Source organism: Fastidiosibacter lacustris (genome assembly GCF_003428155.1).
Classification (GTDB): Bacteria; Pseudomonadota; Gammaproteobacteria; order Francisellales; family Francisellaceae; genus Caedibacter; species Caedibacter lacustris.
Window position 1 is genome coordinate 1 of the sequence record NZ_QLIR01000006.1, and the last position, 92,538, is coordinate 92,538.

Below are 92,538 nucleotides of genomic sequence, written 5' to 3' on the forward strand. Positions count from 1 at the left end.
AACACCAATAGCAACTTTTACTGATGGGAAAACGCACTGGCAAGAGAAGGTTGAATTGCTCAACCATATCTGACAAAAATCGCGTTTGAAAAATAGGCAACTGTCAGGTCAAGTCTAAACTTATACATTTAAAGATAGTGTTTATGATACTTCAAGGTGGAGGCAATACTTTGATTAGTTATGTGTTTGGTGATAACTAAAGTAAATAATTCTGATCACGATTAAGTTTAATGCCATTAGCGCAAGTATGATATACACTTTGCAATTTTCTTAGCTTTATTATTCCCTTTATCTAGTTTGATATAACAGGCTTTATTGACTTGATAAATTGGTAATTATTAGTGGCATCTAATGATAATTCCCATGTCATAGCACCTCCAAATTGGGGTTCATTTGAGAGTGCTTTGTAAGCATTTGCCATGGCATTATATGGATCATCCTTATCAGCACCATTATAGACAGTCGCAGCACCAGCAGCACTTGCTGTGGCTGGTTGCCCTGCTATGATTAAGGTGTTTTTAGGGGTGATCTTCTTCAAAGCATAAAAGCTGTTGATAATAAATTTAGCTGACGTTTGATCATAGCAACCAGCTTGAGTTTTTGTACCTAAGCTACCATCCGCACAAACATAATTACCACCTGTATTATACTCTTGAACAAATAAGTAGTTAAATAAACCTTTCTCAATAGCGGCATTGTAAACTTGATCTGTTTGAGTGTTAACATATTGTAGGGTACCACCAACGTTGTTTACCTGTGGTGCACCAGATATTATAATGTTTGGCATTTCAGCTTTAAGTGCTTCGATAAACTCGACTAAATATTCTTTAGTGACATCTCTAGGTACAACTTCAAGGTCAAAGTCAATACCATCAAAATTGTATGTTTTTAGAAAACTGATAACTTGGTCTGCTACTAATTGAGTTGGTGCTCCAGCTGGATTAAATGTGTTACGTTCTCCACCTATAGAAGCAAGTACATACTTCAAGCCGTATTGCGTTTTTGCAAGTTCAATATCTGTTTTTATTTTCTCAATTACTTGTGGGTCACTGGCACTGTTATTCCAAGTGCTGTAGGCAAGGAAATGATCATCAACAAATTTAACTGGTTTGCCTCCATCAACTATGATAAATGAAGGTAGAGCAATATTATATCCTTGTTTGGCTGCTTCAGAAATTTTTACCGGTTGATTCCAACTGACAGGCATATAACCAGCGAGCACTCGGTTGTCTGGCTGATATTTAATTTTATTGCCATTAATAAGCATTGCATCGATAACGTTAAGGCTGTTAGCAACGTATTTTTTTCCATCAACGTTGTAACTAGCTGGAGTGATAGTATAACTACCATATTCAGGGATCTTTATATCGTTATTATTAGATTTTAGTTGTTGAGATGCTGAGTAACCTTCACCTGCAATTGTAGCAATAGGCAATGGATTTGGAGAAGTTCCTTCGGCAAATTCTACCTGTGCCCCGATAGATTTTATTCCAATCGCTTTTTCATTAAATGCGATATTAAGCGGATAGTCACCTTTTTTATCTATGGTAAAACTGGATGGGGTTATTGTTGGTAAATAAGCATGCATGTCATAAACGTTGACAATTGTATCTACGGTAGCATTATAGTTGCCTTTACCAAGTTGTAACTTTGCCCCATTTTTACTGATGGTATAAGTTTTATCATTTAATTTTAATGGAAATTGATTGAAATCATTGAGTCCTGAAACTGTAACATTGAGTGTTCCAAGCGTTTGCGATTGGCAATAAGTCCAGCTGCCATCACCACTATCAGGTGCACTATTTGTCCACCATTTTGCTTGCCAAATACCATTTTTGTAACTTACAAATGTATTGCCATCATAATGGTCATTTGGCCAAGCACTTGGTTTTTTCCATTCAGGTGCATCAGAAGGTACCTCACCTTTACATTGGGTGGCTGGTGCTGGTGGTGTGGGGGCTTCTTTATAACTTAATACAGGCGACTTACTTGTCTCTGTTACAGTGTAATTTGTTGGTGAGACTTCTCCTGTTCCTCCTTCAAGTTTAATGGTGTAATCGCTGCCACCTTTGGCGTAAGTTAAAGTAACTTGATTGTTTGCAACTTTATGTATCCCACCATTTGGGTCAATGAACTCAATAATTGCGTTATTTGGTAGGTTATCAGGTAACGCAATGGTTAATGTTCTTTGCTGATCTAGTGGCTGAGGGTCAGATTTCTTTTCCCAAGAATTTGCACCATACATGCCAGATGGGCGATAAGCAGCAGATTGACACCATTCAGAATAAGGCCATGGTTTGCATTGATAAATAATTCCGTTATCAATCACTTCAGTCCCTGCTTTATAGGTTTTTAGTATCTCGGTTTTGTCTTCCCAAGGTTGCGGTGAAGCAATAGCAGTTGCTGTGCTAAATATTATTGAGATAGAGATAAGTTTTATTTTTGTTTTCATAATTAAATCCTCTGTTTATAAAAATATGGGCAAAGAAGCTCGGGTTTAGTCAAAGTGTATTAGTTAATTAGCAGGACGCCAGACTGCATATGGGTTGTTGGCGTATTGAGCACTTGGTAAAGCGCCACCTTGAATGTACCATTGTGCCTTATAGAGCATGTGATCTAATGGATCAGTAACAACTTCGCCGCCTTTGTAAATTTTATTGCTATCCCAAGGTAAGCCTGGTTGATAAGGCGTCATATCTTCCCAGACATCAGACTGCCCTGGAATATCACCTTGCGTCCACCATTTTGCTTTATAGTCTATATTGTGGTATTGAACCATATTTCCTTGATAATAAACTTTATCTTTTTGCCAAGTATCTTCACTAGGTTGATCTGATTGAGTCTTGAAGTTAATAGGATCTGATGATTTTGATATGCCCGCATCTGGTGCTGAAGCTATCACGGTAACACTGTAGTTAGTATCTGGAGAAAGATTAGATAGTGCTTGATTTAGATGTTGAATATTGTCAATGTGTTTTTGGTCTGTATCTGAACTACCATAAATAACTTCATATACAATAAGATGTGTTTGTGCAGTTTTTGCTTCGCTCCAACTAACTTGAGCGCTGTTTTTAGTAATGTTATTTGTGTTTACTTTAGCATCCCAGTCAATCACAAGTTCTGCTTTTTGTGTTTTTTGTGAGACAGCCGGTGCTTTAAGTGGGGTAATACCTGTGCCTGGCACATTGGCTGTTACTTCAAAGGTATAGAGGGTATCTGATTTTAACCCCATTACTTTGAATTCAGTGTCAGTCGTGGCGTTTGTAGTAAGTTGTGATAACTTAATAGTTTTATAAACAATGTAATTGTTACTATTTTCTTCTTTATAAGAAACAGTATATTCAATAGCGCTTCCATTCCCGCCTAAATAATGCGCAGGGTTCCACATTAGAGTCACAGAACTAGCATCATAAGTTTTGACATCAACTTTAGGATTGTCCCAGCTAAGTTTGCCTTGAGTTTGTTCTGTGGTAAATGTGGTATTAGCTTGGTTTGGTTTATAGCCGGTGGCGTTTGCACTAACGCTAACAGCATACTTAGTTGCTGCCGATAAATCATTAAGTGTATAACTAGTTTGATTTGTAATTCCTACAATCGTGCCGTTTAAACTAATTTGATAACTGATTTCAACATTATCCGCTTTTGCTTGAATCCAATTAAGTTTAGCACTACTGCTAGTAATATTGCTTGTCGTTAAGTTTGGTTGATCCCAGCTAACAGTTTGCTGTTGTGTATCATCACCAGGCACATTAGCTTGGCAATTATATAGTTTGCTTTGATTACTTAAATTAAACGTGCTACATGTGCTTTGTAGTACATTAGTTGGAGTCGCCCAGTTGTTATCCCACTTACCAATTACAGCACGATCATAGCGTTGGTCTTTTAAAATATCCCACATGATTATACCATCACTGATGCCTTTCATTTCATTTAGCATTTTGTTAACATCGGTCTTAGTAAGATATAAAGCATCTTGATCATTTTGTGGGTAACCTGGTTTGCCTACTTCAAATCCAAATGAGAGTTTGCCTTTAAGGTGATATTTAGCGGGTTTAATGATACCACTTGCATCAACAATTTCTTGACGTGGTGTATCAGACTTAAGCCAGTTTTTATATTCATTCATATAAAAACTCACTTGTCCTACAAGGTCAGTTTTTCCAATATATTGCCCATCCTTTTTAGAGAGGTCATAACTCATAACTGCCATCGAATCGAGCATATTAGCTGTATCAATGTCTTTGTGTGCAAGCTCATACATCAAACCTTTTAAATTGCCATGATACCAAGGTGCGCCAACGTCATAAGTGGTATTTGGGTCCAAGCCCCATTTACTCATCATAATTGGTGTAGCACCAACAGCAGGTAAAGCAGCGGAAAGTTTTAAATTAGGATCAATCAATTCAATATAGTGATGAATTGTTTTAATGATGTCCCCAAATTTGGTAACTGTATCAGGCATAATCCCTGGACTACCTAGGCTGATACTTCCACCTTCAGTATAGGCGTAATCTTTACCGAAGTTATCAATTAATACATTGTAAGGGATGTCTTGATTTGGATATTCAATTGCTAATTGATTAGCTGAGTAACTATCAGGAACTTTCCATGTATGACTATTTAAATCTGCATGCCAAAACTCTTCGTAATCCAGATCGATTCCGGCGGCACCTAAATCATAGGTAAGTTTAACCAGATTTTCATAAGCTAATTGTGCCTGCGTTCTTGTAGCTTTGTCATCAAAGCGAGCAGCAACCTCTGGATTAGGGAAGGTGTCATATGTCGCATCTTTTGGACCACAATCACCAGAAAGTCCCATAGCTCTTAGACTTTTAGGGTATAAAACAGGATCACAACTAAAGTTCCAGCCACCAACTGCAAGATAAGTATCTACACCTAAGTCATGCAATTGTTTTATATATGATTTCAATGTTGTAAAGTCAATTTTAGCTGCGGGGTTATTATGTTGTTCTTGAATCTTTTGCACGTCGGCTCGATCACAAAAATAACCGAACAACCCAGTACAAGCAAGACTATATGATTGATAATTCATTAAGCTGGGTTGCACAAATGATAAAACAAGCTTATTGAAGTTTGTTCCTTTTTCCATTTTGATACTGTCAATAAGCGTTTTTAAGGCATTTAAATCAGCATAAGTTTGTCCTTTACTATCGCTTAAGTAGTAGGCAGTAACTTCAGGTGAATAAGTTTTTATATTATCTGCGTAAATTATCCCAGTTAAACTTACGGTGATTAAAGTGCTAAAGTATTTTATTTTTGACATGGCAAAATTCCTATTTTTTGTACTAATAAATAATTCATTGTGGATGGTTTACAATACTTCATTACAAACTAACTCTACTGTTCTGGTATGAATTGGCAAAGTAGTTTGCTGTGAGGTATGGAAATACGTACTAGCTTATCCATCACATAAAGTGTGAAAAATCATAATATAAAGTTGGTAAATCCTTTAGTAGATAAAATCGCTTTTTGTGTAAGATAGTTGCTACTTTATGTTAAGAAATAATCCATTAATTAAGTAAAATAAATATCTTATATTGGTTTGAATTAATAGAGCATAATGTAGTATTTACATTTTATTATTGTGTGCTGGATCTCTGGAAAAATGATTGATAACAGGTATATACTTAGCTTGGAATGCGAATATCGAGAAATTAAAATATGCAAATTTATGACGTAATTGTTGTTGGCGCAGGTGTATCTGGGTTGGCTGCAGCCAATAATTTAATGTTAAACGGTTTTGATGTGCTTGTGGTTGAGGCACGTGATCGCGTAGGGGGGCGTATAAATAGCCAAGCTTTTGCTGGAGTTATAGTGGATTTAGGTGCTTCATGGATTCATGGTGTGCAAGAAAATCCAATCACACGCTTAGCGAAAAAGCATAATATTAGCACTTGGCGCTCACAAATGTGTGGTCCTTCACCGGACAATATTCTGCATAGAGAGATGTTTAATACTGAATTTAAGCGTTTGACCCATGAGCAGAAGCTTAAAATTGCAAATTGGATGGCTGATTTTCTAGACTATTTGGAAACGGTACAAATAGATGAAGAAAGTCACTTAAAGTCGATTGCAGATTTAAAGCGACAGTTTATTTTAGAGCAAAATATTATAAAGGAAGATGAATCATATATTGATTATATTGCCGATACCTTATTTTTATATGAATATGCAATTGAAGCGAAAGATTTATCTGCTGAGAGTCACCACGCCGATATTGATTTTGCTGGTAGTGATAGGTTATTTCCTCAAGGTTATGCTCAAATTACCGATTTATTGGCTAAAAACTTAGTAATACAATTAAATGAACCTGTGCAAAGCATTGATTATAGTGGTGATCTGGTACAAGTGATCACAGCAGCTTCACAATATCATGCAACATATGTTTTAGTTACAGTTCCTTTGGGTGTATTAAAGCATGCTGATATAGGTTTTAACCCTTATTTACCACAATCTAAGCGTAAATCTATAAGTCAGCTTGAAATGGGAATATTGAATAAAATTTACTTAGAATTTGAGGATGTATTTTGGGACAAAGAAGCTCAAAGTATTGCGTGCTTATCACCTGAACATCGCATTGCGCGTGAGATGATGAACTTTTATCCGCTAAGTCAAAAGCCTATTTTAATGGCATTTACAGCTGGTGTAGTTGCTAAACAACTAGAGCACCTTAGTGATAGAGAGTTAATTGCATTGGTAATTGATTCATTAAAGCATATGTATGGTGAAAATCTGCCTAATCTTAAAAATTACTGCATTACTCGTTGGCATAGCGATGAATATAGTTATGGGTCTTACTCCTATTTACCAGTTGGGGTTAAAGCAAAACGTAGACAAAAACTGGGTAAACCTGTTGATAACAAGGTATTTTTTGCAGGAGAAGCGACTTCATTTTATTTTCCATCAACTGTACATGGTGCATTCTTAAGTGGCGTGCGATCAGCCTATCAAATTTTGCAGATTGATTTATTAACAGAGGATGTGCGCAAGAAAACAGCAATTGTTGAAGATCCATATCTGTAAAAATAGTCTCTAACGTCAGCCTTTCGGTAATACTTTTCTAATACTGCTACTCATTCTATTTACATAAAGTTTGCTATAGAGTATTGCTTAATTTAAGGCTATACAGTAAATTTCAGACTTTTAAGTCAAAAATGGGAGAGAGAGATGACAAAACAAGGCTTCATTAATAGGTCATTATCTGCAATTGAAACGGTTGGTAATAAACTACCACCACCAGCGATGCTGTTTTTTATGCTAACAATTTTTCTGATTGTCTTGAGTGTATTATTTTCTTGGCTTGATATTAAGGTTTTGAATCCAACAGTGCAAACTGAAGAAACTTATATTAGTGTATTTAATTTATTAAGTGCAGAGGGTATTCGTTATATTTTCAGTAGTGTTGTCAGTAATTTTGTCAGTTTTGCGCCGCTAGGGACTGTCTTAGTTGCCTTTATCGGTGTGAGTATAGCGGAGCATTCAGGATTTATTAGTGCTTCAATTCGGGCAATAATTGGTAAAAGTAACCGTGCTACCGTAACCACAATTATTGTATTTGTGGGTGTTATGTCAAATACGGCAGGAGAATTGGGTTATTTAGTTATTATTCCCTTGGCTGGGGCGATTTTTCATGCTATGGGGCGTCATCCTATTGCAGGGATGGCAGCTGCTTTTGCGGGAGTTTCTGGTGGTTACAGTGCAAATCTTCTATTGGGAACTGTTGACCCACTATTAAGTGGCTTAACACAAGAAGCAGCGCATTTTATTAATCCAGAGTATCGAGTGGGCGTAGAGGCTAACTGGTATTTTATGATTGCTAGTACATTTTTAGTTACATCTGTCGTAACAGTTCTTTCAGAGAAAATTATTGAACCAAGGTTAGGTAAATATCAAAATGGTGATGCACTGGATTCTGAAGAAAGAGCATTAGAGGCACAAATTCATCTAACAAAAATAGAGAAAAAAGGTCTATTTTGGGCGGTTATCTCAATCGTTATCTTATCATTAATCATTATTTATCTTGTTGTGCCAGAAGGAGCTATTCTACGCAACCAGAAAACAGGATTGATCACAAATTCTCCATTTTTAGATAGCATAGTATTTTTGATACTGCTATTTTTTGCTGTAGCCGGTATCGTCTATGGTTATACCACCAAAAACTTCAAAAATACTAAAGATGTGGTTAATGCAATGGATAAAACATTTAATACACTTGGTGCATACATTGTCTTGGTGTTTTTTGCTGCACAATTTGTTGCTTATTTTAAAGTCACTAATCTTGGTACAATTGTTGCAGTTGCTGGTGCGACAGCGCTTGAAAGCATTAATTTTACTGGTGTTTCATTGATGATTAGTTTTGTAGTTTTATCAGCATTTATCAATCTTTTTATGGGTAGTGCATCCGCTAAATGGTCAATGCTCGCACCCGTTTTTATTCCAATGTTCATGCTTTTAGGCTATTCACCTGAATTAGTTCAAGTTGCCTATCGTATAGGAGATTCAGCAACAAACATTATTTCACCATTACTGAGTTACTTTGCCTTGATTGTGGCATTTTTCCAGAAGTATGATAAAAACTCAGGCATTGGGACAATTGTCGCTACTATGTTACCTTACTCGATAGCTTTATTGATTAGCTGGAGTATCTTCCTTTATTTATGGGTATTCCTGTTTAACCTTCCAGTAGGGCCAGGGGTTAATTCGTTTTATACGGTTTAGCAATCCGACATTATTTTATAGTAATAGTAAAAAGTCTTTTAGTTTTCACGAAAAATCCCCTTATAATTAAGCCGTTTTTGTGACTGGAAAAGGGGATAGGTATGAAGGTCTTGGTTGTATGTGCTGCTGTAACTTTTACTAACTTAGTTAATATAGGTTTTTCTAAATCAATGATTAATCAAAAAGTGACTATTACACAAATTAAAGATGTAGAACCTTACGTTGATAAATTAAGTCAAAAATATGGCAAGGATTCAGTATGTATGGTTTATGACATTGACAATACATTGATTACCAACAATGGGAAATACGCAAGTGAAAGGTGGACATATTGGCAGCAAAGTGAAGGTAACCACCATGCTAAACATTTATTAAAAGACAAAAACGCAAATATTTATGATTTTTTAAATGCGGTGCGCTATTTTATAAATTACAGTACTGTAGAAAAAGATACAGTACAAATTGTTAATAAATTACAATCAGACCATCGTTCAATTGCATTAACTTCAAGAGGATTTAGTGCAGAAGCAACTACATTAAGACAGCTGCGTTTTAATGGTATTGATTTTACAAAAAATCCTATTGGCAGTAGGGAGTTTGATGCAAGCTTTTTAAATCAGAATAAATACAAAAATGATTACACAATGTATAGTAATGGTATTCAGTATGCAGCTGGCGGAGATAAGGGAGAGCTTTTATATAATTTGATTAAAAAAGAGAGAGAAAAAACGGATAATCCAAATTTATGCCAAGCATTAATCTATATTGATGACACTAGTAGTAAAGTTGATATGATTGATAATAAATTAAAGAATAAATTTAGCTACTATGCTATTCACTACACCTATTTACCGGACCCTGAGGATAAAAATAATTGGCAACCAGATAATTGGCACAAAGAGTCTAGTAAAGTTCAGCAACTAGTTGATTTTTTAAACACTACATCACATTTAGCGCTTTAAATTATTCGATAATATTATCTTTATTTAAATGTTAAAATAATTCACCGCTATGTAGTGAGTGTGATAGAATATCGACCACTTTAATCATTGAACGTATTTTTATTCTGCAATGGAAGTAAATAGCTATAAAACACAATTAAAAGATATGGGTGAACGCTTGGATATCCTGAGGAGGTATCTTTGACTTTGTACACAAAAAAGAACGACTCGATGAAGTACTGATGGAGCTTGAAAACCCGGCAATTTGGAACAATCCAGAGAATGCACAAGCCTTAGGGAAAGAAAAAAACACATTAGAGCTTATCGTGAATAATATTACCCAAATTGATAACGGTCTTGATGATGCATTAGAACTCATTGAGCTTGCGCAAGAGGCTGAAGATGAAAGTATTTTGCATGAGATTATTGCAGAAATACATTCTTTAGAGGGTTCACTTGCAAAACTTGAATTTATGCGGATGTTCAGTAATCCGATGGATCCAAATAACGCATTTTTAGATATTCAATCTGGCTCTGGAGGAACAGAAGCGCAAGATTGGGCACAGATGCTGATGCGAATCTATTTGCGTTGGGGTGAAGCACATGGCTTTAAAACGGAGCTTATCGAAGTATCTGACGGTGATGTCGCGGGCATTAAAAGCTGTACGATTCACTTTGAAGGTGAGTATGCCTATGGTTGGCTTCGTACAGAAACAGGTGTACATCGTTTAGTACGTAAATCTCCTTTTGATTCAGGTAATCGCCGTCATACTTCATTTGCCTCGGTATTCGTTTCACCTGAAGTCAGTGACAATATCGAAATTGAGATCAATCCAGCAGATTTACGTATCGATACTTATCGCGCGTCAGGAGCAGGTGGTCAGCATGTCAATAGAACTGACTCAGCTGTACGCATTACTCATGAACCAACAGGGATTGTGGTGCAATGTCAAACGGATCGCTCACAGCACAAAAACAAAGATCAGGCGATGAAACAACTTAAATCAAAGCTCTACGAGCTTGAAATGCAAAAACGTAATGTAGAAAAGCAGGCTTTAGAAGAGTCAAAATCAGATATTGGCTGGGGTAGTCAAATTCGCTCATATGTGCTTGATCAATCTCGTATTAAAGATTTGCGTACTGGTGTTGAAAATACAAATACGCAAGCTGTTTTGGATGGTGATTTAGATAGGTTTATTCAAGCAAGTTTAAAAATGGGATTATAAAAAATAAACTTAGGTAATGATAATGGCAGAGCAAATTGAAGATAAAGTATTGACAAAAGAAGAAGTGCAAGTAGAAGAAAATAATCAAATTCAGGTGCGAAAGGAAAAACTAAAAGAGCATATAGCAAAAAATAATAGCATTGGTTTTACCAATGATTTTAAACCCAATGCAGTAGCTGCATGTTTACAGGCAAAATATGGCACAATGGAAAAAGCGGAGCTTGAAACACAACAAGATAAGCCGATTGTTAAAGTAGCCGGGCGTATTATGCTAAGGCGTGTTATGGGGAAGGCTTCTTTTATTACACTACAAGATATGTCTGGTCGCATTCAGGCTTATATTCGCAAAAATGACTTGCCAGAAGGTGAATACGAGCGTTTTAATGCACATTGGGACTTGGGCGATATTGTAGGCATTGAAGGAACAATTTTTAAAACGAATACGGGTGAGTTATCGGTACATGCAACAAACGTTAAGTTGCTGACTAAAGCGATTCGTCCACTCCCAGATAAATTTCATGGACTTTCAGATCAAGAAATGCGTTATCGTCAACGTTATGTCGATCTAATGACCAATGAAGAAAGTCGTCGAGTATTTAAAATACGATCAAAGATAATTCAATTTATTCGTCGATATTTTGACGAACATTACTTTATGGAAGTTGAAACTCCAATGATGCACGTTATCCCAGGTGGTGCTGCGGCTAAACCGTTTGCGACACATCATAATGCACTTGATATGCCACTTTATTTACGTATTGCACCTGAGTTGTATTTAAAGCGTTTAGTAGTCGGTGGTTTTGATCGTGTTTATGAAATTAATCGCAACTTTAGAAATGAAGGGTTATCTACGCGTCACAATCCTGAATTTACAATGATTGAATTTTATCAAGCCTATGCTGATTACAAAGATCTGATGGATTTAACCGAAGACTTGTTGCGTAAAATGGCACAAGAAGTATTGGGCATGACCGATATTCATTATCAAGGTCAGGATTTTGACTTGGCAAAACCATTTGTGCGTATGACTATGTTCGACGCTATATTGCACTTTAACCCTAAGATCACAAAAGAAGCATTATCTGACTTTCAACAAGCCGTGTTGATTGCTAAAAAAATGAATCTCAAAATCGAAGCACATTATGGTTTAGGAAAGGTGCAAACCGCGATTTTTGAAGAAACAGTTGAGCATCAATTGATTCAGCCAATATTTATTACCGAATATCCAGCGGAAGTATCACCACTCGCACGTAGAAACGATCATAATCCATTTATCACAGATCGATTTGAGTTTTTTATTGGTGGACGTGAAATTGCCAATGGCTTCTCTGAATTAAATGATTCAGAAGATCAAGCAGAACGCTTCAAAGAGCAGGTTGTAGCTAAAAATGCTGGTGATGATGAAGCTATGTTTTATGATGCTGACTATATTCGTGCCTTGGAATATGGCTTAGCACCAACCGCAGGTGAGGGTATTGGTATCGATCGCTTGGTAATGTTCTTCACCAATAGCGCATCCATTCGTGATGTAATCCTGTTCCCCCATATGAGACCTGAGTAGAGAAGAAGGGAATAATTAACGAGGCACTTTAACAACAAACGTGCCTGCGATAATAATAGCAATAGCTGCAAGGTAAAACGGCAATAATAGATAGATGTTAACCAGCATCCCTAAAGTAAAAGCATTGATTGCCCAGGCAATCCCGAACACAGAGGTCGTTCCACCCATGATCACGCCTTGTTCATGAGTATCTACTTTGCTTGCGATGACAGACAACAATGCCGTATAAAATACTATTTCTAACAGTGATCCGAAAAATGCACTAATAACCATAGAAGTTGGAGTGATCCAGATGGTACACACAATAATTAATGCTCCAATGAGAATAGCTGTTGTAATCATTGCTTGAATTGTATTTAATCTTTTTAGTACGACATTTTGAAAGTAAAGCGTTGAAGTAGCAAAACCCAAACTCATAATCACAAATACAAAACCAATAGCAGCAGACTCAAAGTGGAGGGTCTGTGCCAGTACCAAAGGTAACGTTTGTGCGTAATAACCCCAACCGATTTGTAACATTAAAAAGGCAAGTGCAAGGATTTGTACGCGTTTGTCAATAAACATGATTCTGAAGCTAAATATTAGACTAAATATTTTAAGCTTTGTGGTTTTTTGAATACGATTGGTATAGGTTTCTGGCAAAAGCAACCAAACACTGAGTATATTAATTATCGATAAACCTACGCCAAACCAAAATGGGAGGTTGATCGCCTGATATTCTGTTTGTGCTAACAATCCAACAACGGTTGTAATAAGTGGTCCCAAAACAAAGCCAATAGATGCAGAAAGCGTGATTAAGCTTAAGTTTTTTATTCGTTTTTCATCACTGGAAATATCAAGAATAACAGCCTGAGCAATCCCAAAACTTCCACCAAAAAAACCACAAATAAAGCGGCTTAGCATAAAAATCATAAGCGATTGACAGTTAAGAGCAATAACCGATAACAGGTAAGCAACAGCTGTGCCAAGTAGCGAAACAAGAATTATAAGCTTGCGTCCATGAATGTCTGATAGTTTGCCTATGATCGCACTGCCAAGAAAAATACCTAAAGGCCAAAGTGCCATCGATAAACCATAATAAAAATTACGTACTGAATCAATTGTATCAATGTTAAAAAAAGGACTTTGTTTAGACATCATGATCTCGGGAATAATAGGGAAAACAAGTCCTACTCCCATGACATCAATAACGATGGTTAGCATTAAAATGCTGATTAATAAGCGATTATTTGTTGTTTGCATAAATCATTACCGATAAAAAATTCGTTTATTTATTTAAGTTTCTCAAGCATCAGCACCTGTTTGCTTGATTGAGATGCCACCAGTATAGTCTCCAACCTGACCATTTAGTCTAATAACTCTATAACAAGGGACAATAATTGAAATTGGATTTTTAGCATTGGCGGAACCAGCTGTAAAAGTTAAAGGTGTTTTATAAATTATTTTAGAGTATTTATTGTTTTCTCTCATCTTCATATGCCATAAAGCTTATATTTTCAGTATTTTAAGCATTATCAATTTTTTTTGAAGGATAACAAGTTTTGTATATTATAAAAATTGATTTTATTTTCAACGACTGCTGTTGATAATCAATAGAGGTTAACCTTTAGTCTCAAAAATATAGTTAGTTCATCAGTCGAAATAAAGATAATATATTGGAAAGTAAGACACTTAAAACTTGCACAGTAAAAATGAAAAAACTAAATAATACCCTCATTCAAAAAATGCTAATGGATGCGCACGCGTCGCCAAGGTTAAGGTCACACCATAATTTACATTCTGAGTTAAGTGATCCAGTCAACAGACTGTGTATAGCCTTAACAAAAGGCACCTATATTCGTCCACATCGTCACTCCGAGTCACATAAATGGGAACTCATCTTAGCACTTAAAGGTCAAACAGCTGTTGTTATTTACGATGATAAGGGTGTGATAATTGATAAGTTTATAATTGCACCAAATACTGATATGATGGGTTTTGAAATACCATCAAACACTTGGCATTCGTTTTATGCGTTGTCAGATGAGTCTGTATTTTTTGAAGTAAAACCTGGACCTTTTGAGCCAACCCCTGAAACGGATTTTGCAAATTGGGCACCAAAAGAAAGCGAAGTTCATACCATTGATTTTCTAGCTTGGCAGTTTATTGCGGGACTGGGAGAGAAATATAGAGCTAAACCATAATGCTTAAAACAGCGCTTCAAATTTTTTGTATATTTTTAAAGCTAGGGCTGACTTCCTTTGGTGGTCCTATTGCGCATCTTGGCTACTTCCATCATGAGTTTGTTGATAGAAGGAAATGGCTATCTGAAAAAGCATATTTGGATGTGGTGGTGCTTTGTCAATTTTTACCTGGTCCTACTAGTAGTCAAGTGAGCTTTGCTATTGGTTTAAATCGTGCAGGTTATCTCGGAGGAATAGCCTCATGGCTTGGATTTACTTTACCATCAGTCCTCATATTAAGTCTTTTTGCCTGGTTGATGGGTGCTAATCAATCTTGGGCTAATACAAGTGTTATTCATGGATTGAAAATTGTGGCTGTTGTCATTATTACACAAGCAGTTTATTCAATGAGTATAAAGATTTGCAATACAACTAAAACTATGGCAATTGCAATAGCAGCTACTTGTGTTGCTTTGCTTTTACCATTTGCTTGGGCGCAAGTTCTTATTATTCTTTTTGCTGCTTTGTTTGGAATTTTATTATTAAATCAAAATCATATGACTGGCTTAGATTTTTTCTCATCAAAAATTAGTAAGAGAGCAGGAGCGCTATGGTTGATATCTTTTTTTATCTTGCTATTGGTGTTTCCAGTGTTGAATTGGCTGCAAAGTAGCAAACTATTAGAGTTGTTTAATATTTTTTATCAAACAGGTGCAATGGTTTTTGGTGGTGGACATGTGGTGTTACCTTTATTAGAGGCTAAGCTTGTCCAGACTGGATTGGTTTCTCAATCAGACTTTTTAGCAGGTTATGGCTTAGCGCAAGCAATTCCTAGTCCTTTGTTTAGCTTTGCTGCTTATTTAGGAGGAATTATTGATACAAATAAACCGGTTTTTACAAGCTTAGTTTGCTTAATTGCAATGTTTTTATCAGGTTTCTTATTACTTATGGCTGTTTTACCGTTTTGGCAGCAAGTTTGTCAAAGGACAAAGGTACAAACAGCACTTAAAGGAGTAAATGCTGCTGTAGTTGGTTTATTATTAGCTGCACTGTATCAACCTGTATGGATAAGTAGTATTTTAAATACTAAAAGCTTTGTGATTGCTTTGATGTCATTTTGGCTATTACAGGGCTATAAATTAGCGCCTTGGTGTATTGTGGTATTTTGCGCTTTATGTGGTTGGTTGCTTTTGTAACGTGCGTTAGAGAGCTTTAAAATTAAATAAACTCTGATCCAATAGTTGCGAAGGGGAAACTGATTTTAATGAAGAGAAAATAACTTCTTTTCTACCAGGAGTTTGTGCTTCCATATCTGTTAGCATTTCTTTAACTTTCTTGCGTTGAAGGTTTTCTTGAGCGCCACATAAATTGCAAGGAATAATCGGAAAGTTCATTTGTGCAGCATAAGTGATGATCTCCTCTTCGCTGACATATGCTAACGGGCGAATAACAATATTGCGACCATCGTCGCTTTTAAGCTTAGCTGGCATCGCTTTTAGTTGTCCATTGTAAAATAAATTTAAGAAAAAAGTTTCAACTATATCGTCTTTGTGATGACCAAGTGCGATTTTAGTTACCTTATTTTTGTATGCAAAATCGTATAAAATTCCACGGCGCATTCTAGAGCAAAGACTACAAGTCGTTTTACCTTCGGGTATAATCCGCTTAACTACACTATAGGTATCACGCTCAATAATATGATATTCAATATCAAGTTTACTTAAATAGTTTGGTAGTACATCTTTTGGAAAGCCAGGTTGTTTTTGGTCAAGGTTAACGGCGATGATCTCAAATGAGATAGGTGCTTTTTTCTGTAAAATCAACAATAACTGTAACAATGTATACGAGTCTTTGCCACCAGATAGACAGACCATAATTTTGTCATTGGCTTCTATCATATTAAAGTCTTCGATTGCAAGTCCAACCTTGCGCAAAAGACGTTTTTCAAGCTTTGGAAATGGTAAAGCAAGTAAATCTGTTTTAATTTCAGGAAGTTCAACTTGAATCATTTTGATCATAAGGTTAAGAGCGTTGCGCTATGATATCTCACTTATAAATCATTGAAAAGTTAGGACTTAAAGTAAAGCCGTCTGGAATAGACAAAATCTAACTTACTTTTTTCTTACAATTGTTACGCCATCTCCTATCGGTAACAAGGAGGCGTCAACACGCTGATCATCTTTAATCATCTGATTGACCTCTCTAGTGGTTTGGATGCTTTCATTGACAACATTTGGATCGGCAACTTTACCATTACGTAACATGTTATCTAGTACCATAATGCCATTCGTTTTTAGCAGTTTATAACTTTTAGCATAGTAATCTAGATAACCTCCTTTATCAGCATCAATATAAATAAAATCAAAAGAATTACCTTCATTTTGATCAATTAGTAGCTGTAAGGTATCGCTTGCTGGTGCAATTTTTAACTGAATCTTGTGAGCGACATTTGCCTGGTGCCAAAATGTTTTATATTCATTTAGGTATTCATCGGTAACATCACAGGCGTAAACGATGCCATCTTGAGGCAAGGCTTCGGCAATCGCGAGTGTGCCAACACCTCGAAATACACCAACTTCAATCGTTTTTTTTGCATTGATTAGTCTAATTAAAAGCTGCATAAAGTGAAGTTGTTCTGGTGCGGTGATCATTTGCGCATGTTGGTCTTGACGTGCATGCTCAAATAACTTTTTTTGGATATTACTGTTTGTTGGAGTGTTATCTAAAATGTACTGATGAAGCGCTTGTTCTTTTAGCAAAGTGTCTAAACTCATGATGAAAGTCTCCGTTACTTTTAATTTTTATGACTTAATTACTTTACCTATCTTGAGCGCAAATTTCTAGAAAGTTAGTTCTGGGTCATCAATGTGTAATTTCTAAATAATTATAAATTGTCTTTGACAATAAATTTGCTGTTTTGTAGACTCTTCGGGAATTTGGATTTGATGGGAAATTTAGAGGGAGATAAATGGCTAAGAAGTTGGCACTTATTGGATTTGGTGCAGCTAATTTGTGTGTATTGACGCAATTGAACAAACACCTAAAATACAATGAGATTGAAATTGATATTTACTCACCTTTAACAGGGGGGGGAGGTTTATTCGAGGCTTAGCCTATCAGGAAGATATAGATAAGTTGTTATTAAATCACCATCATAAATATATGTCTATCGACCTTGATGCTCCTGATGATTTTAGTTATTTGTGGAATAAAAGTTAATTATGCCACATCAGAAATTGCACCTAGGTTTTATGCAATTGGGCACTTAACCTGTGGCACTTTTTTATATACACAATCAATACCTCATTTGGCAAGCAGAGCTAAAACGATCGTTGAACATTTAATGGAGATAATATGAAAGTAATTACTGGTGGCTGGAAAATAATATCATTTATTGATCTTATGAAATTAAAAATCAATGAAGATACTGTAGTAATGACAGAAAATAATCATGATTTACTCGTTCATCTTAAGTCGTTGAACATATTTAAAGACGTGATTGGGTATGATGATTATTATAACAATAACAGCGTTTTGCGCGATATAGAACAACTGCATCAGCAACAAAACATTACCGATATTATTCCTCTTTCTGAGGCGGATATATTACGGATGGCTGATTTGCGCGATAAGTTAAACATTCCTGGACAACGTTATAAAGAAGCTTTATTACTTAGAAATAAACAGCACATGAAAGATAGAGCGGCAAGTTATGGTTTGCACACGGTAATTCCTAAACCAGTTAGCAAACTTGACTTCAATTATCCGTTTGTTTTAAAAAGTGAAGATGGGGTGGGTAGTTACAATACCTTTATTATCACCAGCAAAGATGACTACGAGAGAGTTAAACATCTCATTACAGACAATTATATATTTGAACCATATATAGAAGGTGATATGTATATAATTGATGGTCTTGTATCAAGAGGTAAGGCAATCTATATTAATCCAGGCAGGTATATCGGGACCCCACTTAATTTTGTTGGTGGCAATACACAGTCAGTGATGCCACTTTTTGAATATCATCCCTTTTATGATCAATTATTGAGTTATGGTAAAAATCTGGTTGAAAATGTTTACCCTATGCCCACGCATAGTTGGTTTCATATCGAAGTATTTGTCGATAAAAATGGCTATATAACGCTATGCGAGATTGCTTGCCGAGCTCCTGGGGTCAACATTCCATTTAACTATAAACTTTCACATGATACAGATATTAATGTTGAACATATTAATTTGCACTACATTCACAATTATGTATGCCCACCAAAAGTAATCAAAAATTATAAAGTGGGTTCTATGTTCGTTCCACCTAAAGAGGGAAAAATATTGGCTAAACCAAGGCTTCCAGATAGTCAAAATATTATTGATATTGTAGATATGCTAAAAGTGAATCATCAATATGAAAAAATGAAAATGAGTAATGATCCAATTTATAGAATAGTATTCAAAGCAAAGTCAGATCAAGAATTTGACTTTATTGTATCAGAACTTAATGAGTGGGCTAGAAATTTGTTATGGGTCAACTAAATGTTGAAAATGTTTAGAATTATCCTTGATAATCGTGATTATAGATACTTTTGGTTTGTTAATTTGGGAAGTAATACAGCTATATGGATGCAAACCATGCTGTTTGGTATTCTTGTATCGCAATTATCAAGTTCTGCATTAACTAACTCATTAGTACACGTTGCTGCAACGCTTCCTTTCTTTTTACTATGTTTTATTGCTGGCATTATCGGGGACAGATTTAATCAATATTGGGTTATGTTAATTTGTCAATGTGCGCTTTCAATTACAGCAGTTGCATGTGCAACAATTGGTTATTTAGGTTTTTTTAACACATTTAATTTAATTGTTATTACGTTTATTTTTGCAAGTATTATGAGTTTTAGAATGCCAACCTCAGTTGCATGTGTTGCTTCATTAGTCAGAGTTGATCAAGTTGCGTATGCCTCAGTTTTAAATAACCTATGCTTTAATATTTCACGAAGTCTTGGACCTGCTTTAGTAGGAGTGTTATTACTGGTTGTCACTGCTCCTACTATATTTATTCTAAGCACAGTCATTTTTTTGTTGCCTGTAATTTACTTTTACAGATATAGAAAGAAAAAAAGCCTTACAGTTAGCAGAACCAAAAAACTAGAGGGAATAAGTCAATACATTAAGGAAAAATATTTCATTTATTGCTGTCTGGATATAATGATAATTATGTTTTCTTCTAGTGCAGTGTTAGCATTGTTACCCTACTTTGTGAAATATAATTTGGGTGGTGATGAAATTGCACAATCAAACTATATGGCTTGTATTGGATTAGGAGCATTTTCTACGATATTTGTTTTGCCTGTTTTGATTAAACGATTTTCTCGTCAACAGAATGTATTAATTTGTTATGGTTTAACCATATTTTCAACACTGTCATTTTTATTTTATAAATATGAAGATGAATGGGTAATTGCCATCAACTATTTTATATGTGGTCTTGCTTGGTCGATGTCAATATCGCTCATAAATGCAATGATTCAAGAACGTTATAGAGGGGAAATTGCAGCAAGGGTTATTGCTGTATATTTTATGATGATGTACATAGGACAAGCGGCAGGAAGCTTGTTTTTTGGCGCGATATCTGAGTATTCAATGTTGCTGGCATTTGTAGTTGCATTAAGCATACTGGTGCTGAGTATACTTACACGATATATTGGCGTTCGGATTTAAGCTTATTGAGACCATAACTGATGCCAGAGCACCTGTGGAAGATTAACTCATAACAGGTATTAAAAAAAGAAAACCAAAACCAAGAAAAAAGACGATTTGATCAAATACAGATAACAGGTATTCTTTTATTTTACGTACTAATATAACATCTTATCCTTGTTGATTTTTAATTTAAAACATAGGAAAAAATAAAATGAAAAAAGTACTTTTTATACATAACTCATCAAATGAAGATGATAAACAATTAGTTACAAAATTAGGTTTTGACAGTCAAAAGCTTCAGACCATCGGGGTTGATTTTGTAAAAAAAAGTGATATGCAAATATGGACAACCGTAGGTGTAGAACGATTTGAAACTATATCTCAATCCTATCTTCAAAATACAGCTTTACTTGTTTTTTCGCCTAATATATCCGTTCCCAATGCGGAAGAATATGCTAAAAAAAATTCAGTACCATCCTTGCATTTACAAAAAGGTGATCAAAATCTTTCCGGAAATAATCTGATAGAGTTAATGCAAGAGGCGCTTGATCCATTAACAATACAAAAAAACTTATCAAATTTTTTACTCAACAAGTCTTATCTAAGCAAAACACACAAAGGTGAACCTCTAATTAAAAACTCTGGACTAATCGCTACAAGTGTTTTGCCATTCCTAACAAGGCAATCTACTGATAAAAAAATGTTAGCGGAACTTCAAAAGAAAAACCATGAAATTTTAAAAAACGGATCACCAGCCAATAATATTGAACAAAAATTAACCAATTTGCTGCAATTTATACACTCACATACTGCCGTGCCAGAAGAGGTCAATAGTCAGTTAAGCACATACACATATAAACTAGAACACGCTGGTCAAACGTATAATGTGCCATGGAGCGTAATGCAGGCTTACGATCCTAAATCAGCAGGCAATTACGACAGTACAATGGTAATAAACCGATTAAAACAAGATTTAGCAAAAGTCAATGCTAGTGACATTATTGCACAAAAACTTCTTTCGCCAATGTATGGTGTATTATGGAATAATAAACATGGAGTCTCTACAGAATATATAGAAACTCTAAAATCTTCGAATGCACTTTATAAAGAGATAAAATACTCAGATAAAAAAGAAAGTAATAATCACTGTTTTACAATATTTTCAAAAAATAATAATAACCAAAATATTGAAAACGTGTGTTAGTACAGATCAGTCTAATGCAAGGTGATTAACAATCGAATATAACTGATACTCAGGTTAACTCATCCTCTTAGTGTTACTGATAATTGCCAAAATTAAACCTATTGCTGTTAAAATAGTACCAACCCAGTTAGGCGAGGTATAACCTAAACCAATTTGAATGGTAAAACCTCCTAGGAAAACGCCTAAAGCAGTTCCTAAATTAAATGCAGCAATGTTGGCTGCCGAAGCTAAGGTTGGTGCTCCCTCAGCTTTGTTTAGTATGTATTTTTGTAACGGTGAAACAAGTCCAAAACCAATCGCGCCTAATAAAAATAAAGTAATTGCCGCGGGAATTTTATAATGTGCAGTAAACACAAATATTCCGAGCAAAATAGCTAAAGCCGTTAATAAACCATAAATAGTCGTTATCAACGCTTTGTCGGCAGCTCTACCTCCTAAAATATTCCCGATGACTAAGCCAACTCCATATATTCCCAGCAGCCAACCTACAGCATAGGGAGTGTAGCCTGCAACATAGAGCATCATCGGCGCCACATAGGCAAAAGATGCCAGTAGTCCGCTAAACCCTACCGCTGTGACCAACAATGCCATCCATACCTGTGGACGTTTAAAAACTGCCAACTCGTGTCTTAAACATGTTTTTGGAACAATCGTATGACTTGGAAGAAATGCTAAGATACCTATTAAACCAATTACTCCTAATACTGAAATCACCCAAAATGATGAACGCCACCCAAAGTGTTGCCCTAATAACGTCCCCATTGGCACACCTATCACATTCGCTAGAGTCAGTCCTGTGAACATTAATGCTATTGCTGTCGCGCTACGATTTGGTCCTACCATGCTTGCAACGACAACTGCTCCAATTCCAAAAAATGCCCCATGGCAAAATGCTGAGAGAAAGCGTCCAACCATAAGGATAGCAAATGTGGGTGCCAAGGCTGATACTATACTTCCTGTAATAAACAAGACCATTAGGGATACGAGTACTTTTTTACGCGAGATATGAAGTGTTCCCGCTGTAAGTAATGGTCCTCCAATTCCAACGCCCAGTGCGTACCCTGATGTCACAAACCCTGCAACAGGTATGGTAATATCAAAATCATTTGCTAAATTCGGCAATAATCCTGTCGTTACAAATTCTGTCGTTCCAATGGCAAAAGAACAAATTGCCATCATTAACAAAGCCACACCAATTGAATATGATTCCATTTGTAAATCCTCTGATTGGGCTAACATTATTGTCGACTTTGACATGAATGACTCCTCTTTTAGTCAATTACAAAAGTCCTCGAAGTACACCACCGTCTACACGCACAGCGGCACCAGTCGTTGCTGAAGCCTTATATGAGCATAAGTACACAACCATATTTGCTACTTCTTCAGCTGAAGTCATGCGACCTAATAATGATGTCGATCTAGCCTGTTTTATAAACTCTCGGCTAGCTTCTTCGAGCGTAAGCGCTGGATCTGGCACCATCTCACGAATAAACTTCTCAACACCTTCGCTTAACGTTGGACCGGGTAATACACTGTTGACAGTTACCCCATTGCCAGCCACCGTTTCAGCAAAACCTCGTGCAATTGCCAATTGCGCTGTTTTCGTCATGCCGTAATGCACCATTTCTGGCGGGATCTGTATGGCAGATTCGCTGGATATAAAAACTACACGCCCCCACTGTTGCTCAATCATGTTAGGAATATAATGTCTTGACAGCCTGATACCGCTCATTACGTTAATAGCAAAAAATTTTTCCCATTCAGCATCGCTTATTTCAAACACAGGTTTTGGTTCAAAAACTCCTGTGTTGTTGATGAGTATGTCTACATGCGGAATTTTTGCGAAAAGTTTCTCACAGCCAGCTGAGGTGCCAACGTCTGCTGCAATACCACGAACGCGTTCTTGTGTAGAAAATAATGTTACTGCTGCTTCAACTCTTTTATCTGTACGACCATTGATAATAATATCAGCGCCAGCGTGATGAAGCGCTTTTGCAATAGCAAGTCCTATACCTGCTGTTGACCCGGTGATTAAAGCAATACGTCTGCTCAAGTCGATGATCATAAAATTTCTTCTCCTTAATTAGTATACGACCGGTGTAATTCCACCATCCATGGTGAAATTCGCGCCAGAAATAAAATTAGCTAGATCAGAAGCTAAATAGAGTGCGAGATAGGCAACCTCTTCTGGTTTACCTAATCGACCAACTGGGATTTTTTGTGCTTCGACATATCTTTGTAATGCTGTCTCACGATCAACACCATATTGTCTTGCCAAGACATCTGCCAAACCACCCGCTTTATCATAAATTGCTGTTCGTATAAACCCAGGTGATAACACATTAGAACGAACTCCTCTAGCAGTAAATTCATTGGCGATTGTTTTTGATAGCATCGTAACCGCAGCCTTAGAAACGCTGTAATCAGGTAGTTTCGCATTAGGCATACGCCCAGCCTCAGAAGCCGTATGTAACAACACTCCTTTGCCTTGTTTCAACATATACGGAATTATGGCTCTTGATGCACGAACATAGCCTAATACGTTCAAATTTAGCGTGGTCAACCACTCTTCATCCGTAATATTCAAAAATCCAGATCGAGATCCAGCTATCCCCGCATTGTTAAACAATACATCGATTCTATTAAATTCTTTCACAACGTCATCAGTGAGTTTAGTGACCTGTATCTGATCTGTCATATCAACTTTCATGGGAATAATTTGCCCTAATGCGTGTAACTCATTTAACGCATCTGGATTAATATCTACGCCAATAACAATAGCACCTTCAGCAAGAAATGCTTTTGCCGAAGCGTAACCAATACCAGAACCAGCCCCAGTGATAATTACTACTTTATTTGTTAGATTAAAATCCATTGTTCGATCCTTGAGCGTGAGTAATCATTTCATTATAGTGAACAACTATCTTGGCATTCTTGGCGACATAATAGTTAGGCGCAGAGTAAGCAATCGTTGCAAAATCAATTGTACCTCGATTTTTAAAGTCGCCAATTGCGATCCTTGCCACGGATTCATCGGATACCCGCCATTTAGCAAAGACCCCATTTTTTATATCGATAGCTTTGTAGTAAAACACACCTTGCCACGGCCATGGACCGCGTAATCCAACCAAGAACTCATCGTCACCATCACCATCAAAATCAGCGCATAGCACTTGATGACCAGGACCTTCCCCATTTTCATTAGGATCGCCAAAAACATCTAATATTACCCTACTCCATTCAGCATCAGCACCTGGCTTACCATCTGACTTGTAATAAACCGCAACTGTATTACCATGGAAAGGCTCAAGTGCAGCGACATACGCAAATGAGTCGTTTCCTATGCGTCCTACATCCATGTCACCTGAACCTTTGAAAGATGTTCTTTCAAATTGTGTCAACTCACCAGTGCCAATAAGTTTGCATTGCCATTTTTTAATATTTTCATCGTAGTAAAGCCAAGTAACACCTTCATCTGAAGCAAGGATAATAGAGTCTAGATTAGAGTTTGGAATAAGCTCTGACTTTATTTCCGCACCATGAATCATTCTAAAACTACTGTGATTGATAGTTTGCATTGACCATTCTTTAGCAGTATGTACATCGTCAGGTTGTGTGAACATAACTACAGGAAGAACAGCATGTACACTTTCTCTGGCAACAATAGGAAATCCCAGAATCTCCAGTCTGTCAGTCTGCGTGAAATGACCAATTCTTAAACGATGCATACCTGTTGTACGACCAACATAGTGTCGTTTCCAACGTTCTTTTACATCAGCATTTTGACCAGGATTCTCAATCCAATCAATCTTGCCACCTGAGGTATCTGCATCATGTATTGTGCCAACAGGACCATAAAGTTCATAGCATACCAGAATATCTGGATAGCCATTACCTGTTATATCAGCGTAAGCACCACCTACCGGCATTCTAATTTTGTCAACTACTAAATGTTTTTGCCAATCAGGATTTTTATACCAGTAGATTTCACCTAAAGTCAAACCGTAGCCAAATAAGTCTATCTTACCGTCTTGGTTTATGTCTAAGGCTTCTAACCAATACCCATCACGCAAATTCTCTGCTACGATCTCTTTGGTAAATTTAGGCACAAAACCTGCTTTGGTTGCTTGATCGTTTAAAAACTTTGTAAAGTCACCTACTGTTTTATCCGTTAGTGTTGCCATTACTTTTTCTCCTCTCCTACTATCTGAATTATTTGAATTCTTCACTACAGCTATATCTATGCTACGCAGTATTGGGTATTTTTGATCCCCCCCTCTAGAAGTGATAACACACGCTCTTCAGCCGTGAAAATAGAAGTTAACTTTGATGAGAAAACATGAATAAACCTGTTATGACGTGACTTATCACAAAACACCAATAATGGACGAGTGTCACTAAGGTCTCTTACTTTTGTTTTCAGTGCCAAAATATGGTCGATTACTTCAAACTCATCCAAAAAGTGCGGATAGAATTTGGCTATGTCCTCAATGATATTATCTGTAACTTCTCTGAGCTGTTTTAATGGCAATCCTTTGTGCAAAGCTTTTCGAGCTTCATCGATATCATTAAACTGTTGATAACTGGTATATTGAACATGGAATATCTGAAAGAGCTGATGATCTCGATATTTTCTATACTGAAGTGGAATATCTGCATAACCATATGGCTCTAAGCTTGGATATGTACCATCAAATATTCCAAAGCTTTCGTATGTACGTTCAGTTTTTAATTGCTTAGTTGCCACCAGCAGTGAAAAACATAAATCAAAATAGTGCTGGTGTTTGCCAGAAATGTACTGAAATGCTTGATTATACGTACAGTTAATAACAAAGTCATAGGGTGTATTATCTACCTGAATTAATTCATCATCCAACACTTTCAAATCGTTGACGCGTCTATTTAATTTCAGTCGAACGTTACTTTCATTCAGTGCTCTTTTAAACCAAGCTTTTGCTTTATCAACCAACAATATAGCCTCATGCACTCGGAAACCACCTTCAACGTTGGCAAAACCTAGTTCAGTTAGCTGAGAGAATGTGAGTTCTTCAATTTCCAATCCGGTACCCTTCATAATTGTTTTCATAGTTTTATAATCAATTAGGGTTTTATCATCATTTGCCACACAAAATATTTTTGAGTTGTGTGAAGCATAACTAACTAAATTTGGATAATGAGCGATGAATCTTGCTTCATCAATCTTGCACATTTCTCTCGTAACTCCTGAGCGAGGGTAGTGATATCCTTTATGAATTCGGTAAGAATTATGTGTGGATGCTCCAGAAAAAATATCATCCGCCATGTCATATAAATCTATTGAAAATCCTTTCGCCCTTAAGGAAAGCGCTAAATGACAGCCATATATTCCAGCACCAATAATTGCCATTCTCATCATAACAGTCCTCCATAAACTTGATCAAAGGTTTACTATTTGTCTGTTTTAAATTGTAACACTTAGATTTAGGTCGCAATCACATAATACATCAATTCTCTCTCCTGTAGTTATAACTCCTATCTTAATATATCGTTTGAGTAGCGCTTTCTCCCATATTGGATAATCGCTTAGTTAACAACAATCTTAATTATAATCAAGCGACAAAGATGAGTACTATTTGTTAGAAATTTTATTGCAAAGAATTTACTTAATCATCAGTGAAAAAAATTATATCTTTACGGTGGTATTTTGTTGTTATTATATTGTTATCTGGATTTTTTTGGATCGTATATTATGAACTTGGAACACAGAATTCTAATCGCTTTATTTAAAAAGCGAACAATGTCATTGAGTGAATTAAGAAGAAGTTTTCATAGAGTGAAACTCTCTGATAGAGATGTTGCACTGAGTACTTTACATGAGCAAGGATATATAATTTGCGAACGCAGTCTAAGCAAAACGAGTAGCAAGATCATAACCATTTACAGAATATCTAATATGTATTAGTCTAGATATAATCTGACATTCATCTTGACTTAGATGAGGTTGCCTGTTTTGTATATTTAAACATATTGACCACATGATGCAGACCATTGCTACTCACTACATCGACTACATATTCGTCACCATAAATAAGCTTTTGAACCAAAACTTCTTGATTTATGTTGCCAGAATAATCAACTTTACCTAATAAGTTCTCACAGGCAGTTCTAATTTCATTTTCATTATGACAAAAATGAACACCTTCCGTGCCAAATGACATTATTGGTTTGACAACAATGTCTGTTAACTTTTGAGTTTTTATCCACTCAAGTATTTGATCAATAGATGATGATTTAAAAGATGGAATATGGCAAATACCGTCATTCCGTAGCTGTTCCATCATCAGATATTTATCTCTTCTTGCACGACTCTTTTTCACATCATTAGGTGACAGATTCCAGCAATTGGATAATACGTCAAATACAAGTACACCAGGCTCTGAGCCACAGACAATGTATTCTGGCGGACCTCCAAGCACACGTTCAATTTCAATTATCATTTCATCAATAGAGTCATTTAGCGTAAAAATCTCTGTAAAATCAGTCTTCCTAAGACCTGATAAAAGAAGCTGTGGTAATTTTGTATTTGTGATTAACGCCAAACAATTGTAGCCATATTTCTGTTTGATTCTTTCGGAAAATTGTGCCCCACTTGAAAATGGGTCTACTATGAGTACTGTTGGTCTGATAGAAGACATGGCATTACCTCTCAACTTGATTTGTTTGTTCTTTCTCTTTGACAAAATACAATGCTATCGCACCACACAATGCCATAATTGCAGAATAGATTAGCGCTTTTGCCCAATCTTGGTTTTGAAATAACTCACCGTAAATCATCGCAGCAAAAGCCCCACCAAGATAGAATGACAATTGCCTAATACTGGAAGAGATTAATATACGATTATTATCAAAGCCAGAGATTGTTAATGTGTCGAGCAATGGCATCAATGCGTAATTAAGTATCAAACGCCCAAAATAAAGAGAGATGAACACAGCAAATGGTAATAATAATGACTGTAAAAGTAACACTGAAAAGGTTATCACCCCAATTAGCAACAATATTCTTTTAAGGTTGTATTTTTTGACGAGAACAGGTGCACACAAAGCACCGAATATACTAACTATTTTATCTAAACCAAGCACTGCAGAAGCCTCGGTCACATCTAACGAATATGCCTGGTTGAATAAAATATTGGCAAATCTAAAAACCAAAGTAATAGATCCACCCAATAAAAACGCTGCGATAAATAGCATTAATAAATTACGCCATTCCAAAGCATTCGGAGTATTGCCAAATGCCGTTTTATCTTCTAATTCTCTAACACCATTAACAGAATGAAAGCGAACAAACACCATAAGCAGCGCAGATAGAGATGCCACCAATAAAACACCGCAGTAGTTATACTGTGGTTCAAATGGAGAGTATTTAGTTACTATTACAACAATAAATGAGGCTAGCATTGCAGCGCCCAGGTAAAAAACAAAAAAGTAGCTGAACATTTTTGTTTTATTATCACCTGCATGTGCGCCAAACAATGAATTACCCGTTGATAAGACTGCTATCATTCCTGATAATATCAATCCTAGGGCTATAGAGTTTGAATTAACAGTGGTACAAAATGGCAAAGCCAGAAATGAAATGGCATATACAATTGACGATATCAATAATAATTTTTTTACTGAAATCTTTCTACTCGCGATCATTAGAGGGACTACCGCCGCAGACATCATAAACATAGAAAAAGCGTAAATTTGTCCAGTACCTACTTTGTCAATGTTGTTTGCCTCTAAATAGAAATTATAAACTGCATCAAACAGACCATTACTGAATCCCATAACCCCTGTTGCTAGCAAAAACAATTGTACCGGTCTATCAAAGGTAAAAAATAATTTAACCATCGCAGCAATTCCTAATTATTTACATTTATAAGTGTCAGATTTTGTATCCATTTTTTGCCTCAAGATTGTTACCTGAGAGTGTGACAATCAGCTGCTCTCCCATCAGCCATTCTCCATATCCTGCTGCAGTATTAATGTGCCCTGCATTTTCAATCATCACAGAATCAGAACCCCATGCCTTTGAAAAAACCAAGGCTCTATCTACAGACAGATATTCATCATTATTGCTATAAACAACAGTCGAATTGAATGATAACTTCTTCAAGGGAATTGGTCCTTGAATTTTAATTTCATTTGGAGCATGACTTGATTCAACGTCAGCTGGAGCAACCAGTAGTGCCCCAGTCACCCGTGAATTGGTATACTTCGCTGCCCATTGAGCAATAGTGATCGCGCCACAACTATGACCAACAAGAAACATCTCACTGGAGACTGATTCAATCGTTTTTTGTAGACCATCAATCCATTTATCGCGCACTGGACTTTCCCAGTTTTCTTGCTCGATGCGGACTACGTTTTTGTATTTTTTCTCTATGATCGATTGCCAATGCTCAGGTCCTGAATTCGTATATCCTGGAACAATGATGATCGTTGTTGTCATAATGCGTTACTCCTCATTGTTTCTAATTGGTTTATTGTTAAATTTATACCAAATTTGTTTTTAATTAAGCAAAAGATATCTTCTTCACTATCTATATCTTGTGTACTAATAAGGGTGTCTTTTACTTCAGTATATGTTTTATTACGAATGCTTATTCTGCCATTTTTTGTTGGTAAGCTTGCTACTCGATTTGTTTTCAATAGACTCTTATTTGATGTCATTGTGTAATGGTATGCCATTTCAATATCTTCTGATGTTGCTAAGTGATCATAAAAACTGTAGATCACCTCCCAATCAGCGTCAGGTTTGATGTTTTCTTTTATAGATACAATCCATCCATAAATATTATTTTTTTGGATTTTAGTTGAATGAAATGAATACTCCGCGACTGTACCATGTTTTAGTAAGATCGGCATTCTTGGACCCTTGGCACCGAAGCCAATATCAAATAACCAGTTTTGACCTTCCAGTTCAACAATGAAAATTTGATGCGTAGCAGGAGTTAAAACTGGCGTATGGACTCTTGCCAGATATTTCCTGTATTTAAAACCAATTTCATCAAATGCATTTGCCATAAGCATACAAGTTTCAAAGCAAAGTCCGCCTTTCTTTTGCCTTATTATTCTGTCACTAATGAAGTCGTGATTTAAGCCAAATTTTTGATTAAATTGCATTTCAAAATTTTCGAATGGCACATTATAAATGTGTGCTTTATGCAGCATAAATAGCCCTTCTTTATTGGCTTCAATTGGCTGATTAATATTTATTCTTTCTAAATACTGCTTTATGTTAAAAATCACAACCATCTCCAACTAATGTATTATTTCCAGATCATTCTTATGAAAATAGGACGCGATATCGCAGCCCAATCCCTCAGCAAGCTTGACAGGTCCACTATAGTCAATAGTGTCAATCTGCTTTGTTTCTAGTTCGCTAATTTCACTAAGCATTTCCCTGTGGTTTGGAAAATTAATTTCATTCAGGACGAATCCCCACAATCGCAACTCTTTGGAGGCAAACCATCTGATCGCACAAGGTAGCATGCTTAAGTAATATTCTTGTTGCTCTTTACTCAAGTTTGGGAATATTTTTTTCATGATTCCCGTGAATAAATTCGCGTGAGCAAGCTCATCTTTGCGGTGTGCGTCTATGGTCATTCTGCAGAAACTATTTATGCTCATATCTTTTGATAAGACATCAAGGTACGAACTTATTAATGTTTCTGAAACACTTGCAGTTGCCAATCTGAGAAGCATGTTTTTTTGTTGATCATTTTGTTCGTTTATAACTTTTTTCTGTGAAAAAATTAAATCGTATTCTGGCAGAACAATTTTTCCCAAATTTCTTTCAACAGAGACTATGTTGCAGGCATTAACCGCCATGAGTGTGTGATAAGTCTCATCAACATAGGTTTCAGAAGCAATCTTCTTTGACAGGTAGTCTGTTGCCCCAGGGATTTTTTCTAGTATTATTGCTTCTAATACCGGATTGATGATTTCTACTTCTATATGTATTGTTTTTTGATTATAAATAATCCATGCCCATGATAGGACATGTGACTTAAATTCCTTAGATGCGCTCTGCCAATGTGGGTGGTGATAGAAAGGTAGCAGTGTTTCATTGTAATCCTCTTTTCCATTATCGAAACATGCTTGGTAAGCATCATTGCTCTTGTCATTTTTAACTACAGCTCGTTTTTCCCAATGCTTTGAAAGCATATATAACGTCTTTTCAATGATATTTGCTGTTGGTGAATTACGATTATTCTGAGAACTCCCCATTTCTTCTATATCCCTTTTGTTTTCTGGGTTTAAGAGGAGTGCTTCATCACCCTCTATCCCAGTATTTGCCATGCTTGTGAGTATTCTTGGAGAGTTTTCAGAACTATTGTTCGACATATGTTTACCTCATGGAATTGTTATTACAGCCTGCTATTTTTACTCTTCAATGAAGCATCTAAATCCCTTGTGCAATTATATATGGTTTTATAATATCTCCTGAATACAACATTTTTAACCATATATGGTATCTATCTTTCATTAAAAAGTTAATGACATTTGGTAATTTATGTGGGGTAAGCGTTTTTATTTGCGCACATGAATAAGTTACCAATATGACAATAATCGTCGTTGTCATATGCTTCATGCGGACTCTGAACATCTCTTTATTGGGCATTGCGAATCATTCCATGTTTCCATTTTCGGAATAATACAACACATTATATGGTATGTAAATGCTTAAATATGCATTTTTTATGATTTTTCTTTGATTTATAGTCATTCCGGTATATAACCGATCCTATATATCTCATGGTAACCTTTTTGGAGTATAAGTTGGATAATGTCGATATTTATTGGAATGACGATATTTATAATATATCGGATATTGGTCGAAATAGTATTTGTTTCAAATATTCTGCTATATCTAGTAAAATAGATAACCTGATGGAACTGAAGTTCTGAAAGATAATGGCTACAATTAATAATGTTCTGAAGCAATTGATGAGTGAAAATAATATGGATGTCACAAAGCTGGCGAGAAATACTGGGTTGCCTGTTACAACAGTGCACAGGTTGTGTACTTCTGACAACCCGAATCCAACGCTCTCAACTCTGATTCCAATAGCTGAGTTTTTTAACGTTTCCATAGATGAACTATCTGGGAAAACACCTTTATCAAGAGACCGAATAGTGGGGTTAACATATCAAGAAAATGTGGTTCACAGAAAAGTTCCTCTATATACATGGAGCGATTTTCTTGGCATGCTCCATAAATCTGAAATAGAGGCGACTCCAGTAAAATATATCGCAGTTGAAGGCGACTTATCATCAGAGTTATTTGCTATAATTATCCCAGATAAGTCATATGGAATACTATATAGGGTTGGATCAATCATTATTGTTAATCCATGCTCAGCTATTGAAGACTCTGATTATGTTGTCACTGGACTAAAAGACTTTTCATATGTGGGAATTAAGCAGGTTGAGATTATTGAAGGTAGTATTTACCTAAGGTCAATCACTTCGAACAATAACACATCCGAGCCATATGTTAGTGATAAATATCAGATTCTAGGTGTTATTTGTGAAACGCGTTTTCAAAAAGAAAATGCCAAAGAGCTAATGAAATTGAGCGAGAAAGTTACTAAAAAACTACCAACTTTCAACATTTTCAAACAACTTGGACTAAGAAAATCATGAATAATAAAAAGCTAATTATGAATAAACTCATAGCTTATACCAAGCTGCACAGCGAACAAGTCCCTTATGGAGCATGTATTGTTGATGAGGATGGGGAAATTATAGCCTATGGACTTGGACAACCAAAATCCTCTCCAACATTCCATGCTGAGATTATGGCTATTAATAATTGTGCATCGCAGTATCCAAATATTGATTGGTCAAAACTAACTATATATACAACTGGCGAACCATGTATAATGTGTTCTTCAGCAATATGTTGGTCAGGTATCAGAGAAATTGTTTATGGGACACCAGTTTCATTTATGACAAAATTGTGGGGGATTGAAGCCAGCACAACATGCCCCGATATTATAAAACTTGTACCAAATCCACCACAATTATCTGAACCTATATGCGAAGATCAATGTAACGAGATGTTCACTGAATACGATTCAAAATATAGAAAAGTACTTGATGACAGACTAAAGGAAGGTAGAGGTCAGTCTAAAATCATACGAGAGGAAGAGAGAGTATAATAAATGTTGAAATTCCCATACAATGGTATAATTACCAATAATTCTTGCAAAAACGAGAAAAGTTCCCCCGATGATATACTCGAACTTATGACGATTAAAAAAGCAATGTTTGGTAAACATAAAGGTGAGTTCGTTGCCATAGGTAAATTAACTCAAAATCCAAGATTAACAATAACAAAGTCATGTAAAGAATTGGTTGACCATGACAAAGAAATCCTAATGAACTACAGGAAAGAAGATATTGCCCAAATAGCGACAACTGCGGCTAAGAATAATGACGCGAGTGTTCATTTATCATTAGCAAGACCAATGAAGTTGTTTTCTATTCTCACAGCTATTTTTGCGTCACTAGTACTGATAAGCAACATATTATCAAGTAAACTCATATCGTTTTACGGTTGCACGTTCACTGGCGGGTATTTGTTGTATTTTTTTACCTACGCCACAAGTGCCCTCATAACAGAAGTATATGGATACGAATACTCTAGACAGGCTATATGGGCTGCTATAATTATCAATATTGTTTTTGTTGCTGCTAGTTACCCAACGATAGTTGCCGATCCAGCCACATTTTGGCACTACAGTGAGATGAGTGCCGATCAATCTAATTAAGCTTTCTCTTCGGTGTTATCCTCAACCCCTAGAATAATAATATCCTCACTTATTGCTTTTGCTTTGGGTGAATTTGTTAATTCATATATTATTTCAAAAATAAAGATATTTGATAATGGTGACAAGATCCACAAAAGAATACTCGTTTCTTATTTAACTTCTGTTCTTATAGGCAGTTTCGCATTTGCATATTTAGCTTTTTATGGTATCTCATCGTCGTTTGAAGTATTGTCTCTATCAATGAAAATATATATTGGAACTATTATTGCAGAATTTCTAATGTTACCCGTCATCATAAAGTTATGTGTATTTGTGAAAAAATATGAGCGAATAGACATGTATGATTACAATGCCATATATACTCCTTTCAGGTTATCTATATCATACAAAAAATATAACAACAAATATAATCAAGCATAATAAAACAAATATGGATAACTCTATTAACTTTAACAAAAATTTATCTAAGAACTGGCACAGGAGGACCCAAGTTATAAGACATTCTGGAAGAGAAACATATGATCCTTGATGAAGGAAAGTACAGTGAGGTATGGCAAAAAAAATTAGTTAAATTGGTGTGTTCTATTTAAATCAACTAGGTGTTCCTAGTTGCAAGGAAATGATTAATGATTGTCGAGGCATTATTTATGGCAATATAGATTACTCAAACATAGAAAACTTATGCCTTAGTTTAAACCCAAATTATGATTTAAAAGAAGAGTTACTTGTTTAGGAATACTATTATGAAAAAAGCAAATGTTATCCAGCATATCTTATTCGAAGGGATAGGTAATATTGAAATCGCATTACTGCAACGTGGTTTCACTATATTTAATTATTACGCGCCAACAGATGATTTATCTAATGTTTCAGACTGTGATCTATTAATCATTCTAGGTGCTCCAGTATCAGTTAATGATGACAAAATATATCCTTACCTCATGGAAGAAAAGCAGATACTCAAACAAAGAGTGCTTAACGATTTACCAACAATAGGGATTTGTCTTGGCGCCCAACTACTAGCTGAAGTTACTGGGTCAAAAATTTACTCTGGCGATGTAAAGGAAATAGGATGGCATGAGATATATTCCAATGAGAATACTATTCTCTCACATTTTAACAATGAAATGGCGTTTCATTGGCACGGAGATACTTTCGATGCTAATGATAAAATGGAAGTCATTGCTAAGTCTAAATTATATATTCAGGCTTTTATTATAGGGAAAAATATATTAGGGTTACAATTTCACCCAGAGTACCAAGGTGGTAATGAGATAGAGAAATGGCTAATAGGTCATGCCTGTGAGTTAAACACAAACAAAATAGATGTATTTAAAATGCGGACTGATAATATGTTGTATTCCGATTGGTATCAGAGTCTATCAAGTAAACTTTGGGCACAGTATTTAGATAACATCAACCTGGGACTAAGGACCGTGCACTGAGAAATAAAGTTAATCACCAAAAAAACGGGTTGAACCCATATAGGAAACACGGCTGTCCCATCTAAAAATGTATTAGCCAAGATAATATGTTACAATCATTTCACGCTATCGTTTTGTGAATCCATCAATGGACAGAATTATTATTAAAGGTGCAAAAACGCATAACCTTAAAAATATAGATTTAGAAATTCCACGTGATAAATTAACAGTGATTACAGGTCTAAGCGGCTCGGGAAAGTCTTCTTTGGCGTTTGATACTTTATATGCTGAGGGGCAGCGCCGTTATGTTGAGTCTCTTTCAAGTTATGCCAGACAATTTCTATCTTTAATGGATAAGCCTGAAATTGAGCATATAGAAGGTTTATCACCTGCAATTTCAATAGAGCAGAAAACAACTTCACATAATCCGCGTTCAACTGTTGGAACGGTAACGGAAATTTATGATTATTTAAGAGTTTTGTTTGCACGTATTGGTGAGCCAAGATGTCCCAATCATAAGGTTGAACTAAAGGCACAAACGATTAGCCAGATGGTGGATCATACTTTAGCATTAGATGATGAAACTAAGCTTATGATTGTTTCACCTGTTATTGTGGATAAAAAGGGAGAACACATTCAATTAATGGAAAAGCTTTATGCTGAAGGTTATTTGCGTGCCAGAATCAATGGTGAAGTCTATGAACTAAGTGATCCACCTCAACTTGATCGTTATAAAAAGCATACGATTGAAGTTGTGATCGATCGATTTAAACCACAAGCTAAACATCAGCAGCGCTTAGCAGAGTCATTTGAAACGGCTTTAGATTTATCTGGGGGCATTGCTAAGCTTGTTTTTTTAGAGGGTAAGCAACAAGATGTCATTTTTTCTTCTAAACATGCATGTCCATATTGTAATTATTCCTTAAAAGAGTTGGCTCCTCGCATTTTTTCATTTAATAGCCCTATAGGTGCCTGCCCAGACTGTGATGGTTTGGGGACAAAGGCCTATTTTGATGTCGAGAAAATTATTGTTGACGATTCTCTTAGTTTGAGCAATGGTGCAATTTACGGTTGGGATAAGCGGAATGGTTACTATTTCGCTCAATTAAAGTCTCTAGCTGAGCATTTTGGGTTTTCGATGGATACTCCTTATCAGCAGTTTACAGCAGAACAAAAAGCACTGATATTGCATGGCTCGGGTAAAACGAGTATCGATATTTATTTTAAAAGTACAGGTGGGCGAGAATACCATGCACAAAAACCATTTGAAGGTGTTTTAGCCCACTTTGAACGTCGTTATAAAGAAACCGATTCAAGTATGATCCGTGAAGAGTTAAGTAAACTTATGAGTAATTTAGCTTGTCCTTCCTGTCATGAAACACGCCTTAATGAAGGTGCCAGAAATGTATTTATCAACAATAAAAACATAGCGGATTTAACCGCACTTTCAATAAAAGATGGAGTAAGATGGTTAAATAACCTTGAGTTGTCTGGACAAAAGCAACTCATTGCAGAGCGTCTATTAAAAGAGATATTGGCACGCTTAGGTTTTTTAGCTAATGTCGGTTTGGATTATTTAAGTTTATCTCGTCAAGCGGACACTTTATCGGGAGGGGAGGCACAGCGTATTCGATTGGCAAGTCAGATTGGTGCAGGTTTAGTTGGAGTGATGTATATTCTTGATGAGCCTTCAATTGGGCTACATCAGCGTGATAACCAAAAGCTTTTGGATACGCTCCATCACCTGCGTGATTTAGGCAATACCGTAATTGTTGTGGAGCATGATGAGGATGCAATTAAGCAAGCTGATCATATTATTGATATAGGACCTGGTGCAGGCATTCATGGTGGTCAGATCGTTGCTGAAGGTAGACTTACTGATATTGTGAATAATAAAGCCTCTTTAACGGGAGATTATTTATCTGGGCGTAAAAAAATTATGTCCAATAGTCAGCCACTTAAGCCTAAAAAAAATCATTACATTGAAATCATAGGTGCCAGAGGAAACAATTTGCAAAACGTGCATTTAAAGATTCCTATTGGGCTGTTAACGTGTGTAACTGGAGTGTCAGGCTCGGGGAAGTCAACTTTGATTAACCGCACACTTTATCCATTAGCTGCAAAGTTGTTAAATCGTAATAACACAATTACCCCTCAGAGCTATGATAGTCACAAAGGCTTTAATCAGTTGGATAAGGTGATTGATATTGACCAAAGTCCAATTGGTCGCACCCCACGTTCAAATCCTGCAACTTACACTGGTGTATTTACTCCAATACGTGAGCTCTTTACTGCGACTACTGAATCACGCTCACGTGGTTATCAGGTGGGACGCTTTAGCTTTAATGTTAGAGGTGGACGCTGTGAAGCTTGTCAGGGTGACGGTGTAATTAAGGTTGAAATGCACTTTTTACCTGATGTTTATGTGCCGTGTGATGTATGTCAAGGAAAACGTTATAATCGTGAAACATTAGAGATTCAATATAAGGGCAAAAATATTAGTGAAGTGCTGAATATGAGTATTGAAGAGGCATTGGAGTTTTTTAGTGCCGTGCCACAGATTAAACGTAGATTGCAAACACTGATGGATGTTGGTTTGTCCTATGTTACGCTTGGTCAAAATGCAACAACACTTTCAGGTGGTGAAGCACAGCGAGTGAAACTTGCAAAAGAGTTATCAAAAACAGCAACAGGACAAACCTTATATATATTAGATGAACCCACAACAGGGCTACATTTTCATGATATTCAGCAACTCTTAACAGTGATCATGCGTTTAAAAGAGCAAGGTAATACGATTGTGATTATTGAACATAATTTGGATGTTATTAAAGTAGCAGATTGGATTATTGATTTAGGGCCAGAAGGGGGTGACGGTGGAGGTCAAATTATTGCCGAAGGTCCACCAAAAGAAGTTACTAAAATAGAAAACTCATATACGGGTAAGTTTTTAAAAAATCGCATTTAGAGCCTGGAGAATGATCCATACAGAAATACCTGTCGAAATGTAAAACACACTAGAAACAAAAACCTGACTTTTTTTAAACTTACATAGTAAGTGGTCAATACAAGCACCTAAAATAAATGAATATGTTACGAAGGTTACTGTGCGATCTATTATTAATAATACTTGGTAAGTGAAATTTATTTCAATGCCTGTTGAGTCGTGGTGAATAATTAAAAGGCAAGTAGAGCTTAAAAAAAGAAAAATAAGTAACACAATAGATATCTGGATTTTAGTGTTTTTACTTCTTGCGATATAACATATCGCAATTGTTAAGACTAAATTAATCGGTGTAATCTTAATCAATAACATGAAGTTGAAATATTCAATATGATTTAAGAAATATAAAAGTTTGATCTTATCAAGTAGTATTGAAGTAAGCGTGATTGTTATACTAATAATAATCAACACTAAAAGCATTTTAGCATGGCGCATGAGGTGAAAAACATTAATAAAAAGATGATCAGTAAAACTGTGAAACGAACTTCGTTTTTGTGCTTGCATTTTGCTTAAGAAAAGTAGCACAGCAGCTAATGTGATAAAACCTAAGCACAATAAAAGAAAATATTGCTCAATAGTATAATAGTGATTGTTATATGTCCATTTTAAAAATGAGGTAAGTAATGTGGTATTGAGTGCGTATGTTGTTGTAATCACTAAAAAACGATACCTGTGTGGTGCTAAACTCCAAAGATTAAGGGAGATAATAATAAAAATAATATTAGTTAATGACATAGCAATGATAGAAGCAGTGAGGCTAATAAAGTTAAACTTGAAATATAACACCACAATCGATGCAAACTGCAATACAATACAGATAAAAACCAAACGCTTATGATTAAATGTTCGTGAAAAAATATTTAAAAAAGGCAATAGGAAAAAACCCACCGAAAACAAACTAATCAGTAAAAAATGATAAGTAGAAATATAGAGGCTTAAATTGTAATACACATCATGTAAAGCAATGTTTTGAATAATGTAAGATGAATAAAGTATGAAGGCAATAACCAAGCTTGCCAAACAAGTCATCAGTAAAATCAAGTTTAACCACAAATATTTAGAGAATGATGCGGACATTTAATCCCCCGTGTGACGCATTAGTTATTTCAATTTTCCCTTGATGAATATCAATGATCTCCTTTGTAATAGCAAGACCAAGTCCATTTCCTTTTTTAGCTGAGGAGCCTGTATAAAAAGGAGCAAAAACCTTTTTAATTTCAGTTTCTGGAATGCCTGGCCCATTGTCCAATATATCAATGATAAGCAATGTTTTTTTTTGATTTATTAGATTGGATAAGGATTGTAGCTGTAAAGTAATTATGACTTCACTTCCATGTTTTAAACCATTGTTCACAATGTTGTTAATCGCGCGTTTGAATGCGGGTTTTTTTAGCTCAAGCTCAATATCATCATTTGTTTTATTAATCAAACGTACGTTTTTTTGGCTATCAAGGTATTCACAAACAAGTTCATCAAAAAAATCACAAATATTCGTTAATTCAAACTGAATCCCAGAAAGCCAATTTTCTTTAGAGAATAAAACAAGATCATCCAACATATTATTAATTTCTTGAATATCTTTTTGATCTTTTGTGGAAAGCTCATTGTGCTCTTGCAGTCGTCTAGCTTGAATGCGTGTTAAAGGTGTACGAATATCATGACAGGTCATTGCTAACAGTTTGTTTTGATAGGTCAGTACATGGTTGATACGATTTTGCATAAAGTTAAATGTATCTGCTACTTCTTGAGTGAAAATATTATTTTTCATTTGCAATGGAGCGGCATGTAACCTTAAGCCCATATCTTGCGCAAAGCGTTGGAACTCAAAAAATGGAATACTCCATTTAATTTGGATAAAAAATATAAAGATAAATAAAAACAATACAACGACAACTATGCCAAACACCATACTAACTGGTGTATTGAGCTGGAATTTCGAATAATAAATGATATTAAGCCAAGTTCCATTTGCATTAAGATAGCTTTCACAGCGATGAATGGGTTTTTCTACTTTAAGTAAAAGTGATGCAATGTCAACCTCTGTACAAGAAGGTGTCTTAGAGTAAAAAGCAAAACGATCATGAATATGGGCATCGTCAATATTTTGTAAATTAGATAAGTCAAAAAAGCTTAAAGTTGACATTTCATTGCTTTGAGTAGGATCATAGTTTTTAATTTTTGCTGACCGCTGGTATTGTGCACCAGTATATACATAGTAGGAAGTAGCAAGAAACTGTATGCTGATAAGAAACATGGCACAGGTAAGTCCAATATGAAATGCTTTTTTCTGGCTGCGAATGACTTTGCGTAGGTCAATATTCATGGCAGCTCACATCAAATAAATAACCTGAACCTTTTACCGTTTGAATATAACTAAAATTGGATTTATCTACATCTAACATCTTCCTTAAACGGCTGATACGAATATCAATAGTACGGTCAAACTCCTCAAAAGGACGTTTTAATAAAGCCTCGAAGGTTTGCTCACGAGAAACCACTTCACCATGATGCTGATATAGATACTCAAACAACTCGTATACTGCCGGTGTAAATTTGACTTCCTCTCCGTCCTTATAAGTGATGGTGCGTTTGTTGGGTGAGATCTTCCAGTCTTTGCTTTCAATTGCGCCATGATTGGTACCACTTGTGCATCCTCCACGTCGCCTTAGTACCGTTTTGACGCGAACCAATACTTCACGTGGATTAAACGGTTTACTAATATAGTCATCAGCACCTACCTCCAACCCTAAAATACGATCAAATGCCTCTCCTGCTGCCGAGAGAAAAATAACAGGGACGCTAGACTTTTTGCGTAATGCGCGACAAAGTTCCAAACCATCAATTTTAGGCATCATAACATCCAGAATCACTAAGGAGAAATCATGCTTATTAAACTCATCCAAAAGTACATGACCATCTTCAAAGGTAATTATTTCAAAATGATTTTGAGCAAGATAACTTGCTAAGCCTTCACGAATATCTTTTTCATCGTCAATAATAGCAATTTTATCCATAATCAAGAGTAGAATGTGTAATTATGTCTTAAGTGTAGTGAGTTTTTCTTAGATGTAAATATAGACATAATTAGGTATGAGAAATCGTTATTATCATTTAATCAAAAGTTGTCTGTAGCAAGCCGGTATAAAAAGGAGACTAAAAATGGGTTTGCATACCTTAATTTCTATTGTGATTGTTACGTTCTCAAAGGCAAAAAAGCGGATCACGTTAAAATTATAGGTGCACAATCAACGAACTTTATTGCTGAAAGCGTTATCTAAGGTCAAATACAGATATAGACATAAACAATATTGCTACTAAACTGCTCTTTATATTGTTTTAAAAGCAAAGCCTTAAAGTGACGTATCTCTTGTGTTTGAATGGTTGGCGGCATTTTAAGACGTAAATCCACAAACAAAAAACGTCCAGATTGTGTGATTTTTATATCGTGGATATTGAAGTTTTGTGAGTTACAAGCAGTTTCGACAACTTCAATAATTTGTGCCTTAAGTACAGGTTCAGGCGAAGCATCTAGTAGATTCAATCCAGCTTCTTTGATGAGTTTAAAGGGTTTAATGGTAATAATAACTCCCATTGCAATGGCGATAATGGGATCAATATAAATGGCGATATCACTTAGTCCAAAGAAGATGAGTATAATAGCTAAAGCTAATGAAATATCAACTGATGCACTAAGTAAGGCATCTGCTTTCCATAGTTCGGCATCAACATGAAGAATTTTAGAACCCGTTTTTCTTGCAGAACTACGTACGAAAAAGTACATGATCGTACATATAATTGTGCCAGTAATAGATGAAGCAAAAGCAAATACGTAGTTCGGGGTAACAGCATGGGTTAAGAGATTGATAATAGCCATAATAATGACGCTTGAGGCAACCATTAAAATAAAACCTGCTTGTAATAGAACAAAGACTGGCTCCAATCGATAGTAGCCATAAGGATAGCGTTTATTGGCAGGTTGATTAATTTTTTTGACAATATAGAGCGAGGCGGCATAAATCAAAAGCGTGATAACCGAGTAGCCGACATCGAGTAAGACTGTCAAAGACTGTGCAAAATAGACAATAATAATGCTAAATAGTACATAACCAATAGATAGGATAAAGTTAACTTGGAGCGTTTTTGCTTCAATTTGTTGTTTGTTATAAGACGTAGACATGTTGTTTACCTAAAATGTTTTATCAATTTAAATAATGAGCAATTTTAGTGGTTAAGTGTAAGTTTCAGTCGAGTGGTTACAGAACATGTCAACAACTCGAGATAAAAATCACCTTGAATAATAAAACGCTAAGGATGTTTAAGTAGGTAAACAATCGTTGAAAATTTGTAGCTGTTATTTGCTTCGATATTTTTCATGATTTGCGGTAATTGAAATTTTTATGGCTCCCCGAGACGGACTTGAACCGCCGACCCAGTGATTAACAGTCACTTGCTCTACCGACTGAGCTATCGGGGATTGCCTTAACAGAAGGAAATTCTATAGGTGATGTGTTTTAGAGTCAATAGCTTTTTTTCAAAAAAATGCTTTCTTTAAAAAATCGCGCAAATGTTGTAAATACAAGGATTAAGCGTGTTAATATATGAGCAATTTAGCCTATTGAACAGTCAAGTACTAACCTACAAAATGAATGGCAAGCCAAATAACGGGTGGATTGTTAGAAGTATAACTTACCCAGTGTTTAGTATTTTGAGGAATAAGTAATGAATCTCCTGTATTCAATTGATAAGTCATATCATGCATTATGATCTGTGCTTGACCTTGCAATACAAATACCAATTCATTGTTACTTTGGAGATAAGGTTGATTATGAGGTGTGGTTTGACCATATGAAACAATGCGTTCAACTTTTAAATTGGGCGTTTTGGTAATGATTTCAAATATTTCGTCCTTTGATCTTTTGGGAATGGTAAATAGGTTCATTGTGGCAATCGTCCTTTTTGTGTTAAATAGCGATCTAATTCAGCTGCAAAAGCGTGATTATTGTGTTGTGAAAACGCTTTGGTCTTGGTTTCAATAAGACCTGCATCTCGGAGTTCAGTGAAGAAGTTACGCATCGATAGTGCTTGACTGATATTAGAGGTGGTATATTTTTTCCCATGCGGGGTAATTACAATTGCTCCTTTATCAATAACAGATTTTGCAAGCGGAATGTCAGCGGTGATAACTAAGTCATTTTGTTGAACATGGTTGCTAATATATTTATCAGCAACGTCAAATCCTTTATCTACACATCGTGATTTAATAAAGGGAGAACTTTGATGTATTAGTGGTTGATTGGCAACAAAAATACAGGTGACTTTGCGTTTATGTGCGGCTTTATATAGAATTTCTTTTATCGCTTTTGGGCAGGCATCTGCATCAATGTAAATGTTCATGAAAGGTTAAATTAAATCATACTTTCAATTTAGGAGCGCTATGATGGAGGTATGTAATTCCGATAATGGAATACTTACTTGATTTTGCTCCTTACGCAAAAATTTTATGGTGCAGTTATTACTTTTGATTTCATCTTCGGCGATGATAAGCGCTAGTGTAGCGTTGGACTTATCTGCTTTTTTAAATTGTGATTTAAAACTACCGAATGTAGTATTTAACTCGATAATAAGGTCCGAGTGTGCTTTACGTAATTGCTCAACTATGAGCATTGCACCAAAAATGGATTGCTCATCAGAGATTACATAAATATCTGTGACGTCAGGTGAGGGTGGAAATAAGTTTAATGTTTCAAGTAAAAGAATAATTCGTTCAATTCCCATTGCAAAACCAACCGCGGGGGTTTGTGGTCCATTTAAATCACTAACAAGCGTATTATAGCGCCCACCTGCGCAAATTGTACCTTGTGCGCCAAGCTTATCGGTGATCCATTCAAACACTGTGTGCGAGTAATAGTCAATGCCACGTACTAAACGAGAAGTGACTTTAATGGGGATACCAAGGTTTTTTAAATAATGAACAAGGTGGATAAACTCAGCTTGGATATCCTTATCGATAAAATCGTTTAAATTAGGTGCATTGTTTAACAGCTTTTGAGTATGTTCATTTTTGCTATCGAGTATTCTTAGTGGATTTTTAGTAAGTCTACGTTGACTATCTTGATCTAGTTGCTCTTTTAATGGTGTTAAATAATCAACAAGTGCGTTAACGTATTGTATTCGATTTTCGGTAGTTCCAAGATTGTTAAGTTCCAGTGTAACGTGTCGATTTAAGCCTAAAGCCTGCCATAGTTGCCAAATTAAACTTAAAAGCTCTGCATCTTGAGAGATGCTGTCAGCTCCATAGACTTCAACACCCAGTTGATAAAATTGACGATAACGACCTTTTTGTGGACGCTCATAGCGAAACATGGGACCATTGTACCATACCTTTTGTATTTGATTACGTAAAAGTCCATGTTCAATCATGGCTCTCACACAACCAGCAGTACCTTCAGGACGTAAGGTAAGTGCTTCATCATTTCTATCAGTAAAGTCATAGGTTTCTTTTTCAACAATATCTGTTCCAGAACCTATCCCCCGGTGAAACAATTCACTTTTTTCCACAATAGGTAAGCGAATTTCTTGATAGCCATATTGTTGTAATGAGTTCTTAACTATATTTTCAAAGTAGTGCCATTTGTGAATTTCGCTTGGCAAAATATCGTTCATGCCGCGAACAGCTTGGATTTTAGACATCGATGTGACCTTCTTCTCATTTATTTAAGTATGTCAGCTATGAGATGATATTGTATTTTAGTTGGTTCTAGATGGGAAGATGTGGTGTCTTTAAAGGCAAATGATTTTGTACCACTTAAGCATAGTTTTGCAATGAGTGTTGATATATCAGTTTCATCGCTTCAATATTACCTAAAACAGCAACTTTGTTTAACCAATAGAAGGCCTCTTTTAAGTTTGTTTTTGTATGGTATGGCTGATCTTCTGATAAATAAGAGCGACCTAAAAGAAACATTGACTCTGTGTTTCCAAGTTTAGCGGACTCAACTAAATAATCAAAAGCTTTTTGAGGCTGATTCTTTTCTTTATAAATCAGTGCTAGTGAACGATAAACGCTTGCTCGATAGTCTCTTGGTTGAACAAGGTTTTTTTCATCTAAGAATTTATCAAAATATTTAATTGCAGTGTCATAATTTTGCTTAACAGCAATGCCATAGGTGTAATAGGTGCCAAGGAAAAACGGTGAGGTTGGGCAACCGTTATTATACAGTTTTGTAAATGCAGGTACTGATTTAGCATACTCCCCGTGTTTGAATAGTGCATAAGCATCATTATATGCTTTAGAGACACAGGCATGCGCTAGTTGAAACCCCAAGCCTGCTAAAAGCACACCTGTTGTAATTAGTATTCTGCTTTTATTAATATAATATTTAGCCATGTGATTTCTCCTAATTGTAACGTGAAGCTGCATTAAAGCAAACAATTGCTATGGATGCAATGGTCTGATGCGATGAATACTGTTATGAGTATGAGGGTTGTTCATGCACTAGAAAACATTGGTGATTAAATACTGCAAAATAATTCACGACTGGCACGTTTTGACTTACTTAACTTTCTTTGCCGCTAATGGTGAAAGTAAAAACGCAGTGGTGATGCCAATAAAAACTGATAGTCCAAAGTAATGAATGGCGGGCGTTTGGCTAAAGGCTAATAAGCCAAATGACAAAATAGTGGTAATGGCAGATAGGGTAACGGCAAGCATGGTGCTATTTATTGTTGATTTTGTTTCGGCAAAAAATAATACGTAGTCTACAGCAATGCCAAGTACGAGAATTAATGCTAAAACGTTAAATAAAGTCATGGGGATATAAAACAATCCAAGTGTGGCAATGCTCAATAGCACTGCTGTGGTGGGCGGTAAGAAATAACAAAACGCTTTTTTAAAGCTTTTATAGCGTATCAATAGCAGTAAAAATAAGGCGATAAATACACTGAAAAATAAAACACTAATATATTGTCTATAGGTTTTAAATACATTGGAGATATCATCTGCTTTGTTGACGAAAGTTGCAAATGGAAATGCTTGACAAATATTTTTTATCATTTTCACATCAAGTTTTTGTGATAATAACACAACAGAGGCATATTCAGGTGGATTGCCTGGTGCTTGCTGACCTAACCATAAAAATCGTAACTTTTGCGACACGGTAGAGTGTAACCAATCATCAATGGTTAATGGTTTAAATTGAATATCTAAAAGTGACTTCTGGATAGCATGTGCTTTTATCTCGTCTACGCCAATTTGAGCAAAGAAGTTTAATAGCCGATATTGAATGAAATATTTTCTCACTAGATCGTAATTCTCTTTTTGTATTTCTATATCTGGTAGATATTCACTAATGGCAATAACAGGTTCGCTTATAGTAGTATTTTTACGTTTGATGACTTCAATTAAAGCATGCTCATGCTGAATTACCTCATTGGAGGAACGACCCGTAACAATAATGAAATTGGTTCCTACGTCACTGCCAATAATTGATTTTATTTGTTGTTCATTTTGTTTTAATGAAATGGGTGTTGATTCTAAAATGCGAATATCGTCATTTATTTGAAGACGTATGATGCCAATCACAGCAATTATAATGATTGCAGTATAGATAAGCATGATTTTTTGAATTGAAAGGCTTTGCCAAAACTTAAGGTAGTAATTGGCAACTGTGCTAATAATGGGAATCGTGCTGTGCTTTTTAGGTTTCAACAAGTATGGGAATAATGCCACAACCGTTAAATACGACATAAATAAACCGCTAATAGCAAAAACAGCCAGTTGTCGTAATCCTGGGAAAGGGGCAACAGCAATAATAAGATAAGCGATGACAATGTTAATAAGACCAAGCGTAATTCCTGAAAAGATACGTTTTAAACCTTGTTTTGGCCGCCAGGCTTTGCCGCCGTAAAGTTGATCAGCGTAGTAGAAAAAGGCATAGTCAACAGAGATACCAATAAGGCTTGCTCCAAAAACCAAAGTGAATAAAAATACTTTACCAAAAACTAAATAAGTAATAACAAAGGCAAAAACAAATCCCATTGCACTTGAGAAAAGTGTTAAAAGCAAGGGCGATAAAGAGCGAAAACTCACAAGTACAAGAAGTATAATGCCAATTAATGAGCCAATACCAATAATTGATACATCATGTCTGGCACTATCTGTGCCTGCTTTGGCATAAAAAATCATACCCGTCATCAGATAACTTGTATTGGGTAATTGAGCGCTGATTTCTTGTTTTATTTGAGTCAACAGGGCAGTGATGTTGCTTTGATTTGTTAGTGAAAAACTATCATCTTTGAGCGTGGCATTGATCATAGTGTACCAAATACCATCGTTTTTACTCATTAAATGATTATCATGTAAATCAAGGAGATTAGATGGTTTGGGTAATGAAAAAATATAGTTTTGAAATAGTGAGAAAGGATCGTTTTCTAAGAGTTTGGAACTTGTAATACCAATCGGATTGTATAGGTTAAATAAGGCTTTATTTTCAATCTCATCAAAGCCTTGATCTTTAATGAGTCTAAGTTCACTGGCGGATAAAAGCGATAATCGATAAGGAAAGTAAAAGCTTGCCCAAGCTTGTTGTTCATCATTATTTACCCCATTAATAATACTTTCAAAATAGCCAGAGTGTTTGAGTTGTAAGGTAAATAGATCGGAAGCCGCAAGCGATTTTTGTTGATCTGGATTGCCAATTAAAACAATAATTTGTTTTCCCATGTTATTAGCAAAGCCTTCTGCTGCCTGTTGAGTCGTACCAGATTGATCAGTCCCAGGTAGAAGGGAAAGTATATTGGTATTAATCGGTAGCCCGCATGCAACTAAAACAATGAAGCCAATAAGACCAGAAATACTTAAAATTAGCCATAGCCAAAGTCGATATAAAAAATGAGGTTGCTCGTGCTTTTGTTTCAAGTAAGGCATTTATTTATTGTTTTTATCAGTGAAGTTTTACCATTATGTCATTAAATAGAGTAAAAGACAGTCCCTGTATTGGTCGTAAAATATTTTGAATATAATAAACGGCGTTTATAACTGAAGAGAGATAGATCTAGATAAATTGCTTTAATCTTACTAACATACGTAGCCAAATGACGTGATAAGGAGATAAGCTTGGCTAACGTAAAAGCAAAATTTGGTAAAGTTGCTGTTTTGTATGGCGGGGACTCAGCGGAGCGTGAAGTGTCTTTGCGTTCAGGCATAGCAGTAATAGAAGCTTTGCAAAATCAAGGTGTTGATGTGGTAGCAATTGATGCAACAGGGCATAAATTAGTCAATATATTGACCGAACAAAACGTTGATCGTTGCTTGATTATGCTGCATGGGGGTGATGGTGAAGATGGGCATGTTCAAGCTTTGTTGCATGAGCTTGATATCCCTTATACTGGGTCAAACACCTTGGGTTGCGCTCTAGCAATGGACAAAATGCGAGCCAAAAAGCTATGGCAGGCAGAAGGATTCCCCACTCCCAAGGCAAAGATTATTGATCATAAGATTAATGTGAATGGGTTAAATTATCCTTTGGCGATCAAACCAGTGGCACAAGGTTCAAGCGTTGGAACACATCGTGTAAATCAACAAAGTGAGCTTAAAGCAGCTTATCTAGATGCTGCTCAATATGGTGAGGTTATGGCAGAGGAATGGATTATCGGCAAAGAGCTGACAGTATCAATTGTCGATAATATCGCTTTACCTTCTATTTGGATTGAACCTAAGCTTGAGTTCTATAACTACGAAGCAAAATATACAAAATCTGCGGGGACCCGCTACCATTGCCCAAGTGGTATTTCTAAAATCCTAGAAGATGAAATCAAAGTGCTCGCATTAAAAGCTTTTGTTGCCTTGGGTTGTAGTGGCTGGGGGCGAGTTGATTTCATGCTATCACCTGATAATCAGCTTTATTTGATTGAAGCCAATACTGTACCAGGAATGACTAACTTAAGCTTAGTGCCACAAGCCGCAAAACAGTATGGTTGGAGCTTTGAAATGTTGGTATTGAAGATCCTTGAGAGCTCGTTATGAGGTTACGCTTATATTTTAAGCTTTTCTGTTTTATTGTCATTATAGTTGGAGTCGTGTTAGGCTTTGATTTCGTGTTTAAACAATATGGTGCGCATTTACAGCAAGTCAATGTTCTTGCTAAAGGTGAGCTAGGTTATATATCTAAAGTACAGATCATCGACTTAATAAAGCCTTTTCAAAAGGATACTTGGTGGATGTTGAGTGTTAAGGAGATTGAGACAACCCTGCGATCTTATCCTGGGATAAAAAATATTAAGGTACAAAAAAAGTGGCCAAATGAGCTGTTGATTGAATTAACAGAGTATAAAGCGCAAGCTTATTGGAACACGTCAAAACAAATTTTATTAGAAAATAATGAGATAATTACGCCTAAATACTTGTCAGAAACACTCAGTTTGCCGACTTTTAATGGTGATCCAGGGGATATCCCGCTGATTGTAGATAGGTATCAAAAGTTGCAAGACATCTCAAAAGCGCATCAACGTGTGATTAAGCAAATACTTTATCAGGGTAATCAATGGAAAGTTGTTTTAGACAATGAGGTAAATGTTTGGTTGGGCAGTAAAAATATAGAAAATAAATTTAAACAGTTGTTGGAAAATTATCAAAATATAGCCATACCTGAGTCACAAAAAATTGAATCAATTGATATGCGTTATCAAAACGGGTTTGCGGTTAGGTTTGTAAAACCAATTGAAAATAAAAAAATAGATTAAAAAAATACACGATTACCATATAAGCAAGATTCAGTTTTACCGAATTTATGTTACATTATACGGCAGTTTATTTTTGAATCTTGCAAAATGCCAAAATGAAAATGAGTATTTAGATTATGTCTGAGGTCGTGGAAAAGAAAATATTGTGTGCCATTGATATCGGAACATCGAAAGTTGTTGCTTTGGTGGCTGAGGTAAATGAAGATGTAGAGCTTAATATCATTGGTATTGGAACTCAGCCTTCAAAAGGGCTTAAGAAAGGTGTTATCGTTAATATTGATGCAACGGTTAAAGCTATTCAAAAAGCAGTGCAAGAAGCTGAAGATGTATGCGGATTTAGCATAAAATCAGCGTATATTGGTATCGCAGGTAGCCATATTCGTAGTTTTGATTCACATGGTGTTGTTGCTATTGAAAACGCTGAAGTATCACAACGTGATTTAGATCGTGTAATTGAATCCGCAAAAGCAGTACCCATGCCAGCAGATCAAGAAATACTACATATTTTGTATCAGGACTTCATGATTGATAATCATAATGGAATTAAAGAACCACTTGGTATGTCTGGTGTACGCTTAGAAGCGAAAGTACATATGGTAACGGCATCCTCTAGTGCAGTGCAAAATATTAAAAAATGTGTCAATCGTTGTGGTATCAAAGTGCAAGATATTGTGCTTGAGCAACTAGCTTCTAGTTATTCGGTATTAACTGACGATGAAAAAGAGTTAGGTGTGTGTTTAGTCGATATTGGTGCAGGTACCACGGATGTCGCCGTTTTTGTTGAAGGTGCCATTAAACATACATCAGTCATTCCAATTGCAGGTAGTCAAATTACCAGTGATATTGCACATGCTTTAAGGGTTGCAACAGATACGGCCGAGCGTATTAAAGTGCAATATGGTTCGGCGATGAGTAATCTCGTTAAATCAGATGATGCAATTGAAATTCCAGGGTTAGCAGATCGTTTGGCTAGGCGTGTGCCATTGCAAACATTAGCCGGTGTAATTGAAGCGCGTACGGAAGAGCTATTTGGTTTGATTTATGAATCCCTCGATAAGAATAATTTATTAGAATTGATCTCAGCAGGGCTTGTGTTAACGGGGGGGGCTGCCAAGATGAAAGGCATTGCGCAATTGGCAGAAGAAATTTTTAAAGTGCCAGTACGTATAGGTGGTCCCACAAATATAACAGGAGTGCAGGATGTGTTACATAATCCCGTGCATTCGACTGGCGTTGGTTTACTTATGTATAGTCATATCCAAGCAGAGGAAGGGCAAGTTGCGTATGATGACAGCTCAGAAAATGGCGGTGTATGGCATAAAATGAAAGGTTGGTTTGGTAAACATTTTTAATTTTTAGATATTGAATATTGTTATAATTTAAAGGAGCAAATAATGTTTAAAATTTCAGAGTCGCTAACAGATAACGCAGTGATTAAAGTGATTGGCGTTGGCGGCGGCGGTGGTAACGCAGTTGAGCATATGTTATCGCAAAACATAGAAGGTGTCGAATTTATCTGTGCTAACACTGATTCACAGGCTTTGAAGAATTCAAGTGCACGCAATGTGATCCAAATAGGCAGTGAGCTTACGAAAGGTTTAGGAGCTGGTGCAAACCCAGAGGTAGGTAAGCGTGCAGCACAAGAAGATCGTGCACGTATTCAGCAAGCATTAGACGGTGCAGATATGGTATTTATTACCGCCGGAATGGGTGGTGGCACGGGAACTGGTGCGGCTCCTGTTATAGCAGAAGTAGCTAAAGAAATGGGTATTCTAACTGTTGCAGTTGTGACTAAGCCTTTCCCATTTGAGGGGCGCCGCAGGATGCAATTAGCAGAATATGGTATCAGTGAATTATCTCAAAGTGTTGATTCATTAATTACTATTCCCAATTCAAAATTACTAAGTGTATTAGGGAAAAATATTAGTTTATTAGATGCTTTTAAAGCCGCAAATGGCGTGTTGCAAGGAGCAGTACAAGGTATAGCCGAGCTTATCACGCGCCCAGGACTCATCAACGTTGACTTTGCAGATGTTAGAACCGTGATGTCAGCAATGGGCGTTGCAATGATGGGAACAGCAACGGCAATTGGTGAAAATCGTGCTCGTGAAGCAGCAGAAGCAGCGGTAGCAAGTCCATTGTTGGAAGATGTAAATTTGGCGGGGGCAAAAGGTGTGCTTGTTAATATCACAGCTGGTATGGATATGTCGATTGGTGAGTTTGAGGAAGTTGGAGATGTGATTAAGGCATTTACTTCAGATCAGGCAACAGTTGTTGTTGGTACAGTAATCGACACTGAGATGTCAGATGAGTTGCGCGTCACAATCGTAGTAACTGGTCTTGAAACAAGTGATAAAACATCTTTTGTCAGTAGTGGAGCATCCGGGATGCATAGATCAGCAAGTCCGTATTCACGTCAAAGTGTGTCATTCTCACAAGCATCTAAAGGACACGTTGATAATGTTGTAACAAGCTCAAATACATTAAGACGTCAAGCTCCATCGGCAGAAGCAACACCAACATCAGAAAAAGAGCAAAAGCTTTCAGCTGATTCAGATAACGAATATTTAGATATTCCAACCTTTTTGCGTCGCAAAGCGGATTAAGTTTTTAAAGTACCCAATGTTAGATTTGTCATTACGTTCTACTTTTATGGTTTTAGTTTGAAAGCTACTAACTACTTTCTTACCTCTGTGCACGATGATTTTTTAATTTAAGTAGTTCCTGAATTGGTTTTTGTCAAAACTGACTAACATATTCTTCCCCATGTACAGAACTTTCTTATGAAAAAGCATCGTCCACATAGAAAGGATACGTTATCATAAGAGATCTTTTTTCAAAAAAGTAAACATTATGTCAGATAAAAAAATTGTCCTTGTTGATGGCTCGTCTTACCTCTTTCGTGCTTTTCATGCCTTACCACAACTCACCAATAGCCTAGGCGAGCCCACAGGTGCGATATTTGGTGTAATCAATATGCTTAAAAAATTACCTGAGCAATTACAAACAGATTATATTGCAGTTGTATTTGATGCTAAAGGTAAAAACTTTCGCCATGGTTTATATCCAGAATATAAAGCTAATCGTAAAGCAATGGCAGATGAGTTACGTGCTCAAATTTCGCCCGTATATGAATTAGTCGAAAAATTGGGCTTTCCACTTATTATTGTGGAGGGTGTTGAGGCGGATGATGTAATTGGCACACTTGCGAAGCGATTTGCACAAGAAAGTTACGAGGTTATTATCTCAACTGGTGATAAGGATATGGCACAACTTGTCGATCTACATATTACGCTTATGGATACGATGAAAAATGAAACGACTGATATAAATAAAGTCGTTGAAAAGTTTGGTGTCAAACCCAATCAAATCATTGACTATCTGGCGCTAGTGGGTGACGTTTCTGATAATATTCCAGGTATCCCCAAAGTCGGTCCTAAAACAGCAGTTAAATGGTTGCAGGAATACCATGATATTGGTGGCGTGATTGCTAATGCTGATAAATTGGTGGGAAAAGTCGGTGAAAATTTGCGTGCGAACTTAAATTTGTTACCATTATCTTATAAGCTTGCGACGATTAAATGTGACCTTGATTTACCTTATACAGCTTATGATATACAGCGTAAAGCACCTGATATTCATTACCTTAGAACAGCTTTTCAGCACTATGAATTTAAGGGGTGGTTGCGTGAGTTAGATAAGTATGAGGCAGATGATAACATCCAACACAACACAAGTATAGAAAAGCCATCAAAATTAGATTATAAAATTATTCTGGACCTGACTCAATTTGATGTATTGTGTGAAAATCTTGAAAAGGCAAACTTATTTGCTTTTGATACAGAAACAGATTCACTTGATACTTTTAATGCCCGTCTTGTTGGAATTTCTTTTTCATTAAAGTCGTATCATGGCGTTTATATTCCACTTTTGCATGATTATGAAGGTGTGCCAAAACAACTAGACTTTAATGATGTTATAGCGAGATTAAAGCCAATTTTAGAAAACGATAAAATTGAAAAGATTGCCCAGAATGCAAAGTTTGACCTTAAGGTGTTAGCCAATGTTGGAATAACGGTTAAAGGTGTGAAATATGACACAATGCTTGAGTCTTATGTATTAAATAGTTTAGCAACGCGTCATGATATGGATTCATTAGCAAAACATTATTTACACTATACGACCATGAGTTTTGAGGATGTAGCGGGAAAAGGGAAGAAGCAGTTTACCTTTAATCAAATTGATATTGCTAAGGCTGGTTTTTATGCTGCTGAAGACGCTGATATTACATATCGTTTACATGAAGTATTATGGTCCTTATTACAACAAACTGAAAGCTTGAAAAAACTGTATTTAGAAGAAGAGCTTCCTGTAAGCTTTGTTATCGATCATATGGAACGCACGGGAGTTAAAATAGATATCAAGCTTTTGCATGATCAAAGTCAGTTATTAAGTGTCAAGATTGCTCAGCTTGAAGAGGCGTGTATAGCATATGCGGGTACTCAGTTTAATTTATCTTCGCCTAAACAGTTACGAGAAATTCTATATGATAAAATGGATCTACCTGTACTGAAAAAAACGCCAACAGGAGAAGCCTCAACGGCTGAAGATGCGCTGCAAGAATTAGCTCAGATTTATGAGTTTCCAAAGCTCATCATTGAGCATCGCCATTTAACTAAACTCAAAACGACTTATACCGATAAGCTACCTTTAATGGTTAATGCTAAAACTGGACGAGTACACACTTCGTACCAGCAAGCAATAACTAGTACAGGAAGGCTATCGTCAACTGATCCTAACTTACAAAATATTCCAATTCGTTCACAAGTAGGACGTGAGATTCGCCAAGCTTTTATTGCAGAAAAAGGTTATAAAATTGTCGCAGCTGATTACTCTCAAGTTGAGCTTAGAATCATGGCACATCTCTCACAAGATCTAAACTTATTAAAAGCTTTTCAACAAGGCTTGGATATTCACCAAGCAACGGCTGCAGAAACGCTGGGGATTAAGCCTGAACAAGTCACTGCTGAACAACGTCGTCAAGCAAAAGCCATAAACTTTGGTCTAATTTATGGTATGGGATCATTTGGTTTAGCCAAACAATTGGGTATTCCAAGAGGAGAGGCACAAGCGTATATTGACGTTTATTTCTCACGTTATCCTGGAGTGAAACGCTATATGGATGAGACCAAGGAGTATGCTTTACAACATGGTTTTGTTGAAACCATATTTGGTAGACGCTTATATTTACCAGACATTCATTCTAGGAATATGGCAAAAAAACGTGGGGCAGAACGTGTGGCAATTAATGCACCAATGCAGGGATCAGCGGCAGATATTATTAAGCGAGCAATGATTTTAATTGATAAGTGGATAGTAACAAACAAGATAGACACTAAAATGCTAATGCAAGTGCATGATGAGCTTGTTTTTGAGGTCAAAGAAGAAAAAATAGCAGATGTGACAAAAGAAATTAAACAATTTATGGAATCAGCTGCACTGTTACGTGTGCCATTAATCGTTGACGTTGGCGTTGGTAGCAATTGGGATGAAGCACATTAGCAACTTTACAAGTTTAAACGTGGTTTTTAGGCTTTAACTACATAATAGAGAGGCTTTAAAATTATTCAAAACTTTATCCTTGAAATAATGATTTAAATACCCACTTGTTTGCGGTTGAAATTTGAAATAAAACAAACCCAAAGAGGAGTTTATATGTCTGAAAAGCAAGTTTATGATTTTCAAACCGAAGTCAAACAATTATTACAGTTAGTGATTCATTCACTTTATTCAAATCGTGAAATCTTCTTAAGAGAGCTTATCTCAAATGCCTCAGATGCAGCAGAAAAATTGCGCTTTGAAGCATTACACAATGCTGATATTTTTGAAAATGACATTGATCTTAAAGTCAAAATAGCTTTCAATAAAGAGGCTAAAACAATCAAAATCACAGATAATGGAATTGGGTTATCGCGTGAAGAGGCTATTGAACATTTGGGTACGATTGCTAAGTCTGGGACGAAAAAATTTTTAGAAGCTTTAACAGGAGATCAAAGTAAAGATTCTCAATTGATTGGTCAATTTGGTGTGGGCTTTTATTCTGCTTATATCGTTGCTGACAAAGTTACTGTAAATTCTCGTAAAGCAGGCTTAAATGCAAATCAAGCGGTCTGCTGGGAATCTAAAGCGGATGGTTCATTTACAGTTGAGGATATTACTAAAGATAAAAGAGGTACGGAAATCATCCTTCATTTAAAAGAAGGTGAAGATGATTTATTAGATGATTGGAAATTACGCCAAATCGTCAAGAAGTATTCTGATCATATTTCTTTACCTATCCAAATGCTAAAAACAGAATATGATGAAGAAGGTAAAGCTAAAGAGACAGAAGAATGGGAAACCATTAACAAAGCAAAAGCATTGTGGATACGCTCAAAAGCGGATATTTCCGATGAAGATTACAAAGAGTTTTATAAGCATATTTCGCATGACTTTACTGACCCACTGATTTGGTCACATAATAAAGTAGAAGGAAATCTTGAATATATTAGCTTATTGTACTTGCCAGAGCGTGTGCCATTTGATTTATGGGATCGTGAGCGTAAATCAGGTTTGCACCTTTATGTTCAGCGTGTATTTATCATGGAAAATGAACAGTTACTACCGTCTTATTTACGTTTTGTGAAAGGTGTAATTGACTCCAATGACTTACCATTAAATATTTCTCGTGAAATTTTACAGCATAATAAAGTGATTGATAAGATTAAAAAAGCAACGACAAAGAAAGTGCTTGATATGCTATCGAAAATGGTAGAAGAAGATAAAGAAAAATATGCAAAATTCTGGAAAGCATTTGGTCAAGTGTTGAAAGAAGGACCTGCTGAAGACTATGAAAATAGAGAAAAAATAGCAAGTTTATTGCGTTTTGCATCAACACATAAAGATACATCTGAGCAAGATGTGTCATTGGCAGATTATGTCTCACGTATGCAAGAAAACCAAAAGTATATCTATTATGTCACGGCAGAAAGCTTTAATGCTGCAAAAAATAACCCGCAATTAGAGGTTTTTCGTAAGAAAGGCATTGAAGTGTTGTTATTAAGTGATCGTGTTGATGAGTGGATGACTTCGCATTTAAGTGAATTTGATGGTAAGACGCTTAAATCTGTTGCCAAAGGCGATTTAGACTTGGGTGAGTTAGATTCAGAAGAAGACAAAAAGCATCAACAAGATACACAAAAAGCGTTTGAAAGCATAATTAAACAGATGAAAGAAGTGCTCAAAGACAAAGTAGAAGACGTTCGCATTTCTAAGCGCTTAACAAACTCACCAAGTTGTATCGTCGTTAATGATTATGGCATGAGCATGCATTTACAAAAAATGATGGCAGATGCAGGACAAACGATGATGCCAGGTATGGGGGGCAAACCAATTTTAGAAATCAACTCTGAACATCAGTTGGTTAAGCATTTACAAGATGAACAAGACGATGCTCAGTTTGCAGATTGGACAAACCTTTTATATCAACAAGCACTTCTTGTAGAAGGTGCTCAGCTTGAAGATCCAGCAAGTTTTGTTGGGCTTGTGAATAAGTATCTTTGTGCTTAATTTTAGAATAATCAAAAATCAGAAATATTGCAGCAATAAGCTCTATTTCTAGATTCCTTAACTTGCTCTTAAATATTAAAAATAACCACTAATCATATCAATGGCTATGATGGGTTATTCATCATGATGCATTTAAAGAATGTGGCACTAACTGACGTTAAGACTCTCGCAAACTTTAGCTAATATGTTGAGTTTACGTTTGGCATCAACGGCATAGTCATTGCTTTTATCCCACGCATAGCCTGCCAAAATTGAACAAATCTTTGCTTTTATTTCAGGTGGTTGAGTTTTGCTATAAATGATTTTTTGCAGATCCCCATTATACCACGCACGAACATAACATTTAAAGGTGCTCACCCCTTGCTGTAATGGTTTTGCAAATTCAGTTTGCCAATCAACAGTTTGATTACTTAATGCTTTATCTAATGCATTTGCAGCAAGAACAGCTGATTTTAAAGCAATCGTAACACCTGATGAAAAAATGGGATCCAAAAACTCTCCTGCGTTGCCAAGTAAGGCATAACCATGCCCATACAGTGATGTTACATCTTGAGCATAACCAGTAATGTTGCGCACGGGTGTTGTAAACTGAACGTTACTTAATATACGCTTAAGGTTGGGTGCTAGCTGAAGTAAAGCAAGTAATTGTTGTTCATTTGATAAACTTTCATTTCCAAGTAAACCAGGTTCCCCAACCACGCCGATGGAATATTTTTTATTGGATAAAGGAATTAACCAAAACCAGATGTCTTGCTGTTGTGGGTGGGTGGTGATTAAAATTTTATTTTGATCGAACAGTGATTGATCAACAGAAGTGTGGATATGTGTAAAAATAGATTTGCGCGGTGGAAATTCACTTGGTCGATTAAGATTTAACAGGTTAGGAAGAGTGCGCGAAAAGCCGCTAGCATCAAGGATAAACTTTGTTTGATAGGTATGACTGTTATAATTGGTATCAACAGCTTTAAGTTGATGAATATTGTCACCAAAAGCGACTTCAGTTACACGTTGTTGGTAGTGAATTTCTACGCCATAATTTTGAGCTTTGTCAGCCAATAGTTTATCAAAAGTAGCCCGCTCAACTTGAAATGTAGTATTAAATCCAGGGCATGATTTTTGGCCAAAATCAAAATCAGTATATGTATCTTTATGACAAAATGCAGCGCCATTTTTAAACTGGAACCCAGCATTTTCAACCACGTCTAGGAGATTAGCATTTTGTAGGAATTCCATTGCTTGTGGTAATAGGCTTTCACCAATTGAAAAGCGTGGAAATTGTGAGGATTCGATAATGGCTACACGATAGCCTTTTTGCGCTAAAATAGATGCAGCAACCGTACCTGAGGGACCTGCGCCAATAATAAACACATCATAGAAAGTTGAGTGCATATGTTAAGAGCATTTTGGATAAGTGCAGTTAATGTAACGGATAAGAAAGTATTGATCTATAATTATTTCGTAAAAAGAATACTTTTGTACTTTTCTTTTTTTTTGTCATCAGTTATCTTGTTCTTGCAGGCTCTTGCTTGTATCGAAAATAATACCCATTTAATAAAACAGTAAGGGATGAGAGAACTATGTTGAAAAAACTAACTTTAGCTGTGCTTGCTGCTTCTGTATCGACGGTTGTTTATGCTCAAGATGTTAGTAGCAGTCAATCAACCGATAATCAATCGGTACAAGCACAAATTGCTGAACTCAAAAAAGAAATTGCCGCATTACAAGCTAACCAAGAAGCTTTGTCAAGCAGTAAGAAAACGAGCTCATCTGTGACAAGTTTTGGCGAGGATAGTGAGCATGTAACTGTCCCTACAAATCAGGGGCAGATTCAGAACTTCTTATTCTCAGATGTGCAACAAGGTGTTGTTCCTATGGGAATGTTAAGCTCTTCTCAATTTGCACTAGGACTTCTGAAACAGCGTAACAAGTACAGTGACTATGGCTTGATCTTTGGTGGATATTTGGAAATTGATGCTCAAACTTGGAATGGTAGTACAATACCTGCTATCTCGACAAATAATGGTCCAACAGGGGATAATACTAATAATTATCAATCAGGAAAAGGTATCTATATTACAACTGCAAACCTTTATACTGCTGCAAACCTTGGTCGTTATGTAACAACAGAAATGACGTTAGCAACTGATCAAAATAATAATTTTCGTGTCAATGACGGTTTAGTGGTATTTGGTAATTTAGATGACTATCCACTCTATGCTACTGTTGGTAAGAACCGCATTCCATTAGGTTCTTTCTCAGGTGGAGGTCCGTGGACAGGTTCATTAACACAAATGTTGTTTAGACCAGGTCGTGTGATTAATGCGTCATTGGCATACTATCAATATGGTTTAAGCACTAATGTAACATTCTTCCAAACCGATGATCACACCAGTAATTTTTCCTATGCCGCCTTTTATGGTAATACGGCAGGTGAATGGGGTTATGGCATCAATGGTGGTTATCTTTATAATGTAAATGGTACAAATAATTCATTTAACGCTGCTACAAACCTTGGAACAACTAAAACACGCATTGGTGCAGTAAACTTTGATGCAAGTCTAAATTACGATGTCTATGGTGTGGGCGCTGGTTGGGCTCAAACGACGAATAAATCTAGTATAACAAACAACGGTTATGCTGGTGCGTGGTATGTGCAGGCGGGGTTTTCTCCAGAGATCTATGGTCGCTCAACTAACTTTAATATCTCTTATAACGGTTCTTATAACACAAACGATATTCCAGTCACGCTAAGCGGTAGTGCGGTTAACGAGTATAAGCCCGCTAATGTTGTAGCAGGGGGTGTAAATAAAATGGTTGTAGCATCTGCGCAACGTCCATTCTTTACTGAAAATGTATTGCTTGGTTTGGAGTACGCTTACATGCATATGTACAACAATCAGCATGCTAATGCCTATACGCTAGATATTTCTGTGTATTTCTAATCTAATAGTTGTGATCCTTTAAAGGATCACTCTATCAAGATCGATTGCCAATTGTGTTATTGCTTGTAATGCTATTTTGCTACTAAATGCATATCTTAAAATGGGGAAAAATATAAAGAGGAAAGAGCAAAGCAAATGATGAATTGAATCTCACCTGTAACGTGGCAACATATCAATTTCCACTGGAATATATAAGTTTATGTCGAGAAACTCTGCCCCAGATATTGAAGTAATATCAAATTTTTATATGCTTACAGAGTCCGGAATGTAGGAACCAAATAAAGAAAAAATGAAATAGAGTGCGAAAAAACTCACAAAGCCAGCAATTGGCAGAAACGTGACCAAAAAATCTTTATCTAAGCCTTGCTCTTCTGCAAAAATAATTACCAAAAAACTTGGTGGTAAGCATGCACTAATCAAAATTACCATTTTTGCATAACCGGAAACATCAAAAAGTGAAACAAAAGCAAAAGCAATTCCATACCCCACTAGCATTTTTACAAATAGTGTCACTATAGACGGAAGCACATGTTTAGGGAAATATATGAAACGATATCCTAGGACAAACATAACCGCAGGTAAAATTAGATAACCAACGCTATTTAGCCCTTCGCTCAGGTAATAATTCATACCTCCAAAGATAAAATGTATAAGCAGACCACAAACTACTGAAAGAGGTATTGGACCTAAAAAGAAGCTTCGAATAAATTTAAAGGACATGTGCTGCTTCGTGCCATAATAACAAGTAATAAAATAATTGAAGGTAAAAAGAATAATTGCATGTGTGATATCAAAAACAAAGAAAGTCGGTAGCGCTGGAGATCCATACAACAATAACACCAATGCTAAACCAATACTCCCTCCTTCTAAAGACGAGAAAGCCGCTACAAAAGAACCAGCTTCTATAGGTTTAATTTTTCTAATCCTAATATAGGCTATTGATACCACAAACAGCCCCAATACAACGCAAACAGTAGCAAGAGGTAGTAATATTAAAGACGGTGAGATTTTAATGTTCGCCATTGCTGATATAATCATACATGGCAATAGTAGGAAAGAAATACTTTGACTAATCCATTTCAAAAGTCGTTCAGAAACCCACGCACGCCTGCAACATAAAAATCCCAAAATACCAGCCAATACAGGAATAAGTAAGTTTAAAATTAGCATTTTCTATACCGAGAATAATTTATAAAGAATCTCAGACACCCCATACCCTGCGGGTTTTGAAGAGACGTGCCCCTTTCTATCGTACACTACTTTTTGTACGTCAGTTTTCGCATTTGAAACGGTACAAGGTATAATTCGACTGTCAGCGAGGAGTCCTATGTCATTTTCACCATCCCCCACATAGTAGATTTCAGCATCTTGCGGCAAATATTGGAGCAAATTCACTTTATCTATTCTTGGCGGAACGACGTCTAAACCGCCATCGCCATCTGGGTAGGAATAGACACAAAGGTTCCATCCTTCGTCACTAATAAAGTCTTTGATTTTTTTCTCAGCTATCAAGACTTGAGAACCAAATTTTTTAGACCAAATAGATCGCTTTGGCTCTTCTCTGTAGGGAGGTAAATTTAATTGACCAATTTTTGCTTGAAAAGCTGATAAATCTGCGTTAGCAGGCTGTACGTAATCAATTTTGTCAGAGGGTATAACAATATGCCCGCCATTTTCCGCACAAATCATCCATGTATTAAGTTGAATATTAGCAGCAATTTCCTTTAGCAAGGGATAATCCTTTCCAGAGGCAAGAAATAATTTTACGCCGATTTCTTCTAATGCCACAAATTGTTGCATTAATTTTTCTGGAATTGGGTATCCAGGCATTTCAAGCGTTCCATCACGATCAAATCCCACATAAATATTATGCAACATAGCGTCTCCTTAATGTTAATTTTAAAATATCTGCTTTAATGCCGGTCACAGAATAGTACCTGATAAAGTACTTTTTGTGTTCTATATGTAATTTTTGTTATTTCTTTCTACTTTGTAAATGCCACAGAATCTCTTAAAAATAAAGATTCTTTGCGAGGGCTATCTTGAGTAATATGATTTAATGCAATTTTCCTATTGTTGTAGTGCGACAGAAGGAACTCCTGTTTGCCAAGCACAGGCGCTTGATTTGTCATTTTTACGCAACGGACAATCTCTTTTGCCGCTTCGAAAGCAAGACTTAGTTTTGTAGGCCACACACCAAGAATTCCTGGGGTTACTTGGTATATGTATGCTTGATTAGGTCGACCACCTTGCCCCAAGTCACTACTTTCTATTTTTGTGGCATTATATACAAAAGCGGTTAACCCAGACAGTCCTTTCAATAAAGGGAAAAGCCTAAAGAGTGATTGAATCTGTTGATTGAGATGGGATTTATCATTTGTATCGTCTTGCTCTGTTTCAATAACAGGATCAGTTCCAAACGTATACAACCAGTAAATCTTATTGCCTTTGTATTGTGGCACAATAAACATTTTCAACCCTGGAAATAGTACACTCAGATTTGGCAAATTTCCCTCTAGAACAAGTACCTGACAGCGTCTTTTTTGCATATTTTGAGGTATTTTCCCAGGGATGTCGATCAAATCTACCAAGGCATCGTTACCAGAACCAGCGCATAAAATAACATACTTGGCTTCTATTTTCTTTTGTTGCTTATTATTTACCAAAATTACCTCATGCAGCCCACTAGAGCTTTCAGTAATTTTAGTGATGTTACCAACAATAAATGAATGAGTAAGTTCAAGACTGAGTCTATCTATCAATGATTGACCACTAAATAACATATGGGGAAATTGATAAAAAGTGTTGCAAGCACTTCTTGCTAAGACATCAGGAACTCTTTTAGTCCTTTCAAAAGGGATAGATGCCCCGCGCCAAGAATCCAACCACATAGCCTCATCATCAACAGAATTAAATCCAATATAAGATTGATTCACTGTTGTTTTTAACTGCAACTCCTGAAGTAGCGACTCCCAATGTTGATAGGTGTTATTTAGAGTACGAGCAAAATCTACCTCTCGGTAGAAATGACCTCGATGCAAATAAAATTGTGATCTAAGTGTCTGCATTCCACCGATATGTTCATTTGTAACACATAGCACAGAAGCTCCTTCTGATCTGAGTTTTTTTGTAAGAATTAATCCTTGTATTCCTGCACCTACCACAACGACGTCAACTTTCATAAAATCACCCTTCCCCTAATTGTGTAGAAATTTGCTATCCATGAGCTACAAACCGTAGAGTATCCTTGCAATAGGGTTGCTAAAAAATCAGGCGTAGCTCAGTATTTGATAATTTACAACCTTTGCTTATTAGCTTGCAAGAACTTTTCAAAATAAGTTATCGAAAGCGTAGGATCTATATTCCAAATCAGGTTAAGAGGGCTGTTCAAAATCTGACGATGAGGTCGATATTTTAATTGACGGAAGGGACTGGAGTGATTTAGTTCTACGAAGAGAGCTTAAAAAAGAGTTGATTGATCGTTGTAATGCTGTATATGGGAATATTTTTTCTTTAAATATGGCGGAATGGACGGGACTCGAACCCGCGACCCCCTGCGTGACAGGCAGGTATTCTAACCAACTGAACTACCACTCCGCGATTTTATGGTGCCGACACCAGGACTTGAACCCGGAACCTGCCGATTACAAGTCGGCTGCTCTACCAGTTGAGCCATGTCGGCAACAAGATGGCATTCTATAGGTTTCAGAATATAAGTCAACAGGTGAGTTTCAAAAAAAACATAAAAAATTTGAAGTTTAAGATCTCTTTGAAGATCGGAATTATTGATGTTAAATTCGAGATTGGGTATAAGTTTTTTTATTTTTTAACGGGTTGTATATGAACAGGAATATCCCTTATAGAAAGTTTAAACACAATCTGGATTTCGCATTTTTCAATCTAGCATTTTGGAATGATTGAGATCATACTTTTTAACAAAAAATAATAGTTTACCGAGGCTTTGAAATAGCAGTGCATAGGTATATACTTGCTTACGAAAATTTGACAAAAAGGAGGAAATAACATGGATAACTTTATTTATTACAATCCAACATGCATTTTTTTTGGAAAGGGTGAAATTAAACAACTGGCAATAGCAATTGATCGAAAACTTAAGGTATTGCTTGTCTATGGTGGTGGCAGCATTAAAGTTAATCGCGTTTATGATCAAGTCATGAATGCGTTAAAAGCACATCAAGTTTTGGAGTTTTCAGGGATCGAACCAAATCCTGAATACGAAACTTGTATGAAGGTAGTGGAATATATTCATGTCAATAACGTTGATTTTGTTTTGGCTGTTGGCGGTGGTTCGGTAATTGACGCAGTCAAATTTATCGTTGCAGCTGCAAAATTTAAAGGAGATCCTTGGGATATTTTAGCTAAAAATGCAGATATCACTGAAGTCTTGCCTTTTGGTTCAGTATTAACCTTACCTGCAACTGGTTCTGAGATGAATAATAATTCAGTCATTTCTCGTCGTGCGTTCAATAAAAAACTTTTTTTCTCACATGATAAAGTTTATCCCGTATTCTCAATCCTTGATCCAGAAACAACATATACCTTGCCATCAAGACAAGTAGCAAATGGAATAGTCGATGCTTTTGTTCATGTAATGGAACAATATTTAACCTACCCACAGAATGCACCTTTGCAAGATAGATTTGCTGAAGGAATCTTGCAAACATTAATTGAAGAAGGGCAAAAAGTGCTTATTAACCCTCATAATTACGATGTGCGTGCTAACATTATGTGGGCAGCAGCTCTGGCCTTAAACACACTTATTGAAAAGGGCGTTAAGACAGATTGGGCAACGCATATGATTGGTCATGAATTAACAGCGATTTATGGTTTGGATCACGCACAAACTTTAGCCATTATTTTGCCGAATGTAATGAAGTATAAGCGCGAGAAGAAAGCTGATAAACTTGTCCAATATGCTGAACGTGTTTGGGGTGTTGATAAAGCATTATCGAGTGAACAAAAAATCAATTTGGGAATAGAGAAAACGCGAGCTTTTTTTGAGAAGATGGGCAATCCTACTACGATCAGTGCATACAGCTTAAGTAAAGGTAAATTCGATGCCATTATAGAAAATTTAAGGCAAAATGGCAGATTTCAACTTGGTGAACATCAAGATATTACGCTCGAAGATAGTCGTAAAATCCTTGAAATGAGCTTTGAGTAATATTTTTTTGATAACATACTAGTCAGCCCCCTTATTTTTGCTTTAAACTTTTAGTTGGAAAAGTTTAATGAAGCCTTCTGCGAATAACAGAAGAAGCAAAAAGGAGTTTATATGACCACAGTGACAAGACCAAAACGAGTGTATGCAGCCATTTGGATGCTCTATGCAGCAAGTATTCTTGGGCTTTTAGATTTGTTGACTTCATCAACTTTAATTATTCAGCCTGAGAATTTGATCTGGATTGATGTCATTGCTTATCTTGTAATGATTGGAGCCGCTTTTGTGATTAGTTTAGGAGTGAAAGCTGCTAAAGTCGTTTATATTATTCTCGCTGTGATGTGGTATTTAGCTCTTATCTTCTACTTGCCTGAACGTTATGGTCATCCGCTTAATTTTTGGTTGGCGTTTATAGAAATCATCTTGATCATTGCTGCGTTTTATATCTTATACCAACCAAAAGCAATGCGTTGGTTTAAACATGTGAAAGCATCATCTTAACTGCTTTTACATATTTCGTGCTTTTGCTAGATAAGCTTATTGTGTTCACGAGAACGGGACACTCATAGCCACAAGCTAACAAGGTGGTTTGTTTGTCATCGTGTACAAAACTCATTGTAGCCGACATTGTCAAATCATTCATAACTGATATACTTTTGCTACATTCGTTTATATGGATTTATAAGCTGTGCTTACGTTTCAAGAAATTATATTTAAACTTCAACAATATTGGGCTGAAAAAGGTTGTATGATTGTTCAGCCTTTAGATATGGAGGTCGGTGCAGGCACCTTTCACCCGTCGACTTTTTTGCGTGCAATTGGTCCTGAGAGCTGGAATGCAGCTTATGTTCAGCCATCACGCAGACCAACGGATGGTCGTTATGGTGACAATCCAAATCGTGGGCAGCATTATTATCAATTTCAAGTGGTAATGAAGCCTTCACCAAAGGATTTTCAGGAGTTGTATTTGGGGTCGTTGTGTCTATTGGGAATTGATCCTCTAGAACATGATATTCGTTTTGTAGAAGACAATTGGGAGTCTCCAACTCTCGGTGCTTGGGGTTTAGGTTGGGAAGTATGGGCAAATGGTATGGAAGTGACGCAATTTACCTATTTTCAGCAAGTTGGGGGGTTGGAGTGTAAACCCATAACTGGCGAGATCACTTATGGTCTTGAGCGTTTGGCAATGTATTTGCAAAACGTTGATAGCATGTATGATTTATTATGGGCAAACACTGCAATGGGACCGGTTTATTATCGTGATGTATTCCAGCAAAATGAGCGAGAAATGTCACAATATAACTTCGAAGAAGCAGATGTAGAACATTTGTTTAATGAGTTTGAGTTTTTGGAGAAGGAAAGTGCGCGTCTTTTGGAAAAAGGTTTAGCATTACCTGCCTATGAGATGATGTTAAAGGCCTCACATGCATTTAATATGCTTGATGCTCGCCATGCCATTTCAGCTACTGAGCGACAGCGCTATATCTTGCGTGTGCGTGCTTTATCAAGAGCTGTAGCCGAAGTGTATTATAGATCACGTGAAAAACTAGGGTTTCCTGTTTTACAAAATATTTAAATCTTATCCCCATATATCGTCTTTTATGGCATCATAGCGAGCAAATTCGCTAAAAGGGACAATTATGTTCATTATCTTCTTAATTCTTGCATTTATAATCGGTTTGACAGTCGGGATCATTGTCATAAGACTAAGTTCAAAAGAGCTTAAGAACAAACTTAAAATACTTGAGGTTTCAATTGATGATTTAACCAGAACGAATCTGGAAACAGCAGCAGAGCTTCAGCAAAAAAAAGAACAAAACTTAATACTAAATACCGAGCATAAGCATTATCAAGAACACCAACAAAAACTCATTCAAGAGTTAAGCTTATTTAAGCAAAAATTTGAAATTAGAAATGATGAAGTCATAAAACTACAAAATAAATCAGCCACTGATGATGCTAAGGCAGATGCTTTAAATTCAGAAGTTTTACGTTTAAAGCAAGAATTAGTTGAGCTTAAAAAACAATATCAAGAAACGATTGAGCGTGCAAATAATAAACTAGAAGCACTCGGGACAGAAAAGTCAAATTTGCAAGCAGAAGTATCTAAGCTTGGTAAACATATAGAAGCACAAAGCCAAAGTGCACAAGAGAAAATAACACTATTGGAAAATGCCAAGACAAGCTTAACCGAGCAGTTTGAAAATTTAGCTAATCGCATTTTTGAAGAAAAAGGAGAGAAGTTTGTCAATCAGAATAAGCTTAATCTTGCGGAGATACTACAACCTTTCAAAAACGATATAACTGAATTTAAAAAGAAAGTTGATGATGTATATGTGCATGAAGCAAAAGAGCGTGCTTCACTGCAAAAAGAAGTCAATAAATTATTTGAACTTAATCAAGAAATGAATAAAGAAGCGAAGAACCTCACCAAAGCTTTAAAAGGAGATAAAAAACTGCAAGGTGATTGGGGTGAGGTGATATTGGAACGTGTGCTTGAATCATCAGGTTTACGTAAAAGTTACGAATATGAAGTCCAAAATAGCTATAAAGCACAAGATGAAGAGGATAAAGATGTGCATTTGCGACCTGACGTCATTGTTCATTTACCAGATGGCAAAGATGTAATTATTGATGCTAAAGTATCACTTGTTAGTTATGAAGCGTACACGCGTTCAGAGTCAGAAGCAATGCGTTTAGAGTGTTTGAAAAAACATATTGGGGCGATTCGACAGCATATTAATCTATTATCAGATAAAGGTTATGAAGCCTTGTCAAGGCTTAACTCTCTTGATTTTATTTTGATGTTTATGCCAATTGAAGCAGCTTTTGTTGTTGCATTTCAGCATGATGATGCGCTTTTCCACGAAGCATTTAAAAAACGGATTATCATTGTGACACCCACAACTTTGCTTGCTACATTAGGTACGATTAGGAATACTTGGAACTATGAAAGATTAAATAAAAATGCAAGTGAAATTACAGAACGTGCTACTAAGATGCTTGATAAATTTAGAGGATTTGTTGAGGATATTGAGTCTTTAGGTAAGCAAATTGATAAGTCAAAGGAATGTTATGAGGGTGCACTCAATAAACTCAGCAAAGGACGAGGAAATTTGATTTCTCAGGCACTACAACTAGAAAACATGGGTGTTCAAATGAGAAAAACGTTGCCTCAAGATATATTGGATCAAGCAGAAGTAGAACCTAATAATGAAGATAAATAGCTTTATTGCACATCGAGGTGCTAATCAGATTGCACCTGAAAATACGATGCTTGCATTTAAAAAAGCTTATGATGCGGGATGTAAATGGATTGAGTTAGATGTACAGCTAAGTGCAGATGACGTTTTATTTATTTTTCATGACAACAATGCCAAAAAATTAACAGGCATAGATGCAGATATTACTACTTGGCAGTGGCATAAGATTGAAAGTTTATCGGTGTTAAGCGATACATTTTATGACATACATGTTCAAGGATTAAATCGTATTCCAATGCTTAAGACATATCTTGATTGGATGGCTGAAATCACTGATTTGCATACTAATATTGAAGTGAAAGTAAGGCAGAGTTTTGATGAAGTTTATGAAGTGCGTTTGGTTCAAGCATTGTTAAAACTATTAGCAGAATATCCGCAACTACATGATAGGATTTTATTGTCGAGTTTTTCAGAATACGTATTGGGACTGTTAGCAGGTAGTAAATTAGGAATAGCACGTGAGTTTTTATTAGAAATAGAAGATTGGCAGGTTGCTCATCGTGATGTGTTTGACCGCATCAAACAATTATATGGTCTTTGGAATTGTGTTGCGCTTGGCATTAATAATGCTGTTTTAACTCTAGAGCGGATAGTGGAGCTTAAAGCAAGCTTTGGCAAGTTATTGACTTACTCAAATAGCAAACTTACAGATGAGGTTGTTTTACAAATGCTAAAAGAAGGTATAGATGGTATTTTTATTGATGACTTAAACCTAGTAGAAAAAACATACAATATTACAAAAAATATAGGTTTTTTAGCAACAGGAGATGAAATTACAACTGGCGATGTACTTAATACTAACACTCCTGAGCTTGCCCAAAGGTTATATTCAGAAGGATTTGAAGTAGGCATACATTTGGCTTGTTTTGATAATAAAGATAAGCTAAAAACTAGTTTGAAATTCTTGCTTAACGAGCATGCTATTGTGATCACAGTAGGTGGCTTAGGACCAACAGAGGATGATAAGACAGTAGAAGCAATTGCAGAAGTTTTTGAGCAGCAGTTGGTGTTTAATGAAGCATCGTGGCAGCGAATATATGAACGTGTGGCAAAGCGTTTTGGTAGTGTTCCTGAAAATAATAAAAAACAAGCTTATTTCCCGCAAGGTGCGCAAGTTTTGATCAATGAAGTCGGTACAGCAGATGGTTGTTATATTCATCAGGGGGATAAGCACCTATTTATGCTGCCAGGACCACCTCATGAATGTTTGCCAATGTTTGAAAAACTAGTATTACCCATTTTGAGTCAATTACAAAACAAACAAAAGCCAGCACATTTTAATTGGCAGTTGATAGGAGTTTCTGAAGCGCATATTGCATGTCAATTAAAGCCCTTGGCAGATAAGTATCAAGTTGAGCTTGGATATAGAGCAGCTTATCCTTACCTTGAAGTTAAGCTACATTTAGCAAGTACAAGTGAAGGTACAATACAATTGGTAAACGAAATAGATGCCCTTATTGAACCATTTGTGGTAAGTAGAAACAAACAGTCTGCCAGCAAGTTATTAAAGAGCTATTTACGTTCAGGAGAGGTTGTATTGACTATGCAAAAAGACGTCACCAAGGGATACGTCTATAGTCATTTAGCAGAAATGATGCCTGTCTGTGAATCGCAACCTAGGTTATCTATTCAATTACAAACGAATGGTATGACAATATTTTGGCAGAAAACGGATGCTCCAGTGGATGATCTGTCACTACTTGTTAAAGTTGAGGATCATGTCGATAAGCGTGAATTTGAGCAAGAGTTACATGTGCGTTTTAGTAATAAAGGCAAACATAGTCTTAATTTTGTTTATGAATGGATTTGTGCTCAGGTCGTGCGTTTAATTCAAAAGGAGATGAAGTGATGGAGAATGCTCTTGTTGGTGTTGTAATGGGTTCCAAGTCTGATTGGGAAACAATGAGAAATGCAACAGAAACGCTGAGAGTTTTAGGTATTCCTTATGAAGCGCAAGTAGTGTCTGCTCATAGAACGCCTGATCTTTTATTTGAATATGCTGAATCGGCCGAAGTAAAAGGCTTAAAAGTCATTATTGCCGGTGCTGGAGGAGCTGCACATCTACCTGGGATGCTTGCCGCTAAAACACATATTCCGGTGTTGGGTGTGCCTGTGCAATCCAAAGCTTTATCAGGTCAAGATTCATTGTTGTCAATTGTGCAAATGCCAGCAGGGGTGCCTGTGGCAACTTTTGCAATTGGAAAAGCAGGCGCAATTAATGCCGCACTCTTTGCTTGTAGTATATTGGCTAATCAGCATGAAAAATACAATAAGGCGATAAAGACCTATCGTAAACAACAGACACAAATGGTGTTGAGTAACACTAATTTGGAGTAAATTTAGCAGTGTTGACAGGTGTGCTTGAGAGTCTGTTCATCTAACTGTGTAAATTTTTCATAATTCTAAATTCTGCCTTCAAGTTTGATTAAAAAATGAGGCATAGCTTCACTCCAATTCAAATTTATTTCTGTACACGAAGAAAAAATTACAAAATACCGACAAGCATTATTTTTTCTTGATTTGTAGATTTGCAATATATGAAAAAGCATTTCAATCGGGTATTACAGTTAAGGACTTTAAGTTACGTTTGAAAACTCTACAAGATCCATTCTAAGGTGCTAGTCAAATGAAGAAATCTTCGTGTACAGAGCAAATTTGTGTACAACTGTTGATGTTTGAATCAGTTTGCGTTAGAATGCGCTACCATTTAACTGTGTCAAAGCCTTAAAGGTGTTGTTGTAATGTGGGTGGCTCCTTATTAATTAGGAGGTTAGTCTTTTATTGGCGCATGTTTTAAGGTAAATTTTGAGCTGTTTTATATGGCGTTTGTAATAAATGTCATATAAAACAGTTCACTTTTTTGTGAGTTGTGTCTTTGCATTTGCCTAAATTGCAAAGAACTTGCTAAAGCATATTTTTTGTTAAAAGTAATTGCTTTAGTTGAGCTGCATGAGTTTTGTGCAGATTAAAAGCGTTTCACGGTCAATTGTAATCGTGAAAGTAAATAATAATAAAGTGAGGATAAAAGATGTCTTTAGGTATCGTAGGTCGCAAATGCGGCATGACTCGTGTATTCACTGAAGATGGCACATCTATCCCTGTAACAGTTATTCATGTGGAGCCAAATACGGTAACGCAAGTAAAAACTACTAAAACAGATGGATATAGTTCTATTCAGGTGACAACAGGTGTTAAAAAGCGCTCTCGCGTAACTAAACCAGAAGCGGGTCATTTTGCTAAGGCAAATGTTGAGCCAGGTCGTGGTTTGTGGGAGTTTTGTCTAGGTGCTGAGCAAGTTATCGAATTTGAAGCTGGTAAAACAATTGACGTTTCAATGTTTGAGGCTGGTCAAAAAGTAGATGTGACAGGCACATCAAAAGGTAAAGGTTTCCAAGGTGGTGTTAAGCGTCATAATTTCAGAACGCAAGATGCAACTCATGGTAACTCTCTTTCGCATCGTGTACCTGGTTCAACAGGTCAAAACCAAACACCAGGCCGTGTTTTCAAGAACAAGAAAATGGCTGGTCACTTAGGTAATGTTAAAACCACTATTCAAACTCTTGAAGTCGTTAAAGTAGATGTTGAAAATGGTTTATTGCTGCTAAAAGGTGGCATCCCAGGCGCAACAGGCGGTGATGTTATTGTAACACCTGCTATTAAAGTTAAAGCTTAAGAGGGAGAAGTTACGTGGATTTAAATATTAAAACATTAGCGGGCGACAATCATTCGGTATTGAATGTTGCAGATAGCGTGTTCTCTAGAGACTATAACGAAGCGCTCATTCATCAAGTTGTTGTTGCTTATATGGCAGGTAGTCGTCAAGGTACAAAAGCGCAAAAAACACGTGCCGAGGTTTCAGGTGGTGGCTCTAAGCCTTGGAGACAAAAAGGTACAGGGCGTGCTCGTGCGGGGACAATTCGTTCACCTTTATGGCGTAAGGGCGGTGTGATATTCGCTGCTAAACCAAGAAATTATGAGCAAAAAGTCAACCGTAAGATGTATCGAGCTGCCATTCAATCTATTTTATCTGAGCTGTTAAGAGCGGAGCGTTTGTTAGTGATTGAAGGCTTTAAAGTTGAGACGCCAAAAACAAAAGAATTTGTTCAAGCTTTAAAACAATTAGATATAAAAGAAGCATTAATCGTTGTAAGTCCTGAAGAGTTTACCGAAGAGCTTTATCTAGCTTCAAGAAACATTAAAAACGTAGCCGTTGTTGATTCACAAGAAATCAATCCAGTTGCTTTAATGTGTTTTGATAAAGTAATTATGACTCAAGAAGCAGTTAAGCAAGTTGAGGAGCGTTTAGTATGAATCAAGAAAGATTGCTTAAAGTGTTGCTAAGTCCGCATGTGACTAATAAGGCATATGAGGTAGCTGAGCGCTCTTCTTATGTTGTATTTAAAGTCGCAACTAATGCAACTAAAATAGAAATTAAAAAAGCGGTTGAAATGCTTTTTGAAGTAAAAGTTGAAGATGTGAAAACTGTCAACGTGAAAGGTAAAGCGCGCCGTTTTGGTCGTATTGAAGGTAGAACTAAGGACTGGAAGAAAGCTTATATTAGACTTGCTGAAGGTCATGACATCAATTTTATTGGTGCTGAATAAGTTAGAGGTGAGGATAAATAAATGAAAGTAGTTAAAGCAAAACCAACCTCTCCTGGTCGTCGCTTTGTTATTCAGGTTAAAAACCCTGACTTATACAAAGGTAAACCTTTTGCTGGATTAGTTGAGAAAAAATCTAAAAACTCAGGTCGTAATAACCAGGGTCGTATTACAGTTCGTCACCAAGGTGGTGGTCACAAGCAAAATTACCGCGTTATTGACTTTAAACGGGTCAAAGATGATATTCCTGCTAAAGTTGAGCGTATCGAATATGATCCTAACCGTACAGCATACATTGCCTTGGTGTTGTATAAAGACGGAGAAAGAAGATACATGATTGCACCAAAGGGTTTGGTTGAAGGTATGGAGGTAATATCTGGTGAGCATGTCTCGATCAAACCAGGTAACTGTATGCCAATTCGTAACATTCCTTTGGGTGCGGTTGTTCACAACGTTGAGTTGAAGCCAGGTAAAGGTGCTCAATTAGCACGTTCAGCGGGAGCTTCAATGCAAATCGTTGGTAAAGACAATGCTTATGCGATCGTGCGCTTGCGTTCAGGTGAGATGCGCAAAGTGTTGTTAAGTTGTCGTGCAGTAATTGGTACAGTGTCTAATTCTGAGCACAACTTAAGATCAATCGGTAAAGCTGGAGCAAATCGTTGGCGTGGTATTCGCCCGACCGTACGTGGTGTTGCAATGAACCCTGTTGATCACCCACATGGTGGTGGTGAGGGTCGTACATCTGCTGGGCGTCATCCTGTGACGCCGTGGGGTGTGAAGACTAAGGGTAAAAAGACACGTACAAACAAGCGCTCCAATAAGCTGATTGTACAAAGACGTAAATAATTAAAGGGAGAATATTGTGGCTCGTTCATTAAAGAAAGGACCTTTTGTTGATCATCACTTATTAAAGAAAGTGTTTGATGCGCAAGAGGCTAATTCAAAAAAGCCAATTAAAACTTGGTCGAGAAGATCCATGATTGTGCCGGATATGATTGGTTTAACAATTGCTGTGCATAATGGGCATCAACATGTGCCAGTGCTTGTCACTGAAAACATGATTGGACACAAGTTAGGCGAATTTGCTGTGACTCGTAATTACCGAGGTCACGCAGCAGATAAAAAAGCTAAGAAAAAATAATTGAGGTTTTCAATGGAAGTTCAAGCTAAATTAAAACATGCGCGAATTTCAGCTCAAAAAGCGCGTTTGGTTGCTGATCAAATTCGCGGTTTGCCAGTTGAAAAAGCGTTAAATCTTCTTTCTTTTAGCAATAAAAAAGCTGCTAGTCTGATCAAAGGTGTCTTAACGTCTGCTATCGCTAACGCTGAGCATAATGATGGGTTGGATATTGACGAATTGTATGTTTCTACAGTTCATGTCGATGAAGGTCCAACTATGAAACGTTTTGAAGCTCGCGCTAAAGGTCGTGGTAATCGTATTTTAAAACGCACTTCTCACGTAACCGTGAAAGTAGCAGAAAAAAATTAAGGGGCACTAAATGGGTCAGAAGGTACATCCTACCGGTATACGCTTAGGTTTTATCAAAGACTGGCGTTCAGTATGGTATGCAGGTTCCAAGGACTATGCAGATAAGTTAAACACGGATATCGAAGTGCGTACTTATCTTCATAAGAAATTGGAAAATGCTTCCGTTAGTCGTATTAAGATCGAAAGACCAGCGCAAAATGCTAAGGTCACTATTTTCACTGCGCGTCCTGGTATCGTGATTGGTAAAAAAGGTGAAGATGTAGAAATATTGCGTAATGAATTAACTAAAAAAATGGGTATTCCCGTTCAAATCAATATTGAAGAAGTTCGTAAGCCTGAACTAGATGCGCAGTTAGTTGCAGATGGCATTTCACAACAGCTTGAGAAGCGTGTAATGTTTCGTCGTGCGATGAAGCGTGCGATTCAAACAGCGATGAAAATGGGTGCTGAGGGGATTAAGGTATCGATTGCTGGTCGCTTGGGTGGTGCTGAGATTGCGCGCACTGAGTGGGCAAAAGAAGGTCGTATTCCACTTCATACTTTCCGTGCTGATATTGATTATGCAACATCTGAGGCTTTAACAACTTATGGTATTCTAGGTGTTAAAGTGTGGATATTCAAAGGCGAAATTCTTCCTGGTCAAGAGCGTAAGCCTGAAGCAGAAGATAAAGCGCCTAAAAAAGCAAAAAGAAGAGGGGCTAAATAATGTTACAGCCTAAGCGTACTAAATTCCGTAAACAGCAAAAGTTACGTAATCGTGGTCTTGCTCTGCGTGGTAATAAAGTAAGTTTTGGTGATTTCGGTTTACAAGCGATTGGTCGTGGTCGCTTAACTGCTCGCCAAATTGAAGCCGGTCGTCGTGCAATTAATCGCCACGTACGCCGTGGTGGTAAGGTTTGGATCCGTGTATTCCCAGATAAACCAATTACTGAAAAACCATTAGAAGTTCGTATGGGTAAAGGTAAAGGTAACGTTGAGTACTGGGTGGCCCAAATTCAGCCAGGAAAAATGCTTTATGAAATCCAAGGTGTGAGTGAAGAAATCGCAAGAGCTGCGTTTGCGCGTGCTGCTGCTAAACTTCCAATTGCAACCACATTCACAGAAAAGACGGTGATGTAATGAAGGCAAGTGAAAAAATTAAAGAATTGAAAGCAAAGTCTGCTCAAGAGCTAAAAGCGCAAAAAATTGATTTGTTAAAAGAACAGTTTAATTTGCGTATGCAAAAGGGCGCTGGGCAGTTAACGAAAAATCATATATTCAAAAACATTCGTCGTGATATTGCTCGTATTAATACAATTTTGTCTGAAAAACAAAAAGTAGGTGCTTAGAAATGAGTGATAAAATTAGAACGTTACTTGGAAGAGTAACCAGCGACAAAATGGACAAAACTATCACGGTTGTAGTTGATCGTAAAGTTAAGCATCCATTATATGGTAAGTTTGTCACTAAGACGACTAAGTATCATGCGCATGATGAAGGTAATGAGTGTAAAGAAGGCGATACAGTAGAAATTACTGAAACAAGACCTTACTCAAAGACTAAAAAGTGGCGTTTGGTTTCAATCGTAGAGCGTGCAAAATAAGGAAATTTGCATTTTATGTGCAGATTTCTTTCGTTGTGAAAAGCGCGAAATGTGTGTTAAAGCAAAGTTAGAAACTGCTTAAATTGCATTTTTGATTTTTGTTGTTATAATAGTGCGTCTTTTTGACGCCACTACTTAGAAATTGACGTAAGTGAGGTATAAAATGATTCAGATGCAAACTGAACTTCAAGTTGCTGATAATAGTGGCGCTCGTCGGGTAGAATGTATCAAAGTGTTGGGTGGCTCCCATCGTAGATACGCAAGTATAGGTGATGTGATTAAAGTTTCTGTTAAAGAAGCTAACCCACGCGGTAAGGTGAAAAAGGGTAGTGTTTACAGTGCAGTAGTGGTTAGAACAGCTAAAGGTGTTCGTCGCCGTGATGGATCTGTTTTGCGCTTTGATGGTAATGCAGTTGTTCTTTTGAATAACCAAAACCAACCGATTGGCACACGTATATTTGGTCCTGTGACACGCGAGCTACGTAGTGAAAAGTTTATGAAAATTGTTTCACTTGCCCCAGAAGTGTTATAAGTTGGAGTATAACAGTAATGAATAGACTGAAGAAAGGCGATGATGTAATCATTATTGCTGGTAAAGACAAAGGTCGTAGAGGAACGATAGTTACTGTGCTTTCTGATGAAGATCGCGTAGTAGTGGAAGGTGTGAATCTAGTAAAACGTCATGTGAAGCCTAATCCAAATAGAGGGGTTGAGGGTGGCATCGTTGAGAAAGAAGCATCTATCCACGCATCTAATGTTGCTTTATATAACCCTGCTACAAAGAAAGCTGACCGTGTTGGTATTAAATTTGTGGAAGATGGTAAGAAAAAGGTTCGCTATTTCAAGTCAAATGGCGAATTAGTAGATCTATAGGTAGTAAAATATGGCAAGGCTAAAAGCTTTCTATCAAGAAAAAGTAGTTGCACAGCTTAAGAATGAGCTTGGTATTGCTAATGTGATGGAGATTCCACGCATTACCAAAATCACGCTAAATATGGGTGTTGGTGAAGCTGCAAAAGATAAAAAAGCGATCGAGAATGCAGTTAAGGATCTAGAAGCAATCGCAGGTCAAAAAGCAGTGATTACTAAAACTAGAAAATCGATTGCAGGCTTTAAGATTCGTGATGGTTGGCCAATTGGTTGCAAAGTGACTTTACGTGGTAACCGTATGTATGAATTTTTAGATCGTTTGATTACAATTGCAATCCCTCGTATCCGTGACTTTCGTGGTTTGAATCCTAAATCGTTTGATGGTCGTGGTAACTATAGCATGGGTATGCGTGAGCAAATTGCTTTTCCTGAAATCGAATATGATAAAGTTGATAGTATTCGTGGTTTAGATATCACTATTACAACAACTGCAAAAAATGACGAGCAAGGCAAAGCATTGTTAAACGCATTTAACTTCCCATTGAAATCTTAAGGAGTTACTAGACAATGGCAAAACTTGGAATGATCCAAAGAGAATTGAAAAGACAGAGGTTGGTTGAAAAGTATGCTCAAAAAAGAGTTGAGCTTAAAGCAATTATTTTAAGCTCAACTGCCTCTGATGATCAAAAATGGGATGCACAAATTAAATTGCAAAAACTTCCAGTTAACTCATCGCCTTCACGCCTTCAGACACGTTGTCGTATTACAGGCAGAGCACATGCTGTATACAAGAAATTTGGGCTATGTCGTAATAAATTGCGTGAACACGCAATGGTTGGTGATGTTCCTGGCTTGAAAAAAGCTAGTTGGTAATAGAAGGATTAATTTTTATGAGTATGCAAGATCCTATTGCAGATATGTTAACAAGAATTAGAAATGGTTTGTCTGCACATAAGACAACGGTTTCTATGCCTTTGTCTAATAAGAAGAAGGCTATTGCTGATCTTCTTGTAAGTGAAGGTTATATCGAAAATGTTAATGTGTCAGAAGAGAATAATGGCACACTAAATATTGAACTTAAGTATCATCAAGGTCAACCTGTGATTGAAATGCTAAAACGTATAAGTCGCCCTGGCCTTCGTATATACAAAACGGCTGCTGAACTTCCAAAAATATATGGTGGTTTCGGTGTGGCAGTGATTTCTACTTCTCGTGGCTTAATGAGCGATAGACAAGCACGCGCTCAAGGTGTTGGCGGTGAAGTGATTTGCTACGTAGCATAAAGCAGGAGATATTCGATGTCTAGAATTGGTAAAAAGCCTGTTGCTATTCCTAGTGGTGTAACGGTTGCAGTGGCAAGAGATAATTTTGTGACTGTAAAAGGTGCTAAAGGCGAGTTAGTTAAAAAAATTAATAATGCGGTAACAATTGAAGTTGCAGATAAAGTGGTTAACGTTAAAGCGAATGACGACTCTAAAAGTGCAAACATGCAATCAGGTACAGCGCGCGCCTTGATTAACAATATGATTGTTGGTGTGAGCCAAGGCTTCGAGAGGAAATTACAATTGGTTGGTGTGGGATACCGTGCTAAAGCCCAAGGTAATAGTGTCAACTTAACGCTTGGCTTTTCCCATCCGGTTGATCACGAATTACCTAAAGGTGTAACAGTTGAGACGCCTTCTCAAACTGAAATTGTTTTGAAGAGTGCAAATAAAGAGCTACTTGGTAAAGTTGCAGCAGACATTCGTTCATATCGTGAACCTGAGGTTTATAAAGGCAAAGGTGTTCGTTATGCGAATGAAAAAGTCATAACCAAAGAAGCTAAGAAAAAATAAGTGAGTAGAGAGCTATGGATAAAAAAAATGCTCGTTTACGTCGTGCGAAGCGTACGCGAATCAAACTAAAAGAACTAAATCAAGTTCGTCTATGTATACATAGGACTCCAAGACATATGTATGCACAAATTATTTCTGGTGATGGTTCACAGGTTTTGGTGCAGGCGTCAACACTTGAGGAAGCTGTGAAAAAAGATTGTGCTTATACTGGTAACGTTGCTTCTGCAACGGTTGTTGGTAAATTCATTGCACAGCGCGCTATTGAAAAAGGTATTGAGCAAATTGCTTTTGACCGTTCAGGTTTTAGATATCATGGGCGTGTTAAAGCATTGGCTGATTCAGCTAGAGAAAATGGTTTGAAATTTTAATTAAAGGCGACTGATAATGGCAGATAATATGCAAAAAACTGACGGCTTGATTGAAAAGTTAGTCAGTGTTAAAAGACATGCCAAAACAGTAAAAGGTGGTAGAATCATGAGCTTTGCTGCCTTAGTTGTTGTTGGTGATGGAAGTGGTCGAGTGGGTATTGGGCGTGGTAAGTCTCGTGAAGTACCGGTTGCTATTCAAAAAGCGATGGAAAATGCGCGTCGTAATATGGTAACAGTGAACTTAAATGGTGATACATTATGGTATCCAACAACTGCAAGTCATGGTGCTTCTAAAGTATTTATGCAGCCAGCTTCCCCTGGTACAGGTATCATTGCAGGAGGAGCTATGCGTGCAGTATTTGAAGTAGTGGGTGTTCATAACGTTTTAGCTAAAACCTATGGTTCAACCAACCCAATTAACGTTGTTCGTGCAACAATCAATGGTATGACTAAGCTTAAATCTCCAGAAGAGATTGCTGAAAAGCGTGGTTTGTCTATTGAAGAAATTCAAGGGTAAGGACTATGACTGATAACAAAACATTTAAAGTAACCCTTATTAAAAGCTTAATAGGTCGTCACGAAAAGCACAAGGCATGTGCAAACGGCTTGGGTTTACGTAAAGTTCACCAATCTGTAGAAGTGATTGATACACTTGCTAATCGTGGCATGGCGAATAAAATCTACTACATGGTGAAAATAGAGGGGTGATTTCAATGAGATTAAATACGATTTCTCCAGCTGAAGGTTCAAAATCTGCAGCTAAACGCCTTGGTCGTGGAATTGGCAGTGGTTTTGGTAAGACTGCTGGTCGTGGTCACAAAGGTCAAAAAGCACGCGCTGGTGGCTACCATAAAGTTGGTTTTGAAGGTGGTCAGATGCCACTTCAAAGACGATTGCCTAAGTTTGGTTTTACTTCACGTAAGGCAAAATACGTTGCTGAAATTAGGTTACATGAATTAAATGCAATTGAAGCAGATGTAATTAATTTGGATGCGTTAAAAGACGCAGGTATAGTTCGTAAGGATATGCTTGCAGCACGTATTATTGCAAGTGGTGAAATCAACAAGGCAGTAACCATTAATGGTCTACACTGTACTAAAGGTGCGAAGGCTGCTATTGAAACAGCTGGTGGAAAGGTAGAGTAATATTGCTATGGCAACAAAAAATCTTAAAAGAGGTGGTGGTCTTCGCGAATTAAGACAACGCCTTCTTTTTGTCTTATTAGGCATTATTGTCTTTAGACTAGGTGTCTATATCCCTATTCCGTACATTGATGCAGATCAGCTGGCTAAGCTTATGTCAGCACAATCAGCAGGTGGTAATGGCTTACTGAGTATGTTTAATATGTTCTCAGGTGGTGCGCTTGAAAAGTTGAGTATATTTGCGTTGGGTGTAATGCCCTATATTTCTGCATCGATTATCTTCCAAATGATGAGTGCTGTATCGCCAAAGTTGATGGAGCTTAAAAAGGAAGGCGAGTCGGGACAAAAGAAAATAACGCAATATACCAGATATGCAACTTTTGTTTTGGCGCTAATACAGTCATTTGGTATTGCAGTGTATACTTTTAATCAGCCTGGATTAGTGGATATTGATTCAAGATTTTTGTTCTATTTTGCTGCTATTGTCTCAATGACTACAGGTAGTATGTTCTTGATGTGGTTGGGTGAACAGATGACTGAGCGAGGAATTGGTAATGGTATTTCATTACTGATTTTCTCAGGGATCGTTGCCAATTTACCATTTGAGGTGAGTACAACAATTTCACAAGCAAACCAAGGAATGATTTCGTACCTGACTGTTTGGGTGTTGTTAATTATTTTGTTGGCTGTTGTTGCTTTTGTCGTGTTTGTGGAACGTGCGCAGCGTCGTATTACGGTAAATTATGCTAAACGTCAGCAAGGTCGTAAAATGATGGCGCCACAAACAAGTCATTTACCATTAAAACTAAATATGGCAGGTGTGATCCCACCAATTTTTGCTTCATCTATTTTGATGGTTCCTGGCATGCTTTCTAATTGGTTTGCTTCTTCGCCATCATTGGGATGGTTAGCAGAAATAGGCGAAGCACTACAACCAGGTAGCTTGCTGTATACTTTAATTTTTGCAGCAGCGATTATATTTTTCTGCTTTTTTTATACAGCGCTTGTTTTTAATCCAAAAGAAACGGCAGATAACCTTAAAAGATCCGGTGCCTTTATTACTGGCGTGCGTCCAGGTGAGCAAACAGCAAAATACATTGATTCAGTGATGAGTAAATTGACTTTGATTGGTTCAATTTACATTACTGCAATTTGTTTGCTACCAATTTTCATTATGAATTTTTTTGGTCATGGGTTGTCATTTACATTTGGTGGAACTTCATTATTGATCGTGGTTGTGGTAATCATGGATTTTATGGCACAAGTTCAATCTCATATGATGTCAACGCAATATGATTCATTATTGAAAAAGGCAAATTTAAGTAATTACGGTAAATTATAGTTTTAACAAAAATGAGGTAATACAATGAAAGTCAGAGCTTCCGTAAAGAAGATGTGCAGAAACTGTAAAGTGATAAAGCGCAATCGTGTGGTTCGTGTGATTTGTACTGATCCAAGACATAAACAGCGTCAAGGTTAATAATTAAACATGGCGACTTGCTTTTTCAACTGAAAAAAGGTATCTTTGTCCGCCGTGAGAATTTTACTAACAATTTTAAGATATTAATAAAGTAAAACGGAGTATTGTGAATGGCTCGTATAGCTGGGATTAACGTTCCTGATCATAAACATGCTGATATTGCCTTAACAGCAATCTATGGTATTGGACGTCCGCGTGCACTTAAAATTTGTGCAGCATGCAACATTGAACCAAGCAAAAAAGTCAAAGACTTGACAGAAGAGCAGATCGAGTTATTGAGAACTGAGATTGCTAAGTTTACAGTAGAAGGTGATCTACGTCGTGAAGTATCAATGAACATTAAGCGTTTAATGGACTTAGGTACATATCGTGGTCGTAGACATCGTCGCAATCTGCCTGTAAGAGGTCAACGTACGAAGACAAATGCTCGTACACGCAAGGGACCAAGAAAGCCAATTAAGGCATAAGTACAATTATAACAAAACAAATAGGAATCGAACTTATGGCAAAAGCTGTAAAGCCTAAGAAAAAAGTCAAAAAGAGCGTGCCTGATGCAATTGCACACATTCATGCTTCTTTTAACAACACGATTATTACTATTACAGATCGTCAAGGTAATGCCTTATCTTGGGCAACTTCTGGCGGTAGTGGTTTTAGAGGTTCTCGTAAAAGTACACCTTTTGCAGCACAGGTTGCTGCTGAGCGTGCAGGTGAACTAGCGCTTGAATATGGTGTAAAAAATGTTGATGTATTGGTGAAGGGTCCGGGTCCTGGACGTGAATCTGCAGTACGTGCTTTAAACGCGAAAGGCTTTAAGGTAACAAGTATTACAGACGTAACACCATTACCACATAATGGTTGTCGTCCTCCGAAAAAACGTCGTGTGTAAGATTTAAGGTAAGTAAAATGGCTAGATACTTAGGACCTAAGTGTAAGCTTTCTCGTCGAGAAGGCACGGATCTTCAGCTAAAAAGCGGTGTGAGATCAATTGAAGAGAAATGCAAAATTAATACGCAACCTGGTCAGCATGGTGCAAAAAGAGCGCGTCTTTCTGATTATGGTTTGCAATTGCGTGAGAAACAAAAAGTGCGTCGTATTTATGGCATACTTGAGAACCAATTTAAAAAATATTATACAGAAGCAGCAAGGCGTAAAGGTAATACAGGTGCTAACTTGTTAGAGCTTTTAGAAGGTCGTTTGGATAACGTTGTTTATAGAATGGGCTTTGGATCAACGCGTGCAGAGGCACGTCAGTTGGTGACTCACAAAGGTGTTTTAGTAAATGGTAAGACTTGTAACATTCCTTCTTTTAATTTAAGCGCAGGTGATACGATTGCTGTGCGTGAAAAATCTAAGAAGCAACTGCGCATTCAAAGTGCGTTAGAGTTATCTAAGCAACGTGGATCTGTTTCTTGGATTGAAGTAAATGAAGCCAAGCTTGAAGGTGTATTTAAATCTAAACCTGAACGTGCTGAATTACCTGCAGACATCAACGAGCAACTTATCGTCGAGCTATATTCTAAATAATAGATAAACGGAGAGCAGTTAATGCATACTTGTCCAACTGAAGTTTACAAACCACAAATTAGCAGTATTACTGAAGTTAAGCGCAACTGCTTTAGCATTGTGCTTGAACCATTTGCTGTTGGTTTTGGTCATGTAATGGGGAATGCTCTCAGAAGAATTTTACTATCTTCCATTCCAGGTGCTGCTATTACTGAAGTTCAAATTGAAAGGGCTTTACATGAGTACTGCACACTGGAAGGTGTTCAAGAAGACGTTGTTGAGATTCTACTTAATTTAAAAAAGCTTGCTGTTAGTTTGGAAAATGACGTTGAAGAAGCCTATTTAACTCTGGAGAAAAAAGGGTCTGCAAAAGTTACTGCTGCAGATTTAGGAGCAAGCGGTAATGTGGATGTGGCTGATCCTGATTATGTGATTGCGCATTTAAACGAAGGTGGACATATCAATATGTTGGTCAAAGTAGCGCAAGGTCGTGGATTTGTACCTTCAACGGTATATAGTCAATCACCTGAAGAAGAACTTTTGGTTGGTCACATCCCATTAGACGCTTCTTTTAATCCAGTGTTAGATGTTTCTTTTACTGTTAAGGCTTTAGATAACAGTAGTGAAAAGCTCGAAATTTTTATGCGTACTAAAGGTACGATTAAGCCAGAGGTGGCAATCGAGACGGCGATGACTTATTTCTATGAGCAAATTGCTGTTTTTGTAGATTTAAAAGCACCTTTGGGTCGTAAGATGACTCAGGATACGCCTGAAATCGACCCTTTACTACTTAGACCGGTTGAAGATTTGGAGTTAACGGTTAGATCAGCTAATTGCTTAAAAGCACAAAATATCCGCTATTTGGGTGATTTAGTGCAATTCCCTGAATCTGACTTAATGCGTATCCCTAATTTAGGGCGTAAGTCTTTGAATGAAATTAAATCTGTGCTGGCAGAACGTGGCCTTTCTTTGGGTGTTAGAATTGACAACTGGCCGCCAGAACAATTGAGTAATAAGTAATATAATTTTAACTAGAAGGAAATTACTATGCGTCATCGTAAGAGTGGTCGTAAGTTTAATAGAACAAGCAGCCATCGCAAAGCGATGTTTAGAAACATGTCAGCGTCTCTATTAAAGCACGAGCTGATTAAAACTACGCTTCCTAAAGCAAAAGAGCTAAGGGGTTTTGTTGAGCCTTTAATTACTCTAGCTAAGCGTGAAGTTGAATTGCGCAAGAGCGATATTGACCTGGCCAGCAATGAGTTTAAAGCACAAGTTGTTGCTTTAAGACGTCAAGCGTTTAGCTTTTTGCGTAACAAAGAGGCAGTCAAAAAGTTGTTTGAAGAAATCGCTCAGCGTTATGAAGCACGTCCAGGTGGTTATACACGTGTGCTTAAGTGTGGTTATCGTTTTGGTGATAAGGCGCCAATGGCATTTATTGAGCTTGTTGATCGTCCTCAATCAGAAATTGAAAATGTTGTAGAAGCATAATCAATATAAGCTTACTAAAATATTAAGCCCACTTAAGTGGGCTTTTTTATTTCTAATTCTCTTGACATTGACTAAGTTCAGTCTCAGGCTTATTCAAATTATTTAGGTGTAATCATGAAGATAACTGGATGAAGAGAATATTAATTGCTGGTGGTTCAGGTTTTATTGGTAGAAATTTAGTACATCATCTAAAAAAAGAGGGTTATTTTGTAATACTTTTAAGTCGTACACCAAGGTTGATTAATGGGTATGATCAAGTGATAACTTGGGACGAAATTATACCTGAACAAATAGCGACATTTGATGTTGTGATTAATTTGTGTGGTTACGGCATCAGTGAAAAAAAGTGGTCACCACAAATTAAAAATAAGATTGTTAATAGTCGAGTTGAGACGACAGAATACTTAATTAAACTGATTGGGGATAATGATATATGGCTTATTAATGCCAGTGCAATTGGCTTTTACCCTTTTTCTTTTAAGCTCCAAAATGAAGATAATATTGAGGTATTATCAAAGCATAATACAGGCTTCTGTCAATATATTGCAAAGCAATGGGAGGCAGTAGTTATAGGTTCAAGACTAAGACGCAAGACTATCTTGCGCTTTGGAGTAGTCTTGGGGAAAGGTGGTATGCTTAATCAGTTATTATCTAGTGTTAAAATGGGCATGGGTGCAAGAATTGGTGATGGTCAGCAGTTGATGTCTTGGGTGCATATCAATGACTTATGCCGTGCGCTGCTATTTTTACTAACAATAGATGCTGTTAATACAACTTTTAATATCGTCGCGCCTAATGCCTGTACACAAGCTAAATTTATGCGAATACTTTGCCAAAAAATGAATAAGCGTCAATGGTTTGTTATCCCAAAATTTATGGTCAAACTCATGTTTGGACAAATGGGAAATGAGTTGCTATTAGCTTCGCATTGTATCGAACCTAAACGGTTACAAAATTTAGAATTTAAGTTTATATATCCAACCATTGAATTAGCATTAGAAAGTATTGTAAAAGAGACCCAAACTTAAACTCGAGAATTGGTTCAAATTGACTTAATTAGTTATCCTGTAAAATTTGCATTATTAATTGATACAGGAGAAAGAGAAGCAAGTAGGTGATATGTGAAAACAGTAACGTCACAATATAGAGAATATGATAAATACGCAGTCTTATTAGTTAATCTAGGCACTCCAGACTCGTACACAGTAAAAGACGTAAAACAGTATTTAAAACAATTCTTATCGGATAGACGAGTTATTGAATTAACCCCTTTAATTTGGCAATTGATTTTAAGATTATTAGTTCTGCCATTTCGTTCTCCTAAAACTGCAAAGCTTTATCAAAAAGTTTGGTTGAAAGAAAAAAACCTTTCACCGCTTATGTATTACACTCAAATGCAAACTAAGAGGCTAGCACAAGCAATAGATAACGATGTTATCGTTGACTTCGCCATGCGTTATGGTGAGCCTTCAATAGAAGCAAAAATCCATAGCTTACAAGCACAAGGCGTAACAACAATTAAAGTATTTCCTTTATACCCACAGTATTCTGCTACAACGACAGCTTCTGTTTATGACGAAGTGTTTCGTGTGCTCAAAAAAATGCGTAATCAGCCTAACATTATTGGAGTTAAACCATATTACGCTCATCCACAGTATATTGAGGCATTAAAAAAGAGTGTTTTAACCTATATACCTAAGCTTAATTTTGCCCCAGATATTATTTTATTCTCTTTTCATGGCATACCTAAACAATGCGTGGATAAGGGTGACCCCTACTATTGGCAGTGTCAAGAAACTTATCGTTTAGTTAAAAATGCGCTTTCTAACCTTAATATTGAGCTTAGGATGTCTTTTCAGTCGCGTTTTGGACCTAAAAAATGGTTAAGCCCTTATACAACAGATGTTTTAAAGATCCTTCCAACTGAAAATAAAAATAAAATTTTACTTGTTACTCCAGGGTTTGCGGCAGATTGTTTAGAAACATTAGAGGAGCTTAATGAAACCGAGCGTAAAACTTTTCTTCAGGCAGGGGGTACGCATTATGCAGTTATGCCATGCTTAAATGATAGTGATGAACATATGGAGTTGTTAAAAACCTTGGCAAAATAACAAAACTTTTATAGAATTGACCAGCTTTAAAACCTTGGAGAATGCTATGGCTCGTGTAACAGTAGAAGATTGTTTAGAAAAAATAGATAGCCGTTTTGAGTTGATTGTATTAGCAGCAAAAAGGGCACGTAATTTAATGTTAAGTGGTCAAGAACCGCGTGTCGAATGGGACAATGATAAAGCAACAGTTGTTGCTTTACGTGAAATTGCTGGTGGCAAGATATCTAAGTCAGAATTACGAGCACAGCAAGAATATTAGAAAGTTCAAAAATAATAATTTTAGTGATTGACTTTGTTTTTTTTGGCTCTATAATTTGGTTTCGTTCTCGGGTGCTTAGCTCAGCTGGGAGAGCATCGCCCTTACAAGGCGAGGGTCGGGGGTTCGAACCCCTCAGCACCCACCAGAGATTTTAAAAGGCTTCTAAGTGGAAGCCTTTTTTGTTTGCGTTATAAAGTGTATTTGCTTGTGTTTTGGGCACTTGTTTGTAACAATAACGCGACTCTTTGCTATTGTTTTATATTTAATAAAGCACTAGCTTATCGAGAGTAAGTACGATAAACCGAAAGGAGTAAAAATATGAAACATTATGAAATTGTGTTTATGGTTCATCCTGATCAAAGCGATCAGTTACAACAGATGTTGCAAAAATATCGTGAAATCATTGAGTCAACTGGCGGTAAGATTCATCGTCTAGAAGATTGGGGGCGTCGTCAACTTGCTTATCCAATTGCAAAACTTCATAAAGCACATTACATCTTGATGAATATTGAATGTAATACTGAAGCATTGAATGAGCTAAATGATTCATTTAGATATAATGATGCGATTCTTCGTCGTTTAGTTTTGAGTACTAAAGGTTCAATAATTGAACCCTCAGTGATGATGGCTAAAGATGAGAAAAAAGAAGTTAAAGAAACAGTTGATACTGAGTAAGGAGAGAACTATGCGTGTAAATCGTCGTCGTAAAGTGTGTCGTTTTAGTGTTGAAGGCGTAAAAGAAATCGATTACAAAGATTTAAACACTTTAAAAGGATATATTACGGAAACCGGTAAAATCGTTCCAAGTCGTATTACAGGTACTTCAACTAAGTATCAGCGCCAACTTGCTACTGCAATTAAAAGAGCAAGATTCTTGGCGTTAATTCCATACTGTGATCGTCACTTTAATTAATACCAGCTAAGAGGTCTTTCACAATGCAAGTTATTTTAAAGGAAAAAGTAGAAAACCTAGGTGCTTTAGGTGATGTGGTAAATGTTAAGCCTGGCTATGCGCGTAACTATTTAGTACCTTATGGTAAAGCTGTTCAAGCAACTGAGCAAAACATTGCTACATTTGAGAAGCAAAAAGCAGAATTGCAACAAGCAGAAGCTGTCCGTTTGGCAGATGCTAAAGCAAAAGCAGAAAAAATTATAGGTCAAGTGTTCACAATTGTTGCTCCTGCCGGAGATGGTGGTAAGCTATTTGGTTCGGTGGGTACGAAAGAAGTAGCTGAAGTGATCGCCAAAACCGTTGGTGTTGAAGTTGAGAAACGCCATGTGCGCATGCCAGAAGGTATTATTCGTTCGTTGGGTGAGTATAGTTTATTGGTTCATTTGCATACAGATGTAGATGCGGATATTCAGTTAATTATTAAAGCTGAATAAAAAAGATATATAAAACGCTTTTATTATTTAAGCCGCAATTTTGCGGCTTTTTTGTAGTTATTTATTCTTCTTTTCAGTCAAAATGGCAAAAATTTTATCTGTGATGATGTCTGCTGGTTGTTTGCCATCAATTTTTACGTAAGTAGTTTTTTTAGTGTTTATGTCATCAGGCTTAAAATTTTGATAATATGCAACCAATGGTGCAGTTTGTGCATGATAAACGTTTAAGCGTTTTTTCACTGTCTCTGCTTTATCATCTTCGCGTTGAATCAAGCATTCACCTGTCACGTCATCTTTGCCTTTAGTTTTTGGTGGATTGTTCTCAATGTGATAAGTGCGTCCAGATGGTTCATGAATTCTACGTCCTGAGATCCGTTTGATAATCAATTCGTCATCCAAACTGATTTCAATGATGTAATCGATGTTGATGCCAAGTTTTTTAAACGCTTCTGCTTGACCAATTGTGCGTGGAACACCATCAAGCATGAAACCATTTTTACAGTCGTTTTGAATTAGTCGCTCTTTAACAATTTGCATGATAAAATCATCCGAGACTAGCTCGCCTATATCTAGAGTTTTCTTAAGTTTTACACCTATGTCAGAGCCAGATTTAATTGCAGCTCTTAACATGTCTCCAGTTGAAATTTGTGGAATGTGAAACTGGGCTTCTATGCGCTTTGCTTGCGTGCCTTTTCCCGCTCCTGGAGGTCCTAAAAGAATTATATTCATTTGTGTTCCTGATATTTTAAAATAAAGTAGTTTTATGATAAAAAAAATTAGGCATAATGCCTATTAAAGTCTGAGATTTTTTTGTCACATTGCTTATTTGGTTCCTAGCCTAGGTTGTAACCATTTGAAGATATTATGGAGTTGAAAATTCAAAAATTTTCCAACTTCGCGATGTAAATCACTTGATATAGCCATCAATTCAATTAAAGTTTCAATTTCCATATTCATCATAGCTTCACATTGTGAATTCATAATAAAGGGATTCTCACTTAATTAATAAAGCATTTCGGAAAAAAACTATTGCAATAGTATTCAATAATTGATACGCTTGATCGGAGTCATTATTAAGGTCACCCCCATACCTTAATGCTAAACACCCCTCCCTACATGAAAAGGATTTACTCAACTAGCAAGGAAATGACTCAAGTCCCATTATTACCTGAGAACTCTATCTTCTTTAAAGAAGATAAAAGGCATTATGCCTAATTTTTTGGATAACACAAGTTATTTTTTTGAAATTTATGTTTGTACAGGATGTTTTTTCATTTGAATAGCTTTATTGCACAAATTTTTCTATTCAATTAAAACCTGTTTATTGATGAATAAAGGAAATTAACCCATCACATCATGAATAAAGAAATCGACAACTTAAACATTACTGAAATAGATGCCTATCCCAAGATATTAAATAGACACCGATGCTATAAAACCACGATTCTGTATTTAGTAAATACTCATCGTTTAAGGTTAGACACCTTTTAATTGTAGAAGCATAGCTTGTAGCTGCCTTACCCACCTTAATACTCTCCCCGGTAATCTTCGGTTCGCTCTCAGCTCCGCCATTTGCAACATCTAACTATTAATAAAACTCGCTACTTCTTCATCATCGATCTGCTCAAAACCAGCGGAATTTAACTCACTCTTTATTTTTTCTATTTGGTTGACTCTTCCGATTAATTGCATTGCTGCATGAGTCTCGCTATCGTCAAAAACTCTGCAAAGCACAATATCGTTAGCGTTACTAAAAATAGAATTCACATTTTCACTTGAAATCCCATTTGTAGAATTATTAAAACAATCTAGTATGGATTGAGCGGATGTGTTTTTTGAGTTAAATACTAGAGATACATATCTATAGTGAGTAATTGAATTGAGAGGCAAACTTTTAATATCATTCGCCTCATTTTTTACTAAAGAATATACGCCTGTAGACTCATTCCTTATTAATACATCTCCCTCGCTAAACCCTTCTTTCAGTTGTTTCTTTAGTTTCAACTCCTGAACTTTTGAACCCGAAAAAGCTGTGCCAGTTGTTAGCCATTTAAAAACATATGGGAAAAAAGAGAGTAAAACAGGAAGAAAACTAGTCCATATTTTTGTCAGGCTATCGATATCCCGCTGCAAGATAGTGATAGTAGCTAAACTACTATCGCCTGATTTTTTTGATTGTTCCCAAAGGTTTATACCTTCGTCGTACAAAAAAACTGGTTTCATTTTTAATCCTGCTTTATATAAGTATGGGAGTCAGCATTATTCTTTAAAGACTGCTTAATACCTTGAGCATTTCGCAGTTCACTGTTGAAATGAGAACCATGATTACCAAATTTATGTCCTAACGTATGCTCACGAATCGTAGCTGTACTTTCATCAGCAATCTTAAATTCGTAAACTCGCCCTTCAACATGACCTTGTTGGTCTCTAATTTTTTCGTGATACGTATTGCTTGGTTGCTGGCTTCTAGGTATTCCAGCTTTTTCCTTGGCCTCTCTAAATGCCGCTTTTCTAAAGAGAGTGCTATCTGCCCCTTTTGGAACAGTAGTCACAAACTCACGTATTTTACCTGCTTCATGGCTAACTTGAGTTGTTTTCCCAGTTGCAACACTTGCCTTAACATTCTCCACAACCATCTTTGGTACAGCAGCTTTAGCCAGAAACATTCCTCCTCTAACCGCTACTTTACCTATAGTGTAAGGAACTCCTATCACGGGGATTGATACCCCTAAATACATAGATGCAGTAGTCCCTGCGTAATAAGCAGAAGCATTAACTATTCCATTTTCATAACCAAACCCTGTTAAGCCAAATGTCGTATCATCCATAAAACCATTGGCAAAATGGGTGGCTAAACGTTTAATATAATCCGATAAATCTAGCCCTGTTTGTAGTTGAAGGCTATGTAACGGTCGACTAT

General features: G+C 36.6%; 94 protein-coding genes, 4 tRNA genes and 1 pseudogene. 63 read left to right on the top strand and 36 right to left on the bottom strand.

The features are described from left to right. Nucleotides 1–292: 292 nt before the first annotated feature. Together DNJ77_RS04135 and DNJ77_RS04140 are read right to left on the bottom strand one after the other, a co-directional pair. Entirely contained in the window at nt 293–2,452 is a 2,160-nt protein-coding gene (locus DNJ77_RS04135; RefSeq protein ID WP_116963740.1) for a glycosyl hydrolase family 18 protein, read from the bottom strand. A 63-nt stretch (nt 2,453–2,515) separates the two neighbouring features. After that, nucleotides 2,516–5,284 (bottom strand): fibronectin type III domain-containing protein, encoded by a 2,769-nt coding sequence (locus DNJ77_RS04140; protein ID WP_116963741.1) that lies wholly within the window; start codon nt 5,282–5,284, stop codon nt 2,516–2,518. A gap of 398 nt (nt 5,285–5,682) precedes the next feature. Here DNJ77_RS04140 and DNJ77_RS04145 point away from each other — a divergent pair, with 398 nt between their 5' ends. From DNJ77_RS04145 to lysS, 5 genes are all read left to right on the top strand, one after another. After that, nucleotides 5,683–7,044 (top strand): flavin monoamine oxidase family protein, encoded by a 1,362-nt coding sequence (locus tag DNJ77_RS04145; protein ID WP_116963742.1) that lies wholly within the window; start codon nt 5,683–5,685, stop codon nt 7,042–7,044. 144 nt (nt 7,045–7,188) lie between these two features. Further along, entirely contained in the window at nt 7,189–8,739 is a 1,551-nt protein-coding gene (locus DNJ77_RS04150; RefSeq protein WP_116963743.1) for an AbgT family transporter, read from the top strand. Nucleotides 8,740–8,840: 101 nt separating this feature from the next. Next, a complete protein-coding gene (locus DNJ77_RS04155; protein WP_116963744.1) occupies nt 8,841–9,701 on the top strand; it encodes a DUF2608 domain-containing protein in 861 nt (286 codons plus the stop codon). Between the two features lie 109 nt (nt 9,702–9,810). Further along, nucleotides 9,811–10,906, top strand: a protein-coding gene (prfB, locus tag DNJ77_RS04160) for a peptide chain release factor 2 (protein ID WP_116963745.1) whose coding sequence is annotated in 2 segments (ribosomal slippage) — nt 9,811–9,882 and nt 9,884–10,906 — 1,095 coding nt in all. Because the reading frame shifts where the segments join, the coding sequence is not laid out codon by codon here. Nucleotides 10,907–10,922: 16 nt separating this feature from the next. Next, a complete protein-coding gene (lysS, locus tag DNJ77_RS04165; protein ID WP_116963746.1) occupies nt 10,923–12,467 on the top strand; it encodes a lysine--tRNA ligase in 1,545 nt (514 codons plus the stop codon). A 15-nt stretch (nt 12,468–12,482) separates the two neighbouring features. Here the strand turns inward: lysS and DNJ77_RS04170 are convergent, their stop codons facing one another. Continuing rightward, the gene (locus tag DNJ77_RS04170) at nt 12,483–13,709 is read right to left on the bottom strand and encodes an MFS transporter (RefSeq protein ID WP_116963747.1); all 1,227 of its coding nucleotides are present in this window, start codon (nt 13,707–13,709) and stop codon (nt 12,483–12,485) included. Between the two features lie 42 nt (nt 13,710–13,751). Continuing rightward, the gene (locus DNJ77_RS04175; RefSeq protein WP_239986748.1) at nt 13,752–13,937 is read right to left on the bottom strand and encodes an MGMT family protein; all 186 of its coding nucleotides are present in this window, start codon (nt 13,935–13,937) and stop codon (nt 13,752–13,754) included. A 221-nt stretch (nt 13,938–14,158) separates the two neighbouring features. On the opposite strand from DNJ77_RS04175, the gene DNJ77_RS04180 reads away from it, so the two are divergent. Together DNJ77_RS04180 and chrA are read left to right on the top strand one after the other, a co-directional pair. Beyond that, nucleotides 14,159–14,650, top strand: a complete 492-nt coding sequence (locus DNJ77_RS04180; protein WP_116963749.1) for a WbuC family cupin fold metalloprotein — start codon at nt 14,159–14,161, stop codon at nt 14,648–14,650. Beyond that, nucleotides 14,650–15,825: a chromate efflux transporter gene (chrA, locus tag DNJ77_RS04185; RefSeq protein ID WP_116963750.1), complete on the top strand. Its 1,176-nt coding sequence runs from the start codon at nt 14,650–14,652 to the stop codon at nt 15,823–15,825. Before DNJ77_RS04180 ends, chrA begins: the two co-directional genes overlap by 1 nt. A gap of 6 nt (nt 15,826–15,831) precedes the next feature. Here the strand turns inward: chrA and ttcA are convergent, their stop codons facing one another. Both ttcA and DNJ77_RS04195 read right to left on the bottom strand, forming a co-directional pair. After that, a complete protein-coding gene (gene ttcA, locus DNJ77_RS04190; protein WP_116963831.1) occupies nt 15,832–16,638 on the bottom strand; it encodes a tRNA 2-thiocytidine(32) synthetase TtcA in 807 nt (268 codons plus the stop codon). 102 nt (nt 16,639–16,740) lie between these two features. Then, nucleotides 16,741–17,403, bottom strand: coding sequence for an O-methyltransferase (locus DNJ77_RS04195; RefSeq protein ID WP_116963751.1), 663 nt, complete (start codon nt 17,401–17,403; stop codon nt 16,741–16,743). A gap of 194 nt (nt 17,404–17,597) precedes the next feature. Between DNJ77_RS04195 and DNJ77_RS09920 the strand changes: the two genes are divergently transcribed. From DNJ77_RS09920 to DNJ77_RS04210, 4 genes are all read left to right on the top strand, one after another. Next, complete coding sequence (locus tag DNJ77_RS09920) at nt 17,598–17,741, top strand: hypothetical protein (protein WP_157966591.1); 144 nt, start codon at nt 17,598–17,600, stop codon at nt 17,739–17,741. A gap of 242 nt (nt 17,742–17,983) precedes the next feature. Further along, on the top strand, nt 17,984–19,159 hold the full coding sequence (locus tag DNJ77_RS04200) for an ATP-grasp domain-containing protein (RefSeq protein ID WP_116963752.1): 1,176 nt from the start codon (nt 17,984–17,986) through the stop codon (nt 19,157–19,159). Continuing rightward, a complete protein-coding gene (locus DNJ77_RS04205) occupies nt 19,160–20,344 on the top strand; it encodes an MFS transporter (RefSeq protein ID WP_116963753.1) in 1,185 nt (394 codons plus the stop codon). A gap of 193 nt (nt 20,345–20,537) precedes the next feature. Beyond that, on the top strand, nt 20,538–21,530 hold the full coding sequence (locus DNJ77_RS04210; protein ID WP_116963754.1) for a P-loop NTPase family protein: 993 nt from the start codon (nt 20,538–20,540) through the stop codon (nt 21,528–21,530). A gap of 54 nt (nt 21,531–21,584) precedes the next feature. On the opposite strand, the gene DNJ77_RS04215 is transcribed toward DNJ77_RS04210, so the two are convergent. The 11 genes from DNJ77_RS04215 to DNJ77_RS04265 all read right to left on the bottom strand — a co-directional run bounded on the left by DNJ77_RS04215 (nt 21,585) and on the right by DNJ77_RS04265 (nt 32,181). Beyond that, the gene (locus tag DNJ77_RS04215) at nt 21,585–22,787 is read right to left on the bottom strand and encodes an MFS transporter (protein WP_204723360.1); all 1,203 of its coding nucleotides are present in this window, start codon (nt 22,785–22,787) and stop codon (nt 21,585–21,587) included. A gap of 22 nt (nt 22,788–22,809) precedes the next feature. Beyond that, nucleotides 22,810–23,595: an SDR family NAD(P)-dependent oxidoreductase gene (locus DNJ77_RS04220; RefSeq protein WP_116963755.1), complete on the bottom strand. Its 786-nt coding sequence runs from the start codon at nt 23,593–23,595 to the stop codon at nt 22,810–22,812. An 18-nt stretch (nt 23,596–23,613) separates the two neighbouring features. Further along, nucleotides 23,614–24,405, bottom strand: a complete 792-nt coding sequence (locus DNJ77_RS04225) for an SDR family NAD(P)-dependent oxidoreductase (protein ID WP_116963756.1) — start codon at nt 24,403–24,405, stop codon at nt 23,614–23,616. Continuing rightward, nucleotides 24,395–25,714 carry an FG-GAP repeat domain-containing protein gene (locus DNJ77_RS04230; RefSeq protein ID WP_204723361.1) on the bottom strand — a complete coding sequence of 440 codons (1,320 nt, stop codon included), beginning with the start codon at nt 25,712–25,714 and terminating at the stop codon, nt 24,395–24,397. The genes DNJ77_RS04225 and DNJ77_RS04230 overlap by 11 nt, the downstream gene beginning before the upstream one ends. A 56-nt stretch (nt 25,715–25,770) precedes the next feature. Further along, entirely contained in the window at nt 25,771–26,925 is a 1,155-nt protein-coding gene (locus DNJ77_RS04235) for an FAD-dependent oxidoreductase (RefSeq protein ID WP_116963757.1), read from the bottom strand. A gap of 565 nt (nt 26,926–27,490) precedes the next feature. Continuing rightward, entirely contained in the window at nt 27,491–28,204 is a 714-nt protein-coding gene (locus DNJ77_RS04240) for an ATP-grasp domain-containing protein (RefSeq protein ID WP_116963758.1), read from the bottom strand. Between the two features lie 4 nt (nt 28,205–28,208). After that, complete coding sequence (locus DNJ77_RS04245; RefSeq protein ID WP_116963759.1) at nt 28,209–29,405, bottom strand: MFS transporter; 1,197 nt, start codon at nt 29,403–29,405, stop codon at nt 28,209–28,211. Between the two features lie 34 nt (nt 29,406–29,439). Continuing rightward, on the bottom strand, nt 29,440–30,006 hold the full coding sequence (locus tag DNJ77_RS04250; RefSeq protein ID WP_116963760.1) for an RBBP9/YdeN family alpha/beta hydrolase: 567 nt from the start codon (nt 30,004–30,006) through the stop codon (nt 29,440–29,442). Then, a complete protein-coding gene (locus tag DNJ77_RS04255; protein ID WP_157966592.1) occupies nt 30,003–30,806 on the bottom strand; it encodes an arylamine N-acetyltransferase family protein in 804 nt (267 codons plus the stop codon). Before DNJ77_RS04255 ends, DNJ77_RS04250 begins: the two co-directional genes overlap by 4 nt. A gap of 12 nt (nt 30,807–30,818) precedes the next feature. Continuing rightward, the gene (locus DNJ77_RS04260; protein ID WP_157966593.1) at nt 30,819–31,859 is read right to left on the bottom strand and encodes a diiron oxygenase; all 1,041 of its coding nucleotides are present in this window, start codon (nt 31,857–31,859) and stop codon (nt 30,819–30,821) included. Between the two features lie 103 nt (nt 31,860–31,962). After that, nucleotides 31,963–32,181 (bottom strand): hypothetical protein, encoded by a 219-nt coding sequence (locus tag DNJ77_RS04265; protein ID WP_116963763.1) that lies wholly within the window; start codon nt 32,179–32,181, stop codon nt 31,963–31,965. 293 nt (nt 32,182–32,474) lie between these two features. Between DNJ77_RS04265 and DNJ77_RS04270 the strand changes: the two genes are divergently transcribed. From DNJ77_RS04270 to uvrA, 5 genes and pseudogenes are all read left to right on the top strand, one after another. After that, nucleotides 32,475–33,206 carry a helix-turn-helix domain-containing protein gene (locus DNJ77_RS04270; protein WP_116963764.1) on the top strand — a complete coding sequence of 244 codons (732 nt, stop codon included), beginning with the start codon at nt 32,475–32,477 and terminating at the stop codon, nt 33,204–33,206. After that, nucleotides 33,203–33,724 (top strand): nucleoside deaminase, encoded by a 522-nt coding sequence (locus DNJ77_RS04275; RefSeq protein WP_116963765.1) that lies wholly within the window; start codon nt 33,203–33,205, stop codon nt 33,722–33,724. The genes DNJ77_RS04270 and DNJ77_RS04275 overlap by 4 nt, the downstream gene beginning before the upstream one ends. 219 nt (nt 33,725–33,943) lie before the next feature. Next, nucleotides 33,944–34,756, top strand: a pseudogene (locus DNJ77_RS10090) (queuosine precursor transporter). Between the two features lie 323 nt (nt 34,757–35,079). After that, nucleotides 35,080–35,781 (top strand): glutamine amidotransferase-related protein, encoded by a 702-nt coding sequence (locus tag DNJ77_RS04290; protein WP_116963768.1) that lies wholly within the window; start codon nt 35,080–35,082, stop codon nt 35,779–35,781. Nucleotides 35,782–35,908: 127 nt separating this feature from the next. Then, nucleotides 35,909–38,728, top strand: a complete 2,820-nt coding sequence (uvrA, locus tag DNJ77_RS04295; protein WP_116963769.1) for an excinuclease ABC subunit UvrA — start codon at nt 35,909–35,911, stop codon at nt 38,726–38,728. Here uvrA and DNJ77_RS04300 read toward each other — a convergent pair. From DNJ77_RS04300 to DNJ77_RS04345, 10 genes are all read right to left on the bottom strand, one after another. Continuing rightward, the gene (locus DNJ77_RS04300) at nt 38,711–39,841 is read right to left on the bottom strand and encodes a hypothetical protein (protein ID WP_116963770.1); all 1,131 of its coding nucleotides are present in this window, start codon (nt 39,839–39,841) and stop codon (nt 38,711–38,713) included. The genes uvrA and DNJ77_RS04300 overlap by 18 nt on opposite strands. Then, complete coding sequence (locus DNJ77_RS04305) at nt 39,822–41,087, bottom strand: sensor histidine kinase (RefSeq protein WP_116963771.1); 1,266 nt, start codon at nt 41,085–41,087, stop codon at nt 39,822–39,824. The genes DNJ77_RS04300 and DNJ77_RS04305 overlap by 20 nt, the downstream gene beginning before the upstream one ends. Continuing rightward, a complete protein-coding gene (locus DNJ77_RS04310; RefSeq protein WP_116963772.1) occupies nt 41,077–41,778 on the bottom strand; it encodes a response regulator transcription factor in 702 nt (233 codons plus the stop codon). Before DNJ77_RS04310 ends, DNJ77_RS04305 begins: the two co-directional genes overlap by 11 nt. A 266-nt stretch (nt 41,779–42,044) precedes the next feature. Then, nucleotides 42,045–42,941, bottom strand: a complete 897-nt coding sequence (locus DNJ77_RS04315; RefSeq protein ID WP_116963773.1) for a cation diffusion facilitator family transporter — start codon at nt 42,939–42,941, stop codon at nt 42,045–42,047. 221 nt (nt 42,942–43,162) lie between these two features. Next, a tRNA-Asn gene (locus DNJ77_RS04320) sits at nt 43,163–43,238 on the bottom strand. A 156-nt stretch (nt 43,239–43,394) separates the two neighbouring features. After that, the gene (locus tag DNJ77_RS04325) at nt 43,395–43,703 is read right to left on the bottom strand and encodes a cupin domain-containing protein (protein WP_116963774.1); all 309 of its coding nucleotides are present in this window, start codon (nt 43,701–43,703) and stop codon (nt 43,395–43,397) included. Then, entirely contained in the window at nt 43,700–44,158 is a 459-nt protein-coding gene (locus tag DNJ77_RS04330; protein ID WP_116963775.1) for a YaiI/YqxD family protein, read from the bottom strand. Before DNJ77_RS04330 ends, DNJ77_RS04325 begins: the two co-directional genes overlap by 4 nt. Before the next feature lie 24 nt (nt 44,159–44,182). Next, on the bottom strand, nt 44,183–45,454 hold the full coding sequence (gene hisS, locus DNJ77_RS04335; RefSeq protein ID WP_116963776.1) for a histidine--tRNA ligase: 1,272 nt from the start codon (nt 45,452–45,454) through the stop codon (nt 44,183–44,185). Nucleotides 45,455–45,569: 115 nt separating this feature from the next. Beyond that, nucleotides 45,570–46,151 carry a tetratricopeptide repeat protein gene (locus DNJ77_RS04340; RefSeq protein ID WP_116963777.1) on the bottom strand — a complete coding sequence of 194 codons (582 nt, stop codon included), beginning with the start codon at nt 46,149–46,151 and terminating at the stop codon, nt 45,570–45,572. A 165-nt stretch (nt 46,152–46,316) separates the two neighbouring features. Continuing rightward, complete coding sequence (locus DNJ77_RS04345) at nt 46,317–48,689, bottom strand: MMPL family transporter (RefSeq protein WP_116963778.1); 2,373 nt, start codon at nt 48,687–48,689, stop codon at nt 46,317–46,319. 189 nt (nt 48,690–48,878) lie between these two features. On the opposite strand from DNJ77_RS04345, the gene DNJ77_RS04350 reads away from it, so the two are divergent. From DNJ77_RS04350 to htpG, 6 genes are all read left to right on the top strand, one after another. Next, nucleotides 48,879–49,787 carry a D-alanine--D-alanine ligase gene (locus DNJ77_RS04350; RefSeq protein WP_116963779.1) on the top strand — a complete coding sequence of 303 codons (909 nt, stop codon included), beginning with the start codon at nt 48,879–48,881 and terminating at the stop codon, nt 49,785–49,787. Then, nucleotides 49,784–50,503 (top strand): cell division protein FtsQ/DivIB, encoded by a 720-nt coding sequence (locus DNJ77_RS04355; protein WP_116963780.1) that lies wholly within the window; start codon nt 49,784–49,786, stop codon nt 50,501–50,503. Before DNJ77_RS04350 ends, DNJ77_RS04355 begins: the two co-directional genes overlap by 4 nt. Before the next feature lie 116 nt (nt 50,504–50,619). Continuing rightward, on the top strand, nt 50,620–51,855 hold the full coding sequence (ftsA, locus tag DNJ77_RS04360) for a cell division protein FtsA (RefSeq protein ID WP_116963781.1): 1,236 nt from the start codon (nt 50,620–50,622) through the stop codon (nt 51,853–51,855). 42 nt (nt 51,856–51,897) lie between these two features. Continuing rightward, on the top strand, nt 51,898–53,109 hold the full coding sequence (gene ftsZ / locus DNJ77_RS04365; protein WP_116963782.1) for a cell division protein FtsZ: 1,212 nt from the start codon (nt 51,898–51,900) through the stop codon (nt 53,107–53,109). Nucleotides 53,110–53,356: 247 nt separating this feature from the next. Then, nucleotides 53,357–56,065, top strand: coding sequence for a DNA polymerase I (gene polA, locus DNJ77_RS04370; RefSeq protein ID WP_116963783.1), 2,709 nt, complete (start codon nt 53,357–53,359; stop codon nt 56,063–56,065). A gap of 153 nt (nt 56,066–56,218) precedes the next feature. Continuing rightward, nucleotides 56,219–58,111, top strand: coding sequence for a molecular chaperone HtpG (htpG, locus tag DNJ77_RS04375; RefSeq protein WP_116963784.1), 1,893 nt, complete (start codon nt 56,219–56,221; stop codon nt 58,109–58,111). 147 nt (nt 58,112–58,258) lie between these two features. Here htpG and DNJ77_RS04380 read toward each other — a convergent pair whose 3' ends face one another. After that, nucleotides 58,259–59,500, bottom strand: coding sequence for an NAD(P)/FAD-dependent oxidoreductase (locus tag DNJ77_RS04380; RefSeq protein ID WP_116963785.1), 1,242 nt, complete (start codon nt 59,498–59,500; stop codon nt 58,259–58,261). Nucleotides 59,501–59,688: 188 nt separating this feature from the next. Here DNJ77_RS04380 and DNJ77_RS04385 point away from each other — a divergent pair, with 188 nt between their 5' ends. Continuing rightward, on the top strand, nt 59,689–61,053 hold the full coding sequence (locus tag DNJ77_RS04385) for an LbtU family siderophore porin (RefSeq protein WP_116963786.1): 1,365 nt from the start codon (nt 59,689–59,691) through the stop codon (nt 61,051–61,053). A 243-nt stretch (nt 61,054–61,296) separates the two neighbouring features. On the opposite strand, the gene DNJ77_RS04390 is transcribed toward DNJ77_RS04385, so the two are convergent. The 5 genes from DNJ77_RS04390 to DNJ77_RS04410 all read right to left on the bottom strand — a co-directional run bounded on the left by DNJ77_RS04390 (nt 61,297) and on the right by DNJ77_RS04410 (nt 64,735). Beyond that, the gene (locus DNJ77_RS04390; RefSeq protein WP_116963787.1) at nt 61,297–62,223 is read right to left on the bottom strand and encodes an AEC family transporter; all 927 of its coding nucleotides are present in this window, start codon (nt 62,221–62,223) and stop codon (nt 61,297–61,299) included. Nucleotides 62,224–62,226: 3 nt separating this feature from the next. Further along, nucleotides 62,227–62,931, bottom strand: a complete 705-nt coding sequence (locus tag DNJ77_RS04395) for an HAD family hydrolase (protein ID WP_116963788.1) — start codon at nt 62,929–62,931, stop codon at nt 62,227–62,229. A gap of 107 nt (nt 62,932–63,038) precedes the next feature. Continuing rightward, nucleotides 63,039–64,235: an FAD-dependent oxidoreductase gene (locus DNJ77_RS04400; RefSeq protein WP_116963789.1), complete on the bottom strand. Its 1,197-nt coding sequence runs from the start codon at nt 64,233–64,235 to the stop codon at nt 63,039–63,041. 338 nt (nt 64,236–64,573) lie between these two features. Continuing rightward, nucleotides 64,574–64,650, bottom strand: a tRNA-Asp gene (locus tag DNJ77_RS04405). A gap of 9 nt (nt 64,651–64,659) precedes the next feature. Then, nucleotides 64,660–64,735: transfer RNA gene (locus tag DNJ77_RS04410), tRNA-Thr, on the bottom strand. Between the two features lie 342 nt (nt 64,736–65,077). Between DNJ77_RS04410 and DNJ77_RS04415 the strand changes: the two genes are divergently transcribed. The 40 genes from DNJ77_RS04415 to rplI all read left to right on the top strand — a co-directional run bounded on the left by DNJ77_RS04415 (nt 65,078) and on the right by rplI (nt 89,618). After that, nucleotides 65,078–66,238: an iron-containing alcohol dehydrogenase gene (locus DNJ77_RS04415; protein WP_116963790.1), complete on the top strand. Its 1,161-nt coding sequence runs from the start codon at nt 65,078–65,080 to the stop codon at nt 66,236–66,238. Between the two features lie 111 nt (nt 66,239–66,349). Continuing rightward, nucleotides 66,350–66,736 (top strand): hypothetical protein, encoded by a 387-nt coding sequence (locus tag DNJ77_RS04420; RefSeq protein ID WP_116963791.1) that lies wholly within the window; start codon nt 66,350–66,352, stop codon nt 66,734–66,736. 187 nt (nt 66,737–66,923) lie between these two features. Then, nucleotides 66,924–67,811: a glycine--tRNA ligase subunit alpha gene (glyQ, locus tag DNJ77_RS04425; protein ID WP_116963792.1), complete on the top strand. Its 888-nt coding sequence runs from the start codon at nt 66,924–66,926 to the stop codon at nt 67,809–67,811. 64 nt (nt 67,812–67,875) lie between these two features. Beyond that, entirely contained in the window at nt 67,876–69,462 is a 1,587-nt protein-coding gene (locus tag DNJ77_RS04430; protein WP_116963793.1) for a DNA recombination protein RmuC, read from the top strand. Then, nucleotides 69,449–71,347, top strand: coding sequence for a molybdopterin-binding protein (locus DNJ77_RS04435; RefSeq protein WP_116963794.1), 1,899 nt, complete (start codon nt 69,449–69,451; stop codon nt 71,345–71,347). Before DNJ77_RS04430 ends, DNJ77_RS04435 begins: the two co-directional genes overlap by 14 nt. Further along, on the top strand, nt 71,347–71,835 hold the full coding sequence (purE, locus tag DNJ77_RS04440; protein WP_116963795.1) for a 5-(carboxyamino)imidazole ribonucleotide mutase: 489 nt from the start codon (nt 71,347–71,349) through the stop codon (nt 71,833–71,835). Before DNJ77_RS04435 ends, purE begins: the two co-directional genes overlap by 1 nt. 691 nt (nt 71,836–72,526) lie before the next feature. Beyond that, nucleotides 72,527–73,171 carry a 50S ribosomal protein L3 gene (gene rplC, locus DNJ77_RS04445; protein WP_116963796.1) on the top strand — a complete coding sequence of 215 codons (645 nt, stop codon included), beginning with the start codon at nt 72,527–72,529 and terminating at the stop codon, nt 73,169–73,171. A 14-nt stretch (nt 73,172–73,185) separates the two neighbouring features. Further along, nucleotides 73,186–73,809 carry a 50S ribosomal protein L4 gene (rplD, locus tag DNJ77_RS04450; RefSeq protein ID WP_116963797.1) on the top strand — a complete coding sequence of 208 codons (624 nt, stop codon included), beginning with the start codon at nt 73,186–73,188 and terminating at the stop codon, nt 73,807–73,809. After that, complete coding sequence (gene rplW, locus DNJ77_RS04455) at nt 73,806–74,102, top strand: 50S ribosomal protein L23 (RefSeq protein WP_116963798.1); 297 nt, start codon at nt 73,806–73,808, stop codon at nt 74,100–74,102. The genes rplD and rplW overlap by 4 nt, the downstream gene beginning before the upstream one ends. Nucleotides 74,103–74,123: 21 nt before the next feature. After that, complete coding sequence (gene rplB, locus DNJ77_RS04460) at nt 74,124–74,945, top strand: 50S ribosomal protein L2 (protein ID WP_116963799.1); 822 nt, start codon at nt 74,124–74,126, stop codon at nt 74,943–74,945. A gap of 16 nt (nt 74,946–74,961) precedes the next feature. Continuing rightward, complete coding sequence (gene rpsS / locus DNJ77_RS04465) at nt 74,962–75,240, top strand: 30S ribosomal protein S19 (protein WP_116963800.1); 279 nt, start codon at nt 74,962–74,964, stop codon at nt 75,238–75,240. A 12-nt stretch (nt 75,241–75,252) separates the two neighbouring features. Beyond that, nucleotides 75,253–75,588, top strand: coding sequence for a 50S ribosomal protein L22 (rplV, locus tag DNJ77_RS04470; RefSeq protein ID WP_116963801.1), 336 nt, complete (start codon nt 75,253–75,255; stop codon nt 75,586–75,588). A 10-nt stretch (nt 75,589–75,598) separates the two neighbouring features. Further along, complete coding sequence (gene rpsC, locus DNJ77_RS04475) at nt 75,599–76,294, top strand: 30S ribosomal protein S3 (RefSeq protein WP_116963802.1); 696 nt, start codon at nt 75,599–75,601, stop codon at nt 76,292–76,294. After that, on the top strand, nt 76,294–76,707 hold the full coding sequence (gene rplP, locus DNJ77_RS04480; protein ID WP_116963803.1) for a 50S ribosomal protein L16: 414 nt from the start codon (nt 76,294–76,296) through the stop codon (nt 76,705–76,707). Before rpsC ends, rplP begins: the two co-directional genes overlap by 1 nt. Then, nucleotides 76,707–76,916 carry a 50S ribosomal protein L29 gene (rpmC, locus tag DNJ77_RS04485; RefSeq protein WP_116963804.1) on the top strand — a complete coding sequence of 70 codons (210 nt, stop codon included), beginning with the start codon at nt 76,707–76,709 and terminating at the stop codon, nt 76,914–76,916. The genes rplP and rpmC overlap by 1 nt, the downstream gene beginning before the upstream one ends. A gap of 2 nt (nt 76,917–76,918) precedes the next feature. Continuing rightward, entirely contained in the window at nt 76,919–77,170 is a 252-nt protein-coding gene (rpsQ, locus tag DNJ77_RS04490) for a 30S ribosomal protein S17 (RefSeq protein ID WP_116963805.1), read from the top strand. 163 nt (nt 77,171–77,333) lie between these two features. Then, nucleotides 77,334–77,702, top strand: coding sequence for a 50S ribosomal protein L14 (rplN, locus tag DNJ77_RS04495; protein WP_116963806.1), 369 nt, complete (start codon nt 77,334–77,336; stop codon nt 77,700–77,702). Nucleotides 77,703–77,719: 17 nt separating this feature from the next. Beyond that, the gene (rplX, locus tag DNJ77_RS04500) at nt 77,720–78,043 is read left to right on the top strand and encodes a 50S ribosomal protein L24 (RefSeq protein WP_116963807.1); all 324 of its coding nucleotides are present in this window, start codon (nt 77,720–77,722) and stop codon (nt 78,041–78,043) included. 10 nt (nt 78,044–78,053) lie between these two features. After that, a complete protein-coding gene (gene rplE, locus DNJ77_RS04505) occupies nt 78,054–78,593 on the top strand; it encodes a 50S ribosomal protein L5 (protein ID WP_116963808.1) in 540 nt (179 codons plus the stop codon). Nucleotides 78,594–78,607: 14 nt separating this feature from the next. Continuing rightward, nucleotides 78,608–78,913, top strand: coding sequence for a 30S ribosomal protein S14 (gene rpsN, locus DNJ77_RS04510; RefSeq protein ID WP_116963809.1), 306 nt, complete (start codon nt 78,608–78,610; stop codon nt 78,911–78,913). 17 nt (nt 78,914–78,930) lie between these two features. Beyond that, the gene (gene rpsH, locus DNJ77_RS04515) at nt 78,931–79,323 is read left to right on the top strand and encodes a 30S ribosomal protein S8 (RefSeq protein WP_116963810.1); all 393 of its coding nucleotides are present in this window, start codon (nt 78,931–78,933) and stop codon (nt 79,321–79,323) included. A gap of 15 nt (nt 79,324–79,338) precedes the next feature. Continuing rightward, on the top strand, nt 79,339–79,875 hold the full coding sequence (gene rplF, locus DNJ77_RS04520) for a 50S ribosomal protein L6 (RefSeq protein ID WP_116963811.1): 537 nt from the start codon (nt 79,339–79,341) through the stop codon (nt 79,873–79,875). A 14-nt stretch (nt 79,876–79,889) separates the two neighbouring features. Continuing rightward, nucleotides 79,890–80,243, top strand: a complete 354-nt coding sequence (gene rplR / locus DNJ77_RS04525; RefSeq protein ID WP_116963812.1) for a 50S ribosomal protein L18 — start codon at nt 79,890–79,892, stop codon at nt 80,241–80,243. A gap of 16 nt (nt 80,244–80,259) precedes the next feature. Beyond that, nucleotides 80,260–80,760, top strand: a complete 501-nt coding sequence (rpsE, locus tag DNJ77_RS04530; protein ID WP_116963813.1) for a 30S ribosomal protein S5 — start codon at nt 80,260–80,262, stop codon at nt 80,758–80,760. Nucleotides 80,761–80,765: 5 nt separating this feature from the next. Then, a complete protein-coding gene (rpmD, locus tag DNJ77_RS04535) occupies nt 80,766–80,951 on the top strand; it encodes a 50S ribosomal protein L30 (protein WP_116963814.1) in 186 nt (61 codons plus the stop codon). 5 nt (nt 80,952–80,956) lie between these two features. Next, nucleotides 80,957–81,388: a 50S ribosomal protein L15 gene (rplO, locus tag DNJ77_RS04540; protein ID WP_116963815.1), complete on the top strand. Its 432-nt coding sequence runs from the start codon at nt 80,957–80,959 to the stop codon at nt 81,386–81,388. A gap of 7 nt (nt 81,389–81,395) precedes the next feature. Next, nucleotides 81,396–82,727: a preprotein translocase subunit SecY gene (gene secY / locus DNJ77_RS04545; protein ID WP_116963816.1), complete on the top strand. Its 1,332-nt coding sequence runs from the start codon at nt 81,396–81,398 to the stop codon at nt 82,725–82,727. Between the two features lie 24 nt (nt 82,728–82,751). Next, nucleotides 82,752–82,865: a 50S ribosomal protein L36 gene (gene rpmJ / locus DNJ77_RS04550; protein ID WP_003017816.1), complete on the top strand. Its 114-nt coding sequence runs from the start codon at nt 82,752–82,754 to the stop codon at nt 82,863–82,865. Nucleotides 82,866–82,975: 110 nt separating this feature from the next. Next, the gene (gene rpsM, locus DNJ77_RS04555; protein WP_116963817.1) at nt 82,976–83,332 is read left to right on the top strand and encodes a 30S ribosomal protein S13; all 357 of its coding nucleotides are present in this window, start codon (nt 82,976–82,978) and stop codon (nt 83,330–83,332) included. 35 nt (nt 83,333–83,367) lie between these two features. Beyond that, a complete protein-coding gene (rpsK, locus tag DNJ77_RS04560) occupies nt 83,368–83,754 on the top strand; it encodes a 30S ribosomal protein S11 (RefSeq protein ID WP_116963818.1) in 387 nt (128 codons plus the stop codon). A gap of 17 nt (nt 83,755–83,771) precedes the next feature. Beyond that, on the top strand, nt 83,772–84,392 hold the full coding sequence (gene rpsD / locus DNJ77_RS04565; protein ID WP_116963819.1) for a 30S ribosomal protein S4: 621 nt from the start codon (nt 83,772–83,774) through the stop codon (nt 84,390–84,392). Nucleotides 84,393–84,413: 21 nt separating this feature from the next. Continuing rightward, entirely contained in the window at nt 84,414–85,391 is a 978-nt protein-coding gene (locus DNJ77_RS04570; RefSeq protein ID WP_116963820.1) for a DNA-directed RNA polymerase subunit alpha, read from the top strand. Between the two features lie 27 nt (nt 85,392–85,418). After that, nucleotides 85,419–85,862, top strand: a complete 444-nt coding sequence (gene rplQ, locus DNJ77_RS04575; RefSeq protein WP_116963821.1) for a 50S ribosomal protein L17 — start codon at nt 85,419–85,421, stop codon at nt 85,860–85,862. Between the two features lie 128 nt (nt 85,863–85,990). Next, on the top strand, nt 85,991–86,890 hold the full coding sequence (locus tag DNJ77_RS04580) for a TIGR01777 family oxidoreductase (RefSeq protein WP_116963822.1): 900 nt from the start codon (nt 85,991–85,993) through the stop codon (nt 86,888–86,890). A 93-nt stretch (nt 86,891–86,983) separates the two neighbouring features. Next, nucleotides 86,984–87,973, top strand: a complete 990-nt coding sequence (gene hemH / locus DNJ77_RS04585) for a ferrochelatase (RefSeq protein ID WP_116963823.1) — start codon at nt 86,984–86,986, stop codon at nt 87,971–87,973. A 46-nt stretch (nt 87,974–88,019) separates the two neighbouring features. Continuing rightward, nucleotides 88,020–88,232 (top strand): DNA-directed RNA polymerase subunit omega, encoded by a 213-nt coding sequence (gene rpoZ / locus DNJ77_RS04590; protein WP_116963824.1) that lies wholly within the window; start codon nt 88,020–88,022, stop codon nt 88,230–88,232. A gap of 69 nt (nt 88,233–88,301) precedes the next feature. Beyond that, nucleotides 88,302–88,377: transfer RNA gene (locus tag DNJ77_RS04595), tRNA-Val, on the top strand. A gap of 173 nt (nt 88,378–88,550) precedes the next feature. After that, complete coding sequence (gene rpsF, locus DNJ77_RS04600) at nt 88,551–88,907, top strand: 30S ribosomal protein S6 (protein WP_116963825.1); 357 nt, start codon at nt 88,551–88,553, stop codon at nt 88,905–88,907. A 10-nt stretch (nt 88,908–88,917) separates the two neighbouring features. After that, nucleotides 88,918–89,145 (top strand): 30S ribosomal protein S18, encoded by a 228-nt coding sequence (gene rpsR / locus DNJ77_RS04605; RefSeq protein ID WP_116963826.1) that lies wholly within the window; start codon nt 88,918–88,920, stop codon nt 89,143–89,145. A 23-nt stretch (nt 89,146–89,168) separates the two neighbouring features. After that, complete coding sequence (gene rplI, locus DNJ77_RS04610) at nt 89,169–89,618, top strand: 50S ribosomal protein L9 (protein ID WP_116963827.1); 450 nt, start codon at nt 89,169–89,171, stop codon at nt 89,616–89,618. A 57-nt stretch (nt 89,619–89,675) separates the two neighbouring features. Here the strand turns inward: rplI and adk are convergent, their stop codons facing one another. From adk to DNJ77_RS04625, 3 genes are all read right to left on the bottom strand, one after another. After that, on the bottom strand, nt 89,676–90,347 hold the full coding sequence (gene adk / locus DNJ77_RS04615) for an adenylate kinase (RefSeq protein WP_116963828.1): 672 nt from the start codon (nt 90,345–90,347) through the stop codon (nt 89,676–89,678). Nucleotides 90,348–91,199: 852 nt separating this feature from the next. Continuing rightward, nucleotides 91,200–91,841, bottom strand: a complete 642-nt coding sequence (locus DNJ77_RS04620; protein ID WP_116963829.1) for a hypothetical protein — start codon at nt 91,839–91,841, stop codon at nt 91,200–91,202. Between the two features lie 2 nt (nt 91,842–91,843). After that, nucleotides 91,844–92,538, bottom strand: a 695-nt coding sequence (locus tag DNJ77_RS04625; protein ID WP_204723362.1) for an HNH/endonuclease VII fold putative polymorphic toxin, incomplete at its 5' end; no start/stop codon positions are given.

What these genes read in the sequence shown, in the direction of transcription:
- DNJ77_RS04135 (WP_116963740.1), bottom strand. Translation starts at nt 2,452, where the DNA reads ATGAAAACAAAAATAAAACTTATCTCTATCTCAATAATATTTAGCACA.
- DNJ77_RS04140 (WP_116963741.1), bottom strand. Translation starts at nt 5,284, where the DNA reads ATGTCAAAAATAAAATACTTTAGCACTTTAATCACCGTAAGTTTAACT.
- DNJ77_RS04145 (WP_116963742.1), top strand. Translation starts at nt 5,683, where the DNA reads ATGCAAATTTATGACGTAATTGTTGTTGGCGCAGGTGTATCTGGGTTG.
- DNJ77_RS04150 (WP_116963743.1), top strand. Translation starts at nt 7,189, where the DNA reads ATGACAAAACAAGGCTTCATTAATAGGTCATTATCTGCAATTGAAACG.
- DNJ77_RS04155 (WP_116963744.1), top strand. Translation starts at nt 8,841, where the DNA reads ATGAAGGTCTTGGTTGTATGTGCTGCTGTAACTTTTACTAACTTAGTT.
- lysS (WP_116963746.1), top strand. Translation starts at nt 10,923, where the DNA reads ATGATAATGGCAGAGCAAATTGAAGATAAAGTATTGACAAAAGAAGAA.
- DNJ77_RS04170 (WP_116963747.1), bottom strand. Translation starts at nt 13,709, where the DNA reads ATGCAAACAACAAATAATCGCTTATTAATCAGCATTTTAATGCTAACC.
- DNJ77_RS04175 (WP_239986748.1), bottom strand. Translation starts at nt 13,937, where the DNA reads ATGAGAGAAAACAATAAATACTCTAAAATAATTTATAAAACACCTTTA.
- DNJ77_RS04180 (WP_116963749.1), top strand. Translation starts at nt 14,159, where the DNA reads ATGAAAAAACTAAATAATACCCTCATTCAAAAAATGCTAATGGATGCG.
- chrA (WP_116963750.1), top strand. Translation starts at nt 14,650, where the DNA reads ATGCTTAAAACAGCGCTTCAAATTTTTTGTATATTTTTAAAGCTAGGG.
- ttcA (WP_116963831.1), bottom strand. Translation starts at nt 16,638, where the DNA reads ATGATTCAAGTTGAACTTCCTGAAATTAAAACAGATTTACTTGCTTTA.
- DNJ77_RS04195 (WP_116963751.1), bottom strand. Translation starts at nt 17,403, where the DNA reads ATGAGTTTAGACACTTTGCTAAAAGAACAAGCGCTTCATCAGTACATT.
- DNJ77_RS09920 (WP_157966591.1), top strand. Translation starts at nt 17,598, where the DNA reads ATGGCTAAGAAGTTGGCACTTATTGGATTTGGTGCAGCTAATTTGTGT.
- DNJ77_RS04200 (WP_116963752.1), top strand. Translation starts at nt 17,984, where the DNA reads ATGAAAGTAATTACTGGTGGCTGGAAAATAATATCATTTATTGATCTT.
- DNJ77_RS04205 (WP_116963753.1), top strand. Translation starts at nt 19,160, where the DNA reads ATGTTGAAAATGTTTAGAATTATCCTTGATAATCGTGATTATAGATAC.
- DNJ77_RS04210 (WP_116963754.1), top strand. Translation starts at nt 20,538, where the DNA reads ATGAAAAAAGTACTTTTTATACATAACTCATCAAATGAAGATGATAAA.
- DNJ77_RS04215 (WP_204723360.1), bottom strand. Translation starts at nt 22,787, where the DNA reads ATGTCAAAGTCGACAATAATGTTAGCCCAATCAGAGGATTTACAAATG.
- DNJ77_RS04220 (WP_116963755.1), bottom strand. Translation starts at nt 23,595, where the DNA reads ATGATCATCGACTTGAGCAGACGTATTGCTTTAATCACCGGGTCAACA.
- DNJ77_RS04225 (WP_116963756.1), bottom strand. Translation starts at nt 24,405, where the DNA reads ATGGATTTTAATCTAACAAATAAAGTAGTAATTATCACTGGGGCTGGT.
- DNJ77_RS04230 (WP_204723361.1), bottom strand. Translation starts at nt 25,714, where the DNA reads ATGGCAACACTAACGGATAAAACAGTAGGTGACTTTACAAAGTTTTTA.
- DNJ77_RS04235 (WP_116963757.1), bottom strand. Translation starts at nt 26,925, where the DNA reads ATGATGAGAATGGCAATTATTGGTGCTGGAATATATGGCTGTCATTTA.
- DNJ77_RS04240 (WP_116963758.1), bottom strand. Translation starts at nt 28,204, where the DNA reads ATGTCTTCTATCAGACCAACAGTACTCATAGTAGACCCATTTTCAAGT.
- DNJ77_RS04245 (WP_116963759.1), bottom strand. Translation starts at nt 29,405, where the DNA reads ATGGTTAAATTATTTTTTACCTTTGATAGACCGGTACAATTGTTTTTG.
- DNJ77_RS04250 (WP_116963760.1), bottom strand. Translation starts at nt 30,006, where the DNA reads ATGACAACAACGATCATCATTGTTCCAGGATATACGAATTCAGGACCT.
- DNJ77_RS04260 (WP_157966593.1), bottom strand. Translation starts at nt 31,859, where the DNA reads ATGGCAAATACTGGGATAGAGGGTGATGAAGCACTCCTCTTAAACCCA.
- DNJ77_RS04265 (WP_116963763.1), bottom strand. Translation starts at nt 32,181, where the DNA reads ATGCCCAATAAAGAGATGTTCAGAGTCCGCATGAAGCATATGACAACG.
- DNJ77_RS04270 (WP_116963764.1), top strand. Translation starts at nt 32,475, where the DNA reads ATGGCTACAATTAATAATGTTCTGAAGCAATTGATGAGTGAAAATAAT.
- DNJ77_RS04275 (WP_116963765.1), top strand. Translation starts at nt 33,203, where the DNA reads ATGAATAATAAAAAGCTAATTATGAATAAACTCATAGCTTATACCAAG.
- DNJ77_RS04290 (WP_116963768.1), top strand. Translation starts at nt 35,080, where the DNA reads ATGAAAAAAGCAAATGTTATCCAGCATATCTTATTCGAAGGGATAGGT.
- uvrA (WP_116963769.1), top strand. Translation starts at nt 35,909, where the DNA reads ATGGACAGAATTATTATTAAAGGTGCAAAAACGCATAACCTTAAAAAT.
- DNJ77_RS04300 (WP_116963770.1), bottom strand. Translation starts at nt 39,841, where the DNA reads ATGTCCGCATCATTCTCTAAATATTTGTGGTTAAACTTGATTTTACTG.
- DNJ77_RS04305 (WP_116963771.1), bottom strand. Translation starts at nt 41,087, where the DNA reads ATGAATATTGACCTACGCAAAGTCATTCGCAGCCAGAAAAAAGCATTT.
- DNJ77_RS04310 (WP_116963772.1), bottom strand. Translation starts at nt 41,778, where the DNA reads ATGGATAAAATTGCTATTATTGACGATGAAAAAGATATTCGTGAAGGC.
- DNJ77_RS04315 (WP_116963773.1), bottom strand. Translation starts at nt 42,941, where the DNA reads ATGTCTACGTCTTATAACAAACAACAAATTGAAGCAAAAACGCTCCAA.
- DNJ77_RS04325 (WP_116963774.1), bottom strand. Translation starts at nt 43,703, where the DNA reads ATGAACCTATTTACCATTCCCAAAAGATCAAAGGACGAAATATTTGAA.
- DNJ77_RS04330 (WP_116963775.1), bottom strand. Translation starts at nt 44,158, where the DNA reads ATGAACATTTACATTGATGCAGATGCCTGCCCAAAAGCGATAAAAGAA.
- hisS (WP_116963776.1), bottom strand. Translation starts at nt 45,454, where the DNA reads ATGTCTAAAATCCAAGCTGTTCGCGGCATGAACGATATTTTGCCAAGC.
- DNJ77_RS04340 (WP_116963777.1), bottom strand. Translation starts at nt 46,151, where the DNA reads ATGGCTAAATATTATATTAATAAAAGCAGAATACTAATTACAACAGGT.
- DNJ77_RS04345 (WP_116963778.1), bottom strand. Translation starts at nt 48,689, where the DNA reads ATGCCTTACTTGAAACAAAAGCACGAGCAACCTCATTTTTTATATCGA.
- DNJ77_RS04355 (WP_116963780.1), top strand. Translation starts at nt 49,784, where the DNA reads ATGAGGTTACGCTTATATTTTAAGCTTTTCTGTTTTATTGTCATTATA.
- ftsA (WP_116963781.1), top strand. Translation starts at nt 50,620, where the DNA reads ATGTCTGAGGTCGTGGAAAAGAAAATATTGTGTGCCATTGATATCGGA.
- ftsZ (WP_116963782.1), top strand. Translation starts at nt 51,898, where the DNA reads ATGTTTAAAATTTCAGAGTCGCTAACAGATAACGCAGTGATTAAAGTG.
- polA (WP_116963783.1), top strand. Translation starts at nt 53,357, where the DNA reads ATGTCAGATAAAAAAATTGTCCTTGTTGATGGCTCGTCTTACCTCTTT.
- htpG (WP_116963784.1), top strand. Translation starts at nt 56,219, where the DNA reads ATGTCTGAAAAGCAAGTTTATGATTTTCAAACCGAAGTCAAACAATTA.
- DNJ77_RS04380 (WP_116963785.1), bottom strand. Translation starts at nt 59,500, where the DNA reads ATGCACTCAACTTTCTATGATGTGTTTATTATTGGCGCAGGTCCCTCA.
- DNJ77_RS04385 (WP_116963786.1), top strand. Translation starts at nt 59,689, where the DNA reads ATGTTGAAAAAACTAACTTTAGCTGTGCTTGCTGCTTCTGTATCGACG.
- DNJ77_RS04390 (WP_116963787.1), bottom strand. Translation starts at nt 62,223, where the DNA reads ATGCTAATTTTAAACTTACTTATTCCTGTATTGGCTGGTATTTTGGGA.
- DNJ77_RS04395 (WP_116963788.1), bottom strand. Translation starts at nt 62,931, where the DNA reads ATGTTGCATAATATTTATGTGGGATTTGATCGTGATGGAACGCTTGAA.
- DNJ77_RS04400 (WP_116963789.1), bottom strand. Translation starts at nt 64,235, where the DNA reads ATGAAAGTTGACGTCGTTGTGGTAGGTGCAGGAATACAAGGATTAATT.
- DNJ77_RS04415 (WP_116963790.1), top strand. Translation starts at nt 65,078, where the DNA reads ATGGATAACTTTATTTATTACAATCCAACATGCATTTTTTTTGGAAAG.
- DNJ77_RS04420 (WP_116963791.1), top strand. Translation starts at nt 66,350, where the DNA reads ATGACCACAGTGACAAGACCAAAACGAGTGTATGCAGCCATTTGGATG.
- DNJ77_RS04430 (WP_116963793.1), top strand. Translation starts at nt 67,876, where the DNA reads ATGTTCATTATCTTCTTAATTCTTGCATTTATAATCGGTTTGACAGTC.
- DNJ77_RS04435 (WP_116963794.1), top strand. Translation starts at nt 69,449, where the DNA reads ATGAAGATAAATAGCTTTATTGCACATCGAGGTGCTAATCAGATTGCA.
- purE (WP_116963795.1), top strand. Translation starts at nt 71,347, where the DNA reads ATGGAGAATGCTCTTGTTGGTGTTGTAATGGGTTCCAAGTCTGATTGG.
- rplC (WP_116963796.1), top strand. Translation starts at nt 72,527, where the DNA reads ATGTCTTTAGGTATCGTAGGTCGCAAATGCGGCATGACTCGTGTATTC.
- rplW (WP_116963798.1), top strand. Translation starts at nt 73,806, where the DNA reads ATGAATCAAGAAAGATTGCTTAAAGTGTTGCTAAGTCCGCATGTGACT.
- rplB (WP_116963799.1), top strand. Translation starts at nt 74,124, where the DNA reads ATGAAAGTAGTTAAAGCAAAACCAACCTCTCCTGGTCGTCGCTTTGTT.
- rplV (WP_116963801.1), top strand. Translation starts at nt 75,253, where the DNA reads ATGGAAGTTCAAGCTAAATTAAAACATGCGCGAATTTCAGCTCAAAAA.
- rpsC (WP_116963802.1), top strand. Translation starts at nt 75,599, where the DNA reads ATGGGTCAGAAGGTACATCCTACCGGTATACGCTTAGGTTTTATCAAA.
- rplP (WP_116963803.1), top strand. Translation starts at nt 76,294, where the DNA reads ATGTTACAGCCTAAGCGTACTAAATTCCGTAAACAGCAAAAGTTACGT.
- rpmC (WP_116963804.1), top strand. Translation starts at nt 76,707, where the DNA reads ATGAAGGCAAGTGAAAAAATTAAAGAATTGAAAGCAAAGTCTGCTCAA.
- rpsQ (WP_116963805.1), top strand. Translation starts at nt 76,919, where the DNA reads ATGAGTGATAAAATTAGAACGTTACTTGGAAGAGTAACCAGCGACAAA.
- rplN (WP_116963806.1), top strand. Translation starts at nt 77,334, where the DNA reads ATGATTCAGATGCAAACTGAACTTCAAGTTGCTGATAATAGTGGCGCT.
- rplX (WP_116963807.1), top strand. Translation starts at nt 77,720, where the DNA reads ATGAATAGACTGAAGAAAGGCGATGATGTAATCATTATTGCTGGTAAA.
- rplE (WP_116963808.1), top strand. Translation starts at nt 78,054, where the DNA reads ATGGCAAGGCTAAAAGCTTTCTATCAAGAAAAAGTAGTTGCACAGCTT.
- rpsN (WP_116963809.1), top strand. Translation starts at nt 78,608, where the DNA reads ATGGCAAAACTTGGAATGATCCAAAGAGAATTGAAAAGACAGAGGTTG.
- rpsH (WP_116963810.1), top strand. Translation starts at nt 78,931, where the DNA reads ATGAGTATGCAAGATCCTATTGCAGATATGTTAACAAGAATTAGAAAT.
- rplF (WP_116963811.1), top strand. Translation starts at nt 79,339, where the DNA reads ATGTCTAGAATTGGTAAAAAGCCTGTTGCTATTCCTAGTGGTGTAACG.
- rplR (WP_116963812.1), top strand. Translation starts at nt 79,890, where the DNA reads ATGGATAAAAAAAATGCTCGTTTACGTCGTGCGAAGCGTACGCGAATC.
- rpsE (WP_116963813.1), top strand. Translation starts at nt 80,260, where the DNA reads ATGGCAGATAATATGCAAAAAACTGACGGCTTGATTGAAAAGTTAGTC.
- rpmD (WP_116963814.1), top strand. Translation starts at nt 80,766, where the DNA reads ATGACTGATAACAAAACATTTAAAGTAACCCTTATTAAAAGCTTAATA.
- rplO (WP_116963815.1), top strand. Translation starts at nt 80,957, where the DNA reads ATGAGATTAAATACGATTTCTCCAGCTGAAGGTTCAAAATCTGCAGCT.
- secY (WP_116963816.1), top strand. Translation starts at nt 81,396, where the DNA reads ATGGCAACAAAAAATCTTAAAAGAGGTGGTGGTCTTCGCGAATTAAGA.
- rpmJ (WP_003017816.1), top strand. Translation starts at nt 82,752, where the DNA reads ATGAAAGTCAGAGCTTCCGTAAAGAAGATGTGCAGAAACTGTAAAGTG.
- rpsM (WP_116963817.1), top strand. Translation starts at nt 82,976, where the DNA reads ATGGCTCGTATAGCTGGGATTAACGTTCCTGATCATAAACATGCTGAT.
- rpsK (WP_116963818.1), top strand. Translation starts at nt 83,368, where the DNA reads ATGGCAAAAGCTGTAAAGCCTAAGAAAAAAGTCAAAAAGAGCGTGCCT.
- rpsD (WP_116963819.1), top strand. Translation starts at nt 83,772, where the DNA reads ATGGCTAGATACTTAGGACCTAAGTGTAAGCTTTCTCGTCGAGAAGGC.
- DNJ77_RS04570 (WP_116963820.1), top strand. Translation starts at nt 84,414, where the DNA reads ATGCATACTTGTCCAACTGAAGTTTACAAACCACAAATTAGCAGTATT.
- rplQ (WP_116963821.1), top strand. Translation starts at nt 85,419, where the DNA reads ATGCGTCATCGTAAGAGTGGTCGTAAGTTTAATAGAACAAGCAGCCAT.
- DNJ77_RS04580 (WP_116963822.1), top strand. Translation starts at nt 85,991, where the DNA reads ATGAAGAGAATATTAATTGCTGGTGGTTCAGGTTTTATTGGTAGAAAT.
- rpoZ (WP_116963824.1), top strand. Translation starts at nt 88,020, where the DNA reads ATGGCTCGTGTAACAGTAGAAGATTGTTTAGAAAAAATAGATAGCCGT.
- rpsF (WP_116963825.1), top strand. Translation starts at nt 88,551, where the DNA reads ATGAAACATTATGAAATTGTGTTTATGGTTCATCCTGATCAAAGCGAT.
- rpsR (WP_116963826.1), top strand. Translation starts at nt 88,918, where the DNA reads ATGCGTGTAAATCGTCGTCGTAAAGTGTGTCGTTTTAGTGTTGAAGGC.
- rplI (WP_116963827.1), top strand. Translation starts at nt 89,169, where the DNA reads ATGCAAGTTATTTTAAAGGAAAAAGTAGAAAACCTAGGTGCTTTAGGT.
- adk (WP_116963828.1), bottom strand. Translation starts at nt 90,347, where the DNA reads ATGAATATAATTCTTTTAGGACCTCCAGGAGCGGGAAAAGGCACGCAA.
- DNJ77_RS04620 (WP_116963829.1), bottom strand. Translation starts at nt 91,841, where the DNA reads ATGAAACCAGTTTTTTTGTACGACGAAGGTATAAACCTTTGGGAACAA.